Annotated in this window: 67 protein-coding genes, 11 tRNA genes and 1 riboswitch (1 of these 79 cut by a window edge); of the genes, 43 read left to right on the top strand and 35 right to left on the bottom strand. The window is 71.0% G+C overall.

Translation table 11 applies throughout. The features are described 5' to 3' along the window. Positions 1-461: 461 nt before the first annotated feature. Positions 462-1,019 (bottom strand): MarR family transcriptional regulator, encoded by a 558-nt coding sequence (locus tag ACIQAK_RS12960; protein ID WP_366392262.1) that lies wholly within the window; start codon positions 1,017-1,019, stop codon positions 462-464. 148 nt (positions 1,020-1,167) lie between these two features. On the opposite strand from ACIQAK_RS12960, the gene ACIQAK_RS12955 reads away from it, so the two are divergent. Beyond that, on the top strand, positions 1,168-2,517 hold the full coding sequence (locus tag ACIQAK_RS12955; protein WP_366392265.1) for an MFS transporter: 1,350 nt from the start codon (positions 1,168-1,170) through the stop codon (positions 2,515-2,517). A 75-nt stretch (positions 2,518-2,592) separates the two neighbouring features. Here ACIQAK_RS12955 and ACIQAK_RS12950 read toward each other — a convergent pair whose 3' ends face one another. Next, positions 2,593-4,311, bottom strand: coding sequence for a SpoIIE family protein phosphatase (locus tag ACIQAK_RS12950; RefSeq protein WP_366392261.1), 1,719 nt, complete (start codon positions 4,309-4,311; stop codon positions 2,593-2,595). Between the two features lie 193 nt (positions 4,312-4,504). After that, positions 4,505-5,971: an NAD(P)/FAD-dependent oxidoreductase gene (locus ACIQAK_RS12945; protein ID WP_366392260.1), complete on the bottom strand. Its 1,467-nt coding sequence runs from the start codon at positions 5,969-5,971 to the stop codon at positions 4,505-4,507. Positions 5,972-6,313: 342 nt separating this feature from the next. Here ACIQAK_RS12945 and ACIQAK_RS12940 point away from each other — a divergent pair, with 342 nt between their 5' ends. Together ACIQAK_RS12940 and ACIQAK_RS12935 are read left to right on the top strand one after the other, a co-directional pair. After that, the gene (locus ACIQAK_RS12940) at positions 6,314-7,228 is read left to right on the top strand and encodes a TetR/AcrR family transcriptional regulator (protein ID WP_401847985.1); all 915 of its coding nucleotides are present in this window, start codon (positions 6,314-6,316) and stop codon (positions 7,226-7,228) included. A 389-nt stretch (positions 7,229-7,617) separates the two neighbouring features. Further along, the gene (locus tag ACIQAK_RS12935; protein WP_366392258.1) at positions 7,618-9,666 is read left to right on the top strand and encodes a sigma-70 family RNA polymerase sigma factor; all 2,049 of its coding nucleotides are present in this window, start codon (positions 7,618-7,620) and stop codon (positions 9,664-9,666) included. 39 nt (positions 9,667-9,705) lie between these two features. Here ACIQAK_RS12935 and ACIQAK_RS12930 read toward each other — a convergent pair whose 3' ends face one another. Next, entirely contained in the window at positions 9,706-11,817 is a 2,112-nt protein-coding gene (locus tag ACIQAK_RS12930; protein ID WP_366392257.1) for an asparagine synthase-related protein, read from the bottom strand. Positions 11,818-12,685: 868 nt separating this feature from the next. On the opposite strand from ACIQAK_RS12930, the gene ACIQAK_RS12925 reads away from it, so the two are divergent. The 4 genes from ACIQAK_RS12925 to ACIQAK_RS12910 all read left to right on the top strand — a co-directional run bounded on the left by ACIQAK_RS12925 (position 12,686) and on the right by ACIQAK_RS12910 (position 18,367). Next, positions 12,686-14,278, top strand: a complete 1,593-nt coding sequence (locus tag ACIQAK_RS12925; RefSeq protein ID WP_366392256.1) for a sporulation protein — start codon at positions 12,686-12,688, stop codon at positions 14,276-14,278. Positions 14,279-14,567: 289 nt separating this feature from the next. After that, positions 14,568-15,824 (top strand): L-2-hydroxyglutarate oxidase, encoded by a 1,257-nt coding sequence (gene lhgO, locus ACIQAK_RS12920; protein ID WP_366392255.1) that lies wholly within the window; start codon positions 14,568-14,570, stop codon positions 15,822-15,824. Then, entirely contained in the window at positions 15,817-16,704 is an 888-nt protein-coding gene (gene trmB / locus ACIQAK_RS12915) for a tRNA (guanosine(46)-N7)-methyltransferase TrmB (RefSeq protein WP_366392254.1), read from the top strand. Before lhgO ends, trmB begins: the two co-directional genes overlap by 8 nt. Positions 16,705-16,822: 118 nt before the next feature. Next, complete coding sequence (locus tag ACIQAK_RS12910; protein ID WP_366392253.1) at positions 16,823-18,367, top strand: PrsW family intramembrane metalloprotease; 1,545 nt, start codon at positions 16,823-16,825, stop codon at positions 18,365-18,367. Positions 18,368-18,396: 29 nt separating this feature from the next. On the opposite strand, the gene ACIQAK_RS12905 is transcribed toward ACIQAK_RS12910, so the two are convergent. The 6 genes from ACIQAK_RS12905 to ACIQAK_RS12880 form a co-directional block, all read right to left on the bottom strand. Next, complete coding sequence (locus ACIQAK_RS12905; RefSeq protein WP_366392252.1) at positions 18,397-19,356, bottom strand: aldo/keto reductase; 960 nt, start codon at positions 19,354-19,356, stop codon at positions 18,397-18,399. 248 nt (positions 19,357-19,604) lie between these two features. After that, positions 19,605-20,648, bottom strand: coding sequence for a M23 family metallopeptidase (locus ACIQAK_RS12900; RefSeq protein WP_366392251.1), 1,044 nt, complete (start codon positions 20,646-20,648; stop codon positions 19,605-19,607). A gap of 11 nt (positions 20,649-20,659) precedes the next feature. After that, positions 20,660-20,812: riboswitch (cyclic di-AMP (ydaO/yuaA leader) on the bottom strand. A gap of 209 nt (positions 20,813-21,021) precedes the next feature. Beyond that, positions 21,022-22,194 carry a PP2C family protein-serine/threonine phosphatase gene (locus ACIQAK_RS12895; protein WP_366392250.1) on the bottom strand — a complete coding sequence of 391 codons (1,173 nt, stop codon included), beginning with the start codon at positions 22,192-22,194 and terminating at the stop codon, positions 21,022-21,024. Positions 22,195-22,406: 212 nt separating this feature from the next. After that, positions 22,407-23,297 carry a MerR family transcriptional regulator gene (locus tag ACIQAK_RS12890; protein WP_366392249.1) on the bottom strand — a complete coding sequence of 297 codons (891 nt, stop codon included), beginning with the start codon at positions 23,295-23,297 and terminating at the stop codon, positions 22,407-22,409. 114 nt (positions 23,298-23,411) lie between these two features. After that, a tRNA-Met gene (locus ACIQAK_RS12885) sits at positions 23,412-23,485 on the bottom strand. Positions 23,486-23,652: 167 nt separating this feature from the next. Then, positions 23,653-23,922: a hypothetical protein gene (locus ACIQAK_RS12880; protein WP_366392248.1), complete on the bottom strand. Its 270-nt coding sequence runs from the start codon at positions 23,920-23,922 to the stop codon at positions 23,653-23,655. A gap of 1,180 nt (positions 23,923-25,102) precedes the next feature. On the opposite strand from ACIQAK_RS12880, the gene ACIQAK_RS12875 reads away from it, so the two are divergent. The 4 genes from ACIQAK_RS12875 (at position 25,103) to ACIQAK_RS12860 (ending at position 27,714) form a co-directional block, all read left to right on the top strand. Next, the gene (locus tag ACIQAK_RS12875) at positions 25,103-26,308 is read left to right on the top strand and encodes a helix-turn-helix transcriptional regulator (protein ID WP_366392264.1); all 1,206 of its coding nucleotides are present in this window, start codon (positions 25,103-25,105) and stop codon (positions 26,306-26,308) included. A gap of 161 nt (positions 26,309-26,469) precedes the next feature. Beyond that, complete coding sequence (locus tag ACIQAK_RS12870) at positions 26,470-26,634, top strand: hypothetical protein (protein WP_366392247.1); 165 nt, start codon at positions 26,470-26,472, stop codon at positions 26,632-26,634. A gap of 204 nt (positions 26,635-26,838) precedes the next feature. Further along, positions 26,839-27,315, top strand: coding sequence for a hypothetical protein (locus ACIQAK_RS12865; RefSeq protein WP_366392246.1), 477 nt, complete (start codon positions 26,839-26,841; stop codon positions 27,313-27,315). Positions 27,316-27,459: 144 nt separating this feature from the next. Then, entirely contained in the window at positions 27,460-27,714 is a 255-nt protein-coding gene (locus tag ACIQAK_RS12860) for a phage DNA packaging protein J (protein WP_366392245.1), read from the top strand. A gap of 717 nt (positions 27,715-28,431) precedes the next feature. On the opposite strand, the gene ACIQAK_RS12855 is transcribed toward ACIQAK_RS12860, so the two are convergent. Beyond that, positions 28,432-28,593: a hypothetical protein gene (locus ACIQAK_RS12855; RefSeq protein WP_366392244.1), complete on the bottom strand. Its 162-nt coding sequence runs from the start codon at positions 28,591-28,593 to the stop codon at positions 28,432-28,434. 498 nt (positions 28,594-29,091) lie between these two features. Between ACIQAK_RS12855 and ACIQAK_RS12850 the strand changes: the two genes are divergently transcribed. The 10 genes from ACIQAK_RS12850 to ACIQAK_RS12805 all read left to right on the top strand — a co-directional run bounded on the left by ACIQAK_RS12850 (position 29,092) and on the right by ACIQAK_RS12805 (position 37,007). Continuing rightward, positions 29,092-29,754 (top strand): HAD-IA family hydrolase, encoded by a 663-nt coding sequence (locus tag ACIQAK_RS12850; protein WP_366392243.1) that lies wholly within the window; start codon positions 29,092-29,094, stop codon positions 29,752-29,754. 143 nt (positions 29,755-29,897) lie between these two features. After that, a complete protein-coding gene (locus ACIQAK_RS12845; protein ID WP_366392242.1) occupies positions 29,898-31,046 on the top strand; it encodes a helix-turn-helix transcriptional regulator in 1,149 nt (382 codons plus the stop codon). Between the two features lie 193 nt (positions 31,047-31,239). After that, positions 31,240-31,686: a hypothetical protein gene (locus tag ACIQAK_RS12840; RefSeq protein WP_366392241.1), complete on the top strand. Its 447-nt coding sequence runs from the start codon at positions 31,240-31,242 to the stop codon at positions 31,684-31,686. Further along, a complete protein-coding gene (locus tag ACIQAK_RS12835) occupies positions 31,683-31,877 on the top strand; it encodes a hypothetical protein (RefSeq protein WP_366392240.1) in 195 nt (64 codons plus the stop codon). Before ACIQAK_RS12840 ends, ACIQAK_RS12835 begins: the two co-directional genes overlap by 4 nt. A 79-nt stretch (positions 31,878-31,956) precedes the next feature. After that, a complete protein-coding gene (locus ACIQAK_RS12830; RefSeq protein WP_366392239.1) occupies positions 31,957-32,844 on the top strand; it encodes a glycosyltransferase in 888 nt (295 codons plus the stop codon). Beyond that, complete coding sequence (locus ACIQAK_RS12825; protein WP_366392238.1) at positions 32,841-33,722, top strand: phosphotransferase; 882 nt, start codon at positions 32,841-32,843, stop codon at positions 33,720-33,722. Before ACIQAK_RS12830 ends, ACIQAK_RS12825 begins: the two co-directional genes overlap by 4 nt. Continuing rightward, on the top strand, positions 33,719-34,450 hold the full coding sequence (locus ACIQAK_RS12820) for a glycosyltransferase (protein WP_366392237.1): 732 nt from the start codon (positions 33,719-33,721) through the stop codon (positions 34,448-34,450). The genes ACIQAK_RS12825 and ACIQAK_RS12820 overlap by 4 nt, the downstream gene beginning before the upstream one ends. Before the next feature lie 32 nt (positions 34,451-34,482). Continuing rightward, positions 34,483-35,355 carry a PIG-L family deacetylase gene (locus ACIQAK_RS12815; protein ID WP_366392263.1) on the top strand — a complete coding sequence of 291 codons (873 nt, stop codon included), beginning with the start codon at positions 34,483-34,485 and terminating at the stop codon, positions 35,353-35,355. Continuing rightward, the gene (locus tag ACIQAK_RS12810) at positions 35,349-35,963 is read left to right on the top strand and encodes a hypothetical protein (protein WP_366392236.1); all 615 of its coding nucleotides are present in this window, start codon (positions 35,349-35,351) and stop codon (positions 35,961-35,963) included. The genes ACIQAK_RS12815 and ACIQAK_RS12810 overlap by 7 nt, the downstream gene beginning before the upstream one ends. A 6-nt stretch (positions 35,964-35,969) precedes the next feature. Continuing rightward, on the top strand, positions 35,970-37,007 hold the full coding sequence (locus ACIQAK_RS12805) for a glycosyltransferase (RefSeq protein ID WP_366392235.1): 1,038 nt from the start codon (positions 35,970-35,972) through the stop codon (positions 37,005-37,007). Here ACIQAK_RS12805 and ACIQAK_RS12800 read toward each other — a convergent pair. The 8 genes from ACIQAK_RS12800 to ACIQAK_RS12765 all read right to left on the bottom strand — a co-directional run bounded on the left by ACIQAK_RS12800 (position 37,004) and on the right by ACIQAK_RS12765 (position 44,584). Then, a complete protein-coding gene (locus ACIQAK_RS12800) occupies positions 37,004-38,089 on the bottom strand; it encodes a phosphotransferase (protein ID WP_366392234.1) in 1,086 nt (361 codons plus the stop codon). The genes ACIQAK_RS12805 and ACIQAK_RS12800 overlap by 4 nt on opposite strands. Before the next feature lie 320 nt (positions 38,090-38,409). Then, positions 38,410-38,931 carry a toll/interleukin-1 receptor domain-containing protein gene (locus tag ACIQAK_RS12795; protein WP_366392233.1) on the bottom strand — a complete coding sequence of 174 codons (522 nt, stop codon included), beginning with the start codon at positions 38,929-38,931 and terminating at the stop codon, positions 38,410-38,412. A 586-nt stretch (positions 38,932-39,517) separates the two neighbouring features. Then, positions 39,518-39,591: transfer RNA gene (locus tag ACIQAK_RS12790), tRNA-Lys, on the bottom strand. A 346-nt stretch (positions 39,592-39,937) separates the two neighbouring features. Then, positions 39,938-42,289 (bottom strand): DEAD/DEAH box helicase, encoded by a 2,352-nt coding sequence (locus ACIQAK_RS12785; protein WP_366392232.1) that lies wholly within the window; start codon positions 42,287-42,289, stop codon positions 39,938-39,940. A gap of 239 nt (positions 42,290-42,528) precedes the next feature. Then, positions 42,529-43,110 (bottom strand): hypothetical protein, encoded by a 582-nt coding sequence (locus tag ACIQAK_RS12780; RefSeq protein ID WP_366392231.1) that lies wholly within the window; start codon positions 43,108-43,110, stop codon positions 42,529-42,531. A 273-nt stretch (positions 43,111-43,383) separates the two neighbouring features. Further along, positions 43,384-43,758 carry a CrcB family protein gene (locus ACIQAK_RS12775; protein WP_366392230.1) on the bottom strand — a complete coding sequence of 125 codons (375 nt, stop codon included), beginning with the start codon at positions 43,756-43,758 and terminating at the stop codon, positions 43,384-43,386. Then, positions 43,755-44,237, bottom strand: coding sequence for a CrcB family protein (locus tag ACIQAK_RS12770; RefSeq protein ID WP_366392229.1), 483 nt, complete (start codon positions 44,235-44,237; stop codon positions 43,755-43,757). Before ACIQAK_RS12770 ends, ACIQAK_RS12775 begins: the two co-directional genes overlap by 4 nt. After that, on the bottom strand, positions 44,234-44,584 hold the full coding sequence (locus tag ACIQAK_RS12765; RefSeq protein ID WP_366392228.1) for a metallopeptidase family protein: 351 nt from the start codon (positions 44,582-44,584) through the stop codon (positions 44,234-44,236). The genes ACIQAK_RS12770 and ACIQAK_RS12765 overlap by 4 nt, the downstream gene beginning before the upstream one ends. 112 nt (positions 44,585-44,696) lie before the next feature. Here ACIQAK_RS12765 and ACIQAK_RS12760 point away from each other — a divergent pair, with 112 nt between their 5' ends. The 9 genes from ACIQAK_RS12760 to ACIQAK_RS12720 all read left to right on the top strand — a co-directional run bounded on the left by ACIQAK_RS12760 (position 44,697) and on the right by ACIQAK_RS12720 (position 51,950). Further along, complete coding sequence (locus tag ACIQAK_RS12760) at positions 44,697-46,403, top strand: metallophosphoesterase (RefSeq protein ID WP_366392227.1); 1,707 nt, start codon at positions 44,697-44,699, stop codon at positions 46,401-46,403. Between the two features lie 80 nt (positions 46,404-46,483). Next, positions 46,484-46,556 (top strand) — tRNA-Glu (locus tag ACIQAK_RS12755). A gap of 38 nt (positions 46,557-46,594) precedes the next feature. Continuing rightward, positions 46,595-46,669 (top strand) — tRNA-Asp (locus ACIQAK_RS12750). Between the two features lie 21 nt (positions 46,670-46,690). Continuing rightward, positions 46,691-46,764 (top strand) — tRNA-Phe (locus tag ACIQAK_RS12745). Between the two features lie 546 nt (positions 46,765-47,310). After that, positions 47,311-48,762, top strand: a complete 1,452-nt coding sequence (locus tag ACIQAK_RS12740) for a class I SAM-dependent methyltransferase (RefSeq protein WP_366392226.1) — start codon at positions 47,311-47,313, stop codon at positions 48,760-48,762. Beyond that, a complete protein-coding gene (locus ACIQAK_RS12735) occupies positions 48,759-49,694 on the top strand; it encodes a BsuBI/PstI family type II restriction endonuclease (RefSeq protein ID WP_366392225.1) in 936 nt (311 codons plus the stop codon). Before ACIQAK_RS12740 ends, ACIQAK_RS12735 begins: the two co-directional genes overlap by 4 nt. Positions 49,695-49,877: 183 nt before the next feature. Next, positions 49,878-51,347 (top strand): HEPN domain-containing protein, encoded by a 1,470-nt coding sequence (locus tag ACIQAK_RS12730; protein WP_366392224.1) that lies wholly within the window; start codon positions 49,878-49,880, stop codon positions 51,345-51,347. A gap of 433 nt (positions 51,348-51,780) precedes the next feature. Further along, positions 51,781-51,855, top strand: a tRNA-Asp gene (locus ACIQAK_RS12725). Positions 51,856-51,876: 21 nt separating this feature from the next. After that, positions 51,877-51,950, top strand: a tRNA-Phe gene (locus ACIQAK_RS12720). 42 nt (positions 51,951-51,992) lie between these two features. Here the strand turns inward: ACIQAK_RS12720 and ACIQAK_RS12715 are convergent. From ACIQAK_RS12715 to ACIQAK_RS12705, 3 genes are all read right to left on the bottom strand, one after another. Continuing rightward, complete coding sequence (locus ACIQAK_RS12715) at positions 51,993-52,841, bottom strand: cytochrome c biogenesis CcdA family protein (protein WP_366392223.1); 849 nt, start codon at positions 52,839-52,841, stop codon at positions 51,993-51,995. Then, on the bottom strand, positions 52,838-53,614 hold the full coding sequence (locus tag ACIQAK_RS12710; RefSeq protein WP_366392222.1) for a DsbA family protein: 777 nt from the start codon (positions 53,612-53,614) through the stop codon (positions 52,838-52,840). The genes ACIQAK_RS12715 and ACIQAK_RS12710 overlap by 4 nt, the downstream gene beginning before the upstream one ends. Positions 53,615-53,679: 65 nt before the next feature. After that, positions 53,680-54,330: a hypothetical protein gene (locus tag ACIQAK_RS12705; protein ID WP_366392221.1), complete on the bottom strand. Its 651-nt coding sequence runs from the start codon at positions 54,328-54,330 to the stop codon at positions 53,680-53,682. A gap of 168 nt (positions 54,331-54,498) precedes the next feature. Between ACIQAK_RS12705 and hrpA the strand changes: the two genes are divergently transcribed. The 3 genes from hrpA to ACIQAK_RS12690 all read left to right on the top strand — a co-directional run bounded on the left by hrpA (position 54,499) and on the right by ACIQAK_RS12690 (position 59,130). Further along, positions 54,499-58,446, top strand: a complete 3,948-nt coding sequence (gene hrpA, locus ACIQAK_RS12700) for an ATP-dependent RNA helicase HrpA (protein WP_366392220.1) — start codon at positions 54,499-54,501, stop codon at positions 58,444-58,446. Positions 58,447-58,562: 116 nt separating this feature from the next. Next, positions 58,563-58,637: transfer RNA gene (locus tag ACIQAK_RS12695), tRNA-Asp, on the top strand. Positions 58,638-58,776: 139 nt separating this feature from the next. Beyond that, positions 58,777-59,130, top strand: coding sequence for a DUF6274 family protein (locus tag ACIQAK_RS12690; RefSeq protein ID WP_366392219.1), 354 nt, complete (start codon positions 58,777-58,779; stop codon positions 59,128-59,130). A gap of 593 nt (positions 59,131-59,723) precedes the next feature. Here the strand turns inward: ACIQAK_RS12690 and bldC are convergent. After that, positions 59,724-59,930, bottom strand: coding sequence for a developmental transcriptional regulator BldC (gene bldC, locus ACIQAK_RS12685; protein ID WP_003949541.1), 207 nt, complete (start codon positions 59,928-59,930; stop codon positions 59,724-59,726). Between the two features lie 699 nt (positions 59,931-60,629). Next, entirely contained in the window at positions 60,630-61,493 is an 864-nt protein-coding gene (locus ACIQAK_RS12680; RefSeq protein WP_366392218.1) for a hypothetical protein, read from the bottom strand. A gap of 185 nt (positions 61,494-61,678) precedes the next feature. On the opposite strand from ACIQAK_RS12680, the gene ACIQAK_RS12675 reads away from it, so the two are divergent. Together ACIQAK_RS12675 and ACIQAK_RS12670 are read left to right on the top strand one after the other, a co-directional pair. Beyond that, positions 61,679-62,770 carry a Glu/Leu/Phe/Val dehydrogenase dimerization domain-containing protein gene (locus tag ACIQAK_RS12675; protein WP_366392217.1) on the top strand — a complete coding sequence of 364 codons (1,092 nt, stop codon included), beginning with the start codon at positions 61,679-61,681 and terminating at the stop codon, positions 62,768-62,770. Between the two features lie 313 nt (positions 62,771-63,083). Next, positions 63,084-63,341, top strand: a complete 258-nt coding sequence (locus tag ACIQAK_RS12670; protein ID WP_366392216.1) for a DUF3073 domain-containing protein — start codon at positions 63,084-63,086, stop codon at positions 63,339-63,341. Positions 63,342-63,466: 125 nt separating this feature from the next. Here ACIQAK_RS12670 and purM read toward each other — a convergent pair whose 3' ends face one another. From purM to purS, 9 genes are all read right to left on the bottom strand, one after another. Beyond that, on the bottom strand, positions 63,467-64,540 hold the full coding sequence (purM, locus tag ACIQAK_RS12665) for a phosphoribosylformylglycinamidine cyclo-ligase (RefSeq protein WP_366392215.1): 1,074 nt from the start codon (positions 64,538-64,540) through the stop codon (positions 63,467-63,469). A 60-nt stretch (positions 64,541-64,600) separates the two neighbouring features. Next, entirely contained in the window at positions 64,601-66,127 is a 1,527-nt protein-coding gene (gene purF / locus ACIQAK_RS12660; RefSeq protein ID WP_366392214.1) for an amidophosphoribosyltransferase, read from the bottom strand. A gap of 347 nt (positions 66,128-66,474) precedes the next feature. Continuing rightward, complete coding sequence (locus tag ACIQAK_RS12655) at positions 66,475-67,344, bottom strand: META domain-containing protein (RefSeq protein ID WP_366392213.1); 870 nt, start codon at positions 67,342-67,344, stop codon at positions 66,475-66,477. Between the two features lie 50 nt (positions 67,345-67,394). Continuing rightward, entirely contained in the window at positions 67,395-68,198 is an 804-nt protein-coding gene (locus ACIQAK_RS12650) for a sterol carrier family protein (protein WP_366392212.1), read from the bottom strand. 10 nt (positions 68,199-68,208) lie between these two features. After that, the gene (locus tag ACIQAK_RS12645; protein ID WP_366392211.1) at positions 68,209-69,099 is read right to left on the bottom strand and encodes a M23 family metallopeptidase; all 891 of its coding nucleotides are present in this window, start codon (positions 69,097-69,099) and stop codon (positions 68,209-68,211) included. A gap of 33 nt (positions 69,100-69,132) precedes the next feature. Further along, positions 69,133-69,678, bottom strand: coding sequence for a helix-turn-helix domain-containing protein (locus tag ACIQAK_RS12640; RefSeq protein WP_366392210.1), 546 nt, complete (start codon positions 69,676-69,678; stop codon positions 69,133-69,135). Between the two features lie 112 nt (positions 69,679-69,790). Continuing rightward, positions 69,791-72,040 carry a phosphoribosylformylglycinamidine synthase subunit PurL gene (gene purL, locus ACIQAK_RS12635; RefSeq protein WP_366392209.1) on the bottom strand — a complete coding sequence of 750 codons (2,250 nt, stop codon included), beginning with the start codon at positions 72,038-72,040 and terminating at the stop codon, positions 69,791-69,793. Continuing rightward, positions 72,037-72,717 (bottom strand): phosphoribosylformylglycinamidine synthase subunit PurQ, encoded by a 681-nt coding sequence (purQ, locus tag ACIQAK_RS12630; protein ID WP_366392208.1) that lies wholly within the window; start codon positions 72,715-72,717, stop codon positions 72,037-72,039. Before purQ ends, purL begins: the two co-directional genes overlap by 4 nt. Next, entirely contained in the window at positions 72,714-72,965 is a 252-nt protein-coding gene (gene purS / locus ACIQAK_RS12625) for a phosphoribosylformylglycinamidine synthase subunit PurS (protein WP_010056446.1), read from the bottom strand. Before purS ends, purQ begins: the two co-directional genes overlap by 4 nt. A 454-nt stretch (positions 72,966-73,419) precedes the next feature. Here purS and ACIQAK_RS12620 point away from each other — a divergent pair, with 454 nt between their 5' ends. From ACIQAK_RS12620 to ACIQAK_RS12585, 8 genes are all read left to right on the top strand, one after another. After that, positions 73,420-73,755 carry an Lsr2 family protein gene (locus ACIQAK_RS12620; protein ID WP_366392207.1) on the top strand — a complete coding sequence of 112 codons (336 nt, stop codon included), beginning with the start codon at positions 73,420-73,422 and terminating at the stop codon, positions 73,753-73,755. A gap of 383 nt (positions 73,756-74,138) precedes the next feature. Then, positions 74,139-74,210: transfer RNA gene (locus ACIQAK_RS12615), tRNA-Gly, on the top strand. 79 nt (positions 74,211-74,289) lie between these two features. Next, positions 74,290-74,365: transfer RNA gene (locus tag ACIQAK_RS12610), tRNA-Gly, on the top strand. A 131-nt stretch (positions 74,366-74,496) separates the two neighbouring features. Beyond that, the gene (locus tag ACIQAK_RS12605; protein ID WP_366392206.1) at positions 74,497-75,519 is read left to right on the top strand and encodes an ABC transporter ATP-binding protein; all 1,023 of its coding nucleotides are present in this window, start codon (positions 74,497-74,499) and stop codon (positions 75,517-75,519) included. Further along, positions 75,516-76,343: an ABC transporter permease gene (locus tag ACIQAK_RS12600; RefSeq protein ID WP_366392205.1), complete on the top strand. Its 828-nt coding sequence runs from the start codon at positions 75,516-75,518 to the stop codon at positions 76,341-76,343. The genes ACIQAK_RS12605 and ACIQAK_RS12600 overlap by 4 nt, the downstream gene beginning before the upstream one ends. Positions 76,344-76,376: 33 nt before the next feature. Next, positions 76,377-77,765, top strand: coding sequence for a histidine kinase (locus ACIQAK_RS12595; RefSeq protein WP_366392204.1), 1,389 nt, complete (start codon positions 76,377-76,379; stop codon positions 77,763-77,765). Between the two features lie 103 nt (positions 77,766-77,868). Next, positions 77,869-78,498 (top strand): response regulator transcription factor, encoded by a 630-nt coding sequence (locus ACIQAK_RS12590; RefSeq protein ID WP_366392203.1) that lies wholly within the window; start codon positions 77,869-77,871, stop codon positions 78,496-78,498. 23 nt (positions 78,499-78,521) lie between these two features. Further along, positions 78,522-78,597: transfer RNA gene (locus tag ACIQAK_RS12585), tRNA-Gly, on the top strand. 55 nt (positions 78,598-78,652) lie between these two features. On the opposite strand, the gene ACIQAK_RS12580 is transcribed toward ACIQAK_RS12585, so the two are convergent. Together ACIQAK_RS12580 and ACIQAK_RS12575 are read right to left on the bottom strand one after the other, a co-directional pair. After that, the gene (locus tag ACIQAK_RS12580) at positions 78,653-79,576 is read right to left on the bottom strand and encodes a phosphoribosylaminoimidazolesuccinocarboxamide synthase (protein ID WP_366392202.1); all 924 of its coding nucleotides are present in this window, start codon (positions 79,574-79,576) and stop codon (positions 78,653-78,655) included. A 141-nt stretch (positions 79,577-79,717) separates the two neighbouring features. Then, on the bottom strand, positions 79,718-80,906 hold the 3' portion of the coding sequence (locus ACIQAK_RS12575; protein ID WP_366392201.1) for a N,N-dimethylformamidase beta subunit family domain-containing protein. It continues 266 nt past the right edge of the window; only the last 1,189 of its 1,455 coding nucleotides appear in the window; its start codon lies beyond the right edge, outside the window — the gene reads right to left on this strand; its stop codon occupies positions 79,718-79,720.

The following is an 80,906-nucleotide window of genomic DNA, read 5'->3' as shown; positions in this document are numbered from 1 at the left end:
GTCCCGTTTCACCGGGGCCCTCCGGGCGCTTCCCTTCGTTCTTGCGTTTCCGACTCTATCAGACTCTTTCCTGTCCGATTCCCGGTCGAAGCGGGTCAAGCGGTCCTGCTGTTTTTCGCTTTCCGGGTTCTTCGCTTTCGCGTTTTCCCTTTCCGGCGAGTCCGACTCTATCAGATCCTTTCGGGCCTGACCCCCAGTCAGCGGGGCTTGTCTTCCCGGCTGTTCGGCCGTTCCGACGCTCAAACTCTAGCGGATTCTCCCGGCGGCTCATAATCGGGCCTTCGAAATGAATTCCGGCATGCCGAAATTATCCCGGGTGGGAGATCATGCTGAAGTTTGATTGCCGCGCAGTGCGGCGGGATTGGCTGTCGCAGAACCGTTCCGGCCCCGTGACAACTCGAAGAACCTTACGGATCGGGCGGGTCCGTGTCAACCCCGCCCCAGCCCCGCCGCCAGGGGCCTCAGTCCAGATCGGTGAGGCGGCCACCGGCGTCCGGCTGGGCGTGCTCCACCCGGCGCAGCAGGCGGACCAGCAGCTCGCCCAGGACGCCGCGCTCGTCGCTGGACAGGTCCTGGAGGAGGTCCTCCTCGAAGTCGGAGGCCATCCGCATGGCCTCCAGCCACTTCGTACGGCCGTCGTCGGTCAGCTCGACGATGACGCGGACCCGGTTGTTCTCGTCGCGGTCCCGGGTGACCAGGCCCTCGCCGGCCATCCGGTCGATGCGGTGGGTCATGGCGGCCGGGGTGAGGCCGAGGCGCTTCGCCAGTTCGCCCGGGCCGAGGCGGTAGGGGGCGCCCGAGAGGACGAGGGTCTTGAGGACCTCCCACTCCGCGTTGCTGATGCCGAGGGCGGCGACCTGTCTTCCGTACGCGACGTTCATCCGGCGGTTCAGCCGGCCCAGTGCGGAGACGACCTGTTCGACCTGGGGGTCGAGGTCGCCGAACTCGCGCTGGTAGGCGGCGATCTGTTCGTCGAGGCTCGGCTCGTGGGGGCCGGGCTCCTCGGGGCTCTCGGACATGGCGGGCAGTATGGCACGCCTTCACCACCCTTGAAGTCCTTCAGTCTGTAGTTTTCACCTTCTAACTTTAGTGTTAAAGTCTTCGAGTCTGATTCGTTCGGGACCTCTGAGTCCCTAGACCTCGGGGTAGGTGAGTGTGACCAGGGAGATGGGCGCAGCGCTGCGGCGGATCCAGTTGGGCAGCGCGCTGAGCGCGTTCGGGCTCGGGTTCACCGTTCCGTATCTGTACGTCTACGTGGCGCAGGTGCGGGATCTTGGCGCCGGTACGGCGGGAGTCGTGCTGGCGGTCTTCGCCATGGCGGCGCTGGCCGTTCTGCCGTTCACCGGGCGGGCCATCGACCGGCGGGGTCCGCTGCCCGTGCTGGTGGTGGCTTCCGGCCTCGCCGCCGTGGGCGCCGCGGCCCTGGGGTACGCGAGCAGCGTGCCGGCCGCCGTGCTGTCAGCCGCGGTCCTCGGTGCGGGCACCGCCGTCATGCAGCCCGCCCTGGCCACGATGCTCGTCTGGTGTTCCGGCACCGCCTCCCGGACGCGCGCCTTCGCCATGCAGTTCTTCCTGCAGAACCTGGGCCTCGGGCTCGGCGGACTGGTCGGCGGGCAGCTCGTGGACGTGAGCCGTCCGGCCAGCTTCACCCTGCTGTTCCTGATCGAGGCCGTGATGTTCGTGGTCCTCGGTGTCGTCGCGGTGAGCGTGCGGATGCCCCGTACCGCTTCGCTCGGTGACGCCCGGCCGAAGGACGGCTCCGCCGCTGAGGGCGGCGGGATGCGGGCGCTGCTCTCGCACCGGGCCATGGTCCAGCTGTGTGTGCTGGGCTTCGTGCTCTTCTTCGCCTGTTACGGGCAGTTCGAGTCCGGCCTCGCCGCGTACGGCACCGAGGCTGCCGGGATCCAGCCGTCGGCACTCGGCTTCGCGCTGGCCGCCAACACCGCGGTCATCGTCGTCGCGCAGTTCGTCGTGCTGCGGCTCGTGGAGCGTCGGCGGCGCAGCCGGGTCATCGCCGCCGTCGGCCTCATCTGGGCCTTCGCGTGGATCGTGGCGGGGTACGCGGGGCTCGGGCACGGCAGCCAGACCATGGCGACGGCCGCGTTCATCTCGACGTACGCGCTGTTCGGGCTGGGTGAGGCGATGCTGTCGCCGACCGTGGCCCCGCTGGTCGCCGATCTGGCGCCGGAGTCGATGGTCGGGCAGTACAACTCGGCCTTCGCGCTGTGCAAGCAGCTCGCGCTCGCGGTCGGTCCCGCCGTCGGCGGGCCGATGGGGGCGGCACTGCACGGCCCGTACATCGTGACGTTCGTACTGTTCTCGCTGGGCATCACGGTGCTCGCGCTACGGCTGGGGCGCCGGCTCACCCCCGTACAGGACCAGCCTTCGCCGGGACACGTGCCTTCGCGGGTGGTGGCGGTGTCGCTGCCCGAGGGCGAGCAGAGCGGTGCGGATGCGGCCGACCGGGCCGTGACGGTCACCGCGCCCGCGGCCGCGTCCGCCACCGCGGGTCGCTGAGCCGGCCCCCCGGGTCGGAGAGCCCCGTCCCCTGCGGCGAGGCCGGGGCCCCGGGTGGCAGCGCCCAGTCCTGTGTCAGCGGGGCAGGGCGAACTCGCACCAGACCGCCTTGCCGCCGCCGGGGGTGCGGCGGCTGCCCCATGAGGTGGCGACCGACGCGATGATCTCGATGCCGCGTCCCGCCTCGTCCGCCGGTTCGGCTTGGCGGCGGCGCGGCAGGTGGTCGTCGCCGTCGGTCACCTCGATGATCAGCCGCCGGTCGGTGCGGCGCAGGCCCAGGCGCATCGGCGGGGTGCCGTGCTGGAGCGAGTTGGCGACCAGCTCGCTGGCGGCGAGGACGCCGAGGTCGCGGAGCTCGACCGGGAAGCGCCAGGAGGTGAGGACTCCGGTGGCGAAGGCGCGGGCGCGCGGGGTGGCCTCGATGCCGCCGAGGAGGTCGAGCGCGGCGTTGTGGAACAGCTCCGCGTTCGGTCCCGTGCGGGCGGGGTGCTGGACCACCAGGACCGCCACGTCGTCGTCGTGTTCGGCGGTCACCCCCAGGGAGCGGATCAGCCGGTCGCAGACCACCTGCGGGGAGCCCTTGGCGCCGGAGAGGGCGCGGGCGAGGGAAGCGACGCCCTCGTCGATGTCCTCGCTACGGCGCTCGACCAGTCCGTCGGTGTAGAGGACCGCGGTGGAGCCGGGCGGCAGCCCGATCGTGCCCGAGGTGTGGATCCAGCCACCGGTGCCGAGCGGGGGCCCCGTGGGGTCGGCGGCCCGCCGGACCGTGCCGTCCTCGTCGCGGACGAGGATCGGGAGGTGGCCGGCGGAGGCGTAGACGAGCCGTCCCTCGTCGGGGTCGTGGACCGCGTAGACGCAGGTGGCGATCTGGCTGGCGTCGATCTCGGAGGCGAGGCCGTCCAGCAGCTGGATCACCTCGTGCGGCGGGAGGTCGAGGCGGGCGTAGGCGCGGACCGCGGTGCGCAGCTGGCCCATCACGGCGGCGGCGCGGACGCCGCGGCCCATCACGTCACCGATCACCAGGGCGGTGCGGCCGGCGCCGAGAGTGATGACGTCGTACCAGTCGCCGCCGACGGCCGCGTCGGTGCCGCCGGGCTGGTAGGTGGCGGCGATACGGAGGTCGTCGGGCTGCTCCAGCTCCTGCGGCAGCAGGGAGCGCTGGAGGGTGACGGCCGTCTCGCGGTGGCGGCGCTCGCTGGTGCGCAGGCGCTCGGCGGCTTCCGCGTGGTCGGTGACGTCGGCCGCGTGGACGAGGACGCCGCCCTCCCCCCTGTTCTCCTCGTTCTCCTTCCCGTCACCCGTGGCCCCCACGCTGCCCCAGGCGGCGACCGGGGTGCAGGTCACGGTGTACGAGCCGCCCTCGGCGGTCCTGCGGGACTTGACCGTACGGGCGGTGCCGCTGCGCAGGACCTGGTCCAGCAGGGGCAGCACGCTCAGCTCGGCGAGCTCGGGCAGGGCCTCGGCGGCGGGCGCGCCGGCCGGGCGGGGGCCGAACGCGGTCTCGTACGCCTCGTTGACGTAGGCGACGCGGTGGTCCGGACCGTGCAGCAGGGCGATGGCGGCGGGGAGCCGGCCGAGGATCTCCCGGGCCGAGAGGTCGTCCAGGGCAGGCTGGGGGGCGGTCGGCGCGGAAGCGGTGTCGGGTGGTGCCGGAGGCGCGCCGTCCGGCAGGGTGGCAGCGGCCTGCGCCTGGGCGTACTCGGCTCGGGCGGCGGGCACGGGACTACGGTCGTCCCGCGCGGCGGCTCGGCGCTGCGTTCCGGGAAGGCGGGCGCTCCAACGCGTGAAGTTCACGGTATTTCTGGCCTCGTGTGTCGGTTCGGTGCGTCGCTGCTGGTCACTGTTGGTCACTGCCGGCCGGGTCACTCTGTGCAGGTGTGGGCCCACCTATGGTCACACGTCCAGTGTGACCGACCGTACTGACAGTTGCCGTCCGGTGGCCGTCCGGACGGGGTCCGAACGGCGTACGGCGGCGGTCAGGCCGTGGTCAGCGGGAGGTCCGGGGCGGCAGGCCGCCCGGCGGGTCCTCGGGCCTCTCGTCGGTGTCGGGACGCGGCAGGGTGCCGGGGCGCTGCGGAGCGACCGAGCCACCACCGGCCGCCAGTTCGAACTCGGCTCGTGGGTGTTCGAGCGAGCCGAGGGAGACGATCTCCCGTTTGAAGAGTCCGGCCAGGGTCCATTCGGCAAGGACGCGCGCCTTCCGGTTGAACGTCGGCACCCGGCTGAGGTGGTACATACGGTGCATCAGCCAGGCGGGGTAGCCCTTGAGCCTGCGACCGTAGACGTGGGCGACGCCTTTGTGCAGGCCCAGGGAGGCGACGGATCCCGCGTTCTTGTGCCGGTACTCCGTGAGCGGGCGCCCTTCGACCGCGGCGAGCACGTTGTCGGCGAGGACCTTGGCCTGGCGGACGGCGTGCTGGGCGTTGGGGGCGGTCTCCCGGCCCGGTTCGGCGGCGCTGAGGTCGGGGACGGCGGCTGCGTCGCCTGCGGCCCAGGCGTGCGGCATTCCCTCGACGCCGAGGGTGGCGGTACAGCGGAGCCTGCCGCGTTCGGTGAGGGGCAGGTCGGTGGCGGCCAGGAGCGGCGCCGGTTTGACGCCCGCGGTCCACACGAGCGTGCGGGTGGGGAACCGGGAGCCGTCGCTCAGGACGGCGACGCGGTCCTCGCAGGTGTCCAGGCGGGTTTCGAGGCGTACGTCGATACCGCGGCCGCGCAGCTCTCCGACGGCGTACCTGCCCATGGCCTCGCCGACCTCGGGGAGGATGCGTTCGGAGGCTTCGACCAGGATCCATCTCAGGTCCGAGGCCTTGATGTTGTGGTAGTACCGCGCGGTGTAGCGGGCCATGTCCTCCAGCTCGGCGAGCGCTTCCACGCCCGCGTAGCCGCCGCCGACGAAGACGAAGGTGAGTGCGGCGTCACGGATCGCGGGGTCGCGGGTGGCGGACGCGATGTCCATCTGCTCGATGACGTGGTTGCGCAGCCCGATGGCCTCCTCGACGGTCTTGAACCCGATGCCGAAATCGGCGAGGCCGGGGACGGGGAGGGTGCGCGAGACGGATCCGGGGGCGATGACGATCTCGTCGTACCCGATCTCCAGGGCACCGGTGCCGTCCTCCGCCGTGGCCAGGGTGGTGACGGTCGCGGTCCGCTTGGCGTGGTCGACGCGTTCGGCCTCACCGATGACGATCGTGCAGTGGTTCAGGACGCGGCGCAGCGGCACGACCACGTGGCGGGGCGAGATCGAGCCGGCGGCCGCCTCGGGGAGGAAGGGCTGGTACGTCATGTACGGCTCGGGGGTGACGACCACGATCTCGGCGTCCCCGCTCTTGAGTCTCTGCTTCAACTGCCGTTGGAGACGCAGCGCCGTGTACATCCCGACGTAGCCGCCGCCGACGACGAGAATGCGCACACCTGGCCGGGTGCCGGGGGTCGTCCCCCGGGAATCTGGAGCCATCACCACCCCATGACGCAACGGAGTCGGCGGTTTGTCCACAGGCCCGGCAAATTGTGTGACCGGAGGGCCCGGCGGGCCGGTGCCCTCCGGTCCGGCGGACCGTACGGAAGGCGCGCAGGTCAGGCGCCATGTGTGGGGCAAGTGGGCGGTGGTGGGCAGGGGATCGGCGTGCTCCTGCTCCGACCGGGGGGCTCGCCATGCGGAACTACCCCCTTCTGAATTGACGCGGGCTCAACTATGTTCGTAACCCGTCGGGAGTCGGGTGCGGATTTCGTTGTGCTCGCTCCCCGACCGACAAGGCGGGGAAGTCTCCGGGGGGAGACGTCATAACCGGGGGAAGTTATGCATATTCAGGATTCGCATGGGCAGTCCACGCGCTCGCACACGTCCAAGGACCACGGACGCCTGGGCTCCGTGGGAGCGCTCGGCGTCATGAGCTCGGCCGACGCGGTGCGTTCCGCGGCGGCGGTGAGCGCGGCGGCGATCGGAGCGGCCGTGGTGGGACCGGCCTCGGCCGGACCCACCGTGAACGCGTCGTCGCCCACCGCGGGCGTTCCGCGTTCGGCTCCGCTGCGCGTCGACGCGCAGCGCAATCTGGAGCACGTCCTGCGGGCGGCGCGTGAGGTGTTCGGGGAGCTGGGGTACGGCGCTCCCATGGAGGACGTGGCACGCCGCGCCCGGGTCGGGGTGGGCACCGTCTATCGGCGCTTCCCCAGCAAGGACGTGCTGGTGCGGCGGATAGCCGAGGAGGAGACCTCCCGGCTGACCGAGCAGGCGCGTACGGCTCTGGGGCAGGAGGAGGAGCCCTGGTCGGCGCTCTCCCGCTTCCTGCGGACCTCGGTGGCATCGGGCGCGGGCCGGCTGCTGCCGCCGCAGGTGCTGAGGGTCGGGGTCGACGCGGAGGAGCCGGGAGCCGCGGTGCCGGGGGACGCGGGCGACGAGGCCCGTGTTCCGCAGCAGCGGCAGGGCGTGGTCCAGGCCGACTTCCGCGTCATCGGGCAGCGCACCGGGGGTGAGGACGGGCTCGACGGGCTCGCCGCGGACGCGGGCGCGGCCGAGTTGCTGGAGGTCGTGGGCCGGCTGGTGGACCGGGCGAGGGAGTCGGGCGAGCTGCGCGGCGATGTGACGGTGGCCGACGTGCTGCTGGTCATCGCCACGGCCGCTCCGTCCCTGCCGGACGCCGCCCAGCAGGCGGCCGCCTCGGCCCGGTTGCTGGACATCCTGCTGGAGGGTCTGCGGTCCCGGCCCGCCGTCTGACGTCGTCGTGCGGCGCCTGAGGTCGTGCGGTGCCCGACGCCCGGTGCCTGACGTCGTGCGGTGCCTGGCGTCGTGGCGTGCGGTGCCTGGTGCCCGGTGCTTGGCGTCGTGGCGTGCGGTGCCTGCTCGCCCGCCCGGCCGCCCGCTCGTGATGCGGGCGGCCGAGCGGGCCGTCGGCACTCCCGTCGGCACTGCGTCGGCGAACAGGTGAACGGGTGCCGGTCGGCGAAACAGCAGGGATTCATTCCCCGAAAGAGGGTCCTCCAGTACTCACATTCGAGAAGACGCCCCGGATGAGTGGTTGCCAGCAGTGAGGGTCCAGCGCGATTGAGCCATGTGGCAGTCTTGGCCGATATTCGGGTCCGAGGGTGTATACGGGGGCTTCCGCGATGAGCGGTAACGAGCAGCAGGAAGAGCCGCTCGACGAGATCGCTGCGGCGGCCGGGGACACGAAGGCCGACAGGCACACGAAGGCCGACGGGGACACGAAGGCCGATGGGATGCCGTCCGGGCAGGTGCCGGCCCAGGCGGGACGGGGTCCGGCGGACGATGAGGCCGGGGGTGGCACCGTACTGCCCGGCCCGTGGCCGGCCCTCGCCGAGGACGACGCCGCCGGTAAGGTCGGCGCGTACGCGGTGCCCGCGCAGCGTGAGGGCCGAGGCGGGTCCTCCGAAACCCGGTTGTCCGACGCCCAGTTGATCGAGGGCATGCGCGACGGGGACAACCTCGCTTACGAGGAGCTGTTCCGGCGCCACTCGGGCGCGGTCCGCCGGTACGCCCGCTCCTGCTGCCGGGACGGGCACACCGCCGATGACCTGACCGCCGAGGTGTTCGCACGTACCCTCCAGGCCGTACGGGGCGGGAAGGGGCCGCAGGAGGCCGTCCGGGCCTATCTGATGACCGCCGTACGCCATGTCGCCGCGGCCTGGACGAGGAGCGCGAAGCGGGAGCAGCTGGTCGACGACTTCGCGGTCTTCGCCGCGCAGGCATCCCGTACGTCGGAGCTCAACGACGACACCCTCGACCTCGGTGCCGATGTGCTGGCGATGCACGAGGCCGACCGGTCGATGGCCATGGAGGCGTTCCGGAGCCTGCCGGAGCGCTGGCAGGCGGTGCTCTGGCACACCACGGTGGAGGAGGAGTCCCCCAGCGAGGTCGCCCCGCTGTTCGGTCTGACCGCCAACGCCACCGCCGTGCTCGCCAGTCGGGCCCGCGAGGGGCTCAAGCAGGCGTATCTCCAGGCCCATGTGAGCCAGGCGCTCACCACCGGGAGCGACTGCGCGCAGTACGCCGACCGGCTCGGCGCCTACGCCCGGGGCGGGCTGCGGATGCGGGCGGAGCGCGGCCTGCGCAGGCACCTCGACGAGTGCGCGAAGTGCCGTTTGGCCGCAGGCGAGTTGGAGCAGGTCAACGCCGGGATCCCGGCGCTGCTGCCGATCGCGGTCATCGGCTGGTTCGCCGTCGGGTACTCGCTCAAGGCCGCCGGCGTCGTGGCGGGCGGTGCCGCGGGCGCCGCCGGGGCCGGAGCCGCCGCCGCGGCCACCGGATCGGGCACCGCCGGGGGGTCCTCGGCTGGCTCGGCCGGGGGTGCCGCGGCCTCGGAAGGGCTCGGCGCGCCCGCCAAGGCCGGGATCGCGGCCGCCGTGGCCGTGGCAGCCGCCGCCGGACTGGTGTGGGCGCTCGTCGGGGACGACCAGCCGAAGCCGGAGCCCAAGCCCGTGGCGAAGCCCCCGGCGGTGGCGCCCGCGGTTCCGTCGCCGGAGCCGCCCGCGCCGAAGCCCGGCCCGAAAGGTCCGGCCGCGCCCGCCCCCGTACCGCCCACGTCGCCCGAACCGGAGCAGGAGCAGGAGCCGGGGCCGCCCGGGCCGGCACCGGCCCCGCCGCCGAGCACCGACCCCGCACCCTCGCCCGAGCCGCCGGAGTCCGCGCCGCCCGCGCCCGGTCCGCCGACGCCCCCGCAGCCCACGCCGAGCCCGAAGCCGCCCCCGCCACCGCCCGCCCCGGCCGTCTACCAGTTCAACGAACTCGGGTACTCCTTGCTCGGCGACCACACCGAGCCGGAGGTGGTGCTGGGGCGGAGCAGCTGGATCTGGCAGCGTTCGAACGTGACGATCGCCGACCGGCGGTACGCGCACGGGGTGACCGTGCACGCCCGGTCCTCGGTGACCATCCAGCTGAACCGCCCTTGCACGCGCTATCAGGCGATGGTCGGCGTGGACGACCTGACGGCCGGGCTCGGGGCGGTCCGCTTCTCCGTCTTCGACGGGGACGGGGCGCGGCTGTGGCGCTCCCCCGTCCTGAAGGGCGGCGATCCCGCCGTCCCGGCCAGCGTCGGCCTGGGCGGCCGGTCCTCGATCCGGCTCGTGGTGGAGCCGGAGGGGCCGCTCGGCGGTGCGGCCCTGGCCGACTGGGCGGAGTCACGGATCAGCTGCGCCTGAGGCGCCGGCCCGAGCGATGAGGCGCGGGCCCGCTTCCCGTCAGGGCTGGAGGGTGCGCCGGGAGGGGACCACGCCGCCCGCCACCGCGCGCTGGCGCGGCGCCGCCGTGCCTGTCCAGCAGGTGCCCCGGCGGGACAGCAGCCGGCGCAGCCAGAGCTCGGTGGAGGCGAGCTCCGCCAGGCCGTCCAGCGGGAGCGGTTCGCCCTCGGAGGCGGCGCGCAGGGCTTTGCGGACGACGCGGGCCTCGACCAGGCCCGCGTCGGCGAGGAGCGGCGCGTCGAACAGGGCCATCAGGTCGGGCAGCGCGGTGCGCAGGCCGGTGCGGGTGACGGCTGTGGAGGTGGCCTGGGAGGGGGTGCCCCAGCCGGGCGGCAGGTCGTGGATGCCCGCCCCGCCGAGTACCCGGCGCAGGATCGCGGCCCGGGCGCCCGGCTGGACCCGGAGCGACTCGGGCAGTGCGCGGGCCGCCCGGACCACCTGGTTGTCGAGGAACGGGGCGTGCAAGCGCTGGCTGCGGATCTCGGCGGCCTGCTCCAGGATGCGGTGGTCGGCGGCGCTGCGGGCGAGGGCGGCCCGGGCCCGGGCCTCGCCGGGGCGCTGTACGGAGGTGGGCCGGATCGCCGCCTCCTGGAGGCGAACCGATACTTCCGCCAGCGCCTCTCCGGTCAGCCAGCGGGCCGCCGGCCCCGGGCGCGACCAGGCGAGGGCGGCCAGTGAGGCGTCGGCGGGGGTGGCGAGGTCGGGGGCGTACCGGTTGGCGTCCGGGAGGAGCCCGGCGGCGGTCTCCAGGCCGGTGCGGTACGACGTACGGGCCAGTCGGCGGGCGGCGCGGTAGAGCGTCAGCGGGACGAACAACGAGTGCGCCAAGGGGCCTTCGGCCTTGGTGAGGGCGGCGACGGGGCGCAGGAGGTGGCGTCTGCGCCGGTCCATCAGGAGGTCGGCGAGGCGGGCCGGGTGGGCGTCCAGGACCTGCCGGGCGCCGTGCCCCACCAGGTGGTCGGCGCTGCCCGCGGCGAGGCGGCGGCGGTGGCGTTCGGCGACGACGAGCGATGGGCCGGGTTCGTCGGTGAGCGCGCCCGTCCCCAACGAGGCGTAGGGCAGGGCCTCTTCGCCCGCCGCGACCACCACGTGGTGCAGGCGCGGGTTGGCGGCGATGGCGCGGGCCCGTTCCAGCTCGTCCTCGTGGCGCCGGGTGGTGAGGTCGTTGAAGGTGACGGCGAGCAGCCGCTCCCCCGCCCCGGAGCCGTGGCCGAGGAGGGTGCCGGGCAGGCCGGGCAGCCCGGCGGCGAGCAGGGCGAGGGTGGCGGAGGCGCTGCCGCCGGAGAGGTCGGCGCCGATGCCGGCCACCGGGCCGCCCCGTGCCGCGCGCCGGTCGGCGGGCCCCATGCCGGGGACGGGCCCCGGGTCCTGCGGCAGGGTCTCCGGGGCGTGCCGGGGTGCCGTGAGCCGGGCGCGTACCGCCTCGACGAGCGCGTCGCGTACGCCCTCCACCGCGTGCACCGGGTCGACCTGGGGCGCGGCGACGGCGAGGGAGGCGACGGCCTCGTACCCGGTGATCTCCCGCGAGCCCTCCCGCAGGATGAGCGCGTGGCCCGGCGGGACCCGCTTCACACCGGCGTACGGCGTGCCGTCGCCGAGCGCCTCCGGCGTCTCCGGGCACGCGAGCAGGGCGGCGAGATGGCCGATGTCGAGCTGGGCCTCGATGAGGTCGGCCAGCGGGAGGGCTGCGGTGGCGTAGGCGGTGCCGTTGGCCCACGGGGTGTGGAAGACGGGCCGGGCGCCGGCCAGGTCACCGGCGACGGTGATGCGGCGGCCGATCTGGACGACGGCGGTGTAACTGCCGGGCCAGGCGGTGAGGTGGCGCATCGCCCCGCCGCGCGCGGCGAGCAGCCCGACGCGCAGCTGCTCGTCGGTGGCCCCGCAGCAGCCGAGGACGGCGAGGCGGGCGGTGGCGGCGCCTTCGGGCGTGGCGACGCCGATGATCCGGATCTCGTCGGGGCGCCAGTCGCCGACCGCCCAGAGCGGATCGGGGTCGCCCCACAGGAGTTGGGAGCCCACGGGATGGACCGTGCGCCCCTCACCGCCGTTGCCCACCGCACCGACGGTGCCGAAGCTCGCGGCGATACTGCTCCATCCCACCAACCAACGCATCGCCGCCTCCACAGGCTGTGGACAAGCGGCGCACTGTGCTGAACGCTTCGCCGCTGCGGGACATGCTGCCACGACAGGACCGCATCAGTGGGGGTACGGGCAGCGCACGCCGGAAGAGCATGCGCCCCTGGCAAAGGCCGCACACGGCCTTCTCCGCCACCTTCACCGCATCACCGACAACGGAAGTGCCGGTTCCGGGAGTTAGGAGTTGCCGCCGGCCTCACGTCCCCGGTACGGAGGCACACCGGACACGGAGACGGACCAGGAGCCACCGCGCCGGAAGAACGGTCGAAATCCGGCCATAGACGGACTGTGGGCCAGACCGTCACCGGACGGTCGCTATTCAGCCATTCTCGTGAGGCTCCGCCGCCCGCGCACACCCGTCCGCGCCCCCGCGGCGGACCCTGCCACGCACAGTCCGGGAGGTGGGCCTCACCTCCCGGACCGGTCCGCCGCCCGCGGGGAATGGAGCGGCGGTATCCCCCAGCCCACTGAGTCCAGTGCAGCGGGCCGACCCACGCGCCACCCAGCCAAGCCCCTCCCGTACGGGCCGGGCCAGAGCGCACGGCCGGGCGCACGGCCACACACCGGGAGCACGCCGCACTCCGGCCCGCGCACCCCGGAAGCGCGGACCCGGCCGCCCGCACGGACAACAATCCCGCCATACGGACGTCCGCCCCTTAACGGTAGGGATGGGGAGAACTACGCTGTGTTTACCGGTGTTCTCGACAGGGGGCATATTCCTCGGGGCTCGGCCACATGCGTGTGCAGGCGGAGTACGAGGGTTCGAACCTGGGGAGGCATCGGTACGAATGCCGCGCGCCGTCCTCGGTGACGCGGCGGCTGTCTGTGTGTCGAGGGGTGGCGCATGTCCAGGGAGCAACGCGGGCCGAACGAGAAGCTCGGCACGGTTCTCGCCCTCGCGGGAATCAGTAACGCCGGGCTCGCCCGGCGGGTCAACGACCTCGGAGCACAGCGCGGTCTGACACTTCGCTACGACAAGACCTCGGTGGCCCGGTGGGTCGCCAAGGGGATGGTGCCGCAGGGCGCGGCGCCGCATCTGATCGCGGCGGCGATCGGGGCCAAGCTCGGCCGGCCGGTCCCGCTGCACGAGATCGGCCTCGCCGACGCGGACCCCGCGCCGGAGGTCGGCCTCGCCTTCCCCCGGGACGTGGGCGAGGCGGTCAGGTCGGCGACCGAGCTGTACCGGCTGGATCTGGCCGGGCGCAGGGGCGGCGGCGGGATCTGGCAGTCGCTGGCCGGTTCGTTCGCGGTGAGCGCCTATGCGACCCCCGCGTCCCGCTGGCTGATAACCCCCGCCGATCCGTCGGTCGCCCGCGACCCGACGGCGGCACAGGCGGCGATCCTCGGCGCGCGGGGCGGCGGCCAGGACGGCCGTCCCGGCGCACCCGGTCCGCGCGGACCGCAGGGCGCGCCGGACGGCCGAGGCGCACACATCCCGCACACACCGCACAGCGGGCCGGGCGGCACCGGCTCCGTACCCGTGCAGCCCGGCCCGGAGGCCGTCGCGGACGCCTCGCCGCTGCGGGTGGGCCACAGCGATGTGATGAAGCTGCGCGAGGCGGCCCAGGACGCCCGGCGCTGGGACTCCAAGTACGGCGGCGGCGACTGGCGTTCCTCCATGGTCCCGGAGTGCTTACGCGTCGACGCGGCACCCCTGCTCCTCGGCTCGTACACCGACGAGGTGGGCCGGGCCCTGTTCGGCGCGTCGGCGGAGCTGACCCGGCTGGCGGGCTGGATGGCGTTCGACACCGGCCAGCAGGAGGCCGCCCAGCGCTACTACATCCAGGCCCTGCGGCTGGCCCGCGCCGCCGCCGACGTACCGCTCGGCGGCTACGTCCTCGCCTCCATGTCCCTCCAGGCGACCTACCGCGGCTTCGCCGACGAGGGCGTCGACCTCGCCCAGGCCGCCGTGGAGCGCAACCGGGGCCTCGCCACCGCCCGCACCATGAGCTTCTTCCGGCTGGTGGAGGCCCGCGCCCACGCGAAGGCCGGCGACGCACCGGCCGCGGGGGCCGCGCTCAAGGGCGCCGAGAGCTGGCTGGAGCGGTCCCGGGCGGGTGACGCCGACCCGTCCTGGCTCGGCTTCTACAGCTACGACCGGTTCGCCGCGGACGCCGCCGAGTGCTACCGCGACCTCAAGGCACCCCGCCAGGTGCGGCGCTTCACCGAGCAGGCGCTGTCCCGGCCGACCGACGAGTTCGTCCGCAGCCACGGACTGCGGCTCGTGGTCTCCGCCGTCGCCGAGCTGGAGTCGGGGAACCTGGACGCGGCCTGCGCGGCGGGCACCCGGGCGGTCGAGGTGGCCGGACGGATCTCCTCGGCCCGCACCACGGAGTACGTACGCGACCTGCTCCACCGGCTGGAACCGTACGGGGACGAGCCCCGCGTCGCCGAGCTGCGGGAGCGGGCCCGCCCGCTGCTGGTGACCCAGGTCTGAACCGACCCGTCCGAGCCGATCGCGTCCGAGCCGATGGCTTCCGAACCGACCCGTCCGAGCCGACAGCATCCGAGCCGACCGCTTCCGACCTACCCGTCCGAGCCGACAGTATCCAAGCCGACCGTTTCCGACCGACCCGTCCGAGCCGACAGCATCCGAGCCGACCGCCCGGAAGCCCGCCCGGCGGCGAGCGGACCCACTTCGCCCGAATGTGCGCCACGCCCTGCCCGGATCGGGTTTGAGCCCGTTGTCAGTGGGTCAGTGCACTATCGGGGTGGGAGGTGGCGTGATGATGACGCACGCGGCGTACGACTGCGATGTGCTGGTGATCGGCGGCGGGATCGTCGGTCTGTCGACCGCGTACGCGCTCACGCGGTCCGCTCCGGGCACCCGGGTGACGGTCCTGGAGAAGGAGCACGGCCCCGCGCGCCACCAGACCGGACGCAACAGCGGAGTGATCCACAGCGGTATCTACTACCGCCCCGGTTCGCTCAAGGCGCGGTACGCGCTGCGCGGCGCCGCCGAGCTGGCCGACTTCTGCGCCGAGCACTCCATCGCCCACGCCACCACCGGCAAGCTGATCGTCGCCACCGAGCGCTCCGAGCTGCCCCGGCTGCACAGCCTGGTCCAGCGCGGCCGCGAGCACGGACTGCCCGTGCGGGAGCTGGGCCCGGCGCAGATCGCGGAGTACGAGCCAGAGGTCCGGGGCCTCGCGGCGATCCGGGTCGGCACGACCGGCGTCTGCGACTTCACCGCCGTCGCCACCCGCTTCGCCACGGAGGTCACAGCCGCGGGCGGCGTCGTGCGGTACGGGGCGGAGGTCACCGCGATAGACCGGCGCCCCTGGGGCGTGGCGGTGCGGACGGCGGACGGCCTGGTCGTCCGCGCCCGGACCCTGGTCAACTGCGCGGGACTGCACTGCGACCGGGTGGCCCGGCTCGCGGGCGACGACCCGGGGGTGCGGATCGTGCCGTTCCGGGGCGAGTACTACGAGCTGGCCCGCCCCGAGCTGGTGCGCGGCCTGGTCTACCCGGTGCCGGACCCGGCCTTCCCCTTCCTCGGCGTCCACCTGACCCGGGGGTCCGACGGCTCCGTCCACGTCGGGCCGAACGCGGTCCCCGCCCTGGCCCGCGAGGGGTACGCCTGGCCGGTGGTGCGCCCCGCCGAACTGCTGTCCACGCTGAGCTGGCCGGGCACCTGGCGCATCGCCCGCAGACACTGGCGGTACGGGGCGGGCGAGGTGCGCCGCTCGCTCTCCAGGACCGCCTTCACCCGGGCCGTCCAGCGGCTGCTGCCCGCGGTCACCGAGGAGGACCTGCGCCCGTCGCCCGCCGGGGTCCGGGCGCAGGCGGTGCTGAAGGACGGCACCCTGGTCGACGACTTCCTGATCCGCGAGGCCCCGCACACCGTGCATGTGCTCAACGCGCCCTCGCCCGCCGCGACGGCGTCGCTGCCGATCGGGCGGGAGGTGGCGCGGCGGGCGTTGCGCCGGGCTCAGGAGACGGGGTGGAAGCCGCCCGCCGTAGAATCGGGGCATTGTGTCTGAGCAGCCCCTGAACCCCAGCACCGCGCCGGCCCCGCAAGCGGCAGCCGAGGCCGCCACCGTGACCGGCTCCGCGACCGGATCGACGGCCGCCGACGTCACGGCCGCCGAAGCAGCCGCGTTGCGCGCCGCCTCCTTCGAGCGCCAGCGCCGGCTGCGCCAGGAGCCCCGCTTCCCCGGCGGCCCCGCCGCCGACCCGGCCGGCTCGCACCACGAGCGCCGGATCCGCAGCTTCCAGCCGCGCCGCAGCCGGGTCACCACCGGCCAGCAGGACGCCCTGGAGCGGCTGTGGCCGAAGTGGGGCCTGGACATCGACGGCAAGCGCGTCCTGGACCTGGACCAGCTCTTCGACGGCCTGCCGGTCGTCCTGGAGATCGGGTTCGGCATGGGCGAGGCCACGGCGCGGATGGCGGCCGACGACCCGGGCACCGGCATCCTCGCCGTCGACGTCCACACCCCCGGCCAGGGCAACCTGCTGGGCCTCGCGGACCGGGCGGGCTCGACCAACGTACGGGTGGCCAACGGCGATGCGGTGATCCTGCTCCGCGAGATGCTGGCGCCCGCCTCTCTCGACGGCCTTCGGGTCTACTTCCCCGACCCGTGGCCCAAGGCGCGCCACCACAAGCGCCGGCTGATCCAGCCGGAGTTCCTGGACCTGGTGGCCCCGGTGCTGAAGCCCGGGGCGGTCGTCCACTGCGCGACGGACTGGGAGCCGTACGCGGAACAGATGCTGGACGTGCTGACCGCCCACCCCCGCTTCGAGAACACGGCAGCGGACGGTGGATACGCGCCGCGTCCGGCCTTCCGGCCGCTCACCCGCTTCGAGGGCCAGGGCCTGGACAAGGGCCACGTCGTCCACGACCTGCTGTTCGCCCGCATCTGACGCGCCGCCCGGAAGGGCCGCGTCCTGGCCGAACCGCGGGCTGTCCTGGCCGAACCGCGGGCTGTCCTGGCCGGATGCACTGTCGCCGGGTGTCCGTGCACCTCGTTAGGGTCGAGGGGTGTCCGACGGTTCCGTGCAGTACCAGCAGCGGCAGCCGGCGGTCCCGGTCCTCCACGAGCAGCGGCTCGACGAGGTGCTGGGCGCCGTGCCGGAGCACGGCCGGTGGAACTACCGGCCGCGCCGCGTCGGCACGGTGTGGCGCAGCAAGGTGTTCCGCATCGGGGCCGTGACCGTGGCGCTCGCGCTGTGCGGGCTGGTGATCCTCGCTCTCGTCCGCGAACAGACGGGCCCGGAGGGCTTCCTCGTCGGCCTCGGCCTGGCAGTGCTGCCGGTGCCGCTCCTGATGGCCGCCTTCCGCTGGCTCGACCGGGTCGAACCGGGCCCCTGGCGGAACCTGCTGTTCTCCTTCGCCTGGGGCGCGTGCGCCGCCGCGCTCGTTGCGATCATCGCCAACTCCTTCGCCGTGCGCTGGATAGCGACCGCCACCGCCGACCCGTCGAGCGCCGACACGCTGGGGGCGACGGTGATCGCCCCGGTCGTGGAGGAGAGCGCCAAGGCCGTCTCCGTCCTGCTGATCTTCATCTTCCGGAGACGGGAGTTCCGGGGCGTGGTCGACGGCATCGTGGTCGCCGGATTCACCGCCACGGGCTTCGCCTTCACCGAGAACATCCTCTATCTCGGCAACGCCTTCGGCGAGGACCAGCTGATGGGCAGTTCCGGGTTCGCCTCGGTGACGGCGGGGACGTTCTTCGTACGGATCGTGATGTCACCGTTCGCGCATCCGCTGTTCACGGTGCTGACCGGCCTCGGCTTCGGCTACGCGGCCATCAGCGGCCGCCACCACCAAGTCCGCCGCTTCGCCCTGCCGCTGCTCGGCCTGCTGCTCGCGATGGGCCTGCACGCCCTGTGGAACGGCTCGTCGGCCTTCGGCCCGTACGGCTTCTACGCGGTGTACGGGGCGGTGATGGTCCCGGCGTTCGCGCTGATGACCTGGCTGGCCGTCTGGTGGCGCCGGCGGGAGCTGCGTACGCTCGCCGCCGAACTGCCCGCGTACGCCTCGGCCGGCTGGCTGACCCCGGCCGAACCCCTGGCGCTCGCCTCCATGCGGACCCGGGGTGTCGCCCGCGACCTGGCCCGCCACTGGCACGGGAAGCGGGACCGGGCGCGGGGCCGGGCGGCGGCCCGTGCGGTCGCCGAGTACGAGTCGTTCGCCACCTCCCTGGCCGGCCTGCGCCGCCTCGCCCGCCATGACGCGGCGGGCCCGGACTTCGCCGAGCGGGAACGGGAGCTGCTCCACCACCTCTGGCAGCGCCGCACCATCGCGGGCCCGGCCCTCACCCACGCGGCCCGCATGACCGGCATCGGCCCGCGCCCGCGTCCGCGCCCGCCGATGCCGTACGGACACGGGTACGGGCAGGGCCAGTGGTACGGGTACGGGCAGGCGCAGGGTCACGGAACCGGGTACGGCACCCCGCCCCCGCAGCCCTCCCCGTACGGCCGGCACAGCGGGCCCGACGGATACGGGCACGGATACGGCTACGGGTACGGGTACGGCGGGCAGGGCGGACACCACCCCCACGACCCCACCCCGCCTCCCCCGTAGGGTGATTCAGGTGGTTCAGGTGGTCCGGCTCAGGCCGACGCCTCCGTGACCGACGCCTCCGTGAGTACCGCCAGCTCGTCCTCCGTCAGCTCCAGCTCCGCCACGGCGAGCAGCGCGGGAAGCTGCTCGACCGTGCGGGCCGAGGCGATCGGGGCCGCGACCGTCGGGCGGGCGGCGAGCCAGGCGAGGGCGACCGTGGCGATCTCGGCACCCCGTTCCGTGGCGACCTGGTCGAGGGCGGCGAGCACCGCCCGGCCCCGCTCCGACTCCAGGTGCTCGCCCGCCTTCGCGGAGCGGGCGCTCTCCACGTTCGCTCCCGGGCGGTACTTGCCGGTCAGGAAGCCGGAGGCCAGCGCGAAGTACGGGACGGCGGCGAGGCCGGCGCGGGCGGCTGTCTCCTGGAGCGGGCCCTCGTAGGTGGCGCGGGAGACCAGGTTGTAGTGCGGCTGGAGCGCCACGTACCGGGCGAGGCCCTCGCGTTCGGAGAAGTCCAGGGAGGCCTGGAGGCGCTCGGGGCTGATGTTGGAGGCGGCGATGTGGCGCACCTTGCCGTCCTTCACCAGCTGGTCGAGCGCGGTGATGATCTCTTCGACCGGCACGGTCTCGTCGTCGAAGTGCGTGTAGTAGAGATCGATGTGGCCGGTGCCGAGCCTGCGCAGCGACTGCTCGGCCGCGCCCTTGATGGTGGCGGCGGAGAGCCCCTTGTAGTCGGGGTGGGCGCCGACCTTGGTGGCCACGACGATGTCGGAGCGGTTGGAGCGCGAGGCGAGCCACTTGCCGATGACGGTCTCCGACTCACCGCCCTGGTTGCCCTCGATCCAGGCGGTGTAGGCGTCGGCGGTGTCGACGAAGTTGCCGCCGGCCGCCGCGTACGCGTCGAGGACGGCGAAGGACTGCTCCTCGTCGGCCGTCCAGCCGAAGACGTTGCCGCCGAGGGAGAGAGGGAAGACCTGGAGGTCGGAGCTGCCGAGAGTGCGCAGAGAAGTCATGTGTGTTCAACGGCGGCTGCGGAGCCGCGTATTCCGCGCCCCCGCGGCCGGTCCGCCGGACCGGTCCGACTCCCGCCACCGTCCCCGGACGGACCGGGCCCGCTTGCGCCACCCGCCCCCGGACGGACCGGCAGCCCTGACGTCGGGGGGTGAACGTCAGGGCTGCCGGGGTTTCGGAGCGGGTGGGTGGTGCGCCCGCGCGCCGGAGGGGCGCGGAGGGGCGCGGAGGGCTGCCGATTACGGCGGCCTCAGACGGACAGACCCTTGCTGTTCAGCCATGCCATCGGGTTCAGGGCCGAGCCGCCCGCCGTGTGGACCTCCAGGTGGAGGTGGACACCGGTCACGTTGCCGGTCGCGCCCATGCGGCCGATGGTCTCGCCGGTGCTGACCTTCTGGCCGACCGAGACGTCGATCGAGGACTGGTGGGCGTACCAGACCTCCGTGCCGTCCTCGAGCTGGAGGACCGTGCGGTAGCCGTACGAGCCGGACCAGCCGGCCGACGTGATCGTGCCGCTGTGCACGGCCTTGAGCGGCGCACCGGCCGCCCCGGCGAAGTCCAGGCCGGTGTGCTGACCGGAGGACCACATCGCGCCGGACTGACCGTAGGTCGAGGTGATCGTGTACGAGGAGGCGGGCAGCGTGTAACTGGCGCGGAGCTCGGCGAGGCGCTTTTCCTCGGCCTTCTTCTCCGCCGCTTCCTTCGCCGCCTTCTTCTCGGCGGCGACCTCGGCCTTGGCCTTGGCCTCCGCCTGGTCCTGCTGCTTCTTCGCGTCGGCGGCGGCAGTCTCGGCCGCGGCCTTCTCCTCGGCTGCCTTGGCCTCGGCGTCGGCGCTGGCCTGCTGCTGCTCGGCCTGCTGGAGGATGCGGGCGCGCAGGGCCTCGCCCGCGTCGGTGGTGCCCTGCTCGGCCTCGGCGTACGTGATGCCCGCGGTGGTGAGCGGTGCTGCGGTGACCGGTGCGGCCTCGGCGTCCCCGGACATGAAAGCGCCGACGCCGGGGAGGGACTTGGCGTCGGGGAGATTGTCCGCGAGGGAATCGGGAAGAGAGATGGAGACCGGCGGCTTGCTCTGGGCGGTGGCCATGCCACCCGCACCGACGGCCGCTATGACGCCGACCCCGAGGACGGTGGAGCTACGGGCGAGACCCCGCTGCTTGGCCACGCGGTGCTTGCCGCGCACGGGACGGATGGACTCCGCGGTGGGATTCCACTCCTCCCACGTCCGCTCCGGGCCACCGAACGTGTCGGCACTGAAGGGTGACGGGGCCTCAGGAGCAGGCTGATTGGACGCCACGTGGGCGCACTCCTTTCCTTCCTTCTCGCCTACCGGGTTAGCTGACGGGTTCGGAGCAGGAAGGTCTCCTACGGGCCCCTCCGCCTCTCACGAGACGCAGGCTCCCGATTCACCCCATGTAGGTGGTTCCCCGGTTCCCTTGCGGAATTCGGCGCTCGCGCACGGCGCCGTCCTGACGACGGCTGGGACGACCGCGCTGCGTTATCGAACGTTAATAGACAGACGGGCCCGATTCCAAGCTGTTCCTGTTGATCATTAACGCCTCCGACAGGGACCTATCCCCCACAAGCGGTCCGAATCGGGCGACTTGGCGGTCCATCGCCCACACCTCATTTTCTGATGGTGTGTCAACTGTTAAGCGGAGCGGTGTTCCTCAGTTACGCACGGTGTCATCGCCGCGGCCGACGATCTTCACCGTCGTCCGCCGCGGGGGCTGCCCCTCCGCGGGCCGGCTGACCGCGAGCAGCGCCAGGTCGTCCGTCGAACGGCCGCCGGTGTGCAGCCGTACGTCGTCGGTGAGCGCCGAGAGCAGCTCCTCGGGACCGGGGAAGATCCGGCCACGCAGCCGGGCCGCCGGGTCGTAGAAGGACCCGCTCGCGTCCCGGGCCTCGGAGAGACCGTCCGTGAAGGCGAGCAGCGTCGAACCGGCGGGCAGTTCCCACTCGTCGGCCCGGTCGGGCCACACACCCAGGTCCATTCCCAGCGGCAGCGCGGGCACGGACGGCGCGAGGACATCGAGGGACCCGTCCGCGTGCAGCAGGATCGGCTCGGGGTGGCCGCGGTTGACCAGCCGCAGCGAGGCCGAACCGGGCGGGATCTCGGCCAGCACGGCGGTGATGAACCCCTCCATGGCGTCCAGCCCGTACCGCCGCGTCCCCTCCCGCGCGAGCGCCCGCTCCAGCCGCTGCGCGACCCCCTCCAGCGACCGCTCCTGCTCGGCGGCCTCCCGGAACGCCCCGATGATCACCGCGACCGCCTCCACGGCGTCCAGCCCCTTGCCGCGTACGTCGCCGACGACCAGGCGCACGCCGTACGGGGTGTCCGCCACCGCGAACAGGTCCCCGCCGACGAACTCGTCCGCCTGGGCCGCCTCGTACCGCGCGGCCACCTGGAGCCCGCCGATCCGCTCCGCGGGCGTCGGCAGCACGGCCCGCATGGCCGTCTCCGCGATGACCCGCGCCGAGGCCAGCTGCTCGTTGCTGCGGCGCACGACCCCGTTGATGACGAGGGCCAGGGCCGCGGCGGTGAACACGGTGATCATCTCGATGACCGGGACGACCTGGGTGGACGTCCCGTCGAAGAGCCGCATCACGATGACGGAGAGGACCGAGGCCACGCCCGTACGGACCGTGCTGGCCAGCGAGAAGAAGGGCGCGGCGATCAGCGGCGCGGCCACGTACAGGGGAACGGCGGTGAAGTTGGGCGGCGCCAGGGCGTCGAAAACGAGCCCGCCGGCGATCACCAGCAGCGGCAGCAACCGGACGAACCGCCGGGTACCGGCGTTCCGGGCCACCACCGGCTTCCCGCGCCCCGTTGAGCCGGGCATGGCGCGCCCCGCAACGCCGAGGCTCCCCATCACGCGTGCGCGCCTCTTCTCCGCCATCCCCACCTGTGCGCTCCTGCCCGGTCCGGCCACGGCTGCGGACGGTACCGCGCCCCGTCCAGGCTTCCCGGCGCCGCGCCGTGCGGCGACCCGTCGTCGGCCAAATAGGGGGAAGCGGCGAGGAACCCCACGCACTCCGTGGCCGGTCCCCGTGGTCAGTCGGAGAGCCGGTGTTCCGCGTAGATCGTCAGTGCATCCCGTACGAAGGCGGCGGTGCCGTCCCCGTAGCGATCGTAGTTCTTTCCGTAGCGCGGATCAGCGACATACATCTCGCCGAGCCCGATCACGTACGAACGGCTGGGCGCCGAGCCCGGCGCATCGGAGGACACCCCGGACGATGCCGTGGACGACTTCTTGGACGACTGCCCGGGCGTCTGCCTGAGCGTCTCCCTGGGCGTCTGCCCGGGCGTCTCCCTGGGCGTCTGCTCGGGCGTCTGCCTGGGCGTCTGCCTGGGAGACGCCAGCCACGCGCAGTGCCGCCGGGCGATGTCCTGCGCCTGGTCACTGCCGGCGTCGAGTCCGGCCTCCCTGGCCCGGCCCCAGTCACACGCGATCGCTTCGTGCTCGTCCTGGAAGGCCTTCTTCTCCGCCTCCCCGAGCGAACGCCACCACCGGTCGCCCTCCTCGTACGCCTGGCGTCCCCAGCGCTCGGTCACCTCCCGCTCGTGGGCGGTGTGGTCGAAGCCGTCGAACATCTCATCGGCCATGAGTTCCATCCCCTCCTGCGTCTTGTGGAGAGTGGTCCGCACCGAGGCGATCTGCCTCCCGATACGCGCCTGCTCCTGCTCCAGCAACCGCAGGTGCGCCCGCAACGCCACCGCCGTGTCCCGCTGCCCGTCCAGCACGTCCTTGATGGCGGCCAGCGAGAGCCCGAGCCCCCGCAGCAGCAGGATGCGCTGCAGCCGGACGAGGGCGTCCTGGTCGTAGTAGCGGTAGCCGTTGCTCCCGACCCGGCTCGGCACGAGGAGACCGAGGTCCCCGTAGTGCCGGAGCGTGCGGCTCGTGGTGCCGGCTTTTCTGGCGATTTCCTGGATGGACCACTCCATGCCGGAAACGCTAGATCTTTACGCTGCGTCAAGGTCAAGCCGGAACATTCCTGTCCGGCCCTTCAGAAACGACTCAGACCCGGCACGCTGTGCGTGCCGGGCCTGGATCTTCAGTAGCGGGGACAGGATTTGAACCTGCGACCTCTGGGTTATGAGCCCAGCGAGCTACCGAGCTGCTCCACCCCGCGTCGGTAAACACCACTCTACGCCATCGCCGCCGCGCGCCCGACCACTTTTCCGGGCGGCCCGCCTGCGGCTCTTCACCCGGCCTTCCGCTCGGCCGCCCGCCACGCGAAGGGTCGGGCGGGCCGGGCAAGGAGTGCGCCCGCCCGCCGGCGAAGTGCACCGGGACGCTCTACAGCGATCGGAGGTGCTCCTCGCCCAGTTCCGTGATCCGCATGGCGTCGCCGCTCATCGAGCGATTCGCGTATCCGACACGGCGGGGACCGCTGAAGTGACCGTTCATGTCCCGCGTCGGTATGGCGTCGCCCAGTTTGTCGGTGATCCACGCCACTTCCGGACCCTGAAGGCCCTCCATGCCAAGATCCTTGGCCAGCTTGAGAGACCAGAGCAGCTTGTCCCGTTTGAGGTTGACGCGGCGGTACGGCACGACCTCGTCGATCACCGAAGGGACATGGTCGAGATCCGCGAACGCCGCCGGTACGGACGCCGAGCGCGGCTTCCTCTTGCCGCTCCCCCTCGCCCGGCGGAGCTCGCGTCCCGCCTGCCCCTACGGCCGCTACGGCCGCTACGGCCGCTACGGCCGCTACGGCCGCTACGGCCGCTACGAGAAGCATCGAACCTGTTCTCGATGACGTTCCTGGCCGCCTCCGGTACGTAGTACTCGTCCTTGGTCTCTCCCTCGTGGAGCCAACCGGCCCGCACGGCCTGGCCGAAGTCCCGGGAGAAATGCGTGGGGATGCGTTCACGCGCCCGCTGGAAGAGCCGCCGGATGTCCGCCTGGCTGAGCGACTCGCGCCCCTCCTTCTGGAGCAGGTAGGCAGCGAAGGCGGTGATCTTCTCGGGATGGGTCTTCGCGCCGGATAGCTCCAGCGCTTTGACGCGGGCCCTCGACGGGATGCGACCGGCGCCCCCCCTTCGAGCGCCGGGGTCTCCCGGGCGCCCTCTGCTGCGGACGGGGCCGCCGCCGGAGGAAGAGCGGGCGGCTCGGGGCCGGGAAGCGGCCTGTCGGGCCCCGATGCGGTGAAGCATGCCGATGACTTGTGCGGCTTGGGCCACGTTGATGCCCTGCTCGAAGGTAATGCGACGGTGAGCACCAAGTGGACTTATTCGGTCAATTCAGTCATACATAAACGTTGGCTCTCAAATCGACTTGGAAGAAGAGGGGCCGAGAGAAAACGGCTCGCGGTCCTCACCTGCTGGCAGATCCGCTCGGGGCAGCCCCGGATCCGGCAGTCGCCCGAGCCGCGCCACTGTCGCCTCCCCGGCGACTGCCGCTGACCCACCCGCTCGCGCAGGCTTCCAGGTACAACGAAGCGCCCCGGCCGGCCGAAGCCGGTCGAGGCGCTGAGTAGCAGGTGGACCGCGCGCGAACTAGCCAAGCTCAACCGCCTCGTCGGCCGACTCTGCCTCACCGCGGAGGACATCGCCGAGGACGGCAACGAGCTCTCGCTGAACCAGTGGCAGATGCTGGTCGACGCCGAGCTCGCCATGGCCAACCGGCAACTGGCCGCCTGACGGGCCCCGGCCCCCACTCGCTTCGGCGGTTGGGGGCCTTCGTCATGCCCGGGCCAGCCGGGGGCGCCCGGAGTACCGTGGACACACACCTGATGGCGGGGGTCCACATGAACGTGACCATCGGCGACCGTATCCGGGCGCTCAGGGAATTCCGTGACATCACCCAGGACGAACTGGCGCGGCGCAGCGACGTGTCGGTCGACACCATCCGCAAGCTGGAGCAGGGCGTGCGGGAGTCCGCCCGGATCAACACCCTGCGCGCTATGGCCCGGGCGCTGGACGTCCAGCTCGAACGCCTTGTAGGGCAGCCCACCGTGACCCAGCAACTCACCGACGATGGCGGCCTCCTGGCCCTGCGCGACGCCATCCAGGACCCGGGCTCGCTGCCCGGCGTTCTGGGCTACACGGACCTGGAGGACCCGCCGAGCCCGGCCGAATGGGCGCGACAGGCCAAGGCCGCCACAGACACGTACTGGGCCGGTGGGTACTCCGAGCTCGCCGCTATCCTCCCCGGGCTGCTGCGGGACGGCCGCGCCACCGCCCGCCAGCACAACACCGAGGACGTGTGGCGGGACCTCGCCCTCACCTACCAGCTCGCCGCGTCCCTTTCCACCCAGTCCGGTCATCCCGACTGGGCGTACACCGCAGTCGAGAAGCAGCTCGCCGCCGCCGCGCGGGCGTCGGACCCGCTGCTGGAGGGCATGGGCGTCTCCACCCTGTCGTGGGTGCTCCTGCGCCAAGGCCGGTGGGAGCAGGCCCGCGATGTCGCCGAGCGGAAAGCGGACCAGCTGGAGCCCCCGCGGCGGCGTGCAACGGCCGACCAGCTCGCCGTGTACGGCAACCTCCTCATCGCCGCCGCGACCCCCGCCGCGCGCGCGGATCAGCATGACGAGGCGATGCAGCTGCTGACGCTGGCCGAGTCCGCCGCCGTGCAGTCCGGGCCCGTGAAGACCTACGGCACCGCGTTCAGCGTGACCGACGTCCGTACCCAGCAGGTGAACATCGCTCTCGCCGGGTCCACGGGGCGGCCGGACGTGGCGTTGACCGCGTCGGCTGGGGTGGATCTCGCGGCCATCAGCCGGCCGGTGCACTCGGCGTCGTACCGGGTGGACATCGCGCAGGCCCGCTACCAGACCGGCGACAACGCCGGGGCGCTGGAGATCCTGCTAGAAGTTGAGGCCGACCAGCCGGAGTGGGTCAAGTTCCAGGCCGGGGCAGCGGCCACGGTCCGGGAGATGCTGGAAGCCGAACGCCGGCGGAACTCCACGCTGCGCGGCCTGGCGTCGCGGCTCGGGGTGGACCCGGCCCTGTGAGGTAGGACGCTACGTCCTGCTTCGGCGAGGCGGGGGTCCGTAGAGTGGTGGGGTTCGCCCCTGGGATGTGATCGAGCAGGCACCTAGCGTGATTCTCACGACAGCGGCGTCGGTCTCCCCGCCAGGAACCGGCCGACGCCGCCCCACCCCAGGGGGCGAGCATGAGCGCCGAGACAGCGCGGATGACGCTGAAGGTGTACGAGGTCAACCGCGACGGGGTGACCCGGGTCTTACGCGAGGAGACGGACGTCACTCCCCTGCCGGAGCCCGAGACGTCGCACGCCTACCCGCCGTGCCAGTGCCCCTCGTGCAAGGCGAAGCGGTGAACGCCGCCGCCCCCGAACTGGACTCCGCCTACCGGGCGTGGGTCGGTCACACGGCCACCTGCGCCACGTGTGAGGCCGGGGTGTCGTGCCCGACGTCCGTGCGGCTCGGCCGCATCTGGAGAGAGGTACGAAGCTGCCGGGGCGGCCGCCCGGGCGGGCGCCCGGCCTAGACTGACCCGGCCGCCCCGGAAGGAATGATCACAAATGCGACCCGCGCGATTCCAGCAGTTCGCCGTAGAAGCCCTGACCAAGGCCCCCGACGTGAAGAGCGTCGATCCGTGGGCGGAGCCCGAGCGCCCCTTCGGCGTGCACATCATGTTCATGAGCGGGGCCCAGATCTGGGCGGCCATCACCGCAACCGCCGCGCCGGGCGAGGACTACAAGCAGCCGGAGAACCCTGTCGTCTACGAGGCGCCCGCCGAGGTCGCTTACCCGGAACTGTACGAGGACGGGAAGGTCACCCCGCAGCTGGCGGAAAAGTACCTCGCCGCCGCGCTCACCAACAGCGGGTCCGGTGAGATCGCCACGGTGTACGCGTACACGGTCAACGACCCGGGGACCGCCAACCCGGGCATCGGGGTCAAGTTCCACAGCGAGGCACGCATCCAGGTGCTTTTCCAGCACACCGCGCGTGCCGGCCAGGACAAGGATCGAGCCTTCGACCTCCAGTCCGCCTTCTGATCTCCCCGGCCCTGACCGGGACTGGGCGCATGTGCACCACCTGTCAGCACCACCCCCATCGAGGAGGAACTGATATGTGCAGCCACGAAGCTCCCGGCCGGCGGTTCGACCCCGGCCTGACCGAAGGCAACTGCCCCGTGTGCGGTGCGGGGGTCGGGAGCCCCCCCGGCTCGCCGACGACGATGCACCAGCGCAACGGCACCGGGACCGAGACGTGCCCCGGTAGCGGCGCCCCCGCCCTGTAGGGGCGTAGCCCGCCCAGGACGACCGCAGCCCCTGCCTCACACGAGAGGCGGGTCTGCCTCGTGTGATCGTTTGCACTTCGATGGAGCATCGGTTGAGCGAGCGTCCGAAATGAACCCGAACAAGCAGCGACCCCAGACCAGAGAAACGCTCTGACCTGGGGTCCAAGGGTAGGCCGTGTGGGACTCGAACCCACAACCAACGGATTAAAAGTCCCGGCCGGGAGCGGGTGGGTGGTGCCGGGCTATGTTGCGCTGTCCCGGAATGCCTGGTCGGACGGGGTGGGCGAAGCCGCGCGGTCCGGACGGAACCGGGCCGTGCCGGGACGTCCGCTCACGCATCGCTCACGCAGCATCGGCTCCTTGAGTAATAGCACTGCTCCGCAAGGGCGACGGGCCTTGGCTGGCCTAACCCAGTCCATGTCTCGGGCTACGACTTCCACACGCCCTGCTAGCGAGCTACCGACCATTCATGGCTACGCCCACAGCCAGGGTGACGCCCCCAAGGGCAACTGCGAACAGCCGCAGTTTCCACGTTACGGGATGAGTGATCGCTCGCTGGGCCAAAGTCCAGTGCCGATATAGCAAGTAGCCCGCTCCGTCGAGAAGAACAGCGACACCACCTGCCAGCCAGATGTACGGCGTCACGGCGTGGACTAGGTCTGCGACCCTCGAGAAGAGTTCCCCGCCAGGAACTGACTGCGTCCACCACGCCACTGTTGGGCAGAACGCCCAAGCCAGCATGATCGCAGCCCAGACCTGCGAGGGCAACGACGGCCGGGAGGTCGCCGAAGTAGAGGTGGCAGCGACTAGATTTTGGGTCCCCCCGATCACGGTGGGCCCGGTGAAGAGGTTGTGGTGCACCTCCGAAGCGTCAGATTCCTGAGTCATATTCCACCGCGCGCATGTTGACGATCTGGGTACCGCCCACCTGGGTTGACCCATGGAACTGGTTGTCATGAACGTTCAGTTGGGTATGAGGCTGCGGCCCTCCCAAGGCATCCTGAAGCTGCCGCGCAAGGCGTTCGTCGGACACGGCAAGTTGGTGGACGTACCCGTACACGGCACTATGCAACGCCGTTGGATCCGATCCTCGAAGACGATCAAGATCTTCGATTCGTACAGCATCGTCGCTTCGCGAACGGCCTAAAATCGCACTCAGTCGCGGGCGCACGGATGTATAGGCATCACTGACAAGCAGTCCCGTAAGTGCCGCAGTAACACTCTCGACCAAAAAGCCCATATCCGACATGTAGCCCCCTACCTCTCAGTATGGGTAAGGGTACGCAGAGCGACACCATCTGTCAGAGAGATCACCGAACAACGCCGCCTCCTTCCATGTACTGGCCAGCGGGCGTTCCGCCGATCCCGGGCCGATTCACTTGATGCTGCACATCTAATGAGAGCGGGGGCGGGTCTTGGCTTGCCCCTCTGCGGACTGCATGGGGCCAGTAACACCCCGGACTCTGCGCAGTCACATTGCCGCGCGATAGCGTCGCCCAGGAGACCAACTGCGGAAGGGGCCAAGCGCCGGATGTCACACAACACGGAGGCGTCCCAGACGGATAAGAAGCGCGGCCTGATCCTCGACTTCGCCGGCGTGCTCACCGCCAGCCCCGTCGACGTCCACCGTGACTGGTGCGTCTCCGAAGGGCTGGCCCCCGGAGCGTGGCGCGGCACCCTCAACGATCATCCCGAAGGGCGTCGCCTCTACACGGCGTTGGAGATCGGCGAGATAGGGCAAGCCGAGTGGAACCAGAGCACGGCCCCGCTTCTCGGTGAGCACATCGATCCGGTGAACCTGATGGGGCGGGCCTGGGCCAAGGTGCCTGTGGCTAGTCGTATGGTCGCGCTTGCCCGCGCCGCGCGGGCGGCCGGTCATCGGCTCGCGTTGCTCTCCAACAGCTTCGGCCTCGATCCGTTCAACCCGTACGAACACGTCGGCATCTGGGACCTGTTCGACGTACACGTGGTGTCCGAGCTCGTGGGGCTGGCCAAGCCCGACCCCGCCATCTATCAGCTCACTCTAGAACTCATCGGCGTCCCAGCCGAGCAGTGCGTTTTCGTGGATGATCACGCGATCAACCTCCCACCGGCTGCCGAGCTGGGCATCACCACCGTCCACGCGACCGACGAGGACACCGCAGTGGCCGAGCTGGAGACGCTCCTCGGCGTGACGGCGGCGTCCGTCGCATAGGGCCAACTACTGTCCGGTCAAAGCCTGTCGGCACAATTGCTTCACCCAGTACTGTCCGTGTATGTCCCGTCACGCGGAGGTTCTAGATCGTGCAATGGTCTGAGTACACCACCGCGGAGCGCATGAAGGCGCTTCGCGGCGCCATGACCCAGGAGCAGTTAGCCGAGGCCGCCGCTGTGTCTGTCGGTGTGGTCCGCAAGCTCGAACGCGGAGGGACGGCGTCCCTCCCCTCTCTGCTTTCGATCGCCGACGCGCTCGGCACGGACATCGCCGTGCTTCTCGGGCAGCAGGCTCCCCGGCGGTCCATGGACCGCGACGAACGCGCCGCTCTGCGCCTAGTTTCCGCAGCCACCCATGACGCTGCCATCGGTATCCCCGCCGATGTCGAGCCCGGCACCACCGAAGAGCTCCGTGCAGTCGTCCGTCGCGCGGACGCCGCCTACTGGGGAGGCAGGTACACCGAGCTCGGCACCCTCCTGGGCCGGCTCCTCCCCGAGGCACGAGCCAGGTTCGACGCGGCAAGCAGCGTCGAGCGGGAAGCCGCCGCAGGCATTCTGATCGACACCTTCCAGACTGCGGGCATGGCGGCCAACGTGCTCGGTTCACGTGATCTCGCGTACGCGGCGCTGACGTACGGCCGCCAGATCGCCGTGCAGACCGGGGACGATCTACGGGACGCCCACCTCGCCGCGACGACCGCGTGGGTCAACCTTCGAGACGGCCGGACGAAGCAGGGCTTCCTTCTCGCCGCAGCCCAGGCCGACCGGATCGAACCCAAGATGAGCGAGCACGATCCAGACCGGTTGAGCGTGTACGGCCAGCTCGTCACGAACGCCGCTGTCGCCGCGTCCCGAGGCGGTGCCGGAGCGGACAGCGCCCGCGAATATCTGTCTCAAGCCCATGCCGTTGCCGCCCGCATAGGTGAGGAACGGGCTCGTGGCTCCCATGCCCAGCCGTACGGGCCCATGTACGCCGCCACGCAGGCCATGAGCATCGCAGTGGCGCTCGGCGACACTGCCGGAGCGCTGCGGCTGATGGATACCGTTCGCCTGGACGAGGCCGTACCCCTGGCAACCCGGGCCCGCTACGGCTTGGACGTGGCCCTCACCCAGGTCGAATGTCGGCGGTGGGACGCCGCCGCCGACACACTCCAAAGAGTCTGCACGATGGCTCCGGGATGGGTGCGCCACCAGATGCTCCCCGGGGTCATCATCAGTCGGCTCGCCGGAGTGTCCGTTCACCGGCTCAGGGGTCTCGCTGACTCCGCAGGCGTCCCACTCGCTGTGCGCTGACTCTCGTCACCACTGCAACGGTCCGTAGCAGTGCGGTTGCTGCCATCTGCATGACTGACACGGATCGTTGCACCTAGCCAAGCCGGCGTCCCTCCCATGCCACGAGGCGTGGCAGGGCGGTTGAGTACGGGCCGCCGTCGGAGTCACGGGCCGTGTCTGGGACCGTGCCTGACAGCCCAGCAGCCTTGTGGGCATGCCGATCAATCCATCCGGCGCTCTGGGTCACGTTCCCGTTGCCGTCTACGTCTGCGCCCTCACCCCCACCGCCGTCCGTGAGGGAGAGGAGCGGGGTCGCTACTACGCCGACGCACGCCACTGGCACGTCGCCGGCGCATGGTCCGACTCCGACCCGGGCCTGCTACTCGCGGAACGCCCCGGCTGGCAGGCCGTCACGGCCGCTCTGTCCACAGGCATGATCCGGGGGATCGTCGTCGGTGCGCTGACTCATGTCGCTTCCGATGCGGCCCAGTTCGCCAGCCTCGGTGTCCTCATCCGCGAACGAGGCGGGTTCCTCACCGACGTCGCCGGGGCCTTGCCGACCCGCCACACGCCCGGCCAGCGCGAGCGGCGACGCGACATCGCAGACGCGGCCTCCGGCTGGTCACCACAGAGCCAAGCGGCCGAAGAAGGTGCTTCGTGACTGCGGCAAGGGCGTGGGTCGGCGACCTCGTCAGGGACGGGTGCGGCACGCGAGCGATCGTCACCGATGTCCGAGCCCGCGGCACCGTCTGGGTGTTGCGACCGCAGGTCGGCAACGGCCCCCACTGGGAGACCGACGACCCCGACACCCTGGAAATCATCGCCCGCCGCGGAGACCACGACGGCCCGTAGGCCCCTGCTGCTCGTCTCCTCCGACAGCCTTCAACCCGTTCGTCATGCCCGTGCACCACTCCCGGAAGGCGGATCACCCATGTACGCGTTCGGCCTGTGCATCGACCAGCAGTATCTCGTCCCCGGTCTCGCTGCCCTCTGCGGGCTGGCGGACGGACTCACTCCTGCGGCCCGCCGCAGGGCCGCCGTACGCGTGCTGACGCTCGACCTCACCCGAACGCAGGCCCTGCTCCTCTCCGACCTCGCCAACCGAAGAGGCTTCGGCTCCTTCGACATTCGCCGTTGCGTCCCGTTGCGGACCTTGCGGATGGCTGACGCCTCCTACATCAGCATCACCACCTATCTGCGTTTCGAGTTCACCAGGGCCTTCGTCCATCGGCCGTACCTGATCTACGTGGATGCGGATGTCCTCGTACGGGGAGACCTCACCGTTCCGCTGGGCTCGCTCCGGCCGGACGAGACCGGTGCCGTACGCGACGAGTTCAACCCGACCGTCGGGGCATGCCCGGCACTGCCCGGAGCTGCCAAACGCTGGCCCCACCTGCGTGGGCGCCCGTACTTCAACGCGGGCGTGCTCTGGCTCCACACCGACCACATGCCCCGTGTCCGCCGAGGCGTCGAGCACGCCCTGACGCACGCGCGGCGCCACATTCTCCACAACGACCAGGACGCCCTGAACCTGTGGCTCCTACGATCCGGCCGAGTGCGCCCGGTGACCGGCGGCTTCAACCGGTTCGAGGTCGGCCGGTTCCTCGAACGCGGGAACTGGGTGCGCCGGGTCGTCATGCGATCGCCGAAGCCCGATCCGGCCGCCACTCTCGTGCACTTCGTCGGTCCCGAGAAGCCGTGGCAGGCCGACTGCCCCGCCACGGAGGACGTCGTCGAGTACCGCCGACACCTGGCGGGTGTCATGAGGCAGGTCCGCCGGCTGGGCGCCGTCGGCATGGACCCGGCGGGTGTGCGGTGACCGGGGCAGTCCCGGCCGTCGTCTCGCGCGCCGCCCGCACCCTGGCCGGTGCTCCGGCCCGCACCGCATGCCGCCTGTCCATCCGCTCGCGCACGGCCGTGTACCGGGCGGGCCTGGCGGACGGGCGGAGCGTCGTGATCAAGCTGTACGCGGCCACCGCACGTCGAAACGCGGCAACGGAGAGCGCCGCGATCCGATCGGTGGCGGACCACGTCCCCGTACCGACTGTCGTCGGATACGGCCATGTCCCTGGTCACGAGGCGACCGCCCTCATCACCTCCGACCTGGGGCCACTCACCCTCGGCAGCGCCATGCGATCCGGTCTGGTCTCCGACGAGCGGAGCCTGAAGGACCTGGCCGGCCTGCTCGGGCGCCTGCACCGGGCACCCGTCCAGCCGTGGGCACCACGTCGGCCGTTCTACGAACAGGTCGCCTCGCTCGGCCGTCGCTGCCCGCCCAGCGAGCTGGACCGCATCGGTCCCGCCCTGGCTGCCATCACCGACGCATCCCCCACGGCGCTTGTGTGGTGCCACGGCGACCTGCACGGCGACAACGTCGTACTCGCCCGACCCCGGGCCGTCCGCCACCTGGTCGACTTCACCGACGCCGCAGCCGGTCCCCGCGAGTCCGACGTCGCCCAGACCCTGGTCATGAGCGATGCCCTCTCTCCACTCCTGGCCCGCACGGTCACCGACGCCTACCCCCTCGCCCTCGACCACCACCTGCTGTCCGCATGGGCCGTCTTCCACACCACGCGCTCATGGGCGTACTCCTCCCCGGGCGACGACCGCGCCCTGTGGGAACGCCGCCTGGACGATTTGAACAGACGCACCCCGTACCTCTTCCGCAACCACCGCCCGGACAGGACGCACCGATGACCACACCCGCCCTGTCGGTGGTGATCCCGGCCTACAACGAGGCCGCCTACCTTCCCCGCTACCTCCCCTCCGTGCTCGCCTCGCTCGCCCGCTGGGAGGAGGCCACGGGCCATACGGGGGAGGTGATCGTCGTCAACAACGCCAGCACCGACGCCACCGCCGACACGGCCGCCTCCTTCGGCGTCCGCGTCGTGACGGAGACCGTCCGCAGCATCGGCCGGGTCCGCAACACCGGAGCGACCTCCGCCCGCGGCGAACGGCTGTTCTTCACCGACGCCGACGTAGCCCTTCCCCTGGAGGCGGTCACCGCAGCTGCAGCCGCCATGAACGCCGGAGCCGTCGGCGGAGCCATCCCGCCGCTCTACACGCCCGAACGTCTCGGCGCCCGCCTGCTGTGCGCCTACTGGGACCACCACCGCACCCGGCGTGGGGGAGCCCAGGGCGTCAACCAGTTCTGCACCGCCGACGCCTTCCACCGCATCGGCGGGTACCGGGACGACCTGTTCATGAGCGAGGACGTGGAGTTCTTCTCCCGGCTCACCACACACGGCCAGGCCGTCGGCCGCCCCGTGACGATCCTCGACGAACTGCGCGTACGTCCGTCGACCCGCCGCTACGACCAGTGGTCGAGCCTGCGGATGCTCTGGTGGCAGAACCCCGTGACCGCCCGTCTGCGCCTCCGGTCGCCCCGTAAGTGGCGCCACTGGTACGAGACCACCGTGCGATGACGAAGGAGTCCCCTGTGCGCCCGCCCTTGCCCGTGCCGGACGGCCACGGCATCTACACCTTCCCCGACGACCTCCACCGCGCCCACCAGGAGCACACCCGGCAGCTCGCCGACCGCCACCACGCCCACGACCACCACGTCCTGGAGGTGACCGCACCTCACACCCGCGTCCCTTACTACATCGAGGCCCGCGCCCCCGCCGGCCGCCCGGTCCTCGTCGTCGAACCCCACCACGACGACTTCGCCCTGTCCGCCTCCGGCACCTTCCTCGTTCGCCCCCGACCGCTCACCGTCGTGACCGTCTTCACCCGCTCCCGCAGCGTTCACCCCGCCCTGGAGACCACGTACACCGACATCGAGGCGGTGTCTGGACTGCGCGACCGCGAGGGTGCCACCGCGCTCGCACCGTTCGGCGCCCGCCGGTACGTCCTCGGCCACAAGGACGCCGACCCTCCGTACCGGCCCTACGCCCCCGAGAGACTCGACCGGATCACGGAGGAACTCCACCGGATCGCCGCCGCCCACTCCGGCGCCGAACTCCTCGCGCCCGCCGCCGTCACCCGCCACCCCGACCACCTCCTCGTCCACGAGGCGGCCGTTCGTCTCGGGTGCCGCTGGTTCTGGGAGGACCTCGCCTTCTGGTCCACGTATGCGCTCGCCGGCTGCGACCAGCACCTCTTCCGTACGCGTACGGGGGCGACGATGCGACCCGAGCCGGTTGACATCACCGACGTGGTCTTGGACAAGGTCACCGTCCTGCGCATGCACGGCTCCCAGATGCACCCGGCCCGGAAGATGTACCGGCCGATCCGGCACGCCTTCACCACGGCCGCCGACCTCGTCGACCTCCCCGACCCACCCGACCTCTACGCCGAACGCTTCTACCGAACGGAGCCGTCGTGCTGATCGTCGCCCTAGAGGGGCCTTCGTACGCCGGGAAGTCCACGGCGATACGCCACCTGCGCCGCACCGCCCTCGGCACCCGGGCGTTCGTCTCCGACTGCTACATCAAGCACATCAGCCACCGCGACGACATCCCCCCGGCCCGCACCGCCTCTGCGGCTACTCAACTCGGCGCCTTCGAGAGGTTCATGGAGATCGAGACCACCAGAGTCTCCGAGGCCGCTGCGAGCGGCAGACGCCTGGTGATCCTCGACCGTTCCGTGGACACGCTCCTCGCCCACGCGTACGCCTTGGACGCCCTGTTCGGGTACGGCGTCCACCACCAGCTCCACCAACGACTCCAGGCACTCCCGTTCCTCCGGCCCGACTACACCCTCTACCTCGACGTTCCGGCCGAATCCCTCCACCTGCGGCGCAAGGCCGCCGGGCATACGGCTGCCGAGTCCGACTACTTCCTCCACGAACCCGCCTTCCTGGACCACGCCCACGACTACTTCGTCCACACGGCCCGACAACCCGTGACACGAGAACTCACCGTCCTGGACGCGGCCGCCGACCCGGACGACGTCGCCCAGGCCGTAGAAGCCCTCGTCTCCTTCTGGGCCAGGTGATCGCCGGTGCCCACCGCCCTCTTCGCCTGGCGCCGCACCCCGCCCCCGTTCCTCATCGGCGGCGCCGAGGTCACCCAGCAACTCCTCGCAGAAGAATTCGCCGCCTCGGGCTGGCACGTCACCTACCTCGGGTCGCACGAAGCCCCCTGGAACGGGAGGACCCAGCTCCCGGAAATGCGCGCCCACCTGGACCTGCATCGTGTCCCGTACGACGAGGAGGCGGGCGCCCTGCACTACCGGTGGAACGGGGTCGCGTGCTCCGCGTTGACGCAGAACAACGTGGAGCACGCGTTCGGGAGCCTGCTGAGCACGCTCCGTCCCGACGTCGCCTTCACCTCGCAGGAGGGCTCGGCACAACTGGCCGCGCAGGCCCGACCGACCGTGCTCGTCGCCGGCCTGCTGCACTCCGTCTCCACCACGGGCCTGGGCGTCCTCGCCGGCCGACCCCACTACGGCCTCGCCGTGTCGGAGTTCGTCCGGTCCCGCGCACCTCACGCCGCGGGAACCCGCCTTGCCGTGATGTATCCGCCGTTCGCTCCACCTGGGCCGAGCACGGACGAGATCCGCTCCGCGTCCGTACTGATGATCAATCCCATCCCGGCCAAGGGCTCGGATCTACTCCATCAGCTCATCCGCCTCATGCCGAAACAGCACTTCACCCTGGTCGAAGGCTGGTGGGACACGGCCGCCGACTTCGCCGCCCACCCGAACGTGACGTACGTGCCCCGCGTGTACGACATGGCGCCCCTGTACCGAAGCCACCGCCTGCTGCTGGTCCCGTCCGTCGTAGAGGACGCCTTCCCTCGCGTGATCATCGAGGCCGCGCTGCATGGGACCCCAAGCATCGGAACCGACCGGGGCGGCATCCCCGAAGCAATCGGCGAACCCGGGATCGTCCTGCCCGGCACTGCCGGTCCCGAGACATGGGTGCGGGCGATCCGGAACGCCGACTGTGAGGCGCTAGGAACGAAGGCCCTGCGCCGGGCGGCCCGATTCACGCGACCGCGCCTCCCCGAACTCCAGGAGCTCGGTATCCAGAGCTAGGCAGTCCCGGCGAACGCCTGCTCCACCGTGTCGAGCCGCTCCGTCCACCAGTGAAGGAGCGCCTCGTCGGCAAGGAACAGGTCGTCGCAGGAGCGGTCGCCCCGGTCGTAATGGAATTCGAGCTGCCAGAAGTCCGTCATCCGCTTCCACCACAGCCGCCGAGCGGCGTCGACCAGCGCGGCCGGTTCCAGCGGGATCACCGACCGGTAGCCGGTCATGAACGCCGACACCCGGTCCAGGTGGAACACGCCCTGCACACCGAACTGCACCTGCGCCGTGCGCACGACTTCCTCCGCATACGGACGGATGCCCAGCCGGTCCCAATCCAGGATCGCCACCAGCTCACCACCTGCCCAGAGGAGGTTCCGGTACTGTAAGTCACCGTGCGTCCACCCGTGCGGTCCCATAGGAACGTCGCCCTCGGGGCTCAGGTGGGCGTGCTTGTCGAGAAGGAGCTTGCGCTCTCGGAGGGCAGTGGACACAGCCATGTCGAAGGCGTCATCGGCGCTCCGGGCCGACACCACTTCGGCAAACCGATCGGCCTTCTGCACGGCTCGCCCGGCCTCGGTCGCCTCCGCGGCGACCGAGGCCGGTACGGCCGGCAGTCCTGCGCCTTCGGCGGCGCGGTCCAGCGCCGCATGGAGCCGTGCGAGATGTGCGCCGAGTTCGGACACCTGCGGCAAGGACAGGTCGATTCCGCGCACGTGTTCCCCGTCCGACCAGGGGAACAGACAGTAGCCGCTACCGCCGACTTCGGCGATCACGTCGCCCGAAACGGTGGGCAGCGGAGCACATGCAGGGACCCCGCGCGAAACGAGGACAGGTAGGACCGCGAGATTACGCCGCAGCCGGTCGATCTGCACGTCCGTGACCCGCTTGAGGGCGTACCTCCCGACCGAAGTGTCCAGCCGCCAGTTCACGTTCATCAGGCCGTCGACCAGATGCCGTCGATCCAGCACCTCGCCGATGTCGAACGCCTCGACCAGCGCGGCAAGATCGCCTACGGGAATGTGCGTCCTGTCCGCCACGTTCGCGTCGGTCACCCCGACGACGATACGGGAGTCGGCTGCCCAGGCGCACAAGGATCACTGAGCTGCTACTGCGGGTCCGGGCGCCTACGACGGGAGACGCCCGGACCATCGTGATCAACGCCGTCGTACGTGTGGCTGCTGCGGTGCAGTGGTCGGTTCGGCCACCGGCAGGTGGGCCGGGGTGCCGGGGCGTCGTGTGGTGCTGCGGGCCATGGCTGCTTGGGCGCGGGGGCTGGGGGTGTGGCGTTGGCCGAGGCGGTGGATGCGCCAGGACAGGGTGCGGGCGGGGGCCGGTGGTGGTGAGACGGTGGCGCGTGGATGCAGGAGCCTTCCAAGGCGCCGGAAGGCTCCTGCATCGAAGGGAATGCCCTTCAGTTCGCCACTGTGGGCGGCGCGGTCAGGTCATCTTCCACAGCAACCAGCTCGGCGATCTTGACGGCAATGTCTGCCATTGAATCATCCGCCGTATTCAACCCGTTTCGGGAGGCGAGCAAGGGGCTGACCTTGCGGAGTTCGTCGTAAGTCGTCTCGTGCACCACAGGGATCAGCAGGTCACGTGCAAGGAGCTCCGAGAGCTCCTTGTCAGAGACACCACGGCTGTCAACGCGCTTCAGTAGCGCAGGGGTGACCAGGACGAGACCCGTCCGCGACTTCGCCAGGCCCCTGTCGATTTCCCGCATGAACGGTTGGCCGAGCACAATGTCCTTCTCGCTGAACCAGACCGATACGCCTTCTACTCCCAGCAGGTCGTGCAACTCCGTAGCAGCACCGCGCCGGTCATCCCACGCGTGGCAGAGGAAGACGTCACAGAGGTCTGGCTCCTGACGAGCGCGCAACTCGACGGTACGGCGAACGGGATTCAGCGCCCGCACCTCGGCAGGCGTGTAAGTCACGGAGGAAGTGCTCGGCGACCAACTCGGTCGCGTTCCACCTCTGATAGACCCATTCCCACTGCTCGCGCCGCCACCACTACTGCCTCGCGGCGTGTAGTCCGGCTGTGGGTAGTAGGGCCGGGGCGATGAGTACCCGTAGCGTCCGCTGCGGCACGCAGGACACGCCGCAGCCGCGCTGGCAGTCCGATGACCCCGGACCGGGGCCGTACAAAGACTCATAACCACACGGTAGTCCACGCGCCCCTTGGAGCCACTTCTTTTACATGTAGCCCAGGGTTGCTGACATATCCAGCGAGTTGCGATTCCCCGAAGGGTAGATACGGTCGAGTCCGGTCGCGTGCACCGCCACCGCCTGCTCGCCCGCGGTCAATGGACCTTGGTGTGGGGCAGCGTCGATACCGAAGCCGCCAGGAACCGGCAGCGGACTGCACGCCAAGGACAAAGGACATCTGCCGCGCTCCGTGGCAGGCCCTCCCCTCACGCATCGCTCACGCACGAGGCCGGAAACGACGAAGCGCCCCGGCCAGCCGAAGCTGGTCGAGGCGCTAAGTAGCAGGTCAGAGGGGTTCCCTCCTCCTGCTGTCGGTAGGCCGTGTGGGACTCGAACCCACAACCAACGGATTAAAAGTCCGCTGCTCTGACCAATTGAGCTAACGGCCCCTGCAACATCACCCATGAGCATAGCCCGCCCGGTCCCGTCAGCCGATCCGGTATCCGCCTTGGGCCCTGTCACGCCCCCGTCGTGTCCCTTTCGCGCCGGGATGCGGCTTGGGTGCGGCTTGGGTGCGGCTTGGGTGCGTCCAAGATAAGCCCTAGGTGTGCCGTTGGTTGCGGCCCCCGGCCGACGCCCCTGCCGACGCCCTCGGCACGAGCCGGCCAGGGGCGTGAGGGCACTCCCGGGAACAGCAACAGGGCCCGTACGTCACCGAGTCGGTTCGGTGGCGTACGGGCCCTGCCGGTCTGTCAGGCGGACCTGCTCAGCCGGTGGTCACCAGCTGGGCCGTGGTCAGCCGTTGCGCTTCCAGCGCGGCTTGTCGTCGCGGCGGCCGAAGGAACCGGTGTTGGTGCCGGTGTTGGCGCCGCGGTGGTCGTCACGACGGCCGGTCGGGCGGTCGGTGCCACCCGAGCGGAAGCCGCCCGCGGGGCGGTCGTCGCGGCGGTCACGGTTGAACGGGCGGTCGCTGCCGCCGGAGCGGAAGCCGCCCGAGGGGCGCTCGTCGCGGCGGTCACGGTTGAACGAGGGGCGGTCGTTGTCCCTGCGCTCGAACGGACGGCCACCACGGTCGTCACGACGGTCACCACCCGAGCGGAAACCACCCGCGGGACGGTCACCACCCGAGCGGAAGCCGCCCGAGGGGCGCTCGTCGCGGCGGTCACGGTTGAAGGAGGGGCGGTCGTTGTCCCTGCGCTCGAACGGACGGCCACCACGGTCGTCACGACGGTCACCACCCGAGCGGAAACCACCCGAGGGACGGTCGTCGCGGCGGTCACGGTTGAACGACGGGCGGTCGTTGTCCCTGCGCTCGAACGGACGGCCACCACGGTCGTCACGACGGTCACCACCGGAGCGGAAACCACCGGACGGGCGGTCGTCGCGGCGGTCGTTGCCGCCGCGGTAGCCACCGCGGTTGTCGCGGCGCTCGTAGTTGCCCCGCTCGTCGCGGCGCTGCTCGTCACGGGCGGCCGGCTGCTCCGGCACGGACACGGCGGCCACCAGGGCGGCCTCCGCCTCGGCGGCGGCCTCGGCCACCGCCGCCTCCGGGTCGTCGCCCCGCTCGCGCGCGGCACGGGCGACCAGGCGGTCGGCCTCCTCGCGCAGCTCGACGGCGCGGCGCTGGACCCGCTCCAGCTGCTTCGTCAGGTCGGCGGCCTCGCGCTCGGCCTGCTTGGCGGCGTTGTTCGCGGAGTCGGCCTGGACCTCGGTGAGCGAACGGGCGCCGGTGATCTCGGCGACCTCCGGCTCGAAGACGCCCGCGCCCTGGACGATGTGGCGCGAGGCGTCGACGCCCGCGTCCTCCATCAGGCGGAAGATCTGGCGGCGCTGGTGCGGAAGCGCCAGCGAGACGACGACACCGGACTTGCCGGCACGGGCGGTACGGCCCGAGCGGTGCAGGTAGTCCTTGTGGTCACCGGCCGGGTCCACGTTCAGGACCAGGTCGATGCCGTCCACGTGGATACCGCGGGCGGCCACGTCGGTAGCGACGAGCGCGTTGACGTAACCCTTCTTGAAGTCCTCCAGGACCCGCGTACGGGCGCCCTGGGTCATGCCGCCGTGCAGCGCGTCGGCCTTCACGCCGGACTCGATGAGCTGCTCGGCGATGCGGTCGGCGCCCAGCTGGGTGCGGACGAAGATGATCGTGCGGCCCTTGCGGGCGGCGATGGCGGCCGTGACCGGCGCCTTGTCCTTCGGCTTCACGACGAGGACGTGGTGCGACATGGTCGTGACGTTGCCCTGGGCGCTGTCGACCTCGTGCGTCACCGGGTTGGAGAGGTAGCGCTTGACCAGCGTGCTGATCTCGTTCTCCATGGTGGCGGAGAAGAGCATCCGCTGGCCGCCGCCGGGGATCTGGTCGAGCAGCTCGGTGACCTCGGGCAGGAAGCCCAGGTCCGACATCTGGTCGGCCTCGTCGAGGACGGCGACCTGGACGTTCTCGAGCGAGCAGGCGCCGCGGTTGATGATGTCGCGCAGGCGGCCCGGGGTGGCGACGAGGACGTCGACACCGCGCTCCAGCGCGTAGATCTGGTTGCCCATCGACGTGCCACCGCAGACGACCTTCATCTTGAGGCCGAGCACGTCGCCGTAAGGCTGCAGCGCGTCCGCGACCTGCATCGCGAGCTCACGGGTCGGGGTGAGGATGATGCCGCGCGGCTTCTTCTTCTCGGTGCTGCCACCGGAGAGCGATGCCAGCAGCGGCAGACCGAAGGAGAGCGTCTTGCCGGAACCCGTACGGCCGCGGCCGAGGATGTCCTTGCCGGCCAGGGCGTCCGGGATGGTCGCCGCCTGGATCGGGAAGGGGGCGGTCACACCGTTCTGCGCGAGCTTGCGGACGATGCCCTCGGGCAGGCCCAGGCCGCCGAAGGTGACGGTCGGCTCGGCGTCGGCCTCGGGGGCCGCGTCGGTCTCGTCGGCCTGCTCGGCGGAGGCCTCGATCTCGGCCTCGGTCTCGGTCTCGGCGGGAGCCTCGGTCTCGGCGGGAGCCTCGGCCGGCTGGTCCGCGATGAAGTCGGCGACGGACTTCTCGGCCGCCTTCTGGGCCACCGGAGCCTTCTCGGCTGCGGCGGCGGCGCCGGCGGGGGCCTCGGTCACAGCGGCCTCGACGAGCTCGGTGAGCTCGTCGTTGTCGATGTTCTCGGGCATGACGGTGCGGTCAGAACTGGAAATTGACATGCGAAATGCGAAACCTTCCGGAGTCTCGGCACGCGCCCGTAACTCCGTGATTCGCAATTTCGACCGCCTCAATGCGGTCCAGCCACGGCAAGGGAGAGTACGCGCCACACGGCGCTCTTCTGTGTCGGCGCCGGGCAATGGGATCAAACGATCTACTACCATACGCACTCTCACCCACATCGCGCAACCCGGCCCCTCCTGGCACCCCGCTATACCGGCCTCACCTGCGGTGATGCCTCCGGAGTCCGCCACGGGCGCGCCTCATCGGCACCGCCCATCGACTGCGTCCGCAGCTGCGCGGCGGGCGACGCGGAGGGGGGCGGCTCGGGCGGCTGGGTGGGTTCCGGCTCGGGTTCCGGGTCCGGGGCGGGGGTGGGCGGCGGGGCGGGCGGCTCCGGGACGACCGGCGGCGGCTCCCCCGGGCCCGGCGTGGAGGGCGTGGGGGCAGGCGGGTGGCCGGGGCGCGAGGGCTGCGGGGCGCCGGGGACGGGGCGCGGGCCCTTGGGTGTGACCGACGGCACAGCGCCGGACGCGCCCGGCCTCGGCTTCTTCCCCGACTTCTTCTTCCGGTCGGCGTCCGAGTGGGGGTGGGCGTCGTCGCCCCGGTGTCCGGCCTCACCGGTTCCGGGCACCGTCTCCCCGTTCGGCTGGACGGCCTGGCCCTTCGGGTCGGCGGAGCGTGAGGGCCTCGGCCCGGCGGCGTCGTCGCCGACGCTCATACAGCCGGTGGACGCGGCGATCGTCAGCGCGGTGACGGCTGCCCAACGGGCAGGGACGGACAACTGGCGCACGGGTGGCACCTCCGGGGCGGGGCGAGCGGGAGACGGAGAAGCGGGGGCGGAGCGAGCCGTACGGCACGGAGCACGCCGTACGCGGTGTAGCGGGCCGTACGGCACGGAGCACGCCGTACGCGGTGGTGTCGTGCTGTGCCCAACTCCCCGGACCCCGCAGGAGACACGCCCGAAACACCGTCCGCCCCCACCGGGCCGTGTCACCCGTCCCCGAACCCGCCCGGCGAGCCCCGCCCCCCGGCGCGCGCCGGACCGGACCGCGAGCCCCTCGCCCTACGCCCCGAACCCGCCCGCCAGCTCCGCCCCGAGGAACACCGCCCCCAGCCCCACCAGCAGCGACGCCACCAGGTTGGCCGCGGCCAGGAAGGCCCGGCCCGTCTCGGCCAGGCGCAGGGTCTCGTACGAGAACGTCGAGTACGTCGTCAGCGCCCCGCACAGCCCCGTCGCCAGCAGGGCGTACGCCGGCGCGGAGACCGCCGCCCCCGTCAGCACCCCGAGCACCAGGCTGCCCGCCGCGTTGGCCGTGAACGTGCCCCAGGGGAAGACGTACGCGACGCCCGCCCCCTGGTGCGCCTGCACCGCCCGGTCCGTCAGATAGCGCAGCGGCGCGCCGACCGCCCCGCCGACCACCACCAGCAGCCAGTTCACGCGCCCCGCCCCCGCTCCAGGGACCGCGCGTCCCGGCTCAGCAGCCGCCGCGTCGCCACCGCCCCGGCCCATACGGCGGCCAGCGCCGCCACGGCCGTCGCCGCCAGGTACGCGACCGCCACCGCGAGCTCCTGACGCACCAGCAGGCCCGAGACGTCGGCCGCGTACGTCGAGAAGGTCGTGAACCCGCCGAGCACACCGACCCCGAGGAAGGGCCGGACCAGCGGGTGGGTCACCCGGCCCCGCTCGGCGGTCAGCACCATCAGGACGCCGATCAGGGCGCACCCGCTCACGTTGACGGCGAACACCGTCCACGGGAAGCCGCCTTCGGCGGCGGGCCGGAGCACCAGGGCCCCGTACCGCGCGAGAGCGCCGAGCGCACCGCCCGCGGCGACCGCGCCCAGCACTCGCGCCTGCGGGGCGGCGGGCGCTCCGGGCGGCGGTCCGGGCGGCGGGAGAGCCGGCGCCGCGTCGCTCACCCGTAGCCCAGGGCGTGCAGCCGCTCGTCGTCGATGCCGAAGTGGTGAGCGATCTCGTGGACCACGGTGATCTCGGTCTCGGCCACGACGTCCTCGTGGGACTCGCACATCCGCAGGGTCGGGCCGCGGTAGATGGTGATCCGGTCCGGCAGCACCCCGGCGTACCACTCCCCGCGCTCGGTGAGCGGGGTGCCCTCGTAGAGCCCGAGCAGGTCGGGGTCGCCGGGCTCCGGTTCGTCCTCGACGAAGACCGCCACGTTGTCCATCAGCCGCATCAGCTCCGGCGGAATCCGGTCCAGAGCCTGGCTCACCAGCTCTTCGAACTGCTCCCGCGTCATCTCCAGCACCCCGCCATTGTCACGTACCGGGGCCCGCGGCGGGCAGATGGCAGCCGCCCTTGATCCACCCCCGCGGCCGACACACCGCATGGCCGGGGCCGTACCGGGGCATACGGGCCCAATGGTCCGCGCCCCGTTCCGTGCCGCAGCCGACCGCGTCCGGCACCGCCTCACCCAGCTCATCCGCCCGAAGTCCCCGACCCGCAACACCGCCGGTGGTCCCGTCGACCAGGGACTCCGTACGGACTCCGGCTCCGGTGAACGCCCCGGCACCCGCACGCGCTCCAGCACCCGCACGCGCTCCGGCGCACAACCCGTCCCCGGCGACCTGACGGGCACCGCCCCCAAGCCGTACGTACGCGCCCTCGGCATGCTCGCCGTCGTCGTCCTCGGGGCCTGGCTCGGGCTGCTGGCCGTGGGGTCCATCCGTACGCCGGTCGGCCCCATGGACACCAACATGACCCTGCGCCCGTCCCTCACCGGCGGCAGCAGGATCAACGTGTCCCCGCTCGGCGCGCTGGAGCTGGACTCGCACATCGCCCCGCTCCGCCTGGACGTGGACGTGGACCGCCTCGACCCCGTGCGCTCGCAGGCCCTGGTGGACCAGCCGGAACGGTTCTCCGGCCTCCAGGACGAGGTCACCCGGGACGTCGCCGCCGGTACCAAGGAGCTGGCCGTGCGCTCCTGCGTCGCCGTGATCTCCGGGGCCACCGTGCTCGGCCTCGTCGTCTACCGCCGCCCGCGCCGCGCCCTGGCCGCCGGCGGTCTGGCCCTGACCCTGCTGGCCGCCTCGGGCGTCAGCGCGTACGCCACCTGGAACCCGAAGTCCGTCCTGGAGCCCAAGTTCTCCGGGCTGCTCTCCAGCGCACCGTCCCTGGTCGGTGACGCCCGCTCGATCGTCACCGAGTTCGACATCTACCAGCAGGAACTGGCCCGCCTGGTCACCAACGTCACCCGGCTGTACGACGCGACCTCCACGCTTCCCGTCTACCAGCCGGACCCCGGGACCATCCGCGCCCTGCACGTCTCCGACATCCACCTGAACCCGGCGGCCTGGCACATCATCGCCTCGCTCGTCGAGCAGTACGAGATCGACGTGATCATCGACTCCGGCGACACGATGGACCACGGCTCCGCCGCCGAGAACGGCTTCCTGGACCCGATCCGCGACCTCGGGGCGCCGTACGTCTGGGTGCGCGGCAACCACGACTCGATGGTCACGCAGGAGTACCTGGAGAAGTTCGGCAACGTCCGCGTCCTGGACGACGGCCGGGCCGTGAACGTGGCCGGGCTGCGGATCGCCGGCACCGGCGACGCCCAGTTCACCCCGGACCGCTCCAAGCCGGTCGGCGGCAAGGCGGCCGCCCAGCTGGAGGGGGCGCGCCTGGCATCCGCCCTCCGTGACCAGGAACAGGCCGGCACCCCGGTCGACATCGCGGTCGCCCATGACCCGAACACCGCCCGGCAGACCGAAGGCACGGTTCCGCTGGTCCTCGCGGGCCACCTCCACAAGCGGATCAACGAACAGCTCAAGGGCGGTACGCGGCTGAAGGTCGAGGGCTCCACGGGCGGTGGCGGGCTGCGCGCGGTGCAGAACGACAAGCCGGAGAAGGTGCGCGCCTCGGTGCTCTACCTGGACCGCTCGACCCGTCGGCTCCAGGCCTGGGACGAGATCACGCTGGGCGGTCTCGGGCTGACGACCGCCGAGGTCAGCCGCCATCTTCCGGAGGAGAACCTGAAGAAGGACACCCCCTCCTCCCCGGCCCCCACCCCGTCCTCGAAGCCCTCCCCGACCGGCTCTCCGACGCGGCCGACGCCCACGCCGTAAACCGTTTTGGCGATAGCTCCACCCATCCCATATGCTTCTCACGTCCCCGACGCGCTGCAAAGCGAACAGGCGGGCCAATAGCCCTCATCGTCTAGTGGCCCAGGACGCCGCCCTTTCAAGGCGGTAGCACGGGTTCGAATCCCGTTGGGGGCACGTTTTACCGTGTGCGAGACTTGTTTCGCACATTGCTTGGTCCTGTGGAGCAGTTTGGAGTGCTCGCCACCCTGTCAAGGTGGAGGCCGCGGGTTCAAATCCCGTCAGGACCGCTGCAGCCCCAGCGGCTGCGTGGCTGGGTAGCTCAGTTGGTACGAGCGATCGCCTGAAAAGCGATAGGTCGCCGGTTCGATCCCGGCCCCAGCCACCTCCCGAGATCGTCCCGGGCAGCATGCTGCCCGGGACGATCTCGTTGCCTGCCCGAGCAAAGGCCGCCCCTGGCCGCAATCGGGCTTCACGTGCTGACACGGTGCTGACGTGTCAGCACCTGGCCGCCGCGGTTCCGGGCTGCCGAGACTTCCTTCTCCCGCGCAGAACCCGTGCTACTTCAATTGCGGCACATGCCGCCCTGCCAGACCAAAGCAGGGTGGCGGTGGGCCGGGGCACGAGTGGTCTGCTCTGAGAAGGCGGTCTGACGACTGGTACCGGACACGAGGACGGCCGTGGCTACCAGGCAGTGCCCTCGGCCAGGAGGTCAGCGCACACAGCGCCTCCGCGCAATCTTCGCGAACTCAGCCAGGGAAGGGCGGCACCTCGCTGCTGATCTTCGCCCCGGGCTCTGGTTACGTTCCGAAGATCAGCTATAGCCCGCAACGGCGGCTTCCGTACAGCAGTGCCACGGGAAGCGTCAGCGTGCTGAGCTGTCAGAGCCCTCCGGCATGATTGACACATCCGAGAGACAGGATGTCGTCGTATGAGCGTGGAGCTCCTCAAGCGGGCCGAAAAGCGCCGCAGGACTGCCTTGGCCGGACTCGATGTCGAAGAGCAGGCGCAGCGCGGCCAGTACTTCACACCGCACCTCGCGGCTCAGATCATCGCTGGGCTGCCGCACGTCGTCGAGCTCGAGAGCATGAGAGTGCTCGACCCTGGGGCCGGCAGCGGGATCCTGTCAGCAGCTCTCGTCGATCGGCTCCGCGTTGATCGCCCTGGCCTGCCCGTCCACATCGTCGCTGTCGAGAACGACGCCGCCCTCCACCCTGCACTGGTAGAAACTCTGGACGACCTCGAGACGGTCGAAGGCGTTACCACGGAGCTCGTCGCCGCAGACTTCCTGGGCTGGGCGCTAACCACCGACGAGCGCTTCGACCTGGTCATCCAGAACCCGCCCTACGCGAAGCTCCGCACCGGGAGCGAGTCCCAGAACCTTCTGCGCAGCGCGAAGATCATCGTGCCGAACATCTACGCGGCATTCCTTGACCTTGGCTTGCAGTTGCTCGTCGACGGTGGCCAGCAAGTCGCCATCACCCCTCGCTCCTGGATGAACGGCCCCTACTACGCGGCGTTCCGCAGGAGGTTCGTGGGCGCGGCAGGCATCGACGCGATCCATACCTTCGAGAGCCGCTCAAAGGTCTTCGGGGATACCGGCGTGCTCCAGGAATCCATCGTGGTCTCGGCGACACGCGGCCGCACCCCGGACAACGTCGTCGTCCATACCTCGCACGATCACAACAGCACGCCGTCCTCTCGTATGGTCGCCTACGGGGACATCGTGACCCCCGACTTCATTCATGTTCCTGCGACCGAGCGCGACGCGCAGGCCGTCGCGTGGATGAGCACCCACGCCCGCCACACGTTGGCCGATCTCGGACTGACGGTCTCGACCGGCCGGGTAGTCGACTTCCGCTCCCGCGAGATGCTGCACCACGAGCACATCCGCGGTGCAGTGCCCATGATCAATGCCACGCACATCCGTGGTGGGGTCACGCAGCACCCCATCGGCGCAAAGAAGCCGGAATGGTTCCACGCCGAGCCAGCCGACGCGGCCAAGCTGCTAGTGCCTGGCGGAGACTACGTACTGATCAAGCGCTTCTCTGCCAAGGAGGAGCGCCGACGCGTCGTGAGCGCTGTCTGGCGGTCGGAGGGCGAGGTCGCCTTCGACAACAAGCTCAACTACATCCACCAAGACGGCCACGGCCTGGCAGCCGAAGTCGCCGATGGTCTGTCAGTCTTCCTGAACTCGACACAACTCGACAGCTACTTCCGCGTCTTCTCCGGCCACACGCAGGTGAATGCGACCGATCTGCGACAGATGCGCTTCCCCTCGCTCGACCAGCTGCGGGAACTAGCGGCGGTAACCTCGCGCGACCAGCTGGAGATCGACGCTGCGGTGGAAGCCGTTCTCGCGCCGACGGAGGTAAAGGCATGACACGGCTCGACGAGGCCAAAGAAATCCTCAAGGCCTTCGGCTTTGACAAGGGACGCTCCAACGACCGCAGCGGACGCGCACTGCTGGCCCTTGCTCAGCTGAAGGAAGACTCCTCGTGGGCCGATGCAACGAACAAGATGCTCGGTGTCCGCGCAATTCTCGACTGGATTCGCGACCAGCTCGGGCACGAGATCGCCGAGAACACGCGCGAGACCTACCGGCGACAGACGCTGCACCAGTTCCGCGATGCCGGATTCGTCATCTACAACGATGACAACCCCGGCCGCCCGACGAACTCAAGCGCCAACAACTACCGCCTCAACCCCAAGGCACTCGAGGCCATCAGACTCCACGGCACGCCCGCGTTCGCCGACGCGGTCCAGGAGTATCTCGCCGCGGCTCCGGGCCTGCTGTCGATGTATCAGGCCGCACGCACCCTGACCCGCATCCCCGTGACGCTCCCCGGCGGAAAGGAACTCTCGCTCGGAGGCGGTGGTCAGAACGTTCTGATCAAGCAGATGATCAACGACTTCTGCGGGTATTTCGTGCCCGGCGGCAAGGTGCTCTACATCGGTGACGCCGACGAGAAGCTCATGCACTTCGACGAGCAGAAGCTCGCATCGCTCGGCGTCTCGGTCGACACGCATGGCAAGCTGCCTGACCTCGTTGTCTACCAGGAGGAGAAGAACTGGCTTTTCCTGATGGAAGCCGCCTCGACGCATGGACCTGTCGATGCCAAGCGTCATGGTGAGCTCCAGGCGCTGTTCGCCGGATCGACGGCCGGCCTGGTCTACGTGTCCTGTTTCCCTGATCGGCCGACGATGCGCAAGTTTCTCGCCGATCTCGCGTGGGAGACCGAAGCGTGGTGCGCGTCGGACCCAACGCACATGATCCACCTCAACGGCGAACGGTTCCTCGGACCTTACGCCTAGGCAGAGGTCACATCTTCAGGCATCTTCGAACGACACTGAGCTCCCGTGGTCCCGTCGATCACAGGGCCACAGCACTTATGGGCTACGCGAGCGGCCCATGCCACAAGTAACGGCGACACGGTGAAGTTCCGGCGTGGAGGGGCGACCAGCTCAGGTAAGAAGTCGTCCCCGCGGGAGAAAACGATGACAAACGATCCTCTGAACCTCGACGAGGCCGGCGAGTGGGCTGGCCTGTGGTGGCTGCCCGATGCCCCTGACGAGCAGGTCCCGGGAGTGCTCCGGTATGCCCCCGAGGGGGGCCTCTCGCTCTCGTTGATCGGCGCTTTCGAGGATCGCATCACCTCGCATCCTGCTCCTGGGGTAACCGTGTACCACGAGGGCGCCAGGACGTGGGACGTCATCCATGGCGCCGCCGAGCAGCGCGAGATTACCCTCGTCGGCTGCGTCCCCAAGGGCGGGAAGCGGACCCTGTTCGCGCGAGTGAAGAGCCCGGACAAGCAGACCGTGGCGGCGATGATCGCGATCATCGGCGCGCATGTCAGCGGCGAGGAGGACGCTGCATTCTCCGCGGCCGAGGTCTCGGTAGAGGACCTCGGGCTCTGGGCGTCGTCGTCCGTGTTCAGAGGCTTCCTCGGCGCTCCAGACGGCAAGATCGACGGGACCGGGAGTATCTCCGTGGAGCCGGTCGAGGCGCAGTCGGTCGTGGTTGATGAGACCGAGTTCCGCCTTGAGCACCGCCATACTCTGCCGTTCTTCGACGAGCGCAGGGGCGGGACCGTGGGGCGTATGCGGGACGCGACGTTCGTGCGAGCTGTCCCGGCAGCTCCGTTCTCCGTGAGCGCAGCGCGGGCGACGGCGAGCCTCGTACAGGACTTGATCGCCCTCGCGATGAACCGTGCAGCTGGCGTGATCTGGCTCCGGCTGCAAGTGACCGGGACGAACGGTCGCCTTGCGCCGCGTCACCATGCGGACGTGCTCTACTCACCCGCCGCGCTCGGCCAACATGATGCCAAGGCCGCCGACCCAAACCGCGCGTTCTTCACCTGTGCGTCGCTTCCGTTCGAGGAGGTCGTGCCCCGCTGGTGCGAGGCGCACGGCCGGCTGAAGGCGGCGACCAACATGATCCTGGGCCTGCGCTACGCGCCGGCCAGCTTCGTCGAGAACAACCTCCTGACGACGGTGGGTGCTGCCGAGGTGCTGCACCGCGGCCTGCGCATCGATGAGAAGCCGTTTCCCAGAGCGGAATTCAAAAAGATGCGCGAGGCGATGCTCGCGCAGGTGCCAGAAGAGCATCGCGACCGGTTCCGGGGTGTGATCCGTAACGACCCGACGCTCCGAGACCGGCTCCACGCGCTCGCCGAGCGACCCGATCACGAAGCGATCGCGCTCCTCATGCCGGACATTGGCCATTGGGCTACGCGGACGACGCGGGCGCGCAACGACCTCGCGCACGAGGGCAGGACGCCGAATCACTCGTTCGAGGAACTGATCGCCGTCGTTAGGGTGACCACGGCGGTCGTGATCCTCAATGTGCTGCACGAGCTCAGGCTGCCGGCTGAGCGGCAGCGACAGATCGTGCAGGAGCACCCAGAGCTGAGGGCAACGTCACAGACTGCGCGCGAGTGGCTGTCAGCCCCGCAGCCCGGCTCCTGAGCGCGCCGTGGCCTTCTTGATCGTCCTGCGCCTCTTCCACAACGCGTACCGAGACCTCTGGCTCAGGACGATCTCGACTGTCAGGTCAGCTCAATAGCCCGGCCGAGCCGCTCATAGCGGGCAGCGTCGGTTGCCGCCCGGTCGTAGCGCATGGCTCCGGCAAGAGGATCACGGTCGACAGGGCGAGAATCAGAGGCGCCGGAGGGCACCGCGGCGACCTACGATTTGCAGTCACAACGTCACCCTGACCCTGTGCTGACATGTCAGCACAGGGTCAGGGTCGAGCAGGATCGAGCTGGGCTCAGAGGGATGCAGAAGGGTGCAATTTCCGGGCTCTCGCACATCTCCGCAGCTCAGCGAGGTAACGATTTCGGGTTCGAATCCCGTTGGGGGCACGTTTTACCGTGTGCGAGACTTGTTTCGCACATTGCTTGGTCCTGTGGAGCAGTTTGGAGTGCTCGCCACCCTGTCAAGGTGGAGGCCGCAGGTTCAAATCCCGTCAGGACCGCTGCAGCCCCAGCGGCTGCGTGGCTGGGTAGCTCAGTTGGTACGAGCGATCGCCTGAAAAGCGATAGGTCGCCGGTTCGATCCCGGCCCCAGCCACCTCTCGAAGGCCCCGTCCGGTGGACGGGGCCTTCGCCGTGTTCACACCCCCTTGCCCTCCTTCACCTCCGGCTCGCGTCGCCGCCAGGCCCGTACGCCCAGAGCCAGCAGCACCATCAGCACCACGGCCCCCAGCAGCACCGCGTCCGACACCCGTTCACCCAGCCTCTGCGCCCACTGCTCGACCGCGAACGAGGCGTCGACCCCCAGCAGTCCGGGCAGGGCGGTCGTCCCGTCGTAGACGAGGAAGAGGGCGCCGAGGCCGATGAAGAACAGGCCGGAGAGCAGCGATGTGGTGTGCAGCTCGAACCGGCCGAGCCGGACGGTCCTGCCCCGCAGCCAGGTACGGCGGCCGAGGTCGAACCGCTCCCAGAGCAGCGCCAGCACGAACAGCGGGACCGCCATGCCCAGCGCGTAGACCGCCAGCAGCAGACCCCCGTAGACCGGGCTGCCGCTGACCGCGGCCACGGTGAGGACGCTGCCGAGGATCGGGCCCGCGCAGAAGCCCGCGAGGCCGTAGACCGCGCCCAGGGCGTAGACGGAGAACGCCGTGGTGGGGCGGATGCGGCCGCTGAGCGCGGCGATGCGCCGGGAGGCGAAGCCGAGGCCGACGATCTGCGCGGCGCCGAGCACGATGATCAGCCAGCCCGCCCCCGTGACCAGCGCGTCGCGGTGGCCGTAGAAGAGCCGGCCCGCGTACGAACCTGCGGCGCCGAGCGGGACGAGGGTGGTGGCGAGCCCGGCGTAGAAGATGCCGGTACGGGCGAGCAGGCGCGAGGCGGAGTCGATGGAGTACGCGAAGAACGCCGGGAGCAGTAGCGCGCTGCACGGGCTGACCAGGGCGAGCAGCCCGCCGAGGAGGGCCGCGAAGTAGCCGATGTCCGCCGTCACTCGGCGGCGTCCCCGGTGGTACCTGCCTTGCCGGTGCTCCTCGCCTGTCCGGCGGCCGCCTCGATGGCCCGGGTGAACGTCTCCTTGGGCTGCGCCCCCGCGATCGGGCGGCCGTTGACCAGGAACGACGGGGTGGACGTGGCGCCGATCCCGTACGCCTGCTCCTGGTCCTTCGCGACGGCGGCGCGGGCGTCCGAGCCGTCCAGGTCCTTCATGAACCGGGCCAGGTCCTTGACCCCGGCCTCCTGCGCGAGGGCCTTGACCCGGTCCTTGGCGAACCCCTTCTCCTTCGCCCCTTCGGCGTAGGCGGCCCGGTGGAACTCCCAGAAGCGGCCCTGCTGTCCGGCGGCCCAGGCACCGCGTGCGGCGTTCTCGGACTCCTCGCCGAAGATCGGGAAGTTGCGCCACTCGATGCGCAGGGTCCCGTCCGCCACGTACTCCTTGATCAGTTCGGGCTCGGTGTCCCGGGCGAACTTGCCGCAGTAGCCGCACTTGAAGTCGGCGTACTCGATCAGGACGACGGGGGCGTCGGCGCGGCCGACCGCCAGCTTGTCGCCGACGTCGCGGCGAGCCAGCTTCGCCAGCTCGGGGTAGATGCCCTCCTGCGGGTCGGCGGAGACCTCGGCGGCCGGGGCGGACGTGTCCCGGGGGGAGTCGTCGGGGGCGGTGGCCCGGTAGGAGGCGAAGCCGAGGAGGCCTGCGGCGACGACGATCACGGCGCCGTAGGCGAGGGGCTTACGGGAGGAGGGCTGGGTCTTCTCGGTCGTGGACATGCGGCACTCCGTGCTGGTGGTGCGGGAGGGATGAGGGGGGTGCGGGCGGGGGCGGGTGGCCCGGCCTACACCCGCAGCACGGAGAGCTCGACGGGGGTCGGCGTGGCGGGGACCGGGGCCCGGACCCGTATCCCCGGCGGCGGCGCGGTCTCCGGGGCGCCCGTCGCGGCAGGCAGCCCCCAGGGGGCGAGGCCGGGGGCCTGGTCGTACGCGGCGCGGGCCCGGGTCGGGACGGCGGGCTCACCGTCGTGGTCGCCGGGCCTGCCGCAGCCCGGAACGCCGGGGTCCGTCTCGGCGGCGTCGACGACGGTGACGGCACCCCCGGCGGGGACCGCGACGCTGAACGCCATCCTCTTCGGCGTGGCAAGCGCGGGCACCTTGACGGCGAGCGCCTCCGTCTCCGGCCTGGCAAGCGCGGGGACCTTGACGGACAGCGCCTCCGTCTCCGGCCTGGCAAGCGCGGGGACCTTGACGGACAGCGCCTCCGTCTCCGGCCTGGCAAGCGCGGGGACCTTGACGGCGAGCGCCACCGTCTCCGGCCTGGCAAGCGCGGAGACCTTGACGGACAGCGCCTCCGTCTCCGGCGTAGGGGCGGCGGGGACCGCCAGCGTCTCCGGCGCGGCGGCGGAGACGGAAGCCGCACCCACCGGCCCGCACAGCAGCCCGATGACGACCCCGAGCAGGGCCGTCAGGCAGCACCACTGCGTACGGGACACGGGCCGGGCCTTTCTCACCAGGGGCTGAGCGTTCGACTGCCCGAAATGGTACGTGCCGTGACCACCCGCGCCACCTCGGTCACCGCTCGCGCGCGCCCCACCGCGTGACGCAGCCCGCGCGAAATGAGGTCGCCACTCCTTGGGCCCGGGTGAGATCCTGGGACCCGTATGTCTACTTCCTTCGCCGATCTCCAGTCCCAGCTCGGGCAGCTCTCGCTCCGTGACGCGAACCGGCTCGGCCGGCGCCTCGAAGGAGCGCGCCGCATCCGCAAGCCCGAGGCCCGCCAGTCCGTGTTGGACGAGATCGCCGCCGAGGCGGGCAAGGCGGCCGGCCGGCTCGCCGCCCGCGCGGCCCGGCTGCCGGCCCTGTCGTACCCGGAAGAGCTGCCGGTCAGCCAGAAGAAGGACGAGATCCTGGAGGCGATACGCGACCACCAGGTCGTGATCGTCGCCGGGGAGACCGGGTCCGGGAAGACCACGCAGATCCCCAAGATCTGTATGGAGCTGGGGCGTGGCGTCCGGGGCATGATCGGGCACACCCAGCCCCGCCGGATCGCCGCCCGCACGGTCGCGGAGCGGGTCGCGGACGAGCTGAGGACGCCGCTCGGCGAGACCGTCGGCTGGAAGGTCCGCTTCACCGACCAGGTGAACCCGGAGTCGACCTATCTGAAGCTGATGACGGACGGCATCCTGCTCGCCGAGATCCAGACGGACCGCGAGCTGCTGGCGTACGACACCATCATCATCGACGAGGCCCACGAGCGGTCGCTGAACATCGACTTCCTGCTCGGCTATCTGGCCCGGCTGCTGCCCAGGCGCCCGGACCTGAAGGTCGTCATCACCTCGGCGACCATCGACCCGGAGCGGTTCGCGCGCCACTTCGGCGAGGCGCCGATCGTGGAGGTCAGCGGACGGACGTACCCAGTGGAGGTCCGCTACCGCCCGCTGCTCGAAGAGGACAGCGAGGACTCCGACCGGGACCAGATCACCGCGATCTGCGACGCCGTCGACGAGCTGGGCCACGAAGCCCCCGGTGACGTCCTGGTCTTCCTCTCCGGCGAGCGCGAGATCCGGGACACGGCGGACGCGCTGAACAAGCGCAACCTCAGACACACCGAGGTGCTCCCGCTGTACGCGCGCCTCTCGCACGCCGAGCAGCACCGCGTGTTCCAGCGCCACACGGGACGCCGCATCGTCCTGGCGACGAACGTCGCCGAGACCTCGCTGACCGTCCCGGGCATCAAGTACGTGATCGATCCGGGCAACGCCCGTATCTCCCGCTACAGCCACCGCACCAAGGTCCAGCGGCTGCCCATCGAGCGGATCTCCCAGGCCAGCGCCAACCAGCGCAAGGGCCGCTGCGGCCGTACGTCGGACGGCATCTGCATCCGGCTGTACTCCGAGGACGACTTCGTCACCCGGCCGGAGTTCACCGACCCGGAGATCCTGCGGACCAACCTGGCCTCCGTGATCCTCCAGATGACCGCCGCCGGTCTCGGCGACATCGAGAAGTTCCCCTTCATCGACCCGCCGGACCACCGCAACATCCGCGACGGTGTACAGCTGCTCCAGGAGCTGGGGGCGCTGGAGCAGGGGGAGAAGTCCCCCCAGGAGGGGAAGAGGGGGCAGCGGCTCACCCCGCTCGGCCGCAAGCTCTCCCAGCTGCCCGTCGACCCGCGGCTGGCCCGCATGGTCATCGAGGCCGACAAGAACGGCTGCGCCCGCGAGGTCATGGTCATCGCCGCCGCGCTCTCCATCCAGGACCCGCGTGAGCGGCCCTCGGAGAAGCAGACACAGGCCGACCAGCAGCACGCCCGGTTCAAGGACGAGACCTCCGACTTCCTGGCGTACCTGAACCTGTGGCGTTACGTCCGCGAGCAGCAGAAGGAGCGTGGCTCGTCCTCGTTCCGCCGGATGTGCAAGCAGGAGTACCTGAACTTCCTGCGCATCCGCGAATGGCAGGACATCTACGCGCAGCTGCGTACGGTGGCCAAGCAGATGGGCATCGCCGTCGAGGAGCCCAAGGACGACGCGTCCATTCCCGAGCAGGCGGTGCACGTCTCGCTGCTGGCCGGGCTGCTGTCGCACATCGGGCTGAAGGACACCGAGAAGAACGAGTACCTGGGCGCGCGCAGCGCCAAGTTCGCGGTCTTCCCCGGTTCGGCGCTGTTCAAGAAGCAGCCACGGTTCGTGATGTCGGCGGAGCTGGTGGAGACCTCGCGGCTCTGGGCGCGGGTCAACGCCAGGGTCGAGCCCGAGTGGATCGAGCCGCTCGCCCAGCATCTGCTGAAGCGCACCTACAGCGAGCCGCACTGGGAGAAGGACCAGGCCGCGGTGATGGCGTACGAGCGGGTCACGCTCTACGGGGTGCCGATCATCGCCCAGCGCAAGATCAATTTCGGCCGCATCGACCAGGAGGCATCGCGGGACCTGTTCATCCGCAACGCCCTGGTCGAGGGTGACTGGCGCACCCACCACCAGTTCTTCCACGACAACCGCAAACTGCTCGGCGAGGTCGAGGAGTTGGAGCACCGGGCCCGGCGCCGCGACATCCTCGTGGACGACGAGACGCTCTTCGACTTCTACGACCAGCGGATTCCGGAGCACATCGTCTCCGGGGCGCACTTCGACTCGTGGTGGAAGCACAAGAAGCGCGAGGAGCCGGACGCGCTCGACTTCGAGCGCTCCATGCTGATCAACGAGAAGGCCGGGGCCGTCACCAAGGACGACTATCCGGACTCCTGGCGGCAGGGGAAGCTCAAGTTCAAGGTGACCTACCAGTTCGAGCCCGGTGCCGACGCGGACGGGGTGACCGTCCACATCCCGCTCCAGGTGCTCAACCAGGTCACGTCCGAGGGCTTCGACTGGCAGATCCCGGGGCTGCGCGAGGAGGTCGTCACCGAGCTGATCCGCTCGCTGCCCAAGCCGATCCGCCGGCACTACGTCCCCGCGCCGAACTACGCGGACAAGTTCCTGGACCGGGCCGTCCCGCTCCAGGAGCCGCTGCCGTTCACCCTGGCCCGGGAGCTCCAGCGCATGGTCGGCGTCCCGGTCACGGCCGACGACTTCGACCTCTCCCGCGTTCCGGACCACCTGAAGATCACGTTCCGGATCGTCGACGAGCGGCGCCGCAAGGTCGCCGAGGACAAGGACCTGGAGGCGCTGAAGCTCCAGCTGCGCCCGAAGGCCCGCCAGGCGCTCTCCCAGGCCGCCGCGGCGACCGCGGGACCGTCCGGCGAGTCCATCGAGCGCTCGGGCCTCACCGACTGGACGATCGGCGCGCTGAACAAGGTCTTCGAGACGCGTCGGGCCGGGCAGCCGGTGAAGGCGTATCCGGCGCTGGTGGACCAGGGCGAGACCGTGGCCGTACGCCTCTTCGACACCGAGGCCGAGCAGCAGCAGGCGATGTGGCGCGGCACCCGGCGGCTGATCATGCTGAACATCCCGGTGAACCCGGCGAAGTTCGCCTCCGACCGGCTCACCAACCAGCAGAAGCTGGCCCTGTCCCGCAATCCGCACGGCTCGGTCCAGGCCCTCTTCGAGGACTGCGCCACCGCCGCCGCCGACCGGCTGATCGCCGCGCACGGGGGCCCGGCGTGGGACGAGAAGGCGTTCCGGACGCTGTACGACAAGGTGCGCGCCGATCTGGTGGACCTCACCGTCCGCACGATCGACCAGGTGCAGCAGATCCTGGCCGCCTGGCAGGCCTGCGAGCGCCGGCTGAAGTCGACCGACAGCCTGACGCTGGTCGCCAACGTCACCGACGTACGGGAGCAGCTGGCCCGTCTCGTACCGCCCGGTTTCGTTACGGCGACGGGGCTGCGCCGGCTGCCGGACCTGATGCGGTACCTCGTCGCGGCCGACCGGCGGCTCCAGCAGATGCCGACGGCCGTCCAGCGGGACACCACACGGATGGCGAAGGTCCACGAGATGCAGGACGAGTACGCGTGGCTGCTCGAACAGCTCCCGCGGGGACGGCCGGTGGGGCAGGAGGTGCTGGACGTCCGCTGGATGATCGAGGAGCTGCGGGTCAGCTACTTCGCGCACGCCCTGGGCACCGCGTTCCCCGTCTCGGACAAGCGGATCGTGAAGGCGATCGACGCCCTCGCCCCCTGACACCGGGCCCGCGAGGGCGGTGACGGTGTCACCACCGGGAGTGAAGTCGACCTGGACCTCCCACCTCCTGTACAGTCTGGTTTCGCAGCCAGCCGCAAGGCAAGCAGCGAAAACCTGGTCCTGTGGAGCAGTTTGGAGTGCTCGCCACCCTGTCAAGGTGGAGGCCGCGGGTTCAAATCCCGTCAGGACCGCAGTAGGGAAAGCCCGGATCGTTTCGATCCGGGCTTTCTCGCGTCTTGACGGCCTCTTTCACCGCGGGTACCCCGTAGAGACGAGGCTGCCCTGTTTCCCTCGGCGAGGGGCGGCCGGGCCCACCGGGAGGTGGCTCGTATGTCCGCGTCCACAGCACGACACGAGACCCGCGCACTGCTCCGTGCCCATCTGGCGGCCGCCTACGGCTACGGACACCTCACCCGGCACTGCCCGGTCTGCCACCGGTTGCTGCGCCTGGCCATGGAGCCCGGGGACGGCGACAGGGAGGTACGGGAGCCCGGGCCGGCGCCGGAGCCCCCGTACGAGCCGCAGGAGCCCTCCGGTCGCGCCGGGAGCCCGGCGGCCGGGGAAAGCGCCGCTGTGCCGCCGGACAGGGAGAGCGCCGCCGAACCGGCGGCCGGGGAGAGCGCCGCCGTGCCGCCGGACGGGGACGAGGACGGGGACGGGGACGAAAGACCCGCCTCTCCATGACCATCGGCCGGATGCTTTCGCCTCCGGCCAGTGGCAGGCTCGTAGTTGGCAAGTATCAGGCAGTGTGACGGGTGTCACTGAAAGAGTTTTCAGACCGGGGCACTTTACGCCTCTCCTACAACTGGCGAATTTAATATGTGCAATTGCACCGGGTCGACCGTCCGACCGGGCCGTTCCGTCCGGGGCTGTCCCGCCGAGTCCGGGACGCTCACCCACACTCCCGCACAGACCCGCCCACAGACCCACGAAGGGCGCCGGGACGGACGGCAGGACGGGGCACCGGACGGACCGTGGGGGGCGCGGAAGCCGACCGACCACCCGGTTATCGGTCACCCGTTCCGGGGGCCCTCAGAGGGTGTGCGAGAGGCGCGCGGGGGCACGAGAGGTGCCAGGGCTCCGGGGCACAAAAAGATCGCGCTGGACCCGGCGGAGTCCAGCGCGATCAAGACGACGCACCCAGACACAGGTGTGACGCCCGTTGGGGCAGGCGTCCGTCGAGTGGAGCTATATGCAGGGGCGGCCGGAGGTTGGGGGACCTGGCAGCTGCCCGGTTGTGATGCTGTGCTGCTGTCGTGCCGCGAGGCAGGGGTGTGTCAGGCCTCGCTGCGCTGCTGCGGAATACCCGCAAGCAGTGCGCGGACCTCAGCCTCGCGGTACCGGCGGTGTCCACCGAGCGTGCGGATGGACGTGAGCTTGCCAGCCTTGGCCCAACGGGTGACCGTCTTCGGGTCCACGCGGAACATCGTGGCAACCTCAGCCGGGGTCAGCAGCGGCTCGGCATCAGGGGTGCGAGCGGTCATGAGCGGCCTCCTCGGGAGAACCGAACCTTCTCGGTTCTTTCCTCTAAATTCTGCACCTTGACCCGCGTTGCCCGAAATGGCGGACGCGGGCCGAGTCGGTTATAGGACGAACGGCTTGTCCTCGGCACTACAACTACACCATCCGTCCAGCCGCGTCGGCCAAACCGATGGAATTGCCCTCCCAGGTGTTCATCAGCGACGGAAGCCGATGGACCATGCCATAGCGGACAGTCACACCACAGTGACGATCAGTCACAGAGCGATCAGGAGTCATCAGACCCCCCATAGCGTGCAATGCTGAGCATTCCGCCCTTACTTGGACGGAAGGAGCCCTCCCCGGACTCCTTGTCCTATTTTGGCACGAGGAGCAGGGATGGGCGCAAGGGCCCCGTTAGTGCTGTCCATCACGCTTGAGGCAAAGGCCCGGTTCGGGACGTAGGTCCTGGGACAGAAGACGTACTCTGCCGCCTCACCCACCACACGTGCCACACGGGACGCAGGTTCACGGCCCGTCAGTTCCCTTTCACGGCCTCTGTCCAGGCGCTCCGGCCGGCTCCCTCGCCGGGCTCTCGCTCCGCCTCCTTCCCACCCGCTCGGTCTTCCGGTCCGTCCTGGATGAAGGATGCCCCGGTTCCATCACGTTGATGCCGCTGTGGGTCTTTTCACGTCAATTGGTGAGGGCGGCGGCGGACGGGCCGGTCAGTTGGTGAACTGGCGGTCCCGGACCGCCCGCCACCGCTCCGCGAGCCGCGCGTACGCCTCACCGGCGCCCTCGCTGTCGCCCGTCCCCAGCGCGGCGAGCCCCTCGGCCACATCCGCGGCCGACCGGTCCCCGGCGAGCTGCCCGGCGGAGAGCGCGTGCACCAGCCCTCCGTAGTCGAGCTCCACGAGCGAGCGCGGATGGAACTCCTCCAGCCAGCGCCCCACGTCCACCAGCCCCTCGGTGAGCGGGCCCTCGCCGGCGTGTCCGCGCAGCGTCCGCAGCCCCCGGGCGAGCCGGCGCCGGGCCTCCACCATCGGCGTCCGGTAGCGCAGCACCGGCTCCCCGCCCTCGCCGTCGGCCGCCGCGTACTCCCGCTCCTCGTCGTGGAAGAGGACGAACCAGCGCACCGGGACCTGCCACACCGTGCTCCGGATCCACGGTCGCGCGTCCGGGTTGCGCCGCCGCCAGCGCTCGTGGTCCGCACGCGCCTGCCCCCGCACCACCGCGGGCAGCAGGGCGTCCAGCACGTTGGCCGGAAACATTCCCCCCTGCTCTCCCGGGCCCTCCAGCTCCTCCAGGGCGAGCCACCCCCGCAGCCGGGTCCGCCACGGGCAGACGCACACCACCCCGTCCAGCTCCGCCACGAACGCGTCACCGCTCTCGTGCACGGGCACGCCGACCGGCGGGGTCGGCACCAGGTCGGCCAGTGAGCGGCGCAGTTCGTCCTGGGCGGTGGGCAGCACCGGACGCTCGGCGTAACGGGCCCAGTGACTGCGCTCGGGCTCCGCGAAGGCAGCGAGCGGCTCGTACACCCGGAGGTACGACGTGTAAGGGACGAGCACTGAAGACACCACCGACATGCGCGCATCGTGCCAGGCCCGCACAGCCCGAGACACCCCCTGAGGGGTGATCCTCGGCACGGGGGCAGATCCGCGCCGCCGGAGGACTTACGCTCTTGCCCATCGGACCGGCCGTGCCGGTCGGTCCGGGGTCCTCCCCACCCCTAGGAGGGCTTCCGCCGCTTCGTTATTTGGGAGTCACCACAGTGACCGATGTGACCGGCGTGCCTGTCGATGTACTGCACACCCTGTTCCACTCGGAACAGGGGGGCCACGAGCAAGTCGTGATCTGCCAGGACCGTGCCACCGGCCTCAAGGCCGTCATCGCCCTCCACTCCACCGCCCTGGGCCCCGGCCTCGGCGGCACCCGCTTCTACCCGTACGCCTCCGAGGCCGAGGCCGTCGCCGACGCGCTGGCCCTGTCGCGCGGGATGTCGTACAAGAACGCCCTGGCCGGGCTCGACCACGGCGGCGGCAAGGCCGTCATCATCGGTGACCCCGAGAAGATCAAGACGGACGAACTGCTCCTGGCCTACGGCCGGTTCGTCGCCTCGCTCGGCGGCCGTTACGTCACCGCCTGCGATGTCGGCACCTACGTCGCCGACATGGACGTCGTCGCCCGGGAGTGCCGCTGGACCACCGGCCGCTCCCCCGAGAACGGCGGCGCCGGCGACTCCTCCGTCCTGACCGCCTTCGGTGTCTTCCAGGGCATGCGGGCCTCGGCCCAGCACCTGTGGGGCGACCCGACGCTGCGCGGCCGCAAGGTCGGCGTCGCCGGGGTCGGCAAGGTGGGCCACCACCTCGTCGAGCACCTGCTCTCGGACGGGGCCGAGGTCGTGATCACCGACGTCCGCGAGGAGTCGGTGCGCCGCATCACCGATCTGCACCCCGAGGTCACCGTGGTGGCCGACACCGAGGCGCTGATCCGCACCGAGGGGCTCGACATCTACGCGCCCTGCGCGCTGGGCGGCGCCCTGAACGACGCGACCGTGCCGGTGCTCACCGCGAAGGTGGTCTGCGGCGCGGCCAACAACCAGCTGGCCCACCCGGGCGTCGAGAAGGACCTGGCCGACCGGTCGGTTCTCTACGCCCCCGACTACGTGGTCAACGCCGGTGGCGTGATCCAGGTCGCCGACGAGCTGCACGGGTTCGACTTCGACCGGTGCAAGGCGAAGGCCACGAAGATCTTCGACACCACGCTGGAAATATTCGCACGTGCGAAGGCCGATGGTATTCCGCCGGCCGCGGCGGCCGACCGGATCGCCGAGCAGCGGATGGCGGAGGCACGCGGTCACTGACGCGCACGCGGACCTCCCGCCGGCCGGCGGGAGGCCTGCGGGGACCGGTGGAGGTCCGGCAGGAGACAAGACTCACGCCGGTCGGCGGGTCGCCCGCCCGGAAGAGGTTAAAATCGCAGTTGACCAGCGGGGACGGGGCTCCCCACTGGCCCTGCACCGGGGCGCAAGACGCGGGCGGCGTACCGTATGGCCACGGAAGCAGGTACCGTTAAAGCCCTACGGGCGCAGTCTCTCTGTCGAGAGTCCGTCCTGAAACATGAACGCGTGTCAAGACTCTGGGGCCGTCGAGCCCCGTCACCGAGGGGGTCGAGCCATGGGGCGCGGCCGGGCAAAGGCCAAGCAGACCAAGGTCGCCCGCCAGCTGAAGTACAGCAGCGGCGGGACGGACCTGTCGCGTCTGGCCAATGAGCTGGGCGCATCGCCTTCGAGTCAGCCACCGAACGCTGAGCCGTTCGATGACGACGACGAGGAAGATGACCCGTACGCACAGTACGCGGATCGCTACAACCAGGACGATGACGAGGATCAGGACGATCAGTCCGGTCCGTCGTCACAGCGCCGCGGCGCTTGACCTCGCGCTGACACATCAACCCGGTCCGGGCCTGCCCCGGGCCGGGTTCTGTGTGTCCCGGCCCGGTTCCGGCGCCTTCGTCGTGCGCCGGGCCCGACGAGCTCCCGGCGCACCCGGCGTACGGCCTAGCGTGCGTAGCTGCCCGTCAGCTCGGCGCCGGTGGCGTGGTCGCCACGGTCGGTGATCTCACCGGCGACCCAGGAGTCGACCCCGCGGTCGGCCAGGGTGGTGAGCGCGGCGTCCACCGAGTCGGCCGGGACGATGGCGATCATGCCGACGCCCATGTTCAGCGTCTTCTCCAGCTCCAGCCGCTCGACCTGACCGGCCTTGCCGACGAGGTCGAAGACCGCGCCGGGCGTCCAGCTGGAGCGGTCCACGGTGGCGTGCAGCCCGTCCGGGATGACCCGGGCCAGGTTGTTGGCCAGGCCGCCCCCGGTGACGTGGCTGAAGCCGTGCACCTCGGTCGTGCGGGTGAGCGCCAGGCAGTCCAGCGAGTAGATCCGGGTGGGCTCCAGGAGCTCCTCGCCGAGCGTCCGGCCGAACTCCTCGACCTCGCGGTCCAGCGTCCAGCCGGCCCGGTCGAAGACCACGTGGCGGACGAGCGAGTACCCGTTCGAGTGAAGACCGGAGGACGCCATCGCGATGACGGCGTCACCCTTGCGGATACGGTCCGGCCCGAGCAGCCGGTCGGCCTCGACCACGCCCGTACCGGCGCCGGCGACGTCGAAGTCGTCCGGGCCGAGCAGGCCCGGGTGCTCGGCGGTCTCGCCGCCGACCAGGGCGCAGCCCGCGAGGACACAGCCCTCGGCGATGCCCTTCACGATCGCCGCGACACGCTCGGGGTGCACCTTGCCGACACAGATGTAGTCGGTCATGAACAGCGGCTCGGCACCGCAGACGACGAGGTCGTCCACGACCATGCCGACGAGGTCGTGGCCGATGGTGTCGTACACGCCCATCCGACGCGCCAGGTCCACCTTGGTCCCGACACCGTCGGTGGCCGAGGCGAGCAGCGGACGCTCGTAGCGCTTCAGAGCCGAGGCGTCGAAGAGGCCGGCGAAGCCGCCGAGCCCGCCGAGGCCCGCGACCTCGGGGCGCTGGGTCTTCCTCACCCACTCCTTCATCAGCTCGACGGCACGGTCGCCGGCTTCGATGTCGACGCCTGCCGCCGCATAGGAAGCACCTGTTGTCTCAGACATGGCCTGGGATCTTTCGTGTGGAGATACGGGGCTGGTGGGAGGGGCGGCGGCGCGTCCGGGTCACGGACGGCGCAGCGCGTCGGCCGCGGCGGTGGCCGCGGGTCCTGCCGCCAGCTCGGTCTCCAGCAGCTGCTTGCCGAGCAGCTCCGGGTCCGGGAGCTCCATCGGGTACTCACCGTCGAAGCAGGCGCGGCACAGGTTGGCCTTGTCGATCGTCGTCGCCTCGATCATGGAGTCGATCGAGATGTACGAGAGGGAATCGGCCCCCATCGAGGTGCAGATCTCGTCGACGGTCATGCCGTTGGCGATCAGCTCGGCGCGGGTGGCGAAGTCGATCCCGAAGAAGCAGGGCCACTTCACCGGCGGCGAGGAGATTCGGATGTGGATCTCGGCGGCCCCGGCCTCGCGGAGCATCCGGACCAGGGCCCGCTGTGTGTTGCCGCGCACGATCGAGTCGTCCACGACCACCAGGCGCTTGCCCTTGATGACTTCCTTCAGCGGGTTCAGCTTGAGCCGGATACCGAGCTGGCGGATGGTCTGCGAGGGCTGGATGAAGGTCCGGCCGACGTAGGCGTTCTTCACCAGTCCGGCGCCGAACGGGATACCGCTGGCCTCCGCGTACCCGATCGCGGCGGGGGTGCCGGATTCCGGGGTCGCTATGACCAGATCCGCCTCGACGGGAGCCTCGGCGGCCAGCTTGCGGCCCATCTCCACCCGGGAGAGGTAGACGTTCCGGCCGGCGATGTCGGTGTCGGGACGGGCCAGGTAGACGTACTCGAAGACACAGCCCTTGGGCTTCGCTTCTGCGAAGCGGGAGGTGCGCAGGCCGTTCTCGTCGATGGCGACGAGCTCGCCCGGCTCGATCTCCCGTACGTAGCTGGCGCCGCAGATGTCGAGTGCGGCGGACTCGGATGCGACCACCCAGCCGCGCTCCAGCCGGCCGAGCACCAGCGGGCGGATGCCCTGCGGGTCACGGGCGGCGTAGAGGGTGTGCTCGTCCATGAAGACGAGCGAGAACGCGCCCTTGACGTCGGGGAGCACCTTGGCGGCGGCTTCCTCGATGGTCAGCGGCTTGTCGTCCTCGTCGCGCTGCCCGGCGAGCAGCGCGGTCACCAGGTCGGTGTCGTTGGTCGCGGCGACCTGGGTGGCGCGGCCGTCCTTGCGAGGGAGGTCGGCGACCATCTCCGCGAGCTGGGCCGTGTTGACCAGGTTCCCGTTGTGGCCGAGGGCGATCGAGCCGTGCGCGGTGGCACGGAACGTCGGCTGCGCGTTCTCCCACACCGAGGCACCGGTGGTGGAGTAACGGGCATGACCGACCGCGATATGGCCCTGGAGGGAACCCAGAGACGTTTCGTCGAAGACCTGCGAGACCAGTCCCATGTCCTTGAAGACCAGGATCTGGGACCCGTTGCTCACTGCGATGCCCGCGGATTCCTGTCCGCGGTGCTGCAGGGCATACAGTCCGAAATAGGTGAGCTTAGCGACCTCTTCACCCGGAGCCCAGACACCGAAGACGCCACAAGCGTCCTGGGGGCCTTTCTCTCCGGGGAGCAGGTCGTGGTTGAGTCGTCCATCACCACGGGGCACGACACCGAGTGTAGGCGAGATCGACCACTGGTCCGAATTGGGGATGGGTCGGCGAAGCCGGGGCGGAACACGGGGAACGGGTCCGCCCGCCGTGCGGGCAGGGCGATTCGCGGGGCTTCGGCCGGTCACGGTGCGTGGCCGTCGCCGCTGCCCCACGGAGGCCGATGATCGGGTGCGGCGCTCCCTGCCCGGCCGGGAGGCCGGTTACCGGCCGGTAAGGGGCAGGGGCCGGAGCCGGGCGGTGGCCGTCCGGCCGTGGCGCTCGGTGAACCTGCCCCGAGTCGGCCGCGGCCGCCGTCCGGACGCTCGTTCCGTGGTGAGCCTCACACCGGGACCGGGGGACGGGATCAGCCGTGCTGCCCGGCGCCCTCGGTCTTCCGGCCCTCGGCGCCCTCGGACCCGGCGGGGGTGGCCATCGCGCCGATGCCCTTGCCGTCGTCCGACGTGACGGTGAGCGTGGAGCCCTTGATCGTGTACGTCGCCGGGCCGTCCAGCGCCGCTAGGACCGCGCGCTCCACCTCCATCTGCGCCTCGGGGCACATCTTCCGGGTGCCGGCCGGCGGGTCGAAGGTGATCGTGGAGCCCTCGACCTCGGCCTTGCCGTGGAAGGAGTTGCAGCCGGAGTTGCCGTGCACCGTGCCGTCCTCACCGAAGGTCAGGTGGGGTGCCCGCTCCTTCGGGAGGTCGGCGGGCACGGAGGTCGCGGTCTCTCCGCTGAGCAGGGTGTTCACCGCCCACCGGGTGCCCACCAGATCGGCCGCCTTTTCCTCGCTGAGTGCCATGGTGTCGCCGTCCTCGGCGGTGAGGGTGAGCTTCTTGCCGGACAGCTTCGCGGTGAGTTCGCCGTCCATCGCGGCGAGGGCGGCCTTCTCGGCCTTCTCGGTGGTCTCCTCGCACGCCATCTGCGTGGAGACGGGCTTGCCGAAGGTGATCCGGTCGCCCTGGACCTGGGCATCCGCGCTGATGTGGTTGCACCCGAAGCCGGCCTTGGCCCGGCCCTTGGGGTCGATCTCCAGCCGGGAGCCCTCCGGGGCCTCGGTCTTCTTCCCGCCGACGGTCACGGAATCGACGCTCCACGCCACCCCGGTGACGGGCACATCGCTCTGCGCGGTGTCGCCGCTGTCGCCGCCGGAGCCGGATCCCGACTCCGTACCGCAGGCGGCGAGGGTGAGGAGGGCCAGGACGCTGACGCTGACTGCCATACGTTGTGTGTGCATGGCGATGGGACGGGACGGGCCCCAGATCCGGTTCCGTCGCCTTGTCTCCCTCAGCCCATCAGGGGCAGCAACGCGGTGAGATCGGCGCGCTCGCCACTCGCGCCGACCTCGGCGTCCGCCAGGGCCCGCGCCCACTCCGTACGTCCCGTGGCGAGCCGGACCCAGGTCAGCGCGCCCGTCTCCACCACGTTGGGCGGGGTGCCCCGGGTGTGCTTGGGGCCGCCGATGCACTGGACCACCGCGAACGGCGGGACGCGCACCTCGACCGAACCGCCGGGCGCCCGGTCGGCGAGGGCGTCCGCCAGCAGCCGGGTGCAGGCGGCCAGAGCCTGCCGGTCGTACGGGATCTCCGACCCGAGCGCCGCGTTCAGGTCGTCCGTGTGGACGATCAGCTCGACGGTCCGGGTCACCAGGAAGTCCGCCAGCCGCATCACGCCGACCCGGGTGGGCAGCAGCCGCTCTCCCGTACCGGTGGCCGGGACGTCCGCGAGGAATCCCGCCTCCACCTCCTCGTAGAGCGCGGTGAGGTCGGGACGGCCGGACGCCAGGTCCTCGACGTCCTCGGCGATCCGGGCGGCGTACGCGGCGGTGGCGGGCGGCCATTCCAGCAGGGTGAGCCCGGGCTTGGGGCCCGGCGGCTCCGGAAGCGCCAGGGACCGGCTGACGCTGCCCAGGACCATCGCCACATGTGCGGCGAGCTCGCGCACCGTCCAGTCGCCGAGCCGGGTCGGCCGGGCGAGCTGCTCGGGCGTCAACGCACCGACGGCGTCGCGGACATGGCCGAACTGGGCGAGGACCGCGGTCCGGGTCCTGAGGTGGTCGTAGGCGCGCGGGCGCTTCTTGGCCGGGGGCATGGGACCGAGACTAACCGGCGGCACCGACATCGCCCGGCCGGGCCGGTGCGACCTGCTCCCCGACGGTGAACGTCTCGCCGCCTCCGGGGACTCCGACGCCCCGCCAGGTGAACGGGATGCCGCGGGCGTCGTCGGGATCGGGGCCGTCCATCAGGTGGAAGTGGAGGTGCGGTTCGGTGGTGTTGCCGGAGTTCCCCACGCGGCCGATCCGCTGCCCGGCCCGGACGGTGTCCCCGGCCTTCACCTGGAGCGAGCCGCGCCGGGCGTGCGCGTAGACGGCGTACGTACCCTCGCCGAGGTCGAGGATCACGTGGTTGCCGAGGACTCGGTGCACGCCGGCGACCGACCGGACGTTGCCCTCGATGAGCATCAGGTAGGCGAGAGCGGGCAGCGAGTTGCGGCTCAGGTGGTCGCGCTGGCCGTCGCTCGCCCGGACGACCCTGGCGTCGGCCACCGCGAGCAGCGGGGCACCGAAGGCCGGGAAGGCCTGGTTGCACCGGAGGAGCGGCCAGAGCCGGCGGAACGCCGGACGGGCGGCGGGCTCGCCGTCACCAAACTCCGCGCCCGCCTCCGGCTCGGCCACGATGTCGATCGCGTACGTCTGCCCGTAGACGTGCGTCCCGTGGCTCGGCACCTTGTCCGCCGGGCTGTTCAGGGCCGTCCAGCTCCCCGCCACCGGAGGGTCGACCTCGACCGGGGGCCGCGGCTCGCCCCGGGGCGCGGCGGCCCGGGTCTGCAGGGTCATCGTCGCCACCATGAGGACGAGCACGACCCCTGCGGGCAGCAGGGTGGTCGCCCACCCGGGTCCCGGCAGATCCGTGACGGACTCGCTGATCATCAGCGCGATCAGGACCACCCAGGACAGTCGCTGGGCGATGGCTAGGGCTGTGCGGACGGACATGTCTCCCCCATGGCGTCGTGTCGGTCGTTCAGGTCAGGGCCGCGCCGCCGTCAGCACCACCAGCAGTGGCACCACCCGGGCGGCCGGCACCTCGTACCGGCCGCGGCCGGCCGTGTGCAGCCAGCCCGCGCCGGTCAGCTGGCGCAGGTGGTGGTAGATCTGGCCGGTGGTGCCGACCGCGTCGAGCGCGGCCAGTTCGGCGGCGGTGCGGCGGCCGCCGAGGATCTCGCGGAGCAGGCGCAGCCGTACCGGGTGGCCGAGTGCGGCGAGCGCATCCGCCGTCGCCGATGCGTCGTCCGGCCGGTCCTCACCGTCCCCGCCCTCCGCGCCCTCCGCGCCGAGGAGGCCGGCGGTGAGGGCGCCGTACTGCCACTCGTAACTCTCGCCGGTGGGCAGTCGGACCGCTCCGGTGAAGAGCACTCCCCCGCCGGCGGCGGCCTCCCCGAGACCGGCGAGCTGCTGCTTCAACCCGCTCAGTGCCCAGAAGTCGCCGTCGCCCAGGCGGGGGGACTCACGGTCCTGCCGCTCCAGCGCCGTGAGCCGCCTCTCCAGCTCGGCGACCCGCTGCTCCAGCTCCATGAAACCAACCTTACGTAATTACGTAATCTCTATCAAGGGATACCGGGAAGACCGAAGCCCCCGCCCGGAGGACCCGGGTGGGGGCTTCGCAGAACGCCGGCCGGCGCGCGGCTCAGGCGAGCAGCGCGGGGATCGTCGCCTCGTGCGCCGTACGCAGCTCGCTCAGCGGGATGGAGAACTCACCCTGGATCTCGATCTCCTCGCCGTCCACGACACCGATGCGGGCGACGGGCAGACCCCGTGCGCCGCACATGTCGTTGAAGCGGAGCTCCTCGCTGCGCGGGATCGAGACGACCGCGCGGCCCGCCGACTCCGAGAAGAGGAACGTGAACGTGTCCAGGTCGTCCGGCACGACCAGCCGGGCACCCTTCCCACCCCGCAGGCAGGACTCGGTGACCGCCTGGATCAGGCCGCCGTCGCTCAGGTCGTGCGCGGCGTCGATCATGCCGTCGCGCGAGGCCGAGATGAGGATCTCGGCGAGCAGCTTCTCGCGGCCGAGGTCCACCTTGGGCGGCAGACCGCCGAGGTGGTGGTGGACGACCTCGGACCAGGCCGAGCCGCCGAACTCCTCGTGGGTGTCGCCCAGCAGGTAGAGGAGCTGGCCCTCCTCCGCGAACGCGACCGGCGTACGCCGGGTGACATCGTCGATCACACCGAGCACGGCCACGACCGGCGTCGGGTGGATCGCCGTCTCACCGGTCTGGTTGTACAACGACACGTTGCCGCCGGTGACCGGGGTGCCCAGCACCAGGCAGCCGTCCGCGAGACCGCGCGTGGCCTCGGCGAACTGCCACATGACGTCCGGGTCCTCGGGCGAACCGAAGTTGAGGCAGTCCGAGATGGCGAGCGGCTTGGCGCCGGAGGCGGCGACGTTGCGGTACGACTCCGCCAGCGCGAGCTGCGCGCCGGTGTACGGGTCGAGCTTGGCGTACCGGCCGTTGCCGTCGGTCGCCATGGCCACGCCCAGGTTCGACTCGGCGTCGATGCGGACCATGCCCGCGTCCTCGGGCATCGCCAGCACGGTGTTGCCCTGCACGAACCGGTCGTACTGGTCGGTGATCCACGCCTTGGAGGCCTGGTTCGGCGAGGCGACCAGCTTCAGGACCTGCTCGCGCAGCTCGGCCGCGCTCGAAGGACGGGCCAGCTTGCCGGCGTCGTCCGCCTGGAGCGCGTCCTGCCAGGACGGGCGGGCGAACGGGCGGTGGTAGACCGGGCCGTCGTGGGCGACCGAGCGCGGGGGTACGTCCACGATCTGCTCGCCGTGCCAGAAGATCTCCAGCTGCGAGCCGTCGGTCACCTCACCGATGACGGTGGCGATGACGTCCCACTTCTCGCAGATCTCCAGGAAGCGGTCCACGTGCCGCGGCTCGACGATCGCGCACATGCGCTCCTGCGACTCGCTCATGAGGATCTCCTCGGGCGAGAGTGAGGAGTCGCGCAGCGGCACGGTGTCCAGCTCGACGCGCATCCCGCCGGAACCGGCGGAGGCCAGCTCGCTGGTGGCGCAGGAGAGCCCGGCGCCGCCGAGGTCCTGGATGCCCGCGACGAGCTTCTCCTGGAAGATCTCCAGGGTGCACTCGATGAGGAGCTTCTCCTGGAACGGGTCGCCGACCTGGACGGCGGGGCGCTTGGCCGGTCCGGTGGACTCGAAGGTCTCGCTCGCCAGCACGGAGACGCCGCCGATGCCGTCGCCGCCGGTGCGGGCACCGTAGAGGATGACCTTGTTGCCGGGGCCGGACGCCTTGGCGAGGTGGATGTCCTCGTGCTTCATCACGCCGATACAGCCGGCGTTGACCAGCGGGTTGCCCTGGTAGCAGGAGTCGAAGACGACCTCGCCGCCGATGTTGGGCAGGCCCAGGCAGTTGCCGTAGCCGCCGATGCCCGCGACGACGCCCGGCAGGACGCGCTTGGTGTCGGGGTGGTCGGCCGCGCCGAAGCGCAGCGGGTCGACGACCGCGATGGGGCGGGCGCCCATGGCGAGGATGTCGCGGACGATGCCGCCGATGCCGGTGGCCGCGCCCTGGTAGGGCTCGATGTACGAGGGGTGGTTGTGCGACTCGACCTTGAAGGTGACCGCGTACCCCTGGCCGACGTCGACGACGCCCGCGTTCTCACCGATGCCGACGAGCATCGCGTCGTTGGCGGGGACCTTCTCGCCGAACTGCTTGAGGTGGACCTTGCTGCTCTTGTACGAACAGTGCTCGGACCACATCACGGAGTACATGGCGAGCTCGGCGCCGGTGGGGCGGCGGCCCAGGATCTCGCGGATCCGGGCGTACTCGTCCTCCTTGAGGCCGAGCTCCTTCCAGGGCTGCTCGGCGTCCGGGGTCTCGGCCGCGTGCTTGACCGTATCCAGGCTCATGCGTTGACCAGCTTCTTGATGATCGAGGTAAAGAAACCGAGGCCGTCGGTGCGGCCGGTGCCGACGAGCGGCTCCACGGCGTGCTCCGGGTGCGGCATCAGACCGACGATGTTGCCCGCCGCGTTGGTGATGCCCGCGATGTCGCGGAGCGAGCCGTTGGGGTTGCCGTCCAGGTAGCGGAAGGCGACGCGGCCCTCGGCCTCCAGCTCGTCGAGCGTGTGCTCGTCGGCGGTGTACCGGCCGTCCATGTTCTTGAGCGGGACCTGGATCTCCTGGCCCGCGCTGTAGTCGGCGGTCCAGGCGGTCCCCGCGTTCTCCACCCGCAGCTTCTGGTCGCGGCAGATGAAGTGCAGGTGGTTGTTGCGCAGCATCGCGCCGGGCAGCAGGTGCGCCTCGGTCAGGATCTGGAAGCCGTTGCAGATGCCGAGGACCGGCATGCCGGCCTTCGCCTGCTCGATGAGCGGCTCCATCACCGGCGAGAAGCGCGAGATCGCGCCTGCCCGCAGGTAGTCCCCGTAGGAGAAGCCGCCGGCCAGGACGACCGCGTCGACCTGGTGCAGATCCTTGTCGCGGTGCCAGAGCGATACCGGCTCCGCGCCCGCGATGCGGACGGCCCGCAGCGCGTCCTGATCGTCGAGGGTGCCGGGAAAAGTGACGACGCCGATACGGGTGGTCACTTCTCCTCCTCCACCTTCACGACGAAGTCCTCGATGACGGTGTTGGCGAGGAAGGTCTCGGCCATCTCGTTAATGCGGGCGAGGGCGGCGTCGTCCACCGGCCCCTCGACCTCCAGCTCGAAACGCTTTCCCTGACGAACGTCCGCGATTCCCTCAAAGCCGAGACGGGGCAGCGCGCGCTGCACCGCCTGTCCCTGCGGGTCGAGGATCTCCGGCTTGAGCATGACGTCGACTACGACGCGTGCCACTGGCACTCCCGGTGTGGTGGTGTGGTGCGGCTGTCTCTCCGGGGGGTTCCCCAGACCCCCGCGGGTCCACTCAGCGTACCTGGCCGAAAATTCTACGCGGGTAGATATCGGGCGGAACGGACGCGGCGGGGAGGGACCGCGGGGCCCGGTGCGGGCCCGGTGCGGGCCCGGTGCGGGCCCGGTGCGGATCACGCCGGGATATCGACCGCGACAACGGACGAGAAAAGTCCGGGGAAAAATCATGCGCTTGATTGCGTACGGACACGCGGACGCAATTGGCCGGGCTTCACAATGCGGTACCTACCGCTGTACAAATGATTACCGGGGAAAGCAGCATTGGCCCCGGGAACACCGGAACAGTCGACATCAGTCGATCCGTATCCGCCTAACAGCCGGAAGGCCGGCCACCGGCGCACGCCTGACGCGCCGATGCCGTAGGAAAGGACCGATATCCGTGGCCCAGCGCGTAGTGGTTACGCTCTCCGACGACATCGACGGGGGAACAGCGGCGGAAACGGTCACCTTCGCCCTGGACGGGAAGACGTACGAGATCGACCTGAATCCCGCCAACGCGAAGAAACTGCGGAAGGCCTTGGCGCCTTACGTGGCGGCCGGCCGAAAGCAGACAAATGCCGGTAAGCACGGCAGGGCCCCCGTGACGTACCACCACACCTCCGTCGCCCCGGACCCCGCGGCCGTCCGCGCCTGGGCCCGGTCGCACCGGATGGAGGTGCCGGCCCGGGGCCGGATCCCGAAGAAGGTCTACGAGGCGTTCAACGCGGCCGACTGAACGAGGGGCCGGGCGGGCGGGCCGCCGGACGGGCGGGCCGCCGGGGAGGGCCGGGGAGGGTGGGCGGCCGGGGGGGTGGGGGCGCCGGGGGGCCATCCCCCGAGCGCTTCGACTCCGAGCGCTCCGGACCCGAGCGCTCCGGCCCGGAGTGCTCCCGCTCCGACCGCTCCCGCCCCGAGCGCTTCGGCCCCGAGCGCTTCGACCCCGAGCGGCGGAGGCTCCGTCAGGGGCGGTGCTCAAAGCCTCGACCGGGTGCCGCGGGCCGCCCGCGCGCCCGTTCCGGGAGACCCGCCGGGAGCCGACTTGCGCTACACCCCCGCAGGTCGGCTAGAGTCTGGAGCACGCCGAGGGGCGAGGCCGAAAGGCCGGATCCCAAGCCGCGTGCGGGTGTAGTTCAGTAGTAGAACATCCCCCTTCCAGGGGGAAGGCGCAGTGTGCAATTCCTGTCACCCGCTCTGCACGACTCTTCGGACCACTCTGTTGGATCAGGTAGAGTAGTGCCCGCTCCACCGGTGAAAGCCGAGTGGTTGCACTGCGGACGTAGCTCAGTTGGTAGAGCGCAACCTTGCCAAGGTTGAGGTCGCCAGTTCGAACCTGGTCGTCCGCTCCACAGAGTCAAAAGCCCTGACCGATTTCGGTCAGGGCTTTTGGCATTCCCCGCAGCACTCCCATGACGTTTGTCATGAGCAGTGGTGACAGCGCGCACTGCTCACGGGCCCGCTCCGGCGGAAACCTTGAAGCATGACCAGCGACGACTTTCTCAGCGACCGAACGACCGGTGGCACGACCGACGCGGAGACGGTGATCGCGGCGGACGGGGTCCGCCGCAGCTACCAGGACGGCTTCGAGGCCGTTTCCGGGGTCTCCTTCTCCGTGGCCCGAGGCGAGCTGTTCGCCCTGCTCGGGACGAACGGCGCGGGCAAGACCTCCACCGTGGAGCTCCTCGAGGGGCTGGCCCTCCCGACCTCCGGGACCGTCGAGGTCCTCGGCCACGACCCGTACCGCGAACGCGCCGCCGTCCGGCCCCGGACCGGGGTGATGCTCCAGGAGGGCGGCTTCCCCTCCGACCTCACCGTCATGGAGACCGCGCGGATGTGGTCGGCGTGCACCACCGGCGCCCGCCCCGCCGCCGAAGCCCTGGAGATGGTCGGCCTCACGAGCCGGGCCAGGGTGCGGGTCAAGCAGCTCTCCGGCGGCGAGAAACGGCGCCTGGACCTGGCGCTGGCCCTGACCTCGCGGCCCGAGGTGCTCTTCCTGGACGAGCCGACGACGGGGCTGGACGCCGAGGGCCGGCGCGACACCTGGGACCTGATCCGGGCGCTCCGGGACGGCGGCACGACCGTACTGCTGACCACGCACTACCTGGAGGAGGCCGAGGCGCTCGCGGACCGGCTGGCGATCATGCACCAGGGGCAGATCGTGACGGCCGGGACGACCGCCGAGGTCACCGCGTCGCAGCCCGCCAGGATCCGGTTCACGCTGCCCGACGACGTACCGGCAGGACACCTCCCGCTCTCGCTGCGGGCGGGCGCACAAGGGCAGCGGATCGAGATCCGCACCGCCGCGCTCCAGGAGTCGCTGCACGAACTGCTGGGCTGGGCACGGGAGTCGGGCGTCCAGCTGCTCGGGCTGGACGCCCGCTCCGCCTCCCTGGAGGAGGCATTCCTCCAGATCGCGAACACCCAGCTCCGCTCCCGGGCCGACGACCCGCGCCGGGCGGGGGCCAAGCCGATGGACGAGACGAAGAAGAAGGTGACGGCATGACCACGCCCACCGCCCTCGCGGACGACCGCACGACCCCCGGCCCCTCATCCCCGTCGAAGGCGTCCGCCTCCGCACGACGGCTCACCGCCCTCGCCCGCGCCGAACTGATCCTGCTGGTCCGCAACCGGTCCGCGATCTTCGTGGCCCTGGTGCTGCCGGTCGTGATGATCTTCTCGATCCGGGCCTCGCTCCAGCAGATCGACCTCGCCGGCACCGGCCTCTCCATCGCGGGCGCCGCCCTCACCGGCGGCATCGGCATCGTGCTGGTCCAGGTCGTCTACATGACCCTCGTCACCGGGTACGTCACCCGGCGCGAGGAGCTCGTCCTCAAGCGGCTGCGCACCGGTGAGGTCACCGACCGCGAGATCCTGGCCGCCAACGCGCTGCCCGCCGTCGCGCTGGCCCTCCTCCAGGTCGTGCTGCTGGTCGCGGCCGGCGCGGTCGCCTTCGACCTGAGCGCGCCGAAGCGGCCCGAGCTGTTCCTGGCGGGTCTGCTGGTGGGTCTCGTGATGATGTCCGGCCTGGCGGCCGCGACCTCCGCGGTGACCCGGACGGTGCAGACCTCGCAGCTCACCACGTTGCCGCTGTTCTTCGTCTCGCTCTTCGCCTCCGGGATCTTCGTCCCGCTGGACATCTTCCCGGACGGCCTGGCCTCGGTGTTCGAACTGCTGCCGCTGACCGGCGTGATGACCCTGATCCGGCACGGCTGGCTCGGGGGTGTGGAGGGCGGGGACCTGGTCACGGCCGCCGTGGCGGCGCTGGCCTGGACCGCGTTCGCGGTGTTTGCTGTGCAGCGGTGGTTCCGCTGGGACCCGCGCGGCTGAGGGACGGGCTCCTGCCGTGGCCGTGGGGATGACGTGAAGGGGCTGGACGAGGTGATCGGTCGGGTACGGGGCTGGCGACGCGGCTGGCAGGAACGCACCAAGCTCCAGCGCATCGACCTCTACACCCGGGTCACGCTCTGCGCGCTCCCCTGGGTCTTTCTCGGGACCTGGGGGCTGCTGCCACTGGGCAAGGCCCTTGGGCAGGGCCCGCTGCCGGTCTCCCTGGCGGTGGCGTTCCTCGTGGTGAACGCCGCCCAGTGCCTGCTGAGCAACCGCAACGTGGAACCCGCCTTCGCCCACTACCGGGGGACCGAACTCTTCCCGCTGCGGCGGCTGCGGCTGCCGGCGGCGCTGCTGGCGGTGCTGACCGGCCTGCTGGTGGCCCTCGCGGCGGTGGGTGGCGTCGAGGACGCGGGGCTGAGCCTGCTGGTGCTGGACCTGCCCCTGGCGTTCGCGACCCCGTACGTGCTCATCGTCCCGGTCCGGAAGTACCTGCTCCTCTGCGCGGCCTACGCGGTGGCGGTGGTGGCGCTGCTGGCGGCCGTCGGGGTGCCCGGCCGCATGCTGTTCGGGGCGGCCTTCTCGCTGCTCGTCGTCACCCTGCTGGTGCTCATCTCGACCCGGCCGAGCGCCTGGAGCCTGTCCGTGATGTGGCAGGCGGAGGAGGCCCGGGACATGCAGGCCCGGCTGGCGGTGGCGGAGGAGCGGCTGCGGTTCGGCCGGGACATGCACGACGTGTTGGGCCGGAACCTGGCGGTGATCGCGCTGAAGAGCGAGCTGGCCGTGGAGCTGGCCCAGCGCGGGAACGCGGCGGCCATGGACCAGATGGTCGAGGTGCAGCGGATCGCCCGCGCCTCCCAGCAGGAGGTACGCGATGTCGTACGGGGCTACCGCGAGGCCGACCTGCCCACCGAACTGCTCGGCGCCAAGGGCGTGTTGGAGGCCGCCGGGATCACCTGCACCGTCGAGGGCGCCGACGGCCCGGCGGGGACCGGGGCGCCCGCGGCGGTGCAGGCGGCCCTGGGCTGGGTGGTCCGCGAGGCGGCGACCAACGTCCTGCGCCACGGCGACCCCCGGAGGTGCGTGATCCGGCTCAAGACGGCGGCGGGCGCGGTCGTGCTGGAGGTCGAGAACGACGGGGCCGGGACCGGGGAGGCGGCCACGGCGGGTGAGGGCGGCGGCTCCGGCCTGGCCGGGCTGCGCGAACGCGGGGCCGGGACCGGGGAGGTGGCCGCGGCGGGTGAGGGCGGCGGCTCCGGCCTGGCCGGGCTGCGCGAACGGCTCGCGGCCCTGGGCGGGTCGCTGGAGGCCGGAGCGGTCGGGGAGGGCCTGTTCCGAGTGACGGCGACGGTGCCGCTGACGGCTCCCCGTAACCGCCCCACCACTCCTGCCACTCGATCCGCCTCTCCGGAGGAACGATGACCACCACTCCGTACCGCCCTCCCGGCGGGGCGATGACCACCACTCCGTACCGCCCTCCCGGAGGAGCGATGACCACCGGCCGCACTGCCCTCCCGGAGGAGCGATGACCACCGACGACTCCGGCCGGCCCCTGCGGGTCCTGCTCGCCGACGACGAGCATCTGATCCGGGGCGCGCTGGCCGCGCTGCTGGCCCTGGAGGACGATCTCGTGGTCGTCGCGGAGGCGGCCAGCGGCCCCGAGGCGCTCGCCATGGCCCTGGCCCACCGGCCCGATGTCGCCGTCCTCGACCTCCAGATGCCGGGTGCGGACGGTGTGAAGGTCGCCACAACGCTCCGCAGCGAACTGCCCGGCTGCCGCACCATGATCGTGACCAGCCACGGCCGGCCTGGGCACCTCAAGCGGGCGTTGGCCGCCGGCGTACGCGGGTTCGTGCCGAAGACCGTCAGCGCCCGGCGGCTCGCCGAGATCATCCGTACCGTCCATGCCGGAAACCGTTACGTCGACCCGGAGTTGGCGGCCGACGCCATCGCCGCCGGGGACTCCCCGCTGACCGCCCGGGAGGCCGAGGTGCTCGAACTGGCGGCGGACGGGGCGCCGGTCGCGGAGATCGCGGAGCGGGCCTCGCTCTCCCAGGGGACCGTCCGCAACTACCTGTCCTCGGCCGCCTCCAAGATCGGGGCGGAGAACCGGCACACGGCGGTGCGTCTCGCACGCGAGCGGGGTTGGGTATAGTAAGCAGCGCGCTTCGGCGCAGTGCGGACGTAGCTCAGTTGGTAGAGCGCAACCTTGCCAAGGTTGAGGTCGCCAGTTCGAACCTGGTCGTCCGCTCCACAAGGAGAAGGCCCCGGTCCTCCAGGACCGGGGCCTTCCGCGTATCCGCTCGCCCCTACGACCAGCTGCTGCCGGTCAGGACCTCGTACGCCTCGATGTACTTGGCGCGGGTCGCGTCCACGATCTCCTGCGGCAGCGCCGACGGCGGCTGCTCGCTCGCGCGGTCCCAGCCGGAGGCCGGCGAGGTCAGCCAGTCCCGCACGAACTGCTTGTCGTAGGACGGCTGCGCGCGGCCCGGCTTCCAGGTGGCGGCGGGCCAGAAGCGCGAGGAGTCCGGCGTCAGCACCTCATCCGCGATGATCAGCCGCTCGCCGCCGTCGCGGCCCTCGTCGGGCCTCTCGAAGCCGAACTCGAACTTGGTGTCGGCGAGGATGATCCCGCGCTGGTGCGCGATGTCCCGGGCCCGGCGGTAGACGTCGAGCGTCGTCTGCCGCAGCTCGGCGGCCGTCTCCACGCCGACCTCGCGGGCGATCTCCTCGTAACTCACGTTCTCGTCGTGGTCGCCGACGGCCGCCTTGGTGGCCGGGGTGAAGATCGGGCCGGGCAGCTCGGAGCCGTCGACCAGCCCCTCGGGAAGGCCGATGCCGCAGACCGTACGGGAGTCCTGGTACTCGGCGAGCCCGGAACCGGTCAGATAGCCGCGGGCCACGCACTCGACCTGGATCATCCGCAGGGACGTGCAGATGAGGGTGCGGCCCGCCCAGTCCGCCGGGGCGCCGGGCGGCAGCTCGGTGGAGATCACGTGGTTGGGCACCAGGTCGGCGAGCTGGTCGAACCACCAGAGCGAGAGCTTGGTGAGGACGCGGCCCTTGTCGGGGATCTCGGTGGGCAGGACCCAGTCGTACGCGGAGATACGGTCGCTGGCGACCATGACGAGGTCGCCCGCCTCGTTCCGGTACAGATCACGCACCTTGCCGGTGTGCAGGTGGGTGAGGCCCGGAACCTGTACGGGCTCGGGCTTTTCTACAAAACCGGACACGGTGCCTCCGCGTAGATTGATCCAGGAGCGGTTCCGATTGTCCCGTACGGAGGGGGCACGGCGCGCGCGGGGCCCGGTCTTCGGCCGGTCGCGTCCGCGGCTGCCGCTCCCGGTGCGTCGGTCGCGGTCTCAGTCGCAGCCTCAGTCGCGCTTGCAGATCCGGTCGAGGAGGTTGGCCGTGGCCCGCTGGATCCGGGGGTCGGTGTGCCCGGGGCGGTCCAGGGCCGGGGACCAGGCGAAGGTGCCGGAGGCGAAGACGAGGGCGCCGGAGGGGGCCTGGTAGAGCGAGGTCTCCTGGTGACGGGTGGCGCCTTCGGAGTCCTGGTACGGGGAGTGGGCGAGCAGGATCCGGTTGTCGTGCTCGGGCAGGCTCGTCCGGGGGAAGTAGCGGTCGGCCTCACCGGCCACCAGGCCCGCGATCTCGTCGCCGTCGACCGCGCCCGTGGCGTCCCAGAGCCAGTGCCCGGCGTTGCGCACGACCATCGGACTGGGCTCGGGGACCCGGCCCGCGTACTGGATGCCCAGGAGCTGCTGCTCGGGCCGGTCCACCTCGCGCCACAGCGCGGACTTGCCCGGTCCCCGGCGCTTGCGGCAGGTCAGCAGGCGGTCGGGGATGCCGGAGGCGGAGGGGGCGAGGCCCACCTGCCAGTACATGGTGTTGGCGGAGAGGAAGACCAGCGAGGTGCCGCAGTCGCGGGCGCGCTCGGCGGCCCGGCGCATGGGCGTGGACCAGTACTCGTCGTGGCCGGGGAAGACCAGGCCCCGGTAGCGGCTGGGGTCCACGCGACCCGCGTGCAGGTCCCGGGCGTCGGCGTAGGCGAGGTCGTACCCGTACCGCTCGGCCCAGCGGATGAAGTCGTACGCGTGCCCCACGTGCAGCGGCAGGCCGGCCCCGGCGTACGGGCGGTCGAAGGAGATCGTGACGGCGGCTTCCTCCTCGCCGAGCAGCCGCCCCGAATCGTCCCAGGCGTGGTAGAGGCTGGCGCCGGTGCGGCCGTCCTCCGGATAGAGGTTGTACGCCTGCCAGGTGATGTCGGGGAGCAGGAGCAGCAGGTCGGCGGGGTGGTCGTGGCGGACGGTGAACGGAATGTGCGAGCGGTAGCCGTCGGCGGTCGTCAGGACCGCCACGTACGCGCCGACCGACCAGTAGCTGGGGATCTGGAGCCGCCAGGACATCCACCAGTGATGGCAGGACACGGTCCGGTCCGCGGCGAGGGGCGGAGGCTGGACGATGCCGGAGAGGCGCGGGCTCGTGGTGATCTTGGACGCGCCGTCGCCGCCGTAGTGACCGATCCGGTAGACGTCCACGGAGAACTGCTGGGGCGGGTCC

Origin of the sequence: Streptomyces sp. NPDC088706 (genome assembly GCF_044752765.1) — a bacterium.
GTDB lineage: Bacteria > Actinomycetota > Actinomycetes > Streptomycetales > Streptomycetaceae > Streptomyces.
Note: the sequence above shows the minus strand (reverse complement) of the source record. Positions and strands in the feature narration are given on the sequence as shown.

Excerpts from the sequence above, each read along its gene's own strand:
- ACIQAK_RS12785 (WP_366392232.1), bottom strand. The coding sequence starts at position 42,289 with ATGCCCGAGAACATCGACAACGACGAGCTCACCGAGCTCGTCGAGGCC.
- ACIQAK_RS12930 (WP_366392257.1), bottom strand. The coding sequence starts at position 11,817 with ATGCGTTGGTTGGTGGGATGGAGCAGTATCGCCGCGAGCTTCGGCACC.
- ACIQAK_RS12905 (WP_366392252.1), bottom strand. The coding sequence starts at position 19,356 with ATGACTTCTCTGCGCACTCTCGGCAGCTCCGACCTCCAGGTCTTCCCT.
- ACIQAK_RS12740 (WP_366392226.1), top strand. The coding sequence starts at position 47,311 with ATGAGCGTGGAGCTCCTCAAGCGGGCCGAAAAGCGCCGCAGGACTGCC.
- ACIQAK_RS12870 (WP_366392247.1), top strand. The coding sequence starts at position 26,470 with ATGAGCGCCGAGACAGCGCGGATGACGCTGAAGGTGTACGAGGTCAAC.
- ACIQAK_RS12955 (WP_366392265.1), top strand. The coding sequence starts at position 1,168 with ATGGGCGCAGCGCTGCGGCGGATCCAGTTGGGCAGCGCGCTGAGCGCG.
- ACIQAK_RS12945 (WP_366392260.1), bottom strand. The coding sequence starts at position 5,971 with ATGGCTCCAGATTCCCGGGGGACGACCCCCGGCACCCGGCCAGGTGTG.
- ACIQAK_RS12850 (WP_366392243.1), top strand. The coding sequence starts at position 29,092 with ATGTCACACAACACGGAGGCGTCCCAGACGGATAAGAAGCGCGGCCTG.
- ACIQAK_RS12865 (WP_366392246.1), top strand. The coding sequence starts at position 26,839 with ATGCGACCCGCGCGATTCCAGCAGTTCGCCGTAGAAGCCCTGACCAAG.
- ACIQAK_RS12925 (WP_366392256.1), top strand. The coding sequence starts at position 12,686 with ATGTCCAGGGAGCAACGCGGGCCGAACGAGAAGCTCGGCACGGTTCTC.
- bldC (WP_003949541.1), bottom strand. The coding sequence starts at position 59,930 with ATGACCGCTCGCACCCCTGATGCCGAGCCGCTGCTGACCCCGGCTGAG.
- ACIQAK_RS12590 (WP_366392203.1), top strand. The coding sequence starts at position 77,869 with ATGACCACCGACGACTCCGGCCGGCCCCTGCGGGTCCTGCTCGCCGAC.
- ACIQAK_RS12890 (WP_366392249.1), bottom strand. The coding sequence starts at position 23,297 with ATGGAGTGGTCCATCCAGGAAATCGCCAGAAAAGCCGGCACCACGAGC.
- ACIQAK_RS12840 (WP_366392241.1), top strand. The coding sequence starts at position 31,240 with ATGCCGATCAATCCATCCGGCGCTCTGGGTCACGTTCCCGTTGCCGTC.
- ACIQAK_RS12830 (WP_366392239.1), top strand. The coding sequence starts at position 31,957 with ATGTACGCGTTCGGCCTGTGCATCGACCAGCAGTATCTCGTCCCCGGT.
- ACIQAK_RS12670 (WP_366392216.1), top strand. The coding sequence starts at position 63,084 with ATGGGGCGCGGCCGGGCAAAGGCCAAGCAGACCAAGGTCGCCCGCCAG.
- ACIQAK_RS12895 (WP_366392250.1), bottom strand. The coding sequence starts at position 22,194 with ATGCCCGGCTCAACGGGGCGCGGGAAGCCGGTGGTGGCCCGGAACGCC.
- ACIQAK_RS12820 (WP_366392237.1), top strand. The coding sequence starts at position 33,719 with ATGACCACACCCGCCCTGTCGGTGGTGATCCCGGCCTACAACGAGGCC.
- lhgO (WP_366392255.1), top strand. The coding sequence starts at position 14,568 with ATGATGACGCACGCGGCGTACGACTGCGATGTGCTGGTGATCGGCGGC.
- ACIQAK_RS12960 (WP_366392262.1), bottom strand. The coding sequence starts at position 1,019 with ATGTCCGAGAGCCCCGAGGAGCCCGGCCCCCACGAGCCGAGCCTCGAC.
- ACIQAK_RS12690 (WP_366392219.1), top strand. The coding sequence starts at position 58,777 with ATGTCCGCGTCCACAGCACGACACGAGACCCGCGCACTGCTCCGTGCC.
- ACIQAK_RS12640 (WP_366392210.1), bottom strand. The coding sequence starts at position 69,678 with ATGGAGCTGGAGCAGCGGGTCGCCGAGCTGGAGAGGCGGCTCACGGCG.
- ACIQAK_RS12845 (WP_366392242.1), top strand. The coding sequence starts at position 29,898 with ATGACCCAGGAGCAGTTAGCCGAGGCCGCCGCTGTGTCTGTCGGTGTG.
- ACIQAK_RS12710 (WP_366392222.1), bottom strand. The coding sequence starts at position 53,614 with ATGTCCACGACCGAGAAGACCCAGCCCTCCTCCCGTAAGCCCCTCGCC.
- ACIQAK_RS12605 (WP_366392206.1), top strand. The coding sequence starts at position 74,497 with ATGACCAGCGACGACTTTCTCAGCGACCGAACGACCGGTGGCACGACC.
- purL (WP_366392209.1), bottom strand. The coding sequence starts at position 72,040 with ATGAGCCTGGATACGGTCAAGCACGCGGCCGAGACCCCGGACGCCGAG.
- ACIQAK_RS12680 (WP_366392218.1), bottom strand. The coding sequence starts at position 61,493 with ATGTCGGTGGTGTCTTCAGTGCTCGTCCCTTACACGTCGTACCTCCGG.
- ACIQAK_RS12600 (WP_366392205.1), top strand. The coding sequence starts at position 75,516 with ATGACCACGCCCACCGCCCTCGCGGACGACCGCACGACCCCCGGCCCC.
- ACIQAK_RS12875 (WP_366392264.1), top strand. The coding sequence starts at position 25,103 with ATGAACGTGACCATCGGCGACCGTATCCGGGCGCTCAGGGAATTCCGT.
- ACIQAK_RS12735 (WP_366392225.1), top strand. The coding sequence starts at position 48,759 with ATGACACGGCTCGACGAGGCCAAAGAAATCCTCAAGGCCTTCGGCTTT.
- purM (WP_366392215.1), bottom strand. The coding sequence starts at position 64,540 with ATGTCTGAGACAACAGGTGCTTCCTATGCGGCGGCAGGCGTCGACATC.
- ACIQAK_RS12645 (WP_366392211.1), bottom strand. The coding sequence starts at position 69,099 with ATGTCCGTCCGCACAGCCCTAGCCATCGCCCAGCGACTGTCCTGGGTG.
- ACIQAK_RS12760 (WP_366392227.1), top strand. The coding sequence starts at position 44,697 with ATGGTCCGCGCCCCGTTCCGTGCCGCAGCCGACCGCGTCCGGCACCGC.
- ACIQAK_RS12655 (WP_366392213.1), bottom strand. The coding sequence starts at position 67,344 with ATGCACACACAACGTATGGCAGTCAGCGTCAGCGTCCTGGCCCTCCTC.
- ACIQAK_RS12730 (WP_366392224.1), top strand. The coding sequence starts at position 49,878 with ATGACAAACGATCCTCTGAACCTCGACGAGGCCGGCGAGTGGGCTGGC.
- ACIQAK_RS12650 (WP_366392212.1), bottom strand. The coding sequence starts at position 68,198 with ATGCCCCCGGCCAAGAAGCGCCCGCGCGCCTACGACCACCTCAGGACC.
- ACIQAK_RS12935 (WP_366392258.1), top strand. The coding sequence starts at position 7,618 with ATGAGCGGTAACGAGCAGCAGGAAGAGCCGCTCGACGAGATCGCTGCG.
- hrpA (WP_366392220.1), top strand. The coding sequence starts at position 54,499 with ATGTCTACTTCCTTCGCCGATCTCCAGTCCCAGCTCGGGCAGCTCTCG.
- ACIQAK_RS12940 (WP_401847985.1), top strand. The coding sequence starts at position 6,314 with ATGCATATTCAGGATTCGCATGGGCAGTCCACGCGCTCGCACACGTCC.